At 67.6% G+C, this 95,626-nt stretch carries 83 protein-coding genes and 1 tRNA gene (1 of these 84 running past the window's edge); 40 read left to right on the top strand and 44 right to left on the bottom strand.

Annotation, left to right across the window (positions count from 1 at the left end; genetic code table 11):
• Positions 1–20 precede the first annotated feature (20 nt).
• Positions 21–794: a slipin family protein gene (locus H0X95_RS16110; protein WP_006483242.1), complete on the top strand. Its 774-nt coding sequence runs from the start codon at positions 21–23 to the stop codon at positions 792–794.
• Between the two features lie 96 nt (positions 795–890).
• On the opposite strand, the gene H0X95_RS16105 is transcribed toward H0X95_RS16110, so the two are convergent.
• Positions 891–2,168 carry a haloacid dehalogenase-like hydrolase gene (locus H0X95_RS16105; protein ID WP_059721920.1) on the bottom strand — a complete coding sequence of 426 codons (1,278 nt, stop codon included), beginning with the start codon at positions 2,166–2,168 and terminating at the stop codon, positions 891–893.
• Between the two features lie 511 nt (positions 2,169–2,679).
• Between H0X95_RS16105 and H0X95_RS16100 the strand changes: the two genes are divergently transcribed.
• The 6 genes from H0X95_RS16100 to H0X95_RS16075 all read left to right on the top strand — a co-directional run bounded on the left by H0X95_RS16100 (position 2,680) and on the right by H0X95_RS16075 (position 7,980).
• The gene (locus H0X95_RS16100; protein WP_059721919.1) at positions 2,680–3,579 is read left to right on the top strand and encodes a M24 family metallopeptidase; all 900 of its coding nucleotides are present in this window, start codon (positions 2,680–2,682) and stop codon (positions 3,577–3,579) included.
• A 40-nt stretch (positions 3,580–3,619) separates the two neighbouring features.
• Positions 3,620–5,407: an SDR family oxidoreductase gene (locus H0X95_RS16095; RefSeq protein ID WP_059721917.1), complete on the top strand. Its 1,788-nt coding sequence runs from the start codon at positions 3,620–3,622 to the stop codon at positions 5,405–5,407.
• Positions 5,408–5,436: 29 nt separating this feature from the next.
• Entirely contained in the window at positions 5,437–6,342 is a 906-nt protein-coding gene (locus H0X95_RS16090) for a metal-dependent hydrolase (protein WP_012493501.1), read from the top strand.
• 78 nt (positions 6,343–6,420) lie between these two features.
• Positions 6,421–6,708, top strand: coding sequence for a hypothetical protein (locus tag H0X95_RS16085; RefSeq protein WP_006486730.1), 288 nt, complete (start codon positions 6,421–6,423; stop codon positions 6,706–6,708).
• 251 nt (positions 6,709–6,959) lie between these two features.
• Positions 6,960–7,340, top strand: a complete 381-nt coding sequence (locus tag H0X95_RS16080) for a DUF2917 domain-containing protein (protein ID WP_059722064.1) — start codon at positions 6,960–6,962, stop codon at positions 7,338–7,340.
• A 265-nt stretch (positions 7,341–7,605) separates the two neighbouring features.
• On the top strand, positions 7,606–7,980 hold the full coding sequence (locus H0X95_RS16075; protein ID WP_006493550.1) for a DUF2917 domain-containing protein: 375 nt from the start codon (positions 7,606–7,608) through the stop codon (positions 7,978–7,980).
• Positions 7,981–8,151: 171 nt separating this feature from the next.
• On the opposite strand, the gene H0X95_RS16070 is transcribed toward H0X95_RS16075, so the two are convergent.
• Positions 8,152–8,430 (bottom strand): hypothetical protein, encoded by a 279-nt coding sequence (locus H0X95_RS16070; protein ID WP_006480752.1) that lies wholly within the window; start codon positions 8,428–8,430, stop codon positions 8,152–8,154.
• A 210-nt stretch (positions 8,431–8,640) separates the two neighbouring features.
• Entirely contained in the window at positions 8,641–8,832 is a 192-nt protein-coding gene (locus tag H0X95_RS16065; protein ID WP_006498829.1) for a hypothetical protein, read from the bottom strand.
• A 388-nt stretch (positions 8,833–9,220) separates the two neighbouring features.
• On the opposite strand from H0X95_RS16065, the gene H0X95_RS16060 reads away from it, so the two are divergent.
• The gene (locus tag H0X95_RS16060; RefSeq protein WP_006480751.1) at positions 9,221–10,522 is read left to right on the top strand and encodes an NCS2 family permease; all 1,302 of its coding nucleotides are present in this window, start codon (positions 9,221–9,223) and stop codon (positions 10,520–10,522) included.
• A gap of 244 nt (positions 10,523–10,766) precedes the next feature.
• Here the strand turns inward: H0X95_RS16060 and H0X95_RS16055 are convergent, their stop codons facing one another.
• Positions 10,767–11,054, bottom strand: a complete 288-nt coding sequence (locus H0X95_RS16055; protein WP_006486743.1) for a DUF1488 domain-containing protein — start codon at positions 11,052–11,054, stop codon at positions 10,767–10,769.
• A 240-nt stretch (positions 11,055–11,294) separates the two neighbouring features.
• Positions 11,295–11,570 carry a DUF2964 family protein gene (locus H0X95_RS36290; RefSeq protein WP_006498826.1) on the bottom strand — a complete coding sequence of 92 codons (276 nt, stop codon included), beginning with the start codon at positions 11,568–11,570 and terminating at the stop codon, positions 11,295–11,297.
• A 185-nt stretch (positions 11,571–11,755) separates the two neighbouring features.
• Here H0X95_RS36290 and H0X95_RS16045 point away from each other — a divergent pair, with 185 nt between their 5' ends.
• The 8 genes from H0X95_RS16045 to H0X95_RS16010 all read left to right on the top strand — a co-directional run bounded on the left by H0X95_RS16045 (position 11,756) and on the right by H0X95_RS16010 (position 17,203).
• Complete coding sequence (locus tag H0X95_RS16045; RefSeq protein WP_059721916.1) at positions 11,756–13,660, top strand: sigma-54-dependent Fis family transcriptional regulator; 1,905 nt, start codon at positions 11,756–11,758, stop codon at positions 13,658–13,660.
• Positions 13,661–13,742: 82 nt separating this feature from the next.
• The gene (locus tag H0X95_RS16040) at positions 13,743–14,045 is read left to right on the top strand and encodes a 2Fe-2S iron-sulfur cluster-binding protein (protein ID WP_006486753.1); all 303 of its coding nucleotides are present in this window, start codon (positions 13,743–13,745) and stop codon (positions 14,043–14,045) included.
• A gap of 58 nt (positions 14,046–14,103) precedes the next feature.
• Positions 14,104–14,598 carry an SRPBCC family protein gene (locus H0X95_RS16035; protein ID WP_012493504.1) on the top strand — a complete coding sequence of 165 codons (495 nt, stop codon included), beginning with the start codon at positions 14,104–14,106 and terminating at the stop codon, positions 14,596–14,598.
• 92 nt (positions 14,599–14,690) lie between these two features.
• Positions 14,691–15,068, top strand: a complete 378-nt coding sequence (locus H0X95_RS16030; RefSeq protein ID WP_012493505.1) for a DUF2946 domain-containing protein — start codon at positions 14,691–14,693, stop codon at positions 15,066–15,068.
• 300 nt (positions 15,069–15,368) lie between these two features.
• Entirely contained in the window at positions 15,369–15,734 is a 366-nt protein-coding gene (locus tag H0X95_RS16025) for a copper resistance CopC family protein (protein ID WP_059721914.1), read from the top strand.
• A gap of 92 nt (positions 15,735–15,826) precedes the next feature.
• Positions 15,827–16,270, top strand: coding sequence for a copper chaperone PCu(A)C (locus tag H0X95_RS16020; RefSeq protein WP_058903612.1), 444 nt, complete (start codon positions 15,827–15,829; stop codon positions 16,268–16,270).
• A 32-nt stretch (positions 16,271–16,302) separates the two neighbouring features.
• Positions 16,303–16,476, top strand: a complete 174-nt coding sequence (locus H0X95_RS16015; RefSeq protein ID WP_006486739.1) for a hypothetical protein — start codon at positions 16,303–16,305, stop codon at positions 16,474–16,476.
• A 97-nt stretch (positions 16,477–16,573) separates the two neighbouring features.
• On the top strand, positions 16,574–17,203 hold the full coding sequence (locus tag H0X95_RS16010; RefSeq protein ID WP_080331601.1) for a LysE family translocator: 630 nt from the start codon (positions 16,574–16,576) through the stop codon (positions 17,201–17,203).
• A 15-nt stretch (positions 17,204–17,218) separates the two neighbouring features.
• On the opposite strand, the gene H0X95_RS16005 is transcribed toward H0X95_RS16010, so the two are convergent.
• The gene (locus tag H0X95_RS16005) at positions 17,219–18,532 is read right to left on the bottom strand and encodes a leucine-rich repeat-containing protein kinase family protein (RefSeq protein WP_059721910.1); all 1,314 of its coding nucleotides are present in this window, start codon (positions 18,530–18,532) and stop codon (positions 17,219–17,221) included.
• A gap of 142 nt (positions 18,533–18,674) precedes the next feature.
• On the opposite strand from H0X95_RS16005, the gene H0X95_RS16000 reads away from it, so the two are divergent.
• Positions 18,675–18,759: transfer RNA gene (locus H0X95_RS16000), tRNA-Leu, on the top strand.
• A 76-nt stretch (positions 18,760–18,835) separates the two neighbouring features.
• Here H0X95_RS16000 and H0X95_RS15995 read toward each other — a convergent pair.
• The gene (locus H0X95_RS15995) at positions 18,836–19,708 is read right to left on the bottom strand and encodes a LysR family transcriptional regulator (RefSeq protein ID WP_006486745.1); all 873 of its coding nucleotides are present in this window, start codon (positions 19,706–19,708) and stop codon (positions 18,836–18,838) included.
• A 139-nt stretch (positions 19,709–19,847) separates the two neighbouring features.
• On the opposite strand from H0X95_RS15995, the gene H0X95_RS15990 reads away from it, so the two are divergent.
• Positions 19,848–21,089 carry an MFS transporter gene (locus H0X95_RS15990; RefSeq protein WP_059721908.1) on the top strand — a complete coding sequence of 414 codons (1,242 nt, stop codon included), beginning with the start codon at positions 19,848–19,850 and terminating at the stop codon, positions 21,087–21,089.
• Positions 21,090–21,160: 71 nt separating this feature from the next.
• Here H0X95_RS15990 and H0X95_RS15985 read toward each other — a convergent pair whose 3' ends face one another.
• From H0X95_RS15985 to H0X95_RS15940, 10 genes are all read right to left on the bottom strand, one after another.
• Positions 21,161–22,408, bottom strand: a complete 1,248-nt coding sequence (locus H0X95_RS15985) for a RhtX/FptX family siderophore transporter (protein WP_196446112.1) — start codon at positions 22,406–22,408, stop codon at positions 21,161–21,163.
• Positions 22,409–22,430: 22 nt separating this feature from the next.
• Positions 22,431–23,942: a PepSY-associated TM helix domain-containing protein gene (locus H0X95_RS15980; protein WP_059721907.1), complete on the bottom strand. Its 1,512-nt coding sequence runs from the start codon at positions 23,940–23,942 to the stop codon at positions 22,431–22,433.
• Position 23,943: 1 nt separating this feature from the next.
• Positions 23,944–24,207, bottom strand: a complete 264-nt coding sequence (locus tag H0X95_RS15975; protein ID WP_006486734.1) for a hypothetical protein — start codon at positions 24,205–24,207, stop codon at positions 23,944–23,946.
• Positions 24,207–26,390: a TonB-dependent siderophore receptor gene (locus H0X95_RS15970; RefSeq protein ID WP_059721905.1), complete on the bottom strand. Its 2,184-nt coding sequence runs from the start codon at positions 26,388–26,390 to the stop codon at positions 24,207–24,209. Before H0X95_RS15970 ends, H0X95_RS15975 begins: the two co-directional genes overlap by 1 nt.
• Positions 26,391–26,536: 146 nt before the next feature.
• Positions 26,537–28,300 (bottom strand): ABC transporter ATP-binding protein, encoded by a 1,764-nt coding sequence (locus H0X95_RS15965; RefSeq protein WP_059722061.1) that lies wholly within the window; start codon positions 28,298–28,300, stop codon positions 26,537–26,539.
• The gene (locus H0X95_RS15960) at positions 28,300–30,021 is read right to left on the bottom strand and encodes an ABC transporter ATP-binding protein (protein ID WP_196446111.1); all 1,722 of its coding nucleotides are present in this window, start codon (positions 30,019–30,021) and stop codon (positions 28,300–28,302) included. Before H0X95_RS15960 ends, H0X95_RS15965 begins: the two co-directional genes overlap by 1 nt.
• A complete protein-coding gene (locus tag H0X95_RS15955; protein ID WP_059721902.1) occupies positions 30,018–31,070 on the bottom strand; it encodes a Gfo/Idh/MocA family oxidoreductase in 1,053 nt (350 codons plus the stop codon). Before H0X95_RS15955 ends, H0X95_RS15960 begins: the two co-directional genes overlap by 4 nt.
• On the bottom strand, positions 31,067–36,553 hold the full coding sequence (locus H0X95_RS15950) for a non-ribosomal peptide synthetase (RefSeq protein WP_059721900.1): 5,487 nt from the start codon (positions 36,551–36,553) through the stop codon (positions 31,067–31,069). Before H0X95_RS15950 ends, H0X95_RS15955 begins: the two co-directional genes overlap by 4 nt.
• A complete protein-coding gene (locus H0X95_RS15945; RefSeq protein ID WP_196446110.1) occupies positions 36,550–40,923 on the bottom strand; it encodes a non-ribosomal peptide synthetase in 4,374 nt (1,457 codons plus the stop codon). The genes H0X95_RS15950 and H0X95_RS15945 overlap by 4 nt, the downstream gene beginning before the upstream one ends.
• Before the next feature lie 123 nt (positions 40,924–41,046).
• Entirely contained in the window at positions 41,047–41,988 is a 942-nt protein-coding gene (locus tag H0X95_RS15940; RefSeq protein ID WP_046338026.1) for a helix-turn-helix transcriptional regulator, read from the bottom strand.
• A 217-nt stretch (positions 41,989–42,205) separates the two neighbouring features.
• Here H0X95_RS15940 and H0X95_RS15935 point away from each other — a divergent pair, with 217 nt between their 5' ends.
• The 4 genes from H0X95_RS15935 to H0X95_RS15920 are packed head-to-tail and all read left to right on the top strand — an operon-like array spanning position 42,206 to position 46,357.
• Positions 42,206–43,855 carry a (2,3-dihydroxybenzoyl)adenylate synthase gene (locus H0X95_RS15935; protein ID WP_059721897.1) on the top strand — a complete coding sequence of 550 codons (1,650 nt, stop codon included), beginning with the start codon at positions 42,206–42,208 and terminating at the stop codon, positions 43,853–43,855.
• Positions 43,852–44,625: a thioesterase II family protein gene (locus H0X95_RS15930; protein WP_059721894.1), complete on the top strand. Its 774-nt coding sequence runs from the start codon at positions 43,852–43,854 to the stop codon at positions 44,623–44,625. Before H0X95_RS15935 ends, H0X95_RS15930 begins: the two co-directional genes overlap by 4 nt.
• Positions 44,622–44,927 carry an isochorismate lyase gene (locus H0X95_RS15925; protein ID WP_006484772.1) on the top strand — a complete coding sequence of 102 codons (306 nt, stop codon included), beginning with the start codon at positions 44,622–44,624 and terminating at the stop codon, positions 44,925–44,927. The genes H0X95_RS15930 and H0X95_RS15925 overlap by 4 nt, the downstream gene beginning before the upstream one ends.
• Entirely contained in the window at positions 44,924–46,357 is a 1,434-nt protein-coding gene (locus tag H0X95_RS15920) for an isochorismate synthase (RefSeq protein ID WP_006498805.1), read from the top strand. Before H0X95_RS15925 ends, H0X95_RS15920 begins: the two co-directional genes overlap by 4 nt.
• A 12-nt stretch (positions 46,358–46,369) precedes the next feature.
• Here H0X95_RS15920 and H0X95_RS15915 read toward each other — a convergent pair whose 3' ends face one another.
• Complete coding sequence (locus H0X95_RS15915) at positions 46,370–47,254, bottom strand: LysR family transcriptional regulator (protein WP_012493511.1); 885 nt, start codon at positions 47,252–47,254, stop codon at positions 46,370–46,372.
• A gap of 77 nt (positions 47,255–47,331) precedes the next feature.
• On the opposite strand from H0X95_RS15915, the gene H0X95_RS15910 reads away from it, so the two are divergent.
• Positions 47,332–48,633 (top strand): aspartate aminotransferase family protein, encoded by a 1,302-nt coding sequence (locus tag H0X95_RS15910; protein WP_048985056.1) that lies wholly within the window; start codon positions 47,332–47,334, stop codon positions 48,631–48,633.
• Between the two features lie 73 nt (positions 48,634–48,706).
• On the opposite strand, the gene H0X95_RS15905 is transcribed toward H0X95_RS15910, so the two are convergent.
• Positions 48,707–49,456 (bottom strand): SDR family oxidoreductase, encoded by a 750-nt coding sequence (locus H0X95_RS15905; RefSeq protein WP_006498803.1) that lies wholly within the window; start codon positions 49,454–49,456, stop codon positions 48,707–48,709.
• 41 nt (positions 49,457–49,497) lie between these two features.
• Between H0X95_RS15905 and H0X95_RS15900 the strand changes: the two genes are divergently transcribed.
• The 3 genes from H0X95_RS15900 (at position 49,498) to H0X95_RS15890 (ending at position 51,858) form a co-directional block, all read left to right on the top strand.
• Positions 49,498–50,472: an AraC family transcriptional regulator gene (locus tag H0X95_RS15900; RefSeq protein ID WP_006493043.1), complete on the top strand. Its 975-nt coding sequence runs from the start codon at positions 49,498–49,500 to the stop codon at positions 50,470–50,472.
• 76 nt (positions 50,473–50,548) lie between these two features.
• Positions 50,549–51,406, top strand: coding sequence for an AraC family transcriptional regulator (locus H0X95_RS15895; RefSeq protein ID WP_080331609.1), 858 nt, complete (start codon positions 50,549–50,551; stop codon positions 51,404–51,406).
• Positions 51,407–51,450: 44 nt separating this feature from the next.
• A complete protein-coding gene (locus H0X95_RS15890; protein WP_048985058.1) occupies positions 51,451–51,858 on the top strand; it encodes a DUF2000 domain-containing protein in 408 nt (135 codons plus the stop codon).
• A gap of 29 nt (positions 51,859–51,887) precedes the next feature.
• On the opposite strand, the gene H0X95_RS15885 is transcribed toward H0X95_RS15890, so the two are convergent.
• From H0X95_RS15885 to H0X95_RS15870, 4 genes are all read right to left on the bottom strand, one after another.
• Positions 51,888–52,238 (bottom strand): VOC family protein, encoded by a 351-nt coding sequence (locus H0X95_RS15885; RefSeq protein WP_006484732.1) that lies wholly within the window; start codon positions 52,236–52,238, stop codon positions 51,888–51,890.
• Positions 52,239–52,303: 65 nt separating this feature from the next.
• Entirely contained in the window at positions 52,304–53,227 is a 924-nt protein-coding gene (locus H0X95_RS15880; RefSeq protein WP_058903423.1) for a DMT family transporter, read from the bottom strand.
• A 13-nt stretch (positions 53,228–53,240) separates the two neighbouring features.
• The gene (locus tag H0X95_RS15875) at positions 53,241–54,227 is read right to left on the bottom strand and encodes a 2OG-Fe(II) oxygenase family protein (RefSeq protein ID WP_196446109.1); all 987 of its coding nucleotides are present in this window, start codon (positions 54,225–54,227) and stop codon (positions 53,241–53,243) included.
• Between the two features lie 29 nt (positions 54,228–54,256).
• Positions 54,257–55,237, bottom strand: coding sequence for a hypothetical protein (locus H0X95_RS15870; protein WP_059721891.1), 981 nt, complete (start codon positions 55,235–55,237; stop codon positions 54,257–54,259).
• Between the two features lie 133 nt (positions 55,238–55,370).
• Here H0X95_RS15870 and H0X95_RS15865 point away from each other — a divergent pair, with 133 nt between their 5' ends.
• Positions 55,371–56,222: a LysR substrate-binding domain-containing protein gene (locus H0X95_RS15865; RefSeq protein WP_006498800.1), complete on the top strand. Its 852-nt coding sequence runs from the start codon at positions 55,371–55,373 to the stop codon at positions 56,220–56,222.
• 93 nt (positions 56,223–56,315) lie between these two features.
• Here the strand turns inward: H0X95_RS15865 and H0X95_RS15860 are convergent, their stop codons facing one another.
• The 5 genes from H0X95_RS15860 to H0X95_RS15840 form a co-directional block, all read right to left on the bottom strand.
• Complete coding sequence (locus tag H0X95_RS15860; protein ID WP_006484776.1) at positions 56,316–57,017, bottom strand: ABC transporter ATP-binding protein; 702 nt, start codon at positions 57,015–57,017, stop codon at positions 56,316–56,318.
• A complete protein-coding gene (gene livG / locus H0X95_RS15855) occupies positions 57,017–57,790 on the bottom strand; it encodes a high-affinity branched-chain amino acid ABC transporter ATP-binding protein LivG (RefSeq protein WP_006498798.1) in 774 nt (257 codons plus the stop codon). Before livG ends, H0X95_RS15860 begins: the two co-directional genes overlap by 1 nt.
• The gene (locus tag H0X95_RS15850; RefSeq protein ID WP_006498797.1) at positions 57,787–59,058 is read right to left on the bottom strand and encodes a high-affinity branched-chain amino acid ABC transporter permease LivM; all 1,272 of its coding nucleotides are present in this window, start codon (positions 59,056–59,058) and stop codon (positions 57,787–57,789) included. The genes livG and H0X95_RS15850 overlap by 4 nt, the downstream gene beginning before the upstream one ends.
• 11 nt (positions 59,059–59,069) lie before the next feature.
• Positions 59,070–59,996, bottom strand: a complete 927-nt coding sequence (livH, locus tag H0X95_RS15845) for a high-affinity branched-chain amino acid ABC transporter permease LivH (protein WP_006484734.1) — start codon at positions 59,994–59,996, stop codon at positions 59,070–59,072.
• Positions 59,997–60,179: 183 nt separating this feature from the next.
• Positions 60,180–61,298, bottom strand: coding sequence for a branched-chain amino acid ABC transporter substrate-binding protein (locus H0X95_RS15840; RefSeq protein ID WP_006484706.1), 1,119 nt, complete (start codon positions 61,296–61,298; stop codon positions 60,180–60,182).
• Between the two features lie 787 nt (positions 61,299–62,085).
• Here H0X95_RS15840 and H0X95_RS15835 point away from each other — a divergent pair.
• A complete protein-coding gene (locus H0X95_RS15835; protein WP_125331623.1) occupies positions 62,086–62,739 on the top strand; it encodes a hypothetical protein in 654 nt (217 codons plus the stop codon).
• A gap of 96 nt (positions 62,740–62,835) precedes the next feature.
• On the opposite strand, the gene H0X95_RS15830 is transcribed toward H0X95_RS15835, so the two are convergent.
• The 13 genes from H0X95_RS15830 to H0X95_RS15775 all read right to left on the bottom strand — a co-directional run bounded on the left by H0X95_RS15830 (position 62,836) and on the right by H0X95_RS15775 (position 77,341).
• Complete coding sequence (locus tag H0X95_RS15830) at positions 62,836–63,057, bottom strand: hypothetical protein (RefSeq protein WP_125331621.1); 222 nt, start codon at positions 63,055–63,057, stop codon at positions 62,836–62,838.
• 690 nt (positions 63,058–63,747) lie between these two features.
• Positions 63,748–64,221, bottom strand: coding sequence for a competence protein ComJ (comJ, locus tag H0X95_RS15825; protein ID WP_059721885.1), 474 nt, complete (start codon positions 64,219–64,221; stop codon positions 63,748–63,750).
• A 22-nt stretch (positions 64,222–64,243) separates the two neighbouring features.
• Positions 64,244–64,765, bottom strand: a complete 522-nt coding sequence (locus H0X95_RS15820; protein WP_125331619.1) for a hypothetical protein — start codon at positions 64,763–64,765, stop codon at positions 64,244–64,246.
• Positions 64,766–64,954: 189 nt separating this feature from the next.
• Positions 64,955–65,434 carry an SMI1/KNR4 family protein gene (locus H0X95_RS15815; RefSeq protein ID WP_080403546.1) on the bottom strand — a complete coding sequence of 160 codons (480 nt, stop codon included), beginning with the start codon at positions 65,432–65,434 and terminating at the stop codon, positions 64,955–64,957.
• Between the two features lie 10 nt (positions 65,435–65,444).
• The gene (locus tag H0X95_RS15810; protein ID WP_196446114.1) at positions 65,445–65,735 is read right to left on the bottom strand and encodes an HNH endonuclease; all 291 of its coding nucleotides are present in this window, start codon (positions 65,733–65,735) and stop codon (positions 65,445–65,447) included.
• Positions 65,736–65,881: 146 nt separating this feature from the next.
• Complete coding sequence (locus H0X95_RS36285; RefSeq protein ID WP_059721881.1) at positions 65,882–66,811, bottom strand: RHS repeat domain-containing protein; 930 nt, start codon at positions 66,809–66,811, stop codon at positions 65,882–65,884.
• Between the two features lie 11 nt (positions 66,812–66,822).
• Entirely contained in the window at positions 66,823–67,422 is a 600-nt protein-coding gene (locus H0X95_RS35965; protein ID WP_227746298.1) for a hypothetical protein, read from the bottom strand.
• Positions 67,423–67,443: 21 nt separating this feature from the next.
• Positions 67,444–71,766 carry an RHS repeat-associated core domain-containing protein gene (locus H0X95_RS15800; RefSeq protein WP_227746297.1) on the bottom strand — a complete coding sequence of 1,441 codons (4,323 nt, stop codon included), beginning with the start codon at positions 71,764–71,766 and terminating at the stop codon, positions 67,444–67,446.
• A complete protein-coding gene (locus H0X95_RS15795) occupies positions 71,763–72,227 on the bottom strand; it encodes a DcrB-related protein (RefSeq protein WP_059721880.1) in 465 nt (154 codons plus the stop codon). Before H0X95_RS15795 ends, H0X95_RS15800 begins: the two co-directional genes overlap by 4 nt.
• A gap of 17 nt (positions 72,228–72,244) precedes the next feature.
• Complete coding sequence (locus tag H0X95_RS15790; protein WP_059721877.1) at positions 72,245–74,383, bottom strand: type VI secretion system Vgr family protein; 2,139 nt, start codon at positions 74,381–74,383, stop codon at positions 72,245–72,247.
• 401 nt (positions 74,384–74,784) lie between these two features.
• Positions 74,785–75,294 carry an OmpA family protein gene (locus H0X95_RS15785; RefSeq protein WP_012493515.1) on the bottom strand — a complete coding sequence of 170 codons (510 nt, stop codon included), beginning with the start codon at positions 75,292–75,294 and terminating at the stop codon, positions 74,785–74,787.
• 86 nt (positions 75,295–75,380) lie between these two features.
• On the bottom strand, positions 75,381–76,649 hold the full coding sequence (locus tag H0X95_RS15780) for a diguanylate cyclase domain-containing protein (protein ID WP_034202007.1): 1,269 nt from the start codon (positions 76,647–76,649) through the stop codon (positions 75,381–75,383).
• Positions 76,646–77,341: a YfiR family protein gene (locus H0X95_RS15775; RefSeq protein ID WP_058903426.1), complete on the bottom strand. Its 696-nt coding sequence runs from the start codon at positions 77,339–77,341 to the stop codon at positions 76,646–76,648. The genes H0X95_RS15780 and H0X95_RS15775 overlap by 4 nt, the downstream gene beginning before the upstream one ends.
• Positions 77,342–77,780: 439 nt before the next feature.
• Here H0X95_RS15775 and H0X95_RS15770 point away from each other — a divergent pair, with 439 nt between their 5' ends.
• The 4 genes from H0X95_RS15770 (at position 77,781) to H0X95_RS15755 (ending at position 83,041) form a co-directional block, all read left to right on the top strand.
• Positions 77,781–78,668: a LysR family transcriptional regulator gene (locus H0X95_RS15770; protein ID WP_012493516.1), complete on the top strand. Its 888-nt coding sequence runs from the start codon at positions 77,781–77,783 to the stop codon at positions 78,666–78,668.
• Between the two features lie 169 nt (positions 78,669–78,837).
• Complete coding sequence (locus H0X95_RS15765) at positions 78,838–80,349, top strand: N-acyl-D-amino-acid deacylase family protein (protein ID WP_125331615.1); 1,512 nt, start codon at positions 78,838–78,840, stop codon at positions 80,347–80,349.
• A complete protein-coding gene (locus tag H0X95_RS15760; RefSeq protein WP_196446108.1) occupies positions 80,346–81,686 on the top strand; it encodes an MFS transporter in 1,341 nt (446 codons plus the stop codon). The genes H0X95_RS15765 and H0X95_RS15760 overlap by 4 nt, the downstream gene beginning before the upstream one ends.
• 14 nt (positions 81,687–81,700) lie before the next feature.
• Entirely contained in the window at positions 81,701–83,041 is a 1,341-nt protein-coding gene (locus H0X95_RS15755) for an amidase family protein (protein WP_196446113.1), read from the top strand.
• Between the two features lie 97 nt (positions 83,042–83,138).
• Here H0X95_RS15755 and H0X95_RS15750 read toward each other — a convergent pair whose 3' ends face one another.
• Positions 83,139–85,385: a xanthine dehydrogenase family protein molybdopterin-binding subunit gene (locus H0X95_RS15750; protein ID WP_196446107.1), complete on the bottom strand. Its 2,247-nt coding sequence runs from the start codon at positions 85,383–85,385 to the stop codon at positions 83,139–83,141.
• A gap of 1 nt (position 85,386) precedes the next feature.
• Positions 85,387–85,881, bottom strand: coding sequence for a (2Fe-2S)-binding protein (locus H0X95_RS15745; RefSeq protein ID WP_006484745.1), 495 nt, complete (start codon positions 85,879–85,881; stop codon positions 85,387–85,389).
• A gap of 117 nt (positions 85,882–85,998) precedes the next feature.
• On the opposite strand from H0X95_RS15745, the gene H0X95_RS15740 reads away from it, so the two are divergent.
• The gene (locus tag H0X95_RS15740; protein WP_034202001.1) at positions 85,999–86,892 is read left to right on the top strand and encodes a LysR substrate-binding domain-containing protein; all 894 of its coding nucleotides are present in this window, start codon (positions 85,999–86,001) and stop codon (positions 86,890–86,892) included.
• A gap of 10 nt (positions 86,893–86,902) precedes the next feature.
• Here the strand turns inward: H0X95_RS15740 and H0X95_RS15735 are convergent, their stop codons facing one another.
• The gene (locus tag H0X95_RS15735) at positions 86,903–87,793 is read right to left on the bottom strand and encodes a LysR substrate-binding domain-containing protein (RefSeq protein ID WP_006484720.1); all 891 of its coding nucleotides are present in this window, start codon (positions 87,791–87,793) and stop codon (positions 86,903–86,905) included.
• Positions 87,794–88,034: 241 nt separating this feature from the next.
• Here H0X95_RS15735 and H0X95_RS15730 point away from each other — a divergent pair, with 241 nt between their 5' ends.
• The 7 genes from H0X95_RS15730 to H0X95_RS15700 all read left to right on the top strand — a co-directional run.
• Complete coding sequence (locus tag H0X95_RS15730) at positions 88,035–88,937, top strand: amidohydrolase family protein (RefSeq protein ID WP_196446106.1); 903 nt, start codon at positions 88,035–88,037, stop codon at positions 88,935–88,937.
• Positions 88,938–88,971: 34 nt separating this feature from the next.
• Positions 88,972–89,877: an amidohydrolase family protein gene (locus H0X95_RS15725; RefSeq protein ID WP_006484751.1), complete on the top strand. Its 906-nt coding sequence runs from the start codon at positions 88,972–88,974 to the stop codon at positions 89,875–89,877.
• A gap of 81 nt (positions 89,878–89,958) precedes the next feature.
• Positions 89,959–91,353: a UbiD family decarboxylase gene (locus H0X95_RS15720; protein WP_048985079.1), complete on the top strand. Its 1,395-nt coding sequence runs from the start codon at positions 89,959–89,961 to the stop codon at positions 91,351–91,353.
• Positions 91,350–91,964 (top strand): UbiX family flavin prenyltransferase, encoded by a 615-nt coding sequence (locus tag H0X95_RS15715; RefSeq protein ID WP_006484736.1) that lies wholly within the window; start codon positions 91,350–91,352, stop codon positions 91,962–91,964. The genes H0X95_RS15720 and H0X95_RS15715 overlap by 4 nt, the downstream gene beginning before the upstream one ends.
• A complete protein-coding gene (locus H0X95_RS15710; RefSeq protein ID WP_059721871.1) occupies positions 91,961–93,064 on the top strand; it encodes a CobW family GTP-binding protein in 1,104 nt (367 codons plus the stop codon). The genes H0X95_RS15715 and H0X95_RS15710 overlap by 4 nt, the downstream gene beginning before the upstream one ends.
• Positions 93,065–93,125: 61 nt before the next feature.
• A complete protein-coding gene (locus H0X95_RS15705) occupies positions 93,126–94,499 on the top strand; it encodes a nucleobase:cation symporter-2 family protein (RefSeq protein ID WP_006498778.1) in 1,374 nt (457 codons plus the stop codon).
• 87 nt (positions 94,500–94,586) lie between these two features.
• Positions 94,587–95,626: the 5' portion of an amidohydrolase family protein gene (locus H0X95_RS15700; RefSeq protein ID WP_080331900.1), read on the top strand. Its footprint extends 343 nt past the window's final position; only the first 1,040 of its 1,383 coding nucleotides appear in the window; it begins with the start codon at positions 94,587–94,589; its stop codon lies off the right edge, out of view.

Raw genomic sequence — 95,626 nt, 5'->3', positions numbered from 1 at the left:
CATCCCCAGGGAGAACCTTCATGATCGGTTACACGTTCGGCTTCAGCAGCGTCCTGGTCGTCTTCGTCGTGGTCCTCGTCGCATCGTCGATCCGCATCTTTCGCGAGTACGAACGCGGTGTCGTGTTCATGCTCGGCCGGTTCTGGAAAGTGAAGGGGCCGGGGCTCGTGCTGATCATCCCGATCGTCCAGCAGGTCGTGCGGATCGACCTGCGCACCGTCGTGTTCGACGTACCGGCGCAGGACGTGATCACGCGCGACAACGTGTCGGTGAAGGTCAATGCGGTCGTGTATTTCCGCGTCGTCGATCCGGAGAAGGCCGTGATCCAGGTCGCGCGCTTCTTCGAGGCGACCAGCCAGCTCGCGCAGACGACGCTGCGCGCGGTGCTCGGCAAGCACGAACTCGACGCGCTGCTCGCCGAGCGCGAGCAATTGAACGCGGACATCCAGAAGACGCTCGACGCGCAGACCGATGCGTGGGGGATCAAGGTGTCGACGGTCGAGATCAAGCACGTCGACCTGAACGAGACGATGATCCGCGCGATCGCGCGGCAGGCCGAAGCCGAACGCGAACGGCGCGCGAAGGTGATTCATGCGGAAGGCGAGCTTCAGGCGTCGGAGAAGCTGCTGCAGGCCGCGCAGCGGCTCGCGCTGCAGCCGCAGGCGATGCAGTTGCGCTACCTGCAGACGCTGACGACGATCGCGGCGGACAAGAATTCGACGATCGTGTTTCCGTTGCCGGTCGATCTGCTGGGGGCGTTGCTGGATCGGCTGGGCCCGCCGCGCGAGCGTTGAGACGCGCATGCGCCGGCCGCACGACGCCGCGGGCCGATGCCGATGGGCGCGGGAGCCGCGGCGGCCAGCGCCCGGCGGCCCAGCGGCCCGCCCGCGTCAGGCCAGCAGCTTGCGCTCGGCCTTGCCGTACTTGATCGACTTCTCGTCCGGGATCATCAGGCCCGTGTGCTCGTCGCGGCCCTGAAGCAGGAAGCGCGCGTCCGGGTTGCCGATCTGCTCTGCCGCGAGCTTGCTGTCCGCGCCGATCTCGCCCTTCTTCATCCGGTTGACGATCACGCCGGCCGCGGTGTCCTTGAAATCGCGCAGCATCCACGCGTCGCCATCGCTGTCGCCGAACACCAGCAGCGGACCGTAGCCCTTCTTCGACGCGAGCACGTTGCGGATGCCCACCGTCTTGCCGGGCCCCCAGTTGAAATGCCAGCCGGCCGGATAGGTGCTCGTGTACTTGCCGTCCTGCATATCGAGACGCAAGCCGATCACGTTCTCGGGCGGCACGCCATAGCCATAGTTCGGATTGCCGGCGAACACGCGCACGACGTCGTCGAGCGACGCGGTGCTCACGTACACGTCGATGCCGTTCGCCCGCAGCGTGTGCATCACCGCGCGGATTTCCTCGTGAATGCGGATGCCGTGGAAATGCGTATCGGCCACCACGCCGGCCTTGCCCGGCAGCGTCTTCGGGCTTTCGTAGCGGACCTTGCGCAGCGCGTCGCCGATCCCGTAGTTGTTCGACGCTTGCGCCATCGCCTGCAGCTCGGCGGTCGTCATGTTCTGGTAGAAGTAGATGATCCACTTGTAGCCGACTTCGAGCGGATGCGTGTCGCAGATCGCGTCGTACATGAAGTACAGCTTCGCGCGGAAATCCTTGAACTGATCGGTCTCGCGAATCTCGTCGAGGCTCTTGTCGCCGCCGAGGCCCTGGTAGTTCGCATGGAGCCAGCGGTAGTCGGATTCGACGTCGGCCGCGAGGTCCTCCATCGTCACCGGCTTGCCGTCGACGGTCGTGTAGTCCTTCATGAACGCGCCCTTCGGCACGTCCTTCCACATCACGGCAACGAATTCGTCCGGCGTCAGCTTGTACTGCAGATGGTTGATCTGGTACATCAGCAACGCCTCTTCGCAGTCGTTCATGATGCACGTGTTGTCCCAGTCGAACACCGCGTACGGGCGGCGCTTTCCGTCGTAGCGGGCGCTCGCGACGCCATGCTGGTCGAGCACCGCCTGCAGGCGCGCGGCGTTGAACGGCGACCAGCGGCCGGGGTCCAGCGCGTCCGGCGCGGTGGCGCTCTTCGCGCCGGCGAGGCCGGCCTTGAGCATCAGCGGCGTCGCAGCGGTCGCCGCGGCAAGGGTGTTCATGAACTGGCGGCGTTGCATGGTCTCTCCGTTGATATGCCGAATCGGCCTCGGTCGCGGCCCCGCGCGACGCGCGACACACCGGCCTCGCGAAGCCGCAAAGGCTTCGAATCGGGGCGGATGATGTGACGAAATTATTTCGGCAATTTGACAGCGTCCCGCCGCGACACGACGGCGAGTTGATCCGGCGCGACATGCCGGACCGTGCGGAAGCCTTGCATGGGGTGCCCCGACCGGTTTCCCCGTTCGGCAAGCATGAACAAGCAACGGCCATCCGGCCCCGCTCGCCGGAAATCTAGAGCTTCCCCTCCATTTCGGCCTTTCATTAGGAGAAGCCCTCATCTCCGGGGGGCTGGCGCGCGACGTCGAACCGGCTATGATCATTACATTATTCAATGACACATTAAATGCTGACTGAATAAACCGTGCGGCGATGGACGCCGGCGGATGCATTCCGGATCAGCACCCCAGCCTTGCCCAGGACCCGCGTTGCGCCGAGACGCAAACGCGGGCCGACACATGGAGACGCATCATGGCCGACCACCATCCGCTGCCGGAAGTCCACCTCGACGAGCTGCCGCAATTCCGCGCGGTCCAGCAACTGGCGTACCGCTGCGTCGAAACCGTCAGCGCGATGCTCTACCCCGGCATCACCGAGAAGGAAGCCGCGCGCCTCCTGACCGAATGGCTGCAGGACAACGGCGTGCACGACTGGCTGCACAAGCCGTTCGCGTGGTTCGGCGACCGCACCGCGTTCGAAGGCTTCTCGGGCCTCAAGCACATGGGCGGCTTCAATCTCGCGTTCTTTCCGAGCAACCGGCAACTCGAAACCGACATGCCGGTGATCCTCGACGTCGCACCGGTGCTCGACGGCATCGTCGCCGACGTCGGCTACGCGCACTGCCTGGGCCACAACCCGATCCTCGAGCAGTTGCAGGACGACCTGATGGACCATCGCGACATGATCGTGCGGCTCGTGAAGGAGCGCCGGTCGATGGCGGAAGTCGCGCAGGAAGTCGACGCGCTGTGCCGCCGCCAGGGCGTCGAGCCGCGCCACAAGGCCTATCCGTTCAAGGTGCTCGCGCATCGCGTCGCGAAGATCCACAAGCTGTCGAAGCCGCGCTTCGTCGCGCGCTTCGGGCTGAACGCGACGCGCAACCTGCTGCTCGACCAGGGCCGCGCGGCGAAGCAGCAAGGCTGGTCGCCGCTGTGGTCGATCGACCGCCGCTCCGAGCATGCGCCCGTGCCGGGCCTGTGGGCCGTCGAGCCGCATCTCGGCTTCGCCGGCGTCGGCGCGAAATTCGAGGAACTGCTGGTGATCACCGACGACGACGCGTACTGGCTCGACGAGGACCTGCCGCACGTGCGCCGCTGGCAGCGCCGCCAGGCCGAACGCGCGCAGGCGGCGTCGACCGTGCCGGCCGCCGCCTGACGCGCCCCTTCCTCACGACTCCCTGAACGACGGACTCACGATGCAGCCTCTTTCCGACGAAGCGCCGCTGGCCCTGTTCGAATCGGTTCACAACGAAACGGCGGTCGCCTCCGGCGACCTGACGCTCGCGGTCCGGACCTGGGGCGACCCGGCCCGCTCGCCGGTCGTGCTGGTGCACGGCTATCCCGACGACAGCAGCGTCTGGCAGCACGTCGCGCCGCTGCTCGCGCGCCGGCACTACGTGATCGCGTACGACGTGCGCGGCGCGGGCCTGTCCGGCGTGCCGACGCGCACGGCCGACTACCATCTCGCGAAGCTGACCGACGATTTCGTCGCGGTGATCGATGCGCTCTGCCCCGGCCGCGCCGTGCACCTCGTCGCACACGACTGGGGCTCGATCCAGGGCTGGGAATTCGTCACCGATCCGCGCCTGGCCGGTCGCATCGCGTCGTACACGTCGTGCTCGGGGCCGTGCCTCGACCACGTCGGCTTCTGGCTGCGCGAACGCGTGCTGCGGCCGACGTCCGCGTCGCTCGCCAAGCTCGGCGGCCAGCTCATGCGCTCGTGGTACGTGTACCTGTTCCACCTGCCGTTCCTCCCCGAACTCGGCTGGCGGCTGTGGCTCGGCCGCGCGTGGCCGGGCCTGCTGCGCCGGCTCGAGAAAACGCCCGCCGCGCCGCGCCCGACGCAGGCCGACGACGGCGCGCGCGGCGTGCGCCTGTATCGCGCGAACTTCATCCGCTGCCTGTTCGCGCCGCGCGAACGCTACGCACACGCACCGGTGCAGACGATCGTGCCGCTCGGCGACAAGTACGTGAGCCCCGCGCTGTCCGAAAACCTGTCGCGCTGGGTGCCGCAGTACTACCGCCGCGAAGTCGCGGCCGGTCACTGGCTGCCGCTCGCCGATCCCGCGCGCTTCGCGGATCTCGCCGGGCAATTGATCGACGCGGTCGAATCCGGCAACGAACCGCCCGCGCTCGCGAACGCGCGCCGCCGCGCCACCAGCGGGCGCTTCAGCGGCAAGGTCGCGGTCGTCACCGGCGCGGGTAGCGGCATCGGCCGCTGCGCGGCGCTGGCCTTCGCACGCGAGGGCGCGACCGTCGTCGCATGCGACATCGATCTCGCGAGCGCCGAGCGCACCGCGCTGCTGATCGGGCTGACCGGCGCGCAGGCCCACGCGAAACGCGTCGACGTCGGGTCCGCCGACGAGATGGAAGCGCTCGCGGCATGGGTCGGCAGCGAACTCGGCGGCGCGGACGTCGTGATCAACAACGCGGGCATCGGCATGGCCGGCGGCATCCTCGACACGAGCGCGCGGCACTGGGAGCGGATCCTGCACGTGAACCTGTGGGGCGTGATCCACGGCTCGCGGCTGTTCGCGCAGCAGATGGCCGCGCGCGGCACCGGCGGGCATATCGTCAATACCGCATCGGCAGCCGCATTCGGCCCGTCGCGGGACCTGCCCGCCTATGCGACGACCAAGGCCGCGGTGCTGATGCTCAGCGAATGCATGCGCGCGGAACTCGCGGAGAAAGGCATCGGCGTGACGGCCGTGTGCCCCGGTTTCGCGGAGACGGGAATCATGGCGTCGACGCACTATGCGGGCGCCAACGCGCAGGACGAAGCGCGGCTGCGCAAGCGCGCGACGAAGCTGTACCAGATGCGCGGCCTGAAACCGGAAACCGTCGCGCAGGCGATGGTCGACGGCGTGCTGCGCAACCGCCCCGTCGTCGCGGTCGGCGGCGAAGCGCACGCGCTGCGCTGCGTCGGCCGCTTCATGCCGTGGCTCGGCCGGAGGATCGCCCGCGTCAGCATGGCATCGCATTGACGGCGCACGACGCCGCACAGGGAGACAACATGACCGATACCGCCGACTATCACAAGATCAAGGCCCGGCACGTGAAGTTCGACTTCAGCGACACGCCGGTCACCTGGGTGCCGAACGATCCGGGCAGCACGCACATCATCAACACGCTGAACCTGCTGTTCCCGGAAGGCGAGCTGTGGTTCTGCCGCGTGTACAACAAGGCGCTGCCGCTGATCACCGATGCACGCCTGCGCGACGAAGCCGAAGGCTTCCTGCGGCAGGAAGCCGTGCATTCGCGCTCGCACGGCGGCGTGCTGAAGCACTACTACGACCGCCACGGCATCGACACGAAGCCGTTCACGCAGAAGCTCAACCGTTTGTTCACGCGCGTGCTGGGCGAAGCCCCGTTCGGGCTGAAGATCGGCCATACGCGCTTCTGGCTGCGGCAGCAACTGGCCGTGATCGCGTCGCTCGAGCATTTCTTCGGCTATCTCGGCAACTGGGTGCTCAACGCGCACGGACTCGACGAAGGCCGCGCCGACCCGACGATGGTCGACCTGCTGCGCTGGCACGGCGCCGAGGAAGTCGAGCACCGCACCGTCGCGTTCGACATCTACCGGCATATGGGCGGCACCTATCCGGAGCGGTGCGTGCACATGGCGTTCGTGATCCTGCTGCTGCTCTACTACATCACGACCGGCGCGAAATTCATGTACCGGCGCGATCCGGACGCCGGCCGCTACCCGGGCTTCGTGCTCGCGTGGTGGCAGGGTTCGCGGCGCGGGCACCTGCCGTCGTTCTGGAAGGTGATCGGCGCGGCGCTGCGCTATTTCAAGCCGGGCTATACGCCGCATCACGAAGGCTCGACCGAGCAGGCGCTCGCGTACCTCGCCCGCTCGCCGGCCGCGCAGGCGGCCGCGCACGGCGGCAACTGGGGCACGACGAAAGGCGCGTGACCGGGTTTTCGGCCGGCCCGGCAGGCGGCGCCCGCCGAAATGCGTACAATCGCGGCTTCATTTCCCGGAGGTGCCGCGATGGCCATGAAGAAAACCGATCTCGAAAAGAACAAGGCGCTCAAACTGACGCACGCGATGAAGCAGTCGAGCTCCGCGCGTTTCGGCAAGGGCGCCGACGAAGCGGCCAAGCTGGACCGCCGCGCGCAGCGCAAGCTCGACCAGGAACAGGGCCTCGTGCCGTTCGCGTGCAAGCTCAACGCCGCGCTCGTCGAACAGCTGAAGGCACGCGCGGCCACGCACCCGGAAGGGATGACGGGCCTGCTGTCGGAACTGCTCGTGAACGGCCTCGCGCAACGCGACGCGTAACCGCCACGTATCTCGAAATTGCTGTTGACACGGCAGCGCGGCCACGACACACTCGTTCGCATGCCTATGCTCAAGCCCGTCGCCATCGCGCATGAAAACCGAGTGAACGCCCATACGCGGCGATCACCGGAGGCGCTTGTGCGTTAGCATCGAAATTCAGTCACGCATGTCACGAGGCCTCGCCGGAAACGGATGAGGCCTTTTTGTTTGGGTGCGCGTCATCCCGCCCGGCTCAACGGATGGAGATGACGATGGACCACGCAAGCCGGCTGGTTGTCTGCCCCGATCGGGGCCGCGCCGATACGATCGCATTGCCGAGCGTCGAGCTGCATTTCATGGTCGCGCCCGGCAAGACGCTCACGTGGCGCGCGCAGCACGACGCCGAGATTCGCGTACACGACGCAACGCTGTGGATCACGCGGCTCGGCAGCATCGACGATTACCGGCTGCGCGCCGGCGACGTGCTGCGCGTACGGCGCGGTGACCGCATCTGGATCGGCACCGGCGACGCCCAGCCCGCCGAAGCGTCGATCGCGACCGTGTACGTGATGCGGCGCGATACGTCGCTGGGGCGGGCGATCGCACGAATGCGCGACATGCTGGGCAGACGAGGTCGAAGAACGCGCGAGTGACGCATCCTGTATCGCCCGCGCATATCCCGAAAATAGTCGTTGACAACGCCGCACGCCGACAACAAAATCGTTCGCATGCCTACGTTCAAGCTCATCGCCATCACGATGCATTGCCCGGTGAACATTCGAAAGAATGGATCACGGGAGGCGCTTGTGCGTTAGCAATCGGGCAGTACCGCATGTCACACAAGGCCTCGCCGGAAACGGATGAGGCCTTTTTGTTCTGGTGCACGTCATCCGTCCGGCTCACTGAATGGAGAAGACGATGGACCAGGCAAGCCCGCTGTTTGAACGCCGCGATCGGCGCCACGCCGGCACGATCGCATTACCGACCGTCGTGATCCGTTTCGCGGTCGCGCCACGCACGACGATGACCTGGCGCGCGCCGCAGGATGCGGAGATCCGCGCGCACGGCGCGGCGCTGTGGATCACGCGGCCGCCGAGCGTCGACGATCACTGGGTGCGGCCCGGCGAGGTGCTGCGTATCGCGCGCGGCGAGCGCATCTGGCTCGGCACCGATGCCGACCGGTCGGCCGAAGCGACGATCACGACCGCGTACGTGCGGCGCGGCGAGCGCGTCAAGCGCATGCTCGCGCAAGTGCAACGTTTGCTCGTCGGGATAGGGAGAAGGAGCGGATGAGCGACGTGCCGTGTCGCACGCGTCACGCGCGCGACACGCGGAGCGGCCGCGACCGGAAACGGGCGCACCCGCGGCGCAACGCGCCGCAGGTGCGCATCGAAGGACGCGGCACGCCGGTGCATGCCGCGAGCGATCGCGCGCCGTGCGCAGCGACGGGATGCAGCAGAGGCATCAGGTGCTGGCGGCGAGACGCGGGCCCGTGCTTCGTGGAGTGGAATCGAGGTCGGGACGTTGCGCGGCCTGCGAGGTCACCCACGGATCGATGCCCTGCTTCTGCACCTCTTCGAGGAATGACACACGTGTGCGCCAGTAATCCGCCTGTAATTTCGCATCGATGACGCGCTGTTCGGCTGCGAACAGTTCCATGCGCGCCGTCACGAGCATCGACGCAGCGGTTTTTTCCGGCGTGGGGGCGTGTCGCATCGCCCAGCGGCTGATCCAGTTCAACATGCTGACCTCCGTGATTACGGACGAACCCGCATCGGGCAATCGCAACCGGCCGTGCCTGCCCAAACGCGCAACGGCCTTGACCGCCATTCACCGCCTGGCCTGCACGGACTGCGACTCCCCCGCGTCGGCAATGACCGGCCGGCGTGTGCATGCGCGGTGTATCTATCCTAGAAAGACTTGCCGGTTTACGCGATGGGGTCTTGCAATCTTTTACACAGAAACCACAGTCGCCACCGCATCGCGAAATGACTGTTGCGCACGGGACGGCTTCGGCGCACGATAGCCCGATACCTGCAACGGCCTGGACTGACGAATGGCCGCCGCACGCCGCGGCCGCGCATCCGCATCGGCCGCGCACGCGCGTTCGCGCGCACCGCCGCCTGCACCGCGTTCGTGCAGCATGCGGGCGCTCCGTTTCAGTCGCATGTCATCGCGCACCGGCCGCGTGCGATGCCGCCGGCGTGCCGTTGCGCACGCATCGGCCCGTCTCGCCCGCCTGCCCCGCGCCGCTTCCCGTCGTTTTCACCGCTCCCGCCGTTTCAGCCATTTCTGCCGGCCCGCGCCGCGCGAACCGGTAAAATGCGCGCCTTCGTCGCGCGGGCGGGCTGCCAGACCGTTCGCGCGCAGGCAACCGATCGTGCCCCCAACTATATCGTCCGAGCTATCCACGCTATTACAATCCGCCGATAGCCGGACAATAGTGGCTGGTTACAGTTAGCCGGCCGCGCGCTGCCTTTACAACAATTCGGCACAACAATCAACACGACAACCCGACCGGAGAAACGCCTTCATGGAATCCATCAAGCGGTATTTCGGCTTCGCTGAAGCCGGCACCGACTTCCGCACCGAAATACTCGCGGGCGTCACCACGTTCCTGACGATGGCCTACATCATCTTCGTCAACCCCGCGATCCTCGGCGACGCCGGCATGCCGAAGGAATCCGTGTTCGTCGCGACCTGCCTCGTCGCGGCGTTGGCGTCGATCATCATGGGGCTGTACGCGAACTACCCGATCGCCTGCGCGCCCGGCATGGGCCTGAACGCGTATTTCGCGTACACGGTCGTCAAGGGGATGGGTTTCACGTGGCAGGCGGCGCTCGGCGCGGTGTTCATCTCCGGCTGCCTGTTCCTGCTCGTCACGCTGTTCCGCGTGCGCGAGGCGATCGTCAACGGCATTCCGAAATCGCTGCGGATTTCCATCACCGCCGGCATCGGCCTGTTCCTCGGCATCATCTCGCTGAAGACGTCGGGCGTGATCGTCGGCAACCCGGCCACGCTCGTCACGCTCGGCGACCTGCACAAGCACGAGACGATCCTCGCGATCGTCGGCTTCTTCACGATCGTCACGCTGGACCACCTGCGCGTGCGCGGCGCGATCCTGATCGGCATCATCGGCGTGACGATCCTGTCGTTCTTCTTCGCCGGCAACCAGTTCCACGGCGTGTTCTCCGCGCCGCCGTCGATCGACGCGACGCTGTTCAAGCTCGACATCGGCGCCGCGCTGTCGACCGGCATCATCAACGTGATCCTCGTGTTCTTCCTCGTCGAGCTGTTCGACGCGACGGGCACGCTGATGGGCGTCGCGAATCGCGCGGGCCTGCTCGTCGAAGGCAAGATGAACCGCCTGAACAAGGCGCTGCTCGCCGACAGCACGGCGATCGTCGCGGGCTCGGTGCTCGGCACGTCGTCGACCACCGCGTACATCGAAAGCGCGTCGGGCGTGCAGGCCGGCGGCCGCACCGGCGTGACGGCGATCACCGTCGCGGTGCTGTTCCTCGCGTGCCTGTTCATCGCGCCGCTCGCCGGCGTCGTGCCGGCCTACGCCACGGCGCCCGCGCTGCTGTACGTGTCGTGCCTGATGCTGCGCGAGATGGTCGAGGTGCCGTGGGACGACGCGACGGAAGCCGTGCCGGCCGCGCTGACCGCGCTGCTGATGCCGTTCACGTATTCGATCGCGAACGGTGTCGCGTTCGGCTTCATCGCGTACGGCGGCCTCAAGCTGCTGACGGGCCAGGGCCGCACGGTCAAGCCGATCGTCTGGATCATCGCGGCCGTGTTCCTGTTCCGCTTCTTCTATCTGGGCAGCGAGTAAGCGAAGCGCATCGCCGCGCCGCACGATGCAACGAAAAAACGCCACCTTCGGGTGGCGTTTTCGTTTTCGCACGATTCATCCGCGATCCTGACGAATCGACGCGCACGCCCCTATCGATGGTCGACCATCCCGCCCGGCGCGCATACGAAAATGCCGCCCGGCCCCACCGAACGGCATTGCGTGAAAGGCAACGTCTTCGTGCGCCGCGCTCGGTCGCGCGCGCCGCCGGACGAGCGTCGTGTCGTCAGCGCCAGTTGGCCTCGTAGAAACGCACGTAGCCGCTGCGCAGCGTCACGCACTGCGCGCGCGTTTCCGACAGCAGGCGCCGTGCGGCCGCCTCGATGCGCTCGCGGTGCTGGTCGAATGCGCCGACCATGTCCTCGAAGCGCGGCGACGCCGCACCGAAGTGGTCTTCCAGCGCCTCGGCGGTGATCTGACATTGGACGCGCTCGCCATTGACCAGTGCCGTGAACCCCAGCATCAGGTCACGCCCCGAATACTCAGGCTTCTCGTTCGTGAAATGGATCTGCATGGGCGCCGCCTCGACCGGTAGAAAACGAATGACCGCGTCCGTCGTCCGCTACCGGCCGGACGAAATGTACGCGGGCTCGCCGGCGGAGGCCCCGACCGCGGGGTGTGGCGCGGTCGATGCATGCCGGTTGAATTCCACTTTAGACGGTTTCGCGCGGGACACAAAAATTTCGGTGTGCGTCGTTCCGACGCGCATTTCGTCTGATCTGCGCGGCATCCGGCACCGTTTCAGCAACGGACGTCAGTGCGGATCGGTCGGCCAGATGTTGAGCGCGATCGCGGCGGTCGTGACGCCCACCGCAATCGCGGCCGCCCCGTATCTCACCGCATCGGTCAGATCGAACAGCAATCCGTGGATCGCCACGGCAATGCCGCCCAGCATGATGAAAGTGGCGATGGCCGCCAGCACGACTCTCAGTTCCGCCCGAACCATGATGCGTCTCCCGAACGGATGCATGTCGCGTCGCATGCATGTTGCACTGCGGAACACGGCGCGTGCGTGTTCCATTTCCATCATTGCAGGCGGGCGCTTAAAAGCAAGGGGATTTTGTTCGCGGTCGCGCATCGCACGTGGCGCTTGTATGATGATGCGTACCCGGACGGTCGGCCGTCGCGCCGAATGGTGCACCGCGAGCGGAGCCGCACTCCGCCGCCGATTCCGATCCGGTCGGCCCCGGCGGCCCCGGGAACAGGAGACACATCATGCCGCAACCCTTCGTGCTGCCCGCCACCGCGGGGCGTACCGACCTGCTCGCGCAGGCGCATGCGCGTTCGACCGCGGTCGGCCTGCGCGCGCACGAACGCCCCGATTTCTCGCCGCTGTCGCGCGTCGCGCTGCGCGAACTGCTCGACACGAACCACACGCTGTTCTCGCACGCCCGCCCGGTGATGGAGGACCTCCACGCGCAGATCGCCGAGACGCAAAGCCTCGTGCTGCTGACCGATGCCGACGGCGTGATCCTGCACAGCATCGGCGACGCGGACTTCATCGAGAAAGCGAACCGCGTCGCGTTGTGCAACGGCGTGTCGTGGGCCGAAGGCGCGCGCGGCACCAACGCGATCGGCACCGCGCTCGCGTCGGGCCAGGCCGTGGTCGTGCACGGCTCCGAACATTTCCTGCGCGCGAACCACATCCTCACCTGCGCATGCGCGCCGATCGTCGATCCGTTCGGCCGCACGCTCGGCACGCTGGACGTGAGCGGCGACCCGCGCGGCTCCAGCCCGCATACGCTCGCGCTGGTGCGAATGTCCGCGCAACTGATCGAGAACCACCTGTTCGCGAACCAGTGCGGCGAAGCGCTGCGGCTGCGCTTTCACGCGCACGAGGATTGCGTCGATTCGCTGTTCGCCGGGCTCGTCGCCTTCGGCCCCGACGGCGGGCTGATCGCCGCGAACCGCAGCGCCCAGTTCCAGCTCGGCGCGTCGTTCGACGCACTGCAGCATCAGGCGAGCGACGCGTTGTTCGGCATGCGCTTCGCCCAGCTCGCGCAGCAGGCCGCGCGCGCGCCGGGCGCCACGTTCCGCCTCACGCTGTCGACCGGCGTGCGCGTGCTCGCCCGCTGCGAATTCCCGGAAGCGCAGAAAACGACCGTCGCCGTCACGCCGCCGGCGCCGGCCGCGCGCGTGCGAGCACCGGACCCGGACGCGATCACGTTCGCGACGCTCGACACCGGCGACGCGCGCATGGCCGCCGTACTCGAACGCGTCGCGAAGATCCGCGGGCGCGACCTGCCGCTGCTGATCCTCGGCCAGACGGGCACCGGCAAGGAATGGCTCGCCCGCGCGCTGCACCAGGCGTCGCCGCGCGCGGACGGCCCGTTCGTCGCGGTCAACTGCGCGGCGCTGCCCGATTCGCTGATCGAGGCCGAGCTGTTCGGCTACGAAGACGGCGCGTTCACGGGCGCACGCAAGCGCGGCAGCCCCGGCAAGATCGCGCAGGCCGACGGCGGCACGCTGTTTCTCGATGAAATCGGCGACATGCCGCTCGCGCAGCAGGTGCGGCTGATGCGCGTGCTGCAGGAGCGCGCGGTGATGCCGCTCGGCGGCGCACGCGCGGTGCCGGTCGACGTGCGGGTGGTCTGCGCGACTCACCGCGACCTGCGCGCGATGATCGCGGAAGGCACGTTCCGCGAGGATCTGTTCTACCGGATCAACGGGCTCGCGGTCACGCTGCCGGCGCTTGCCGCCCGCACCGACCTGCCGGCGCTCGTCGAGCGCATCCTCGCGCGGCTCGCGCGCAGCGAGCCGATGCCGCGCCGTCTCGCGGCCGACGTGCTCGATGCGTTCGCGCGCCACCGCTGGCCCGGCAACCTGCGGCAGATGACCAACGTGCTGCGCACGGCCGGCATGCTCGCCGAAGACGAAGCCGAAATCACGCTCGCGCATTTGCCCGACGATTTCTGGCTCGACTGCGACGATGCGCCGGCTGGGCCAGCGGCGGCCACCCCGGCCCCATCGGCCGGCAAGCACGAAGGCACGACGCTGCAAAGCCATCAGGCCGCGATGATCGACGCGGTGCTCGCGCGGCACGGCGGCAACGTATCGGCGGCCGCGCGCGAACTCGGCCTCGCCCGCAATACCGTGTACCGGTATCTGCGGCGGCACTGATGCATACGGCCGGCGGTCGTCGGCCGCTAGCGCGTTCGGGTATGCTTGGCGCGTTGCCGCCGAACTGCCGCCCGCTTCAGTCATGACCGATCCAGAACACCCGCCCGTCGTGCGCATCGAGCCGCTCGGCGCCACCTTCGACGCGCCCGATGCGCTGACCGTGCTCGAAGCCGCCGCATTCGCGCGCGTATCGCTGCCGCGCTCGTGCCGCAACGGCACGTGCCGAAGCTGCCTTTGCCGGATCGTCAGCGGCAGCGTACGCTACACGATCGAATGGCCGGGGCTCTCCCGCGAGGAAAAGGCCGACGGCTATACGCTGCCGTGCGTGGCCGTCGCGACGTCGGACCTCGTGCTCGACGTGCCCGACGCGGTCATGCTCGACTAAACACGGCGCGCGACCGCGCGCGTCGTCCTGCAACGCTCGATCCTGCATGGAGAACGTGATGGTCCAGCCAACCGATCGCATCGAAAAACAGACGCTGCTCGCCGCATCGCCCGACCGCGTCTGGGCAGCCGTGAGCAATTCCGGCGAATTCGGCCAGTGGTTCGGCGTGTCGTTCGACGGCCCGTTCGAGGCCGGCCAGTCGCTGTTCGGCCGCATCACCCCCACCCGCGTCGACGACGACGTCGCCAAGGCGCAGGAGCCCTATGCGGGCACTGTGTTCGAAATCGTCGTCGACCGTATCGAACCCAAGCAACTGTTCTCGTTTCGCTGGCATCCGTTCGCGATCGATCCGAATGTCGATTACGCGTCCGAGCCGATGACGCTCGTCACGTTCACGCTCGCGGCGCAGGCGGGCGGCACGCTGCTCACCGTCACCGAAACGGGTTTCGACCAGTTGATCGAAGCGCGTCGCGCGACCGCGCGCGACATGAACGACCAGGGCTGGGCCGCGCAGATGACGCTGATCGCAAAGTATCTGGCGCTGCACGCGTAGCGCGCCGCTACGCCGCACGTCCGCGCCGACCGGCGCATCGACGTGCGTGGCATAATCGGCGGCATCGTCGTCCACCCGCCGCCGCACATCGCATGCTGAGTCGTCGTCTCCGGAAGATCGGCAGTCTGATCGGGATGCTCGCCATCCTGATGACGGCGCTCGCGCCGACGATCTCGCAGGCGCTGACCACGCAAGGGCGCGTCGACGCGCTGCTGGCCGGCTACTGTTCGTCCGCGCCGGCCGCCGGCACGCCGTCCGCCGATGCGGCGACGAAAAGCCTGCAGGCCCATCTCCAGGCATGCGGCTACTGCAGCCTGCTTGCCCATACCCCCGCGCTGCCCGCGCCCGAACTGACGTTCGCGGCTCACGTGCACGCAATCGAGCATCGCGCGGCCACCCGCTTCGAAAGCCTGCGCCGCGCGCTACCGCTCACGTCCGCGCAACCGCGCGCCCCACCGTTCACGTCCTGATCCGTCGTCATTGCGCGTGATGCCGTCGTGCATCACGTCGCCCGCGCACGCCGCCCGCGTGCGCGACGTGTCACGTTTCGAAGGACGATCATGTCTCACCCTGCTGCGCACGGCGTCGTGCCGGGCATGTGGTTGGCCGCCGCCGGTTCGGGTTGCCGCGCCCGCATTCGCCCGCATTCGCCCGCATGCGAATGCCCGGCCGCGCAGGTCCGCGCCGACCGGCGTCGGCATCGATGCCGCTCCGCGCAGCCGTCCGTCGAATCCGTTTTTTCATCCGATTCGTCATTCGCTCATCCAGCCATGAAAACCACCCTTTTCGTTCGCGGCGCACTCACCGCACTCGGCTTCGTCGTCATCCAGGCCGCCCACGCGCATGCGCTCCCGAAAGCGCAGGACCCGGCTCCCGACGCCACGCTGTCCACCGCGCCGCACGCGGTCACGATCGATTTCGGCGAGGCGCTCGAGCCGGCGTTCAGCTCGATCGCCGTGACCGACAGCCAAGGGCAATCGGTCGTCGACGGGAAATCGGCCGTCGACGCCGGCAACCGGAAGCGAATGCACGTCCCACTCGCGAACCTGAAGCCGGGCACCTACACGGTCGCGTGGATCGCGGTGGCCAGCGACGGCCATCGCACGCACGGCCGCTACACGTTCACGCTGAAGTAACGCATGGCACGCACGCGGTGCGCATCGGCGCTTCGTGCCGAGCGCATTCGCATCGATGCCCGCGGCATCGCACCCAATAAGGAGAACACATGATGAAACGCCCGATTCCGACCGGCCTGCTCATGGCACTGACGCTGCACGCCACCGCCACGTTCGCCGCGCCGGCCATCCAGGCCGATGCGTGCTGGATCCGCACGATGCCGGCGACGGTGCCGTCGTCCGGCTACTTCACGCTGAAGAACCACGGCGACGCGCCCGCGACGCTGACCGGTATCGACACGCCCGCCTACGGGATGGCGATGGTGCATGAAACGCAGACGAGCGGCAGCACCGCGAAGATGGTGCACGTCGATTCGGTCGTCGTGCCGGCGCACGGCACGGTGACGTTCAAGCCGAAAAGCTATCACGTGATGCTGGAGGAGCCGCGCCAGGCCGTCGCGCCCGGCGCGAAGGTGCCGTTCCGGCTGCACTTCGCGGACGGCTCGACCGTGTCCGTGACCTGCGACGCGAAGGCGCCGACCTACGCCGGCCAGTAACGCTGCCCGCCTCACGACCGAAGGAGACGCACATGAAAGACCGCCTGCCGCTGGCCGACCTGATCGTTCGCTACCGGACGCCGCTGAATGTCGCGGTACTGATCGTCTGCGGGTTGTGGGCCGCATGGATCGCGTGGATGACGCGGCCTGCCGCCATCGATACACCGCCGTCGATTCCCGCGTACTGCATGCGCGACGCGCGCTGACACGCCGGACGGCACGGTTCCGGCGGCGGCCCGCGCCATTATTGGCGTGACATCATCGCGTCATCCCGACCGCCGGAACCGCCTCTCGGAGCGCCGCATGTCCATTCAGACCTGGATGCTGTTTGCCGCCGCCTATCTCGCGACGACGCTGTCGCCGGGGCCCAACGTGCTGCTCGTGATCCGCAACACGGTGCGCTACGGCGCGCACGGCACCGCGGCGACGATCGCCGGCAACCTCGTCGCGCAGGGTGTGGTCGTGCTGCTGGTCGCGCTCGGCGTCGGCGCGGTGCTGGCCGCGATGCCGCCGCTGTTCGTCGCGATGAAGGTGATCGGCGCCGCGTACCTGATGGTCCTGGGTGTCCGGCAGTTGCGCGGCGACCGCAAGGCCGCCGCATCGAGCGGCCCAACGGAGATCGCCGTGCCCGATCGCCGCAAGCTGTTCCGCGAAGCGCTGTTCGTATCGGGCAGCAATCCGAAGACGATGATCTTCCTGTCCGCGTTCATGCCGCAGTTCGTCGTGCACGACCGGCCGCTCGCGCTGCAGTTCGTCGTGATGTACGCGACGATCGCGTGCACGGTCGTGGTCGTTCACAGCGTCTATTCGGCCGGCGTGCGCCGCCTGCATCGCGGCTTCGGCATGAGCCGCGCGGTGCGCGCGCTCAAGCGTGCGAGCGGGCTGCTGTTCGTCGGGCTCGGCATCAAGCTGCTGAGTGCACGGCAGGCATGAGTCGGCCCCATCCGGTCAGCGCATGCGCTCGGCCAGCGCGGCCGTGATCTCGTCGAACGACGGCCGCGCATCGACGTCCTCGTTCACACAGGCCGCCGCCAGCGCATCGAGCGCGTCGGCGTGCGATCCACAGCGCTCGAGCAATTCGCCGAGCAGATAGCCGAACGCGCGCACTTCGAGCCGCTCGAACCGGGCGCCCCATATACGCGCGTTCGGGTCGTACAGCGACGCCGCGCCGAAATCCCCGAGCAACGCGCCCCCTGCGCCGTCGTGCAGGATGTTGTGCGCATACAGGTCGCCATGCATGATGCCGCGCGCGTGCAGATGACCGGCGACCGACGCGATGCCGTGCGCGATTCGCACCGCTTGCGCCGGATCGAACCTCGCATCGGCGGCGTAGACGTCGCGCGTGCAGGACGCGAAGCTCGGCGGCCCGGCGAGGTTCGTCAGCGCCGGATCGACCAACGCCATCACCAGGCCGTGCGTGCCGTCCGGATGCCCGCGCACCTTGCCGATCACGGGAATCAGGTTTGGGTGACCGCCGGCATGCAGGCACGCGGCCATTTCGCAATCGGGCAGGCCGTCGCTCGTCACCGCGCCCTTGAACAGCTTGACCGCGACCGTGCGCGGCGGGTGGCCGTCCGCGCGCCACTGCGCACGGTAAATGACGCCCGACGCGCCCTCGCCCAGCTTCTGTTCGCATGACAGCGCCGCCCAGTCGATCTCCGCGACGTCCGGCCCGGCGGACGCCGCGGCCTCCGGCACCGCGCCGAGCGGATTGCCGGCAACGGCAAGCCATGCGAGACGCGGCAGGCGCAGCAGCCAGTCGGGCAACGCCCCCAGCCGGTTCGCGGACAGGCGCACCAGTTCCAGCGCGCGGCACGCGGCCAGTTCCGCGGGCAGCGCGCGCAGCTGGTTGCCGGCGAGCATCAGCTTCTGCAACCGCGCACAGTCGCCGATGTCGGCCGGCAGTTCGTCGATCGCGTTGTCGGTCAGGATCAGCCAGCGCAGCGCACGCGGCAGCGCGCCGCGCGGCACGGTGCGGATCCGGTTCGCCTTGAAGCCGATCATGTCGAGCTGCTCGCACGCGCCGAGCACGCCAGGGAAAGCGGTGAAGCGGTTGCCCGACGCGAACAGGATGCGCAGGCGATGCAGCCGCGGCAGATCGTCCGGCAGCGCGGACAGCGCATTACCGGTCAGGTCGAGCACTTCGAGCGTGTCGGCCAGATCGAAGATCTCGCGCGGAAATTCGGTCAGCCCGCACGCGAGCTTGAGTTGCCGCGCGCCCGCCAGTTGGCCGGCCTGCAGGTGTTCGAGGGTGTGGGTCACGGGAAGAAGACGGGTGGCGGTTGCGTTGATCGTCGGGTCGATCGGACGAATTCTACCGGGATCGATCGGGTGCCCGTGCACGACCTTGTCACACCCTCTTCACAAACGCGCGATGTGACGTTAGAATTGCGCCCCTTGCAGTGCCGACGTGGTGAAATTGGTAGACACGCTATCTTGAGGGGGTAGTGGCGAAAGCTGTGCGAGTTCGAGTCTCGCCGTCGGCACCAGATGCGTTTTCCCCGCATTCCAGCATTCTCTGAAACCCGCGACAGCACCTGGCTTCGCGGGTTTTTTTGTTTTCCGCTACGCCAACAACAAAAAATTCCGCACGACCGCGGACGGCTCGTCGCAGCGCGACGCAATCGCCAGCCTGGCGCGGAACCGGTTACCCGCGAACGGCCGGTACACGACCCCGGGAACCTGCACCTGCGTAATCGCCTTCGGCACGACCGACACGCCGAGCCCGGCCGCCACCAGCGTCACCGCGGACGCGATCTGCGGCGCCGGTTGCGCCATGCGCGGCTCGAACCCGGCGGCCCGGCACGCGGCGACGATGTCGTCGAACAGCGCGCCGCCGGCCGCGCGCGGCACCTGCACGAATGACTCGTCGGCCAGTTCCGCCAGCTCGATGCGCCGCCGCTGCGCGAGCCGGTGCGCGACGGGCAGCGCGACGAACATCGGCTCCTCGTCCCAGTCGGACACCCGCAGCGTCGCGGCGACGCGACGCTCGGGCCGCACGATCGCGACATCGACGCGCCCGGCCTCGAGCGCCTCCAGCAAAACCCCCGACGTCGCTTCCTGCAACGTCAGCTCGGCCTCCGGAAACGCCTCCCGAAAGCGGCGAATCAGATCCGACACCTTCGGATTGAACGCGGCCGTGCCGGTGAAGCCGACCCGCAAATGGCCGGTTTCCCCGCGCGCGGCGCGCCTGGCCGCCCGGGCCGCGCGCTCGGCATCGTCGAGCACGCGTCGCGCCTCTTCCGCGAACACCTCGCCCGCCAGCGTCAGCTCGGCGCCGCGCGCGGTCCGCTTGAACAGCTCCACGCCGAGCTCGTTCTCGAGCGCCTTGATCTGCTGGCTCAACGGCGGCTGGCCGATGCCGAGCGTTTCGGCGGCCTTCGTGAAATTCGACGCGGCCGCGACGGCCAGAAAGTAGCGGAGATGCCGGAGTTCCATGCGTGACGTGACCTCGCGGTGAGTCGGATTAATCCGTCAGCCAGTGTTAAAACATATGGCTGCGGTTCATTTCATATATTGGACATATACATGACCGTGCGCAAGAATTCGTGTATTCCGTCGCACAACGAGTGCCTTCATGTCCTCCGCTTCGATTTCCCGTTCCCTGCCCGGCACGCAGAACACCGCACCCGATGCGCTGCCGGCCGGTGTGTCCCCGCGCTCGGCCGCGTACAAGCGCATCGCGTTCGCGCTGTTCCTCGCCGGCTTTTCCACTTTCTCGCTGCTGTACTGCGTGCAGCCGCTGCTGCCCGCGTTCGCCCGCGAGTTCAACGTCGGCGCGGCGTCGAGTTCGCTCTCGCTGTCGCTGTCGACCGGGATGCTCGCGGTGTCGATCCTGTGCGCCGGCGCGCTGTCCGAACGCGTCGGGCGGCGCGGGCTGATGTTCGCGTCGATGACGCTGGCCGCGCTGTTCAACCTGCTCGCCGCGTGGTCGCCGAACTGGCACCTGCTGCTGGTCTGGCGTGCGCTCGAAGGCTTCGCGCTGGGCGGCGTGCCGGCGGTGGCAATGGCGTATCTCGCGGAAGAAATCGCGGCGGACGGCCTCGGCTTCTCGATGGGGCTCTACGTCGGCGGGACCGCGTTCGGCGGCATGATCGGGCGGATCGGGATGAGCGCGCTCGAAGAGCACTTCTCGTGGCGAACCGCGATGCTGTCGATCGGCGTCGTCGACCTGCTCGCGGCGATCGCGTTCGTGATGCTGCTGCCGCCGTCGCGACGCTTCGTGAAGCGCACCGACCTGACGCTGCGTCACCACCTGCGGCTGTGGCACGCGCAATTGCAGCACGCGCGCCTGCCGTTCGTATTCGCGATCGGCTTCCTCGTGATGGGCGCGTTCGTGACGATCTACAACTACGCCGGGTTCCGGCTCATGGCCGCGCCGTTCAACCTGAGCCCGACCGCATGCGGGCTGATCTTCGGCGCGTACCTGTTCGGGATGGTGTCGTCGTCGAGCGCCGGCGCGCTCGCCGATCGTCTCGGGCGGGCGCCGGTCCTCGTCAGCGGCATCGTCGTGTTCGCGGCGGGCCTCGCGCTGACGCTGTCGCACTCGCTCGCCGCGATCGTCGTCGGCATCGTGCTCGTGACGATCGGCTTCTTCGTCGCCCACTCGGTCGCGAGCGGCTGGGTCGGCGCGCTCGCGGGCGCCGCGAAGGGGCATGCGGCTTCGCTGTATCTGCTCGCCTACTACGTCGGGTCGAGCGTGCTCGGCTCGGTCGGCGGCGCGTTCTGGCAACGCGGCGCGTGGACGAGCGTCGCCGCGTACGTCGCAGTGCTGCTCGTCATCGCATTGCTGGCGGCGCGGCGGTTGAGCCGCGCTTGAGCCACGCTTAGCTACGCGTGACCCGACGCGGCGCGATGCGCAGCCTGCATCGCGCGCCGGCCGCGCAGCCGTCACGACACCAGCGCATCGTCCCCCTTCACCGCATACGCCGCCTCGCGCCGCCGCAGCTTCATCGCGATCAGCGCCGCCAGCACCGCGAGCGCGACGCCGGTGAGAAACCCGCCCGTGTAACCGACCTTCGCGGTCAGCGACAGGATCGTCGACGACGCGATCAGCTCGCCGAGATCGCGCGTGCTCTGCACGGCCGTCACGTCGGTGCCGGCCTGATCGCTGCCGCCGGCGAAACGCATGCCGGCCGTCATGATCGACACGGACGTGATGCCGGTCGCCAACGAGCCGAGCACCGTGCACAGCCACGCCCACGACGGCGACACCGGCAGCCACCCGTTCGCCTGCGCGAACCACAGCAGCGCGGCCGCGCCCGCGCAACTCACGCCGGCCGTAAACGCGCGCCACAGCCCGAGCGCCCTCACGAGCCACGCGCCGCCGCCGCAACCGAGCACGACCGTCACGACGCCGCCCGCCATCCCGAGTTTGCCGATCGCGTCGAGCGACCAGCCCGCGTCGTTGAGGAACAGCTTCGACAGGCCGAAGCCCGATACGGCGGTCATCGCCGACAGCAATGCGAGCAACAGCAGCGACCACGAACGCGGCCGCTTCGCGAAACGCACGAGGCTCGCATCGTGTTCGGGCCGGACGCGCGCGCGATCCGCGTCGCGCGGCAGCACCCACAGCACGCAGACGAGGCTCGCGAGCGGGACGGCGGCCAGCGCGAGAAACGCGGCGGGCTGGCCGAACAGGCCGATCAGCGTCAACGTGCCGGCGCCGCCGCCGAAGAAGCCGATCATCACGCCCGCGATCTGGATCGCGTTGATCTTCGCGAGCGTGTCGCCGCTGAAATGCTCGGCGGCCATCCCGTCGTTCGCGATGTCCTGCGTCGCGCTCGCGAGCGACGCGACGGCCAGCAGCCCGACCGCCCAGCCGGCCGTCGCGACGGTCATCCCGATCTGCGCGAGGCTGACCAGGCACAGCACGACGATCGTCTGCATCGGCAGCATCCAGCTGCGCCGCCGGCCGATGCGGGGCAACCAGCGGTTGTCGACGACGGGCGCCCACAGGAATTTCACGACCCACGGCAGCCCGACGAGCGGCAGGAACGCGAGCGCGTGAAGCGGCGCGCCGTCGTGGCGCAGCAGCGTCGGCATCGCGTCCATCGCGATGCCGATCGGGATTCCCTGTGACAGGTAAAGCAGCGTGATCGTGATGACCAGGTGGCGATGTTCGAGCAGGTCGCGCATCGAAGTCTCCAGTTGCATGAGGTTAAAAAGGTTCGGCGCCGGCCGGCACGCGCGCAGGCTGCATCGCGTCGCGCCGCGGACGGCGCGCCGCACGCAGCAGCAATGCGCCGAAGACGACGAGCGCCACGTCGATCGGCCAGTACACGGGCTGGCCCGCGCCCCGCAGCGCGAGCGCGCAATGGGTCGCGCCGGCCAGCCCGTACGCGATGCCGGCCGCACGCATCAGCACGCGCAGCCATGCCGCGCGATCGGCGACGCAGGCCGCGAGCGCGATCGCGCCGCCCCACACGGCCCAGAACAGCATCGCGAGCGCATGGTCGACGTGCATGCCGTCGGGCAGCGCACGGCCGGCGAACAGCAGCGCGCCGCCCGCGAGCACGAGCCCGCCGCACACGCCGACCGCGGCGGCGCCCAGCACGTCCGCCGAGCGATCGCGCTGCGCGCGCAGCCGCTCGATCCACAGATGCAGCCCCGTCGCGCACAACGCACACGCGGCGAGCCCCATCAGGAAATGCAGCACGCGCAGCCCATCACCGGCCGCCCCCACCCAGCCGTATTGCGCGAAATGCAGCGGCTGCACCGCGATGAACGCGCGCAGCCAGAAGCCGCGGCCGCGCGACGTCGCATCGGCGAGCCATTGCCCGTCCGTCGCACGGTACAGGTGGCGTTCGAACACGGCGGTGCTCGGCAGGCCCGCGGTCGTGCCGGCAATCTCGACGCGCGCATTCACATCGCCCCAGCGATGCAGCACGACGGCTTCGGGCCGGAAATCCGGCCTGCGCACCGCGTCGCGCCGCAGCAGCGCATCGAGATCGGGCGCATGTCGCCACGGGCCGCCGGCTTCCACGGGCGGCGGCCCGCCCAGCAGTTCGGCGAACGCACGCTGCGGCTGCCCCGGATACGCGACGCCCGCGAGCGACACCGTGCCGAGCGCGCCGAGCCCCGACAACGCGCCGGTGAACGCAAACAGCACGAGCCACGGCGTGCCCCACAGGCCGATCCATGCGTGCAGGTCGAACAGCGCGACGCGCAAGCCGTGGCCGCGCCGGATGCGCGCCGCATCGGGCCAGCGCTTGCGATGCACGACGATGCCCGCGACGACGAGCACGAGCAGCACGATGCCCCACAGGCTGACGAAGATGCGACCGGGGAAGCCGGCGAACAGCGTCTTATGCAGCGTGACGATCAAGGTCGCCCGCCCTGCGTCGGGCAGCGGCGCGCCGGTTGCCGGATCGAGCGCGAGCGTGCATGTCTGGCGCGCGTCGCAGAAACGGATGGCCGGATCGTCCGGCCGCGGCAGCACGATGCGCGCGTCGCGCAACGCCACCCCGAGCGACGCCGCGCGCGTGACGAGCGCATCGAGCGACAACGTCGGCCGCGCGACGGCCACCGCCGGCGGCCGCCACCAGCCCTGCATCGAATCGAATGCGAGACTCCAGGCGCCGCTGAACAGCACGACGAACAGCACCACGCCGAACAGCGCACCGGCGCCGCGATGCAGCGCGCGCCAGCGCGAACGCGACGAAGCATCCATGTCAGCGCCCTCCCCAGAACATCGCGCACGGCACGAGCACCGCGAGCCACACACCCGCGCGCCACGCGGCCTGCCGCCAGCCGGGCGCGACGAGCACCCACAGCAGCGCGGCGACGCTCGCGGCGAGCGTCAGCAACACGGCCGCATAGAGCCGGTTCAGGCCGTCGTCGGGGTAATGACGGGCCAGCGTGAGCGCGAGCGCGACCGCACCCGGCAGCACGCCGCCGATCGCGATCGCCGCCCGCGCCCCCCAGCCGGACGCCATCAGAATTGCCCGCGCACGGTCAGCATCACGTTGCGCGGTTCCCCGTAACGGTTGTTCCAGCCCGGCTGGCTCAGGCTCAGGTAGTAGTGGCGGTCGAACAGGTTGTTGACGTTGAGCGCGGCGCTCCAGTGCTTGTCGTAGCGGTAGCCGAGCCGCACGCTCGCGAGTGCGTAGCCGCCCTGGCTCATCGTGACGCCGTTCGCCTGCGCCGAGTAGCTGCTCTGCACCTGCACGCCGCCGCCGATGCTCCAGCGCCGCTCCTGCCACGGCAGGTCGTAGTTGGTCCACAGCCGGAACAGGTGGCGCGGATTCAGCAGCGGCGCGAACGTGCCCGCGTTCGCGAGGTTGTCCGCATAGCGCATCGTGTCGTACGTGTAGCTCGCCCACACGCTCCACCACGGCGTGATGCGGCCGTTCGCCTCGAACTCGAAACCCTGGCTGCGCACGCTGCCGCCGTTCACGTAGTAGCAGCTCGGCCCCGCGCACGGATGCGCGAGGTCGACCTGCGGGTTGTTGTCGAGATCGATGCGGAACGCCGCGAGCGACACGTTGAGCTTGCCGCCCGCCAGTTCGCCCTTCACGCCCGTTTCGTAGGTGCGCCCCTTCACCGGCGTCAGGATGCCGCCGCCCCACATCGACTTGGTCTGCGGCTGGAACACCTCCGCATAGCTCGCGTACCACGACCAGTCGCGCGCGAAATCCCAGATCAGCCCGCCGTATGGCGTGAACTGGTGGCCGGTGTTGTAGTGCGCGCCGAGGCTGTCCTGGTTCCACCAGCTCATCCGGCCGCCGAGCACGAGCGTCAGCGGTTCCGCGAGCTTGATGCGGCCGAGCCCGTAGACGCCCTTCTGCGAAATGTCGTTCTGCTGCGATTGCTGGTACGGCCCGATGCCGGGCTCGGGCACGCTGCTCGGGTTCCAGCGATACACGTTCACCGGCGTGCCGGCCACGTCGCCGAGCAGCGGCGCCGTCATCTGCCCGCTGCTGCTGTTCGCGTAGGTGACGCCGAACAGCAGGTCGTGCGTGAGCCCGAACGCATGCACGGGGCCCTGCACGTTCGCATCGAGGCTGCGGCTGTAGCTGCTGAACTGGTACGCGGCGCCGGTCAGCCGGCCGCCGGCGCCCGTCGCCGGATCGATCGCGCCGAACGAACCCGCGTACTTCAGGTCCGAGCGCACGCTCTGGTATTCGCCGCTGACCTTTGCTTTCCAGCCGGCGCCGAGCTTCTGCTCGACCGACGCGAACGCACGCGTCGTGTCCCAGTTGAAGCGGCCCCACGCGGTGTCGAGGAACGTCGAGCGCGACAGGCCGAGGCTCGACCCGTCGCGCGCCATCGGCACGCCGGACATGTCGGGCACCGACGACGTGGTCTGGTACTGCGCGCCGAACGTGAGCAGCGTGTCGCGCGTCACGTCGACTTCCGTGACGCTGTAGATCGAACGCGTGTCCTGCTTCGCATGGTCGTAGAAGAAGTGGCGATCCTCGTACGCGGCGACGAGCCGGCTGCGCACGGTGCCGGCCGCATTGAGCGGGCCGCCGATGTCGGCTTCCGCGCGATAGCGGTCCCAGCTGCCGACGCTTGCGGTCGCATGCGCGGAAAACTGGTATTGCGGGCGCTTGCGCACGAGGTTGACGGTCGCGGCCGGATTGCCGGAGCCGTGCAGCAGCCCGTTCGCGCCGCGCAGGATTTCCACGCGCTCGTACACCGAGATGTCCTGCGGCGCGCTCGCCATGTCGCCGATCACGACCGGCACGCCGTCGAATTCGAACGAATCGACCTTGAAGCCGCGCACGAAGTACGCGGTGGTGAGCAGCACGTAAGGCTGGACCGTCACGCCGGCCGACTGCTGCATCACCTCGTCGAGCGAGAACAGGTTCTGCTGGTCGATCCGCTCGCGCGTCGTCACGCTGACCGACTGCGGAATCTCGCGCAACGCGAGCGGCATCTTGCCGACCGTCGCCACCGACGGATCGTCGGCCACGCTGCGCGACGCATTCACCGCAATCGCCTTCAACTCGCCCCCGGCAGGCTGCGCGGCGGCCGCCTCTTCCTTGCGGACTTCCGCGCCGCCCGCCGGCGCCGCATCGGCGAACGCCGCCGCCGGATGCGCGGCGATCAGCAGGCCGAGGTACAGCGACGGACGCCAGCGCCCGAAACGGGCGACGCGCGCGCCCTGCATCATCGATCTCTCAGGTTCCCGTACCTCGTACCGCATTCACGCCCCCGTATTTGATAATCATTCTCATTATCAATTAGAACCGGCAGGCGATTTTTCGATCGAGGGGCTTTTCCTATCGATTCCGGGCACGGCGGCCCGTATTGTTCACGTCACTGTTCGGATTCGGCCGGGCGGAATTCCGCGTCCGCGCCGGCGGGCGGCGCCCCGTCGGGCGGACGTCCGGCGCGGGCGAACGTCGCGTACCACGCATCGGTCTCGATCAGTTGCGCGTGCGTGCCGGTCGCCCGCACGCGGCCCGCGTCGAGCACGACGATCGTGTCGGCGGCCGCCGCCAGCGCCGGCTGGTGCGTGACGACGATGCGCGTGCGCTGCCCGCGCAGCGCGACGAGACTGTCGCGCACGCGCCGCGCGCTCAGTTCGTCGAGGCTCGCGGTCGGCTCGTCGAACATCAGCACCGGCGCCCGCGCGAGCAGCGCACGCGCCAGGCACGCCCGCTGGCGCTGCCCGCCCGACAGCACCTGCCCGCCCGGCCCCACGTCGGTGTCGAGACCGTCCGGCAGGCGCTCGGCGTCGCGCAGCAGGCCGACCGCGTCCAGCGCGGCGCGCAGCTCGGCATCGGTCGCGTCCGGTCGCCCCATCCGCACGTTCCACGCGAGGCTGCCGCGAAACAGCCCGTTGTCCTGGAACACGAGGTTGCGCGTCGCGGCGAGCGTCGCCTCGCTCAGGTGCCGCACGTCGGCGCGGCCGAGCAGCACGCGCCCGGCGCACGGATCGTCGAGCCGCGCGAGCAGGCCGAGCAGCGTGCTCTTGCCCGCGCCCGTGGGGCCGACGATCGCGACGAAGCCGCCCGCCGGACAGTGCAGGTCGATCCCGTCGAGCAGCGTCGCGCCGCCGGCCGACCGATAGCCGACGCGCAGCGCGTCGACGCTCGCGTCGTGTACCGGCGTGCCGCGCTCGGGGCTGTCGAAGCGCGGCGCGTGCAGCACCGCGAGCACCGTGTCGAGCGCGCGCCAGCCGCCGCGCAGCGCCTGATCGAGCTGCGTGAGTTGCGCGAGCGGCTCGATGAAGCGCACGAGCAGCACGAGCACCGCGACGGCCGTCGCCGCGTCGAGTCGGCCAGCCGCGACGGCCCACGCGCCGCCGATCAGCATCGCGACGAACACGCCCTGCACCGCGGCCGCGAATCCGAGCTCGATCGGCAGCGAGCGCCGCATCAGCGCCCGCGTGCGGCGATGCTGTTCGTCGCACGCGCGCTGCAACGCCGCGCGTGCTTCGCCGTCCTGGCCCGCGAAGCGCAGCAGCCCCTGATGCGCGGCGAAGGTCTGAAGCTGCACGGCCATCTCGCGATCGCCCGCGGCGCGCGCCTGTTCGAACCCGAGCGTGCGGGCGCCGCCGCGCTGCAGCAGCGCGAACAGCAGCACGGCCGCCGCCGCGAGGCACAGCGCGATGCGCCAGTCGATCCATGCAAGGCCCGCGACCACCGCGAGCGGCGTGACGACCACGCCGATCAACGGCCCGAGCAGGTGCGCGGGAATCCCCATCGCCTGCATCACCGGCCCGCGCAGCAACCCGTCCGGATGACTGTCGCGCACGGTCTGCCACGACGCGATGCGCGGCAGGTGTTGCACGAGGCGTTCGACGAGGCCCACGGCCAGCGCGCCGCCCGCGCGATAGCCGCCGCGTTGCGCGACGTACAGCACGAGCGCATGGCCCAGCGTCAGCGCGCCGAGCACGATCGTCCAGTGCAGCGCGGCCGTATGCGCGCCGGCGAACCATGCGCGGATCAACGGCACGAGCAGCAGCCCGCACGCGCCGTCGAGCAACGCGGCGGCCACCGCCCAGCCCAGCCCGCGCCACAGCGCGCGGCGCGTGTCGCGCGGCAGGCACTGCAAACGTTTGAGCGATTTCGTCATCATGCGGCCTCCCCGCCTGCGGCGCCGCGTTCGCGCCAGAGCCGCGCATACAGCCCACCCGCGGCCAGCAGCGCCGCATGCGTGCCGCGTTCGACGATGCGGCCGCGTTCCATCACGAGAATCTGGTCCGCGTGCCGGATCGCGTCGAGATCGTGGCTGACGATCACACGGGTACGCGTGTCGGCGCGCAGCGCGTTGCGCAACGCGCGCCCGGTTTGCGGATCGAGCGCCGACGCCGGTTCGTCGAGCAGCAGCAACGGCGCACGCGACAGCAGCGCACGCGCGATCGACAGCCGCTGCAGTTCGCCGCCGGACAGGCGCACGTCGCGCCCGCATACGCAGTCGTAACCGCCCGGCAATGCGTCGATGCGTGCGTCGAGACACGCCGCGCGCGCGGCGGCGCGAATCGCGTCGCGATCGGCGTCGGGTCGATAAAGCGCGATGTTCGCGGCAATCGACACGTCGAGCGCGCTCGCCTGCTGGAACACCATCGCGATCTGTTCGCGGCGCGTCTGCGAACTGACCAATCGCAGATCGGCGCCGCCGAGCCGCACCGTGCCGCGATCCGGGTCCATGAAGCGCGCGAGCAGCATCAGCAGCGTGCTCTTGCCCGCGCCGGACGGCCCGACGATCGCGGTGGTCGTGCCGGCCGCGAGCGTCGCGTCGATGTCGCGCAGGATCGGCTCGCCGTCGATGTCGACCTGCACGCCGCGCAGTTCGATCGACGCATCGCGCGGCGCCTGTGCCGCGCCGTCGGCGGGTTCCTGCAGGCCGGGCTGCGCAAGCAACGCATCGAGCCGCGCGGCGGCCGCGCGCGCGTCGCGCAGCGCATCGGCGCCATGACCGAGCGCACGCACCGGCGCCGCGACCGCCCAGATCAGCAGCGCGAACGCGCACAGCGTGCCGACCGGCAACTGTCCGGCCGTCAGCCACGTCGCGCCGAACACGACCCACGCGAGCAGCAACGGCGTGCCGAGCAGCACCTGCGTGCACGCGCCGAGGCCGCCGATGCGGCCGACCCACGCCGAGAACGCCCGCGAGAACTGCCCGCTCGACGCGAGCGCGGCCGCCTCGATGCCGGCGCCCGGATACTGCCGCACCAGCGCCGGGTTCTGCGCGAGCTGCGCGTAGTCGCCCATCAACCGTTCGAGCGCCGCGTTGCGTGCGGCGAAGGCCGGCGCGAAGCGTGCCGAGCGCATCCAGCGGAACAGCGCCGCGCCGGCGACGAGCGGCACGAGCGCGAACGCGAGCAGCGCGGGATTCAGGTAAAGCAGGCACGCGAGCGCCGCGCACGGCACGACCACGAGCTGCGTGAGATCGGCCGGCGCATGCGCGACGAGCTGGTGCAGCGCGCGCACGTCCTGGTCGACGTGGCGCGCGACGCGGTCGCTGCCCGCGCGCGCGAACCAGCCGAGCGGCAAACGCTGCAGATGATCGGCGAGGCGCTTGCGCAGGCGATCGCCGAGATCGGCGTCGACGCGGTGCGTCAGGTGCAGCGCGACCGTCTGGCCGGCCAGCCAGAACGCACCGGCCGCCACGGCCGCGACGAGCCAGCCGCGCGCCGCCGTTTCGAGCTGCGCGCTCGCGCGCCATGCGTCGGCGAGATGCGCGAGCGCGAGCCACGGCACGAGCGACGCGATGCCGGCCAGCGCCTGCAACGCCACCGCCGCGACGAGCGGCACCGCGAACGGTCGCAACATCGAAAGCAACGGCCCCTTCATGCAGCACGCTCCAGCAGCATGCCGAGCGTCGCGGCGCGCGCATCGCCCGGCGGCTGCGCCGGAAAACCGAGTTGCGCGGTCAACTGCTGCCACACGCGCGCCACGTCGATGCTGCGCTGGTTGCACGCGTGCAGCCCTTCGCCGGACACGAGGCGATCGACGGCGCGCACGGCCGCCTGCGGCCAGCTGCGCGCATGAATCTCGCCCCACGTGTCCTGCGCGTCGTCGCAGATCTGGAGGCTCGGCAGGTCGTCGCCGGCCGGCTCGCCGAAGATCGGGAACAGGCCGTCCTCGTCCTGCGCCGGCTCGCGCAGCGCGGGCGCCCACCACAGCGGGCCGTGCGGCGACGCGAGCGTCCACGTGCCGGCGTCGGTCGTCAGCGTGATGCCGAACAGCATGCTCATCCGGCCGTCGTCGGCCGCCGCCATCTCGTTGTGCACGCGCAGCGACACCGGCGTTTCGGCGAGCACCATCGCGCATTCGCGCATCGACGACAACGCCGGCCCGATCGGTTCGACCGACCACGGCCCGACGCCCTGCAACGCGGCCGCGAGCACGTCGAGCGCCGCGTAGCTCGCCTGCACCGAGCACACCACGTCCGCATGCACCGGCGCGCTCGTCTCGCGCAGCCGCCGCGCGACCGCGATGAAGCGCGCGACGACCGGCAGGTTCGGATAGAAGCTGTTGAGCAGGCAACGGCGGCCCTGGCGCGACGCGGTACGCAGCACGCCGGCCCATTCGTCGGGCAGCAGCGGATGCTCGATCACGACGTCGATCCCGCGTTCGAGCAGCCGGCAGGCCAGCGCGGCGCCCTCCGCGCCGCGGGCTGCGCCGCCGACGGCGACGCACGCGATGCGCACGTCGTCCGGCAACGCGTCGACGCGGTCGAACACCGGCGCCCCGACGCGCGCGGCCAATGCGGCCGTGCGCGCGCTGCCCTGGCCGAGGATGCCGGCGACGTGATACGAACCGGACGCCGCGAGGCCCGCCGCATAGAACTGACCGAAACGGGAGCCGGCCACGACGACCGGCAGCGGATGGACCTTCATCGTGCCTCCTTCAGGCGGGTATCGACGAACGCGCCGTTCAGGCAGTCGAAATGACCGCCGGGGATATCGACGGCCGTGATGCCGCCGAGCGCCTGCGCCGTCCAGTAGTCCGTGAGCGCCGCGCGCTGCTGCGGAATCAGCGGATTGCAGCGCTCCGGCACGAACAGCCGCAGCGTGCCCGCATACGGCGCATCGCCGGCCCAGTGGCACGCCTGCACCGAATGCATGAAGAGCCGGTAGAGCCGCTCGCGCTCGTCGAGCAGCGGATGCGCGACCGCGTCCTGCATCGACAGGCCGGCCGCCGCGCGCAACACGCGGCCGCGCAGCACGTCGAGCGGCTCGCAGCGATCGCCGAAGATCTCGAGCTGCGCCTGCAGGCTGCCCGGCGCGAGCCGCGTGGGGTCGGCCTTCAATGCGTCGGCGAGCGCGTCGGCCAGCACGTACGTTTCCGGAAACCCGAGTGCGTCGAGCGGCAGCCCGAGCGTCGCCGCGAAGTTGAACAGCACGAGCCGTTCATCCTCGATCAGGTACGGAATCCGGTAGCTCGACACGATGTCGAGCGTGCGCACCGCGACGCCGAGCTGCACCAGCGACTTCGCCATTTCGAGCGCGACCAGCCCGCCCGAGCAATAGCCGAGCACGTCGACCTCGCGCACGCCGCTGCGCCACAGCGCATCCGCGTAACGCCGGCCCAGCGTCGCGTTCAGGTGACGCGCCGGCAGGTCGAGATAATCCTGCGCGTCGCGCACCGCGAAGCCGAGCACCGGGCCGAGCCGCGCGAGCGCGGGAAGCACCGGACGATACGCATGCACGGTGCCGAGCCCTTCGTGCACGATCACGCGCGGCACGCCGTCGCCGGGCGCGAGCGGAATCGGCCGCACGCCGGTGCGCACGCGCGGCGCCGGCGCATGGACGACCGCCGACGCATGCGCCGTGCGCGACGCGGCGGGCGCGGCCGCCGGCGTCGCGCTCGCCGGCTGTTCGCCCGCGTCGCGCAGGCATTGCGCGAACGCGGCGGGCGTCGGCTGCGCGAGCACCCAGCGCAACAGCCGGTCGAACGGATGCGCGTGCGCGAGCGGTTCCTCGCCGCGCAGCCGCGACACGAGTTGCGCGATCAGCAGCGAATCGCCGCCCGCGGCGAAGAAGTCCTGATCCGGCGAGACGTTGCGCGTATCGAGCACGGTCTCCCACAAGCCGATCAGCCGCGCCAGCAACGGATCGGCTGCGGGTGCGGGCACCGCTCGCACCACGGCCGGCGCCGGCTCGCGGATATCGGCGATGCCGGCCAGCGTACGGCGGTCGATCTTGCCGTTCGCGGTCACCGGCAAACGTTCGAGCACGCGCAGTTGCGACGGCACCATGTAGCCCGGCACACGCTCGGCCACGAACGCCAGCAGCGTATCCGGCGCGATGCGCGCCGCGCCGCGCTTCACGTGGGCGAGCAGGATGTCGTAGCCGAGCGCGGCGAGCGGCGTGTCGGGCGCGACGCACCCGAGCCCGCGATCGCCCGCTTCCGCCTGCAGCCAGTCGAGCCACTGCGCATGCGGCACGAACAACCGCGCCGATGCGGCCCGCGCATCGTCCGGCGTCTCCATCATCAGCCCCTGGCTGATGCTGATTTCCGGATGCTCGGCCGTCAGTTCCTGGATCACCCACCACGCGTCGGGCGCCGACAGTGCGCGCAAGCCGGCAATCAGCGCGACCGTGTCGCGCGCATTGTTCAGCGCGCCGGAGCTGATCGTCATGTCGACCGAATGCGGCGCAATGCCCTGCGCGTCGCACGCCGCATTCATGTCGAAACGTACGAAGCGCATCCACGGATACGCAGCGAAACGCTCGCGCGCGGCCGCGAGGAAGTAGCTCGACACGTCGCTGAACAGGTAATCGATGCGCGTCCCGGCTTCCACCAGCGGCGCGAGCGCCTCGACGATCGCCCGCGTCGCGGCGGCCGTGCCGGCGCCGATTTCGAGGATGCGCCACGCGCGCCGCGGTTCGCGTGCGACGACGGCGTGCACGGCCTGCGCCATCCCGCAATGCAGCGCGCGGGCGTGTTCGCCGTCGCTGTACATCGCTTCGGCGATATGCGAAGCCCCTTCCGGGAACATCAGGCCGGCCGGCGATACGCGGCCGTCGATCTGCGCGTCGAGGCATCCGGCGCTGGCGCGGAAGTAATCGACGAGGACGGCCGGCCACAGCGCGGGCGATGCGTGCTGCGCGAATGCGTCCCAGCATGCATGCGCGTCGGCCAGGCTCGCGTCCGGCCGCATGCGCCAGCCGTCTTCGGCATCCGCCTCCAGCACGCCGTGCGCGACGAGCATCGCGAGCCAGTGGCGCAGCAAATGGCGTCGTGCCGCCGGCACACGCAACCGCTCGCACAATGTCGCGAAACCGGTCGAAGCGTCGGTCGTCAAGCCGCCGGCCGGCACGATCCACGCGGCGAGCGACGCCACGCACGCTGCGTCGAGCTGCGCAACCGAACGCGACACGTCCGCCTGCGCGGGCCAGCGCGCGGCGTCGAACGCCGTGCGCACGTGCGTTGCAATCTCGTGCAGCGCGTCGTCCTGCGCCGGCGGGGGCGCTTCCGCGCCCTGCAGCGACACGAAGCTCGCAAGCCGGCGCTCCGCGCCCTCGCCGAGCACGATCGTGGCCGCCGCGCCGACGAGCGGATGCGCGGTCAGCGCCGCATCGATCTCGGCGAGCTCGATCCGGTAGCCGCGAATCTTCACCTGATCGTCCTGCCGCCCGAGGAATTCGAGCGAGCCGTCGGCGCGCACGCGCCCGAGATCGCCGGTGCGATAAAGCCTGCGCCCGTCCGGATGACGAATGAAACGCTCGTCCGTCCGCACGGGATCGTTCGCGTAGCCCGTCGCAAGCCCGACGCCGCCGATATGGATCTCGCCGCGCACGCCCGGCGGGCACGGCCGGCCGAGTGCGTCGAGCACTTCCATCGTCTGCCCGGTCAGCGCGCGGCCGTACGGAATGCTCGCGAGCTGCGTATCTTCCGGACGGATCGGATGTTCGATCGACCAGATCGACGCTTCGGTCGCGCCGCCGAGGCTGAACAGCGCGCTGTCGGGCCAGCGACGCCACCAGCGGGCCGGCAGCGTCACCGGAATCCAGTCGCCCGACCACAGCACGCGGCGCGGGCCTGGCACGTCGAGCGCCGGTTCGCCTTCGAGGTAGTCGATCAGCATCTGCCCCTGTGCGGGCACCGAATTCCACAGCGTCACGCGATGGCGCGCCATCAGTTCGGCCCAGTGCGACGGATCGTTGCCGCGCGCCGGATCGGGCAGCAAGATGCACGCGCCGCGCGCGGTCGCCCCGAAAAAATCGTAGACGGACAGGTCGAAGCTCAGTTCGGCCAGACCCAGCACCACGTCGCCCGCGCCGACCGCATGCCGCGCGCTGATGTCGGCGAGCGTGTTGCACACCGCCGCGTGGCTCAGCATCACGCCCTTCGGCTCGCCGGTGGAGCCCGACGTATAGATCACGTAAGCCAATGCATCGGGAGCGATGTCGCATGCGGCGCGCGGCGGCCATTGCGGATCGATCGGCACCGCATCGATATCGATGCGCGCGCAACCATCATGGTCGAATGCGAGCGCCTGCACGCTGACGACCGCGCGTACCCGCGCATTGCGCAGAATGGCCTGCTGCCGCAGCGCCGGCTGGCGGCTGTCGACCGGCACGTACGCGGCGCCCGCCTGGACGATCGCGAGCACGGCCGCGAGCTGGTGCGCGCACTTCGGCATCAGTACGGCGACGGTATCGCCCACGCCGACGCCCGCCTGTTCGAGCGCGGTACGCAGCGCCGCCGCCTGTTGCGCGACCTCGCGGTACGTGCGCGGCCCCCGCGCATCGATCACGACCGGCGCATCGGGCGTGCGCAGCGCCTGCGCGGCGAAACCGGCCGCGATATGCGTATCGGCATCCGGATGCACGTCGGCGACGGGCGCCGCGGACGGCAGCACGATGTCACCCTCACGCGACCACCATGCGGCATCGTCGGCCAGACGACCCAGCAGCGCGACATACGCGTCGAACATCGCGGCCGGCATGCCGTCCGGAAACAGGTCGTCGCGCACGTCCCAGCCGATTTCCAGCCCGCCGAACTGGTCGGTCACCTGGCAGTCGAGCCACACCTGCGGCGTCTGGCTGATCATGGTGCGCGGCGGCGCGGCGCGCGCCGCGTGCCCCGCGTGCTCGCCGAGCAGGCGCTCGACACTGCCGATCCCGCTCGTGAACACCACCGGCATCAGCGCCGCATCCTTGCCGCGCCGCCGTGCGAGTTCGCGCATCACGTCGACGCCGGTGAACGCGCGATGGTCGAGATCGTCGAACATCCGCGCGCCGATCGTGCGGGCACGCTCGACGAAATCGCGCCCGTGCGTCGCGTCGACGGCGAGCAGGCTCAGCGCGGTGAAATCGCCGAGCACCGCATCGATGCGCGGATGCACGGGCGGACGGTTCAGCACCGTCAGGTTCAGGCAGAACGCCGGCGTCTGGCTCCAGCGGCCGACGACCTCGGCGAACGCGGCCAGCGCGACGCTCGCCGCGCTCAGCCCGAAACGGCTCGCCTGGCCGCTCAGCGCGGCCCATTGCGCGCGATCGAGCCGCGCATGCCGATGCGTGAAGCGCGGCCGCCCGTCGGTGCGCCTCGCGGGCACGACCGGCAGATCGGGACGCGCGGGCAACTCGTCGAGTCGAGCGAGCCACCATGCCTTGTCGCGCGCATGATCGGCACGCGTGCCGGCCTGCGCTTCATGCAGCACATAGTCGCGAAACGTCGCGTCGAGCGGCGCGGGCTGCCATTGCGGATCGTCGTAACGGCGCCGCCATTCGGCGAGCAGCAATTGCAGGCTCGCGTAGTCGATCAGCGTGAAATCCACGGACAGGTGCAGCACCGCGGCCTCCTGGCCGAGGCTCACTTCCGGCTGCAGCACCGGCCAGCGGTCGAGCGCATGCACCGCATGGTCGAGGCGCTCGCGCACGCGGCTCAGGTGCGCGTCGAAGGCGTTCGCGTCGGCCTCGCGCAGGTCGTGCACGGTGAGCGGCTGCCACGGCACGTCGGGCAGCACGCGTTGCCATGCGTTGTCCTCGACGATCGCGCGCAGCATCGGATGGCGCGCGACGCACGCATTCCACGCGGCTTCGAAGCGCACGCAGTCGAGATCCTGCGGTTCGTCGTATTCGACGTACAGGTGGCATGCGCTGCCGCCGAACTCGAACGATTCGTGGCGACCGAGCACATACGCGGCCTGCACCGGCGTCAGCGCGAACCGTTCGTGCCGGTGCGCCGGATCGTCGCGCCATGCGCCGTTCCGAAGGAAGCGGACGAACGCATCGCGTTCGGCCTTGATGCGCGCGGCGAGATCCGCATCGAGCGCGCCGGCCGGCGCGCGATAGCGCAACTGGCCGCCGTCGTCGCACCACAGTTCGATCCGCCGTTCGCGGCAGAGGTCGAGCACGTCGTCGAAACTCACAGCACGCCCTCCTCGATCGTCGCGACCGCTGCGTCGCCGTCGGCCGGCGCCGCCGGCGTCAGTTCGTCGAGCTGCGCCGCGAGACCGGCGAGTGTCGGCTGCCGGTAGAACGCGGCCATCCCGATCCGCACGCCGAGCCGCTCGCGCAGTTGCGCGAGCAGGCGCGTCGCGAGCAGGCTGTCGCCGCCGAGCGCGAAGAACGTCGCGTCGCGCGCGTTCGCCGCGCGGCCGAGTGCCTGCTCCCAGCAGGCGAGCAATATCGCGTGCTGCTCGCCGGCCGGCACGAATGCGTCGTGCGCGGCCGGCGCGTCGCCGAGTGCGCGCGCGAGCGCCTCCCCGACTGTCCGGCGATCGATCTTGCCGTTCGCGTTGAGCGGCCAGCGCGGCACGCACCACAGCGCATCGGGACGCATCGCGTCGGGCAAGCGGTCGCGCAACCAGTCGGCCAGCGCCGCCTGCGCGATCGGCTCGCCGACCCGGCGCGCGTCGAGGCAGGCGAACGCCGTCGAGCGCCAGCTGCGCGCATCGAGCGCAAAGCCGCACGCGTGGGCGGCCGCCGCGAGCGCGTCGTCGGGGAACGGCCGCGGCGGCGACGTATCGCCCGCGACGCTCGCGACGAGTTCACGCAGCGGCGAATCGCGCAGCACGTCGGCGAGCAGCAGGCGGCCGTCCCGCGCGAGCAGCGCGGCCGCGATCCGGAACGTGTCGCGCGGATCGTCGCGCAGGTGCGCGGCCGCGAAACTGATCACGCAATCGAATGCGCCGAGATGACGTGCGGGCAGCAAGCCGTCCTGCATCGTCTGCAATGCGGGCAGCGTTCGCGTGAAGCGTGCCTGCGCGTTGTGCAGCAGGCCCGGCGACACGTCGAACAGCGTGACGTCGAAGCGCGGATCGTCGAGCACGCCGAGCCCCGCATCGAGCGCCTGGCCCGCGCGCGCATCGAGCACCGCGATGCGCAGCGCACCCGTGTGCGCCGCGGCCTGCGCGTCCAGCGCGGCGGCGAACTCGCGCAGCGCACGAACGCCGTCCGGCAAGCGCGTCGCGAACGCGAGCGGCGCCACGCACGGGTCCAGCGGCACGCGTTGCGCGGCGGTCTCCGGATCGGCGGCGAGCGCGCGCAGCGCGGCCGTCAGAGCGTCGAGATCGGTTGCCTGCCAGGCGAGCCGGTCGAGCGCGTCGTCGATCGGGATCGATGCGGCGTCCTTTGCGCGCCAGTGCGCGAGCAGCGGCGGCGGCAGCCCCGCGTCGCCGTCGAGCAGCCGGGCGGCGACGGCGTGCGCGACGGCCGTTTCCGCCGGCATCGTGTCGACCATGTCGACTGCCGCGAGCAACGATGACGCGGTGTCCGCCGCCGCGCAGTCGGCCGGCACGAATGCCGCGACGATGCGCGCGGCCTCGCCGTGGACGACGCTCGCACATGCGCCGTCGATCAACGGATGCGCGGCGAGCGCCGCCTCGATCTCGCCGAGTTCGATCCGGTGCCCGCGCACCTTCACCTGTCGATCCTCGCGGCCGAGGAATTCGAGCGTCCCGTCCGGCCAGTAGCGGCCGCGGTCGCCGGTGCGATACCAGCGGCCCGACGCGTGCTGCACGAAACGCTGCGCGGTCAGCTCGGGATCGTTCCGGTAGCCGCGCGCGAGACTGTCGCCACCGATCAGCAATTCGCCCGGCACGTAATCGGGCACATCGCGTCCGTCGCCATCGACGACGCGATACGCCTGCCCCGGCAACGGCCGGCCGTACGGAATCGAACGCCAGTGCGGCGGCACGTCGCGCACCGTCTGCACGTTCGACCAGATGCCGGCCTCGGTCGCGCCGCCGAGCGCGTGGAACGCACAGGCGTCGCCGCAGCGCTCGCGCAGGCGCGCCGGCAGGTCGAGCGCGATCCAGTCGCCGGACAGCAGCGCCGCGCGCACGCTGCGGCACGCGTCGCGCGCCGCCGGCACGGCCAGCGCCATTTCCAGCAGCGCGGGCGCCGAGTTCCACAGCGTCACGCGGTGCTGCGCGATCAGTTCGATCCAGCGTGCCGCATCGCGCGCTTCGTCCTGCGTCGGCAGCACGAGCTGCGCACCGGCGCCCAGCGCGCCGAACAGGTCGTACACCGACAGATCGAAATCGAGCGCCGACACCGCCAGCAGCCGGTCGTCCGCGCGCACGCCGAGCAGCGCATCGATCGCATCGATCGTGTTGACGGCCGCCGCGTGCGTCATCTCGACGCCCTTCGGCACGCCCGTCGAACCGGACGTGTAGATCACGTAAGCCGTCGCCCGCGGCGCGACCTCGAGCGGCGCGGCCAGCGGCGCATGCCGCAGCAGCGCGGCGATGCCGACATGCGGCAGCGGCCCGTCCGCGCAGGCGGTGTCGACGATCGCGGCCTTCACGCCCGCCGCGCGCTCGATCAGCGCCTTGCGCGCGACCGGCTGCGCGATGTCGAGCGGCACGTAGCACGCGCCGGCCGCCAGCACGCCGAATACGGCCGCGACCTGCTCGGGCCCGCGCGGCAAGCTGATCTCGACGGCATCGCCGTGCCCGATCCCGGCCGCGCGCAACCCGCCCGCGATCGCGAGCGCCTGCGCGGCCAGTTCGCCGCGCGTCACCGCGCGATCGCCGCATCGCACGGCGACGGCGGCCGGCTCGCGTGCGGCCAGCGCGAAGAAATCGTGATGCAGCGTGCGCGCACGGCCGGGGGCCGGCAACGCGTTGAGCGCATCGCGCACGCGCCGCTGCGCGGACGGCAACTCGACCGCGATCGGCAGCCGCCAGTCGCGATCGCACAGCGCCTGCACGAACGCGACATACGCGCCGAACATCACGTCGATCATCCCGTCCGGGAACAGGCCGTCGACGCTGTCCCACGCAAGCAGCGCGCCGCCCGGCACGCGATAGAGCTGATGATCGAGCCATACCTGCGGCGTCTGCGAAATCATGTCGTGCAGATCGCCGAACACCTGCGCGAACGCAGCGGGCACGAACGGCTCGTCGCCGAGATTGCACGAGAACACGACCGGCGCCGCGCGCGGCGTGCCCTGCCGACGCGCATCGCGCAGCACGTCGAGCGCCGGATACGCGGCCTGCGCGATCGCACCGTGCAGCCGCTGCTGGAACGCGCGCACCGTGTCGGCCGCGCTCGCATCGGCGTGCACGTCGCATTCGACGAGCAACAGCGTCGTGAAATCGGCGATCACGCGGCCCAGATCGGGCGCATCGCCGTGCCGGTCGAACAGCGGCACGTTGAGCAGGAACGCCTGCCGGCCGCTCCAGCGCGCGAGCACCGCCGCGAATGCCGCACCGAACACCGACGACAACGTGACGCCATGCTGCGCGGCCCGCGCCTGCAGGCGCGTCAACTCGTCCGTGCTCAGCGTATGCGCGACGCGGCTGAAACGCGGCGCACGGATCGTTTCCGGCGCACGGGCGAGCGGCAGCGCCGGCCCTTCCGGCAGCGTCGCGAGCCGCGCCTGCCATGCGTCGCGCGCCGCGGCCCGCGCATCGCGCGTATCGGCCGCGCGACGCGCGAGCCAGGCCGGGAACCACGTCGACGGCGCAGCCGGCAGCGCCGACGGCTCGGCATAGGCGACGCCGATCTCCTGCATCAGCAGCCGCACGCTGTCCACGTCGGCCGCGAGCAGGTCGACGCTCAGCCACACGCGATCCTCGCCGCCGGGCATCTGCGCGAGCCCCATCATGAACACTTGCGCGTGCTCGACGTCGAGACATTCGTGCGAGCGGAATGCGCGCAGCGACGCCCATTCGGCTTCCGCTTCGGCCGCCGTCCGGTCGCGCCAGTCCGCGTGCGCGAACACCGGCGCGTCCGGCGCCGCGACGATCTGCTGGCGGCCGCCGTCGAAGCGCGCGCGCAGCATCGGATGACGCTCGCGCACGCGCCGGCACGCGGTGTCCAGCCGAACCGGATCGATCGCGCGGCTGCGGAATTCGAGAAACGCGTGGCAACTCACGTTGCCGAGCACCTCGCCGTCGCCGCGGCCGAGCCAGTACGCCTGCTGCACCGCCGACAACTCGAACGGCGCGTGCACGTCGACGGCTTCGGCAGCGACGACGGCTTCCGCCCGCGCGATACGCGGCGCAGTCGCGAGCAACGCGGTCCACGCGCCGAGCGTCGGCGTACGCGCGAGCGCGTCGAAGGTCAGCGCATGGCCGAGCCGGTTCAAGCGCGTCTGCAGATACATCAACCGGATCGAATCGAGGCCGCAGCTCAGCAGGTCCTCGTCATCGTCGAGCGACGCGATCTCGTCGACGGCTTCGTCGAGCAGCTCGGCGATCAGCGCAACGAGCCGCGCGCGACAGTCAGTGGGAGAACAACAGGAAGGATCGGAATGGTCGGTAGTGGAATCGACAACGGTCTGGCTCATGGGCACGCCTTGTATGGGTCGTTCGACGGCGGGTCCGCGCGGCGGCGGCCACCTGCGAATGAGAATCTATCTCATTAACACCCATGAGCCCGGTCGATTCCTTTAGGCGGCCGGTCAGTTGTTTTAGATCGCCGCGCCCGTCAATTCCTCATGATCCATTGCGTTGGGCGACACGCGAATATCGCTCGGCGAAATGCCGTAGCGCTTGCGGAACGCGATCGAAAAATGCGCGGGGCTGTAGCCGACGCGGTACGCGACGGTCGACACGTTCGCATCCTCCGCGCACAGCATCGCGTGCGCGGTCCGCAGCCGGTATTCCTGCAGATACGCGTACACGCTCGTGCCGAACACCTTGCGGAAGCCGGCCGTCAGCTTGCGCGAATTCATCCCGACGCGGCCCGCGAGCGCATCGAGCGTCGGCGGGTGCTGGAGCTCGCGCGTCAGGATGTCGCTCGCCGCATACACGCGCTCGACATCCGACGACGTGACCCGCACGTCGGCCGGCGCGGACTGCCGCTGCGTGGCCAGCAACTGCGCGCTCAGCGCGGTCAGCTCGAACGCCTTCGCCTTCAGGTAGTACTCGCGCACCGCGCCCTCGAACGGGCAGGTGGCGATCTGCACGGCGAGCGCCTGCAGCGCCTTCGACGCCGGGCAACTGACGATGCGCGGATCGCCGCCCGTCGGCGCGAGCATCTTCTCCGGCAGCAGGCTCAGGTTGCGGTCGAGCGCGTCGAGGCCGAGCTGCACGATCGTGTAGCGCAGCGGCACGTCGCGGTCGTAGATCTGGTGGGTCGTGAATTCGCCGTCGTTGGCGATCACGCACAGGCCCGGCCCCTTGATGCATTGCTCGGGCTGGCCCGGCACGCGGCAGCGCAACTGCCCGCTCTGCACGAGGACGAGCTTCAGCCCTTTTTCGAGCGGCTCCTCGTACCAGTCGCGGCTATCCGAGCACAGCGTGCCGCTCATGAGTTTCATGCCCGTGTCGATGTGCACCACACCCGGATGATTGCCGGGCACGAGCACCGGCGGGTGACGTCGTGACGAAGCGAAGGAGGTCGATCTCATCGGAGGTCCGTTGGTTAGGCGGCACGCGCGGACCGGCGCGCGCCGGCGGCAACCGGCCGATTGTCCGGCCGGACCGGGCGGGTGCCGCGCGACCGGCGCCCGATCGAACGAAATTGCCGCGATATCGAAAGAAACGGCGCTATCGCAGCACCTGTTACAAATGATAATACCTCTCATTTACATTTTCTGACAACTTGCCGGAACCCAAGGTCAGCGCATGCAATCCTCCCCTTCCTCCCTGGCGGCGGCCGTGCCGGCCGACGCGCCCGACTGGCCCGACGACTTCGCGCGCCGCTACCGCGACGCCGGCTACTGGCAGGACACGACGTTCTTCGACGCGCTCGATGCCTGCGCGCAGCGCCATCCCGACGCGCTCGCCGTCGTCGACGGCGCGCTGCGGCTGTGCTATCGCGATCTGCTCGCGCGCATTCGCCGCCTCGCGGGCGGCCTCGCGCGCCTCGGCCTGGTACGCGGCGACGCGGTCGTCGTCCAGTTGCCGAACGGCGCGCGCTTCATCGAGACGTGCTTCGCGCTGTTCCAGCTCGGCGTGCGGCCGGTGCTCGCGCTGCCCGCGCACCGTCACTACGAGATCGGCGCGTTCTGCCGCTTCGCCGGCGCGCGTGCTTATCTCGGCGCGTCGCAGCTCGGCGATTTCGACTGCCGGCCGCTCGCGGCCGCCTTGCAGGCCGAGTGCCCGACGCTCGAGCACATCGTGATGGCCGGCGACGACCACGCATTCACGTCGTTCGACGCGCTGTACGACGCGGCGCCCATGCTCGACTGCGCGGCGCGCGCCGACGATATCGCGTGCTTCCAGTTGTCAGGCGGCACGACCGGCACGCCGAAGCTGATTCCGCGCCGCCATCGCGAATACCTGCACAACGTGCGCGCGTGCAGCGCCGCGAGCGGGTTCGATGCCGACACCGTCTATCTGGCCGCGCTGCCGATGGCGCACAACTTCACGCTGTGCTGCCCCGGCACGATCGGCGCATTGCTCGCGGGCGGCCGGGTGGTGACGACCGCGCGGCCCGAGCCCGACCAGAGCTTCGCGCTGATTGCGCAGGAACGTGTCACGCATACCGCGCTCGTGCCGCCGCTCGCGCTGCTGTGGCTCGACGAGCAGCCGCAACGGCAGGCCGACCTGTCGAGCCTGCGCGTGCTGCAGGTCGGCGGCGCGCGGCTGATGGACCACGCGGCCGAACGCGTGACGCCCGTGCTCGGCTGCCGGTTGCAGCAGGTGTTCGGCATGGCCGAAGGGCTGATCTGCTGCACGCGGCTCGACGACGCACCGGAACGGATCGCGCACACGCAGGGCCGCCCGGTCTCGGACGGCGACGAAGTGCGCATCGTCGACGCAACCGGCGCACCGGTCGCGCCCGGCGAGATCGGCGAACTGCAGGTACGCGGCCCGTACACGATCCGCGGCTACTACCGGCTCGCGGCGCACGACGCGACGGCATTCACGGCCGATGGCTTCTATCGCAGCGGCGACCGCGTGCGGCGCACTGCGGACGGCGACCTGGTCGTCGAAGGTCGCGACAAGGACCAGATCAACCGCGGCGGCGAGAAAGTCTCGGCCGAGGAAGTGGAAAACCTGCTGCTCGCGCATCCGCAGGTGCACGACGCGGCGGTCGTCGCGATGCCCGATCCGATGCTCGGCGAACGGACCTGCGCGTTCGTCGTCGCGCGCGCGCCTGCCCCGTCCCGACTCGTGCTGAAACGCTACCTGCGCGACTGCGGGCTCGCGGCGTTCAAGATCCCCGACCGCATCGAATTCATGCCGCGCTTTCCCGAAACCGGCATCGGCAAGACCAGCAAGAAATCGCTGCGCGACCTGTTGCGCCGCCAGTTGCAGGCGGCCGCATGAGCGCGCACCCGACCGATTCGAACTGGATTCGCGAGTTGCGGCTGTCGCCGTGCCCGCGTGCGCAGCTCGTCTGCTTCCCGCACGCGGGCGGCACCGCGAATTTCTTTCGCGGCTGGAGCCGTGCGCTGCCGTGGGACGTCGATCTGCTCGCGCTGCAGTATCCGGGCCGCGAGGAACGCTTCGGCGAGCCGTGCCTGCCCTCGATCGAAGCGCTCGCCGGCCCCGCCGCCGACGCGCTGCAACGCTATGCGCACGCGCCGCTCGTGCTGTTCGGGCACAGCCTCGGCGCGGCGCTCGCGTACGAGGTCGCGGTACGGCTCGAGGCGCGCGGCGCCGCGCCGCTTTACGTGGCGGTGTCCGCACTGCCGCCGCCGCATCGCCAGCGCGCATCGGATCTGCACCTGCAATCCGACGACGCGCTCGTCGGCGACGTCTCCCGGCTGTCCGGCGAGCACGCCGCGCTGCTCGCCGATCCGGAAATGCGCGCGATCTACCTGCCGATGATCCGCCACGACTACCGCGCGATCGAAACGTATCGGCGCGAGCGGCCGCCGCGCATCGATGCGCCGCTCGGCGTGATGCTGCCGCTCGCCGATACCGAGCTCGACAGCGATGAGGCGCATGCGTGGCAGGACGTCGCGGCGCGCCCGATCCGCGTCGAGACGTTCAACGGCGACCACTTCTACCTGCGGCACCAATACCCGGCGGTGATCGCACATCTGGTCGAACGGATCGACCAATCCCTTCGTTACGGAAAGGAGTACACATGAAAACACCGGACGCCTGCACGGGGCTTCCCGACATTCGCGAAGCCATCGATCGTCTGGACGCCGACATCATCGACGCGCTCGGCCGGCGCATGCAGTACGTGAAAGCCGCGTCGCGCTTCAAGCCGGACGAAGCGAGCATCGCCGCGCCGGAACGGGTGGCCGCGATGCTGCCCGACCGGCGCCGCTGGGCCGAGCAGGCCGGCCTCGACGCCGACTACGTCGAGACGCTGTTCGCCCAGCTCATCGCCTGGTACATCGCGCAGCAAACGCAATACTGGCGACAACAGCGGGGGCTCGCATGAACGCCGGCCTTCCGCTGCTGCACGACACGTTCGCGCGTGCGGCCCGCCGCGCCGCCGCCACCGGCACGCCGACGCTCGCGTCGGTCTCGGTGCCGCTGCGCCCGCTCGACTTCTTCGACCTGATCGCCGCGTGGGACGACGGCGCGACGCCATGGTGCTTCCACGAAGCCGGCGATGCGTCCGTCACGCTCTACGGCTGGGACTGCGCGGCCGAACTGAGCGCCACCGGCGACACGCGCTTCGCGCAGATCGATGCGCGTTGGCGCGCCCTCGTGCGCGACGCGGTCACGGCCGGCCCGCAGCCGCCGCGGCTGGTCGGCGGCTTCCGGTTCGATGCGCAAGGCCCGCGCAGCGCGCACTGGGCATCGTTTCCCGATGCGAGCATGACGTTGGCGAAACTGCTGATCGTGCGCGAAGGCGATGCGCACTGGGCCGTCTGCCAGCAGGTCGTCGCCGCTCACGACGATCCGGCCGCGCTCGCGCATGCGTGCCTCGCGCGGATCGAGTCGCTCGGCACGCTTGCGCCGGCCGCGGAAGACGACGCGCCGCAACTGCTGCACACGCAGGCGCTGCAGGCCAGCGAATGGCAGCACGAAGTCCGCCGTGCGGTGGATGCGATCCACGACGGCGCGTTCGGCAAGGTCGTGCTCGCCCGCGACGTGCTCGAACAGTACGCACGGCCCGTCGCGATCGCGCCGCTGCTGCGCCGGTTGCGACGGCGCGACGCGCATGCGCACCTGTTCGCGGTCCGTCGCGACGGGGCGTGCTTCGTCGGCGCGACGCCGGAACGGCTCGCGCGTGTCGCGGCCGGCGACGTGCGCACGCATGCGCTGGCCGGTACGATCCGGCGCGGCGCCACGCCCGACGACGATCGCGCACTCGGCGCCGCGCTCATGGCGTCCGCGAAGGAACGGCTCGAGCATGCGCTCGTCGTCGACGCCATCCGTGCCGCGCTCGCGCCGCTGTCGCGTGAGCTCGACGTGCCCGATCAACCGTCGCTGCACCGCTTGCCGAAGCTTCAGCACCTGAGCACGCCGATTCGCGCGACGCTGAATGCGGAGGCGACGCTGTTGCAGGTCGTCGCGGCGCTGCACCCGACGCCGGCGGTCGCCGGCCATCCGCGCGCGCCGGCGCTCGACCATATCCGTGCGCACGAAGGCTTCGATCGCGGCTGGTATGCGGCGCCGATCGGCTGGATCGACGCGCACGGCAACGGCGATTTCATCGTCGCGCTGCGTTCGGCGCTGATCGCGGGCGGCGCGTGCCGGCTGTTCGCGGGCTGCGGCATCGTCGCCGATTCCGAGCCGGTCAACGAATATCAGGAAACCGAACTTAAGCTGTCCGGCATGCGGGCGGCGATCCGCGTGCGCGAGGCGGCGGCGGAGCGTCCGGGCCGCACGCAGGCGTCGGCTTCGTCGATGGTCGACTGATCGCGTCGACGATCAAAGCAACGGCAGCGTTTGCCGGATATGCTCGGCGAATGCTGCCGTCAGATGCGACGGCCGCTTCCGGTCGAACCTCAGCGTAATGCCCACCGCCGGCAACGGCGGCAAGCGCGGATCGCCGTGGACGATCGCGAGGTCGGCCGGCACGGCCGTCTGCGTCATCACCGCGAACGCCTGCCCCGAGCGCACCAGCGCGATCAGCCCGGCGAGACTGCTGCTCGCATACGCGACGCGGTAGTCGCGGCCGGCGCGATTCAACGCGTCGCAGGCCGCGAGGTGATCGAGCGTGTCGCGATCGGACAGCGCGAGCGGCAACGGATCGAAATGCGCGGGTTCGAGCCCCGGATAACCGATCCAGACCAGCGGCTCGCGGCGAATGACGTCGTCGGTCGCGCCGTCGTCCGGCACGGAAATCATCGCCAGATCGACCGCGCGCTTCTCCAGGTGTTCGACGAGCCGCGGCGTCGGCCCGCAGACGACTTCGACGATCGCCTGCGGATGCTGGCTCGAAAACTGCCGCAGCAGCGACGGCAGCCACACTTCGGCGTAATCGTCGGGGCACCCGAACCGGATCGTCCCCGACAGCCCCGTGCCGCACAGGTCGGCCATCGCCTCGTCGTGCAGCCGCAGGATGCGCTGCGCGTGCACGAGCAGCCGCTCACCCGGATGCGTCAGCACGACGCCACGGCCGGTGCGCTGGAACAACGGCTGGTCGACCGCTTCCTCGAGCCGCTTCATCTGCTGGCTGAGCGCGGATTGCGTGCGGCCGACGCGCGCGGCCGCGCGGCTCAGCGCGCGCACCTCGGCGATCACGACGAACGAGCGCAGCAGGTCGATGTCGAGCGAAAGCGCCAAGGTATTAGCTCCTTTTCTACCTTGCATTAGGACTATTCGTTTCCATCAAACCAGACCCGCGCCTAGACTGCAAGCGATCCCTGCCCTTTTGCCGGAGCCGCCCGATGTCCCTGAACGACGATGCAACCTTCTGGCGCAACGCCAGGCAGCACCTGGTCCGCTACGGCGGCACGTTCGAACCGGTGATCATCGAGCGCGCGAAAGGCAGCTTCGTCTACGACGCCGACGGCCGCGCGATCCTCGATTTCACGTCGGGCCAGATGAGCGCGGTGCTCGGCCACAGCCATCCGGAGATCGTCTCCGTCATCGGCGAATACGCGGGCAAGCTCGACCACCTGTTCAGCGGGATGCTGTCGCGGCCGGTCGTCGATCTCGCGACGCGCCTCGCCGACCTCACGCCCGCCGGGCTCGACCGCGCGCTGCTGCTCAGCACCGGCGCGGAATCGAACGAGGCGGCGATCCGGATGGCGAAGCTCGTCACCGGCAAGTACGAGATCGTCGGCTTCGCGCAGTCGTGGCACGGGATGACGGGCGCCGCCGCGTCGGCCACGTACAGCGCCGGCCGCAAGGGCGTCGGCCCCGCGTCGGTCGGCTCGTTCGCGATTCCGGCGCCGTTCGCGTACCGGCCGCGCTTCGAGCGCAACGGTGCGTACGATCCGCTCGCCGAACTCGACTACGCGTTCGACCTGATCGACCGCCAGTCGAGCGGCAACCTCGCCGCGTTCATCGCGGAGCCGATCCTCAGTTCGGGCGGAATCATCGAATTGCCGGAAGGCTATATGGCCGCGCTCAAGCGCAAGTGCGAGGAACGCGGGATGCTGCTGATCCTCGACGAGGCGCAGACGGGCGTCGGCCGCACCGGCACGATGTTCGCGTGCCAGCGCGACGGCGTGACGCCCGACATCCTGACGCTGTCGAAGACGCTCGGCGCCGGGCTGCCGCTCGCGGCGATGGTCACGTCCGCGGCCATCGAGGAGCGCGCGCACGCGCTCGGTTACCTGTTCTACACGACGCACGTGTCCGACCCGCTGCCGGCGGCGGTCGGCCTGCGCGTGCTCGACGTCGTACAGCGCGACGGTCTCGTCGCGCGCGCCAACACGATGGGCGAGCGGCTGCGGCGCGGCCTGCTCGACCTGATGGAGCGCTTCGACTGCATCGGCGACGTACGCGGGCGCGGGCTGCTGCTCGGCGTCGAGATCGTCAAGGATCGCCGCACCAGGGAGCCGGCGGATGGGCTCGGCGCGAAGATCACGCGCGAGTGCATGAACCTTGGGCTCAGCATGAACATCGTGCAGTTGCCCGGCATGGGCGGCGTGTTCCGAATCGCGCCGCCGCTGACCGTCAGCGACGAAGAGATCGACCTCGGCCTGTCGCTGCTGGAGCAGGCGATCACGCGCGCGCTGTAACGCTCCCCCCCCCCCCAACTCACGCGCGCCGTCGCGCCGGCTCAACCGGCCGGTGCGACGGACTCCCGATCGATCACGCCGCTTGCGCCGCCCATGCTTCGGCGTCGGCGCCGGCCGGCAGCCGCAGCGGGCTCGACGGATCGGTCGCCGCGCGCCACACGGCTTCGGCAACATCCTGCGCATGGGTGATCGGCCCCGATGCATCGAGCATCCGCGCGACGGCCTGGCCGACGAATTCCGCATACGCTTCGTGGTCGAAGCCGTGCATGTTGGCCCGCGCGTTGTCCGCGAAACGCGTGTCGGGCGCGCGGCCCGGCAGCACCAGATGCGCGCGCACGCCGAACGGCTCGAGTTCGACCGCCATCGATTCGGTGAACGCATTCACCGCCGCCTTGCTCGCGCGGTACGCGCTGACGAGCGGCAATGCCTTCAGCGTGACGCTCGACGTGACGTTCACGACCACGCCGGCGCCGCGCGCGCGAAACTGCGGCAGCACCGCCTGCGTCACCGCGATCGTGCCGATCGTGTTGGTGTCGAACAGCGCGCGCACCGTGTCGAGCGGCGTGAGCTCGGCCGGGGCGGCCGCGCCGAAGCCCGCGTTGTTGACGAGCACGTCGATCGGGCCAGCGGCCTCGATCGCGGTGCGAATGCTGTCCGCGTTCGTCACGTCGAGCGGCAGCACGCGCAAGCGCTCCGACGGCGGCAGCACGTCGTCGCCCGGCTTGCGCATCGTCGCGACGACCCGCCAGTCGCGGGCGAGGAAATGGCGCGCGATTTCGAGGCCGAAGCCGGAAGAACAGCCGGTAATCAGTACGGTCTTCATGCGAACTCCTGGGGTGTGTTGAGCATGTGTCCGTACGATAGATGGCCGGAACCGTATTCGCTACAATCGAAAATCCGCTTTTCTTTTGCGAGAGTCCGGCAATGAGCGACCCGCTGACCGAAGTCGTGACGCTGCTGCAACCCGGCGCGCGGCACGCCAAGTACGTGCGCGGCGCGAGCCCGTGGGCGATCAATCGCGTGGTCGCCGGCGAGCCGTTCTACTGTGCGGTCCTCGACGGCGGGTGCCGGATCGCGATCGACGGGCACGCGCCGATCGAGCTGCTGCCCGGCGATTTCGTGCTGATTCCGGCGGCCTACGGCGTGGCGCTGTCGAGCCTCGACGCGCCGGCGCCGGGCGTCGAAACCGCGCCGCCCGTCCCGCTCGCCCCTGGCGAGTACCGGATCGGCGACCCGACCAACCCGATCGATACGCGGATGATGGTCGGCAACTGCAGTTTCGGTTCGCCCGATGCATCGCTGCTGGTGTCGTTGCTGCCCCGCTTCGTGCACGTACGCGGCGAGCCGCGGCTGACCACGCTCGTGCAACTGGTGCGCGACGAGTCGCACGCACAGCGGCCGGCCCGCGAGATCGTGCTCGCGCGCCTGCTGGAAGTGCTGCTGATCGAGGCGCTGCGGTTCACGACCGGCACCCACGCATCTCCCGGCCTCGTGCGCGGGCTCGCCGACAGCCGCCTCGCGGCCGCGCTCCGCCGGATGCACGAACGCCCCGCGCACCCGTGGACGATCGTCGAGCTCGCGAAGGAGGCCGCGTTGTCGCGCTCGACGTTCTTCGAGCGCTTCAGCCGCGCGGTCGGCGTCGCGCCGATGGAGTACCTGCTGACGTGGCGCATGGCGCTCGCGAAGGATCTGCTCCGCCGCAACGAAGGCCGCATCGCGGAAATCGCGGCGCGCGTCGGCTACCGCTCCGCGAGCACCTTCAGCGTCGCGTTCACGCGGCATGTCGGCCGCCCGCCCGCGCAATACGCGCGCGACGAACAGATAGCGATCGAACCATGAACCGCACCGCCCGCCCCCGTCGCCTCGCCGGCTGCGGATCCATCCCGTCACGCGATGACGACGTGCGAGGAACCCGATGACGACCGCGACGAACCGAACCGGCACGACCGACCACTGGCTCGTCGCGCGCCGCGATGCGGACACCGGCATCGAAAGCCTGCACGCGCATTTCACCGGCCATGCGTACGATGCGCACGACCACGACGACATGCTGGTGGGCTTCACCGAACAGGGCGTGCAGCGCTTCCAGTGCCACCGCTCGCTGCATACCAGCGTGCCGGGCCGCGCGATCCTGATCGAGCCGGGCGCGATGCACGATGGCCACGCGCCCGAAGCCGGCGGCTTCACGTACGGGATGCTGTACCTGCCGCAGGCATGGGTCGAGCGCGCCGCGCGCCGGCTCGACCTGCCGGGCCTCGGCAGCGTCGAAGCGACGTTCGGCCATACGCTCGTCGACGATCGCGGCCTCGTCGACGCGATCCGGAACGCGTTCTTCGCGATCCACGACAACGAAGGCCGGCTCGCACGCGACCAGACGCTCGACCGCTTGCTGATGCGGCTCGGCAGCCAGCTGGGCGGCCCGCTCGCGCTGGAAAGCGCCGTCGTGCCGCCCGCGATCGCGCACGTGCGCGACCTGTTGCACGCACACATGGACGGCAACCTCGGCCTCGACGAACTCGCGAGCGTCGCCGGCATCGACCGGTTCCGGCTGACGCGGATGTTCCAGCGTGCGTTCGGCACGTCGCCGCACGCGTATCTCGTGCGCCTGCGGCTGCGTGCCGCGCGCAAGCTGCTCGCCGCCGGCCGCACGCCCGCGCAGGCGGCCGCCGACGTCGGCTTCGCCGATCAGAGCCACCTCGGCCGCTGGTTCCGCCGCGCGTACCGGATCACGCCGGCCGCGTACCGGCAACTTTGCACAAACGTTCCAGACTGATCGCGCGCGCCGTCCGATCATGAGCGCTCCAACCAGGAGCAAGCATGTTCGATACCAAAGTAGCGCTGATCGTGCGCGACGATCTCGCGGCGTGGCAGAAACTCAACGTGGTCGCGTTTCTCGCGACGGGTGTCGCGGCCGGTGCGCCGGACGCCCTCGGCGAGCCTTACGAGGATGCGGCCGGGCGCCGTTACAGCCGGATGTTCGGCCAGCCGATGCTGGTGTTCGCGGCCGACTTGAACGGCTTGCAGGCCGCGCACCGGCAGGCGCTGTCGCGCGAACTGACGATCGTGCCCTACGTGCGCGCGATGTTTTCGACCGGGCACGACGCGGCCAACCGCGCGGCGTTCCGCGCCGAGGATGCGGACAATCCCGATCTGGTCGGCCTGGCGCTGCACGGGCCGAAGAAGGCCGTCGACAAGGCGGTGAAGGGGCTGGCGCTGCATGCGTGAAGCCGGCGTACCCGACTCCCGTCGCCGGCTCAGCGATGCGCAAGCACGTTGACGAGCTTGCCGAACGGGTCGCGCACGTAAAACCGCCGTACGCCCCACGGTTCGTCGGCCGGCCCGTATTCGACGGACATGCCGGCCGCCCGAACCCGCGCGAGCGCTTCATCGACATCGTCGACCTCGATCGACAGATCGGGCGTCGGCGTGCCCGATCCGCCGTGCGACGCGAAGCTGATCTGCACGTCCATCTGCTCGGCGTTGCCGTAGGTCGCGATCCAGCCGTGGTCCATCAGCAGGTCGAGACCGAAGATCCGTTGGTAGAAGCGCCTGGCGTCGTCGATCGAGCGTGTATCGACGTTGGCGACGATCCGTTTGACTTTCATCGGGTTCCTTCACGAGTCGGGCAGTCTCGCGAAGCTACACCGGAACCGCGCGCGCAACCAGTGCGTCAGCGGCCGGCCGTCTCCATGTCCGAGCAGCGCGGCCGCGCGGGCCGCGCGCCGTGCTTGCCGGCCAGCCAGACGCCGATCGCGACGACGACGATGCCGACGTAGGTCGTCACCTCGATCCGGTCGCCGAACATCCATGCGGCCCACAGCAGCGTCACCGGCGGTTCGAGATAGACGAGCGTCGCCACGCGCGTCGCGGGCATGCGCTTGAGGAGCGCCCACAGCGACAGGTAAGCGATGAAAGTCGAGAACACCGTCAGCCACACGACCGACACCCACACGTTCGGCTGCGTCGGCACATGCAGGTCGCCGGTGACGAGCCCGCACGCCGCGAACAGCACGAGGCTCACGCAACCCTGCACGAACAGCGGCAGGAACAGCCCGTCCTCGTTGCTGCGCGCGGCCGTCAGCGCGCGGCGGCGCTGATAGATCGTCGCGATCGACAGTCCGAACGCGGACACCAGCGGCAGCAGGTACATCACGATCCCGACCGACCCGGCCGGCAGCGCATATTGCCCGCCGATCACGATGCCCACGCCGACGAACCCGACGACGAGCCCGGCCCACTGGCGCGCCCCGCTGCGCTCGCTGCCGCCGAACGACGTCATCGCCGCCGTGATGAGAGGTTGCAACGCCGCGACGATCGCGGCGATGCCCGGCGGCAGGCCATGCTGGATCGCGACGTACACACAGGCCAGATAGAGGAACTGCGACAGGAAGCCGATCACCGCGTGATAGCGGATTTTTTCGAGCGTCAGACGCGCGAGCTGGCGATTGAGGACGATCGCAAGGCACAGCGTGACGAGCAGGAACCGCCAGAACAGCAGATTGAACGCGCCGGCCGTCTCCGCGCCGAGCTTGGCGCCGATGAACCCGGAACTCCACGACAGGACGAAAACGAGTTGGAGCAGGAAAAGCTGCATGGCGCGACGGTTCTCAGAAAGTGGCCGGAGCCAGACGCTGGTCGCCCAGGTCTTCCGGCCGGATCGGTTCGAGCCCCAGGCGCAGGTACTGCAATTCGGCGTCGTCCCGAAGGGCACGCTGCAGCGCCAGCCAGTTGACGACGGTGCGCGGAATACCGTCGTCCGACGCGAGATGCCAGAACCCGTTGTCGTCCTCGCGCGTGGTCGGGCAATGAAACGACAGCACCAGCGACATGCGACGCCCGCCCTGAACCGGTTCGACGCCATGAAACAGCTTGCTGCCGTAGATCAGCAGCGCGTCGCCCGCATTGTCCAGATTCGCGGTCTTGACGTGCCGGCGTTCGCGATCGTAGCGATCGAACGTCTCCGCCATCGATTCGTAGAACAGAAAGTTGCCGCCTTCGTACTCGACGCGATCCGACAACACGATGTTCAGCACGAAACTGGTGCCGTCGGTATGCCACATGCCCAGTTGTTCCTTGCCGTCGCGCTGGTCCGTCGGATAGTAGTAATTGAACTGCGAGCGCGCATTGGCCATCGGGTACGGAATCAACGGCACGCCGGCGAGGCGCGACACCCGCAGCAGGAACACGCGATCGTGCATCATGTCGTCAATGAACCGCGAGCGGTTCGTCACCGCACGCACGCGCTTCGAGATGATCCAGTTGCTGCTCGACGCACTGCGCTCCAGCGCGCGGCCGATCTCGCGCAACGCGTCGACCGCTTCGTCGGAAAACAAGCCGCGCAGGTGACACACCGCGTTCAGCGCATCCGAGCGCGTACCGCGCATCGGCACGTCGCGATAGCCGAGATCGTCGAGGTTGCGGCGGTAGCGCACCTCGTAGCCGTCGCGCAGGCACGCGCTGGACCAGCGCATCGGTTCCGTCGATGCGTCGAGCCTGCCGCCGACGTTCGCGCCGACGGACAGCGACGTCCGCAGCGCCAGCCTCACCCGGCCGAACCCGCGCGCAAACACCGGCAATGCATTTCCCTTGTTCATCGCGTGCCTCGCTGTCGACGTTTCGCCATTCAGCCCTTGAACTGCGCAATCTGGTACACGACGCTGCCATCCCCGCTGCGCAGCTCGTCGATCACGCGGCAGTTGCCGTGGCTCAGGCGAACGTGGCGGAATTGCTCCGGCGTGTATTTCAGGCAGACGTTGGTGATCAGATGCCCGTCGGCCCCTGCCTTCGACACCGGCTGCAGCGTGACCGCCACGTGGAACTGGTCGCCGAGCAGATTGAGCCGCACGATCGACACGTGATGCTTGCCGAGCGGCTCGAAACCCTGCTGCCGGCTGACGATTTCGGAGAACCGCACCATGTTCTCGTTCTGGTAGAAGTTGTAGATGGGCTCTTCGCGCCCTTCCACGAGCAACTGCATCTCCGACACGACGTAAGTCGACTTGCCGCCGAGATTGCGAATCAGCCGGCCGATCGTCACCGGCAGCTCGTTGCCTTCCTGGAATCCGAGCATCGTGATGAACGTCACGTCCTGGCCCAGGTCGATATGGTTCCACTGCACGTTCCGGTAATCGTCGGCGATGTAGTTGAAGCAGCCGGGCGTTTTCAGGAACGGCATGATCGCGTGCCGCATCGCGTCTTCCGACGACTCGTTGATGTCGACGGCCGTGTAACGCAGATGGTTCGGGCCGCCGCCGCTGACCGCCTTCATCAGCTCGGTCGTCTTGACCGGCTCGGGCCCGAGCTCGATGTAATGCACATGGCGGCCGCGCGACAACGTCGCGAGCCGCTCGCTCAATGCGCCGATCGCTTCGCGTAACGACCCGTTACCGTCGCGATCCGCGCACAACGCCGGGCTTCGCACGCCCAGCTCGTTCAGGTTGCGCATCAGCGCAAAGACTTCGCGCCCCGCTTCCCGCCGCCGCACGTCATCGTCCGTGCGATGCAACGTCGAATATTTTTCGTGATTCTCGACCGTCCATACCGACTCCGCCTTCAGCTTCCTGTCCCGCACCAATGCATCTACGACAAAATCATTGATCGACATGAATCGTTCCCCGGATGCGTGCAACGCCCGACCGGCTGCCTGCCGTTGTCTGCCTGTTGACCCGAGAATATGGGATGCCCAATAATTCCGTCAATCGACATTACCTGAATCACTGATTCGGAAAAACCAAATCATGCCGCGTACCCTGGACGTCGACCTGCTGCGTACCTTCCACGCCGTCGCGAAGCTCGGCCGCTTCAAGGATGCGGCCGTTCATGTAAACCGCAGCCCGTCGTCGGTCACCGCGCAGATTCAGAAGCTGGAAGAGATGGTCGCGCAGCGGCTGTTCACGCGAAACAACCAGGCGGTCGAACTCACGCAGTTCGGCCACAAGCTGCTGAGCGACACCACCGAGTTCCTGCTGAGCCACGACCGGCTCGTCGAATCGCTGTCGCCGCAGATGCTGACCGGCAAGCTGCGGCTCGGCATCCCCGATTCCTACGCCGCGCACTTCATGGCCGAATTCCTGCCGCGCTTCGCCGCCGACCGGCCGCTGCTGGAACTGACGGTCGAAGCGCGCTCCAGCGAAGAGTTGCAACTGCTGTTCTCGCGTGGCCAGCTCGACATCACGATCGCCGTGGTGCCGAAAGCGCTGCCGCACGCCGAACTGCTCAGCAAGACGCATCCGGTGTGGGTCGCCGCGCGCACCTTCAAGTTCAATCCCGATGCGCCGCTACCGATCGCGGTGCAACTGCAGGGCTGCCCGTACCGCGACACCGCGCTGAATGCGCTGAAGAAGGCGAAGATCGCGCACCGGATGCTGCTCGAAAGCGCCAGTTCTCCGGCGGTCGAAGCGTGTATCGCGAACGGGCTGGCGGTCGGCCTGATCGAGCACGATCGCGTGTCGGGCAACCTGACGAGCCACGTCGCCGGGATCGTGCTGCCCGATCTGCCGCCGCACCTGATCACGGTGCTGACGGACGACAGCAATCGCGCCGCGCTGCATCTGCGCGACGTACTGAAAAGCACGTTCAGGATCGGATAACGAAGACAAGGCCGGGAACCCGGCCTTGCAAGCAGAAGTGAACCGCCGGAAAAACTGCCGCCGGCCCGTTGCAGGCCGGCGGGCTTTCTCTCGTCAACCGCCGAGATACGCCTGCTTGATGCGGTCGTTCGCGAGCAGGTTCGCGCCCGTGTCGGCCAGCACCACGCGCCCCGTTTCGAGCACGTAGCCGCGGTCGGCCACACCGAGCGCCTTGTTCGCATTCTGCTCGACGAGGAACACCGTGACGCCTTCGTCGCGGATCGTGCGGATGATGTCGAAGATCTGCGCGATCACGAGCGGCGCGAGGCCGAGCGTCGGCTCGTCGAGCAGCAGCAAACGCGGCTTGCTCATCAGCGCGCGGCCGATCGCCAGCATCTGCTGCTCGCCGCCCGACATCGTGCCGGCCCGCTGCGCCGCGCGTTCCTTCAGGCGCGGAAACAGCTTGAACACGTGCTCGATGCCGTCGTCGATCTCGTGACGGCTCGCGAAGAAGCCGCCCATCTTCAGGTTCTCGAGCACCGTCAGGCTCGGGAACACGCGCCGCCCTTCCGGAGAAATCGCCATTCCCTGCCGCATGATCTGGTGCGTCGACATCGCGGTGATGTCGTTGCCCTCGAACAGCACGCGGCCCGACGACGCGCGCGGCGTGCCGCACACGGTCATCATCAGCGTCGTCTTGCCGGCGCCGTTGCTGCCGATCAGCGTGACGATCTCGCCCTTGTTCACTTCGATCGACACGCCCGCGAGCGCTTCGACCGCGCCGTAGTGCGTATGGACCTGTTCCAGCTTCAGCATCACTCTTCCCCCAGATACGCCTTGATCACGCGCGGGTCGTTGCGGACCGCTTCCGGCGTGCCGATCACGATCGGCCGGCCGTGCTCCATCACGAGGATGCGGTCGGACACGCCCATCACGAGGCTCATGTCGTGTTCGATCAGCAGCACCGACACGCCGAATTCACGGCGCAGCTTGTCGATCAGGTGCTGCAGCTCGATCTTTTCCTGCGGGTTGAGGCCCGCCGCCGGCTCGTCGAGCATCAGCAGGCGCGGCTCGGTGATCATGCAGCGCGCGATCTCCAGACGCCGCTGGTGCCCGTACGACAGCGTGCCGGCCGGCCGGTTGGCGACCGCCGTCAGCCCCATCCGGTCGAGCCACACGGCCGCGCGTTCGAGCGCTGCCTGCTCGGCATGACGGTACGCGGGCGTCGCGAACAGGCCGTGCAGCAGCCCGGCCTTCACCTTGCGATGCTGCGCGACGAGCAGGTTCTCGACGACGGTCAGCGACTTGAACAGCCGGATGTTCTGGAACGTCCGCACCAGGCCCTTCAACGCGATCTTGTGGCTCGGCAGCCCGCCAATCGCGTGGCCGTCGAGCACCACGTCGCCGCCGGTCGGCTTGTAGAAGCCGCCGACGCAGTTGAACACCGTGGTCTTGCCCGCGCCGTTCGGCCCGATGATCGCGAACACCTCGTCGCGGCGCACGTCGAAATCGATGCCGTCCACCGCGAGCAACCCGCCGAAGCGCATCTGCAGCCCGGCCACCTTCAACAGTTCTGCATTCGCGCTCATTGCGGCAGCTCCACGTGGGGACGGCTCGCGGGCAACAGGCCCTGCGGACGCCACATCATCATCAACACCATCACGAGACCGAAGATCAGCATCCGGTATTCGGCGAAGCCGCGCGCGACTTCCGGCAGCACGGTCAGCAGGATCGCCGCGAGAATCACGCCGAGCTGCGAGCCCATCCCGCCGAGCACGACGATCGCGAGGATCAGCGCCGATTCGATGAAGGTGAACGATTCGGGATTCACGAGGCCCTGACGCGCCGCGAAGAACGCGCCGCCGATCCCCGCGAACGCCGCGCCGAGCGTGAACGCCGACAGCTTGATGCGCGTCGGGTTGAGACCCAGCGAACGGCATGCGATCTCGTCGTCGCGCAGCGCTTCCCACGCGCGGCCCATCGGCATGCGGATCAGGCGGCTCGTCACGAACAGCGTGAAGCCCACCAGCAGCAGCGCGATCAGGTACAGGAAGATCACCATGTGCTCGCCGCTGTATTCCAGCCCGATCAGTTCATGGAAGGTCTTCGCGCCTTCGACGCTCGCCGAGCGCGCCATCTCGAAGCCGAACACCGTCGGCTTCGGAATGCTCGAGATGCCGTCCGGGCCGCCGGTGAGGCTCGTCAGGTTGTTCGCGAGCAGGCGGATGATTTCGCCGAAGCCGAGCGTGACGATCGCCAGGTAGTCGCCGCGCAGGCGCAGCACCGGGAAGCCGAGCAGGAAGCCGAACGTCGCCGCGGCGATCGCCGCGATCGGCAGGCATTCCCAGAACGACAGCCCGAAATACTGGTTCAGCATCGCGTACGTATAGCCGCCGACCGCGTAGAACCCGACGTAGCCGAGATCCAGCAGCCCCGCGAAACCGACCACGATGTTCAGCCCGAGGCCGAGGATCACGTAGATCAGCGCGAGCGTGGCGACGTCCACCGCGCCGCGCGAACCGAAGAACGGCCACACGAGGCCGACCGCGAGCAGCACCCAGATGATCACGCGCTGCTGCCGCGCGCCCATCGTCGGCGCCGCCGGCAGCTTCACGGCCGCTTTCGCGCGCATCAGCCACGGCTTGAACAACTGGAACAGGAACACGGCCGCGACCGCGATCCACACCGGGCGCCAGTGCGGCGTCAGCACCACCTGATAGCCGTCGAGCTTCAGTTGCAGCCCGAGCACCGGAATCGTGAGGATCGCCGTCAGGATCGCGGCGGCCACGGCGTTCTTCAGCGCCTGGCCGAACGACGCGTCGGCGGCCGGGCGGCGAACGGAAATGACTTGACTCATCTGCGTCTCCCTCAAACCTTTTCGATGTCCGACTTGCCGAGCAGGCCGGTCGGGCGGAAGAGCAGGATCAGCACGAGCAGGCCGAACGCGACCACGTCCTTGTACTCGGCCGGCATGTAGCCCGCGGCGAAGGTTTCGGCGAGGCCCAGCAGCACGCCGCCGAGCATCGCGCCCGGAATGCTGCCGATCCCGCCGAGCACCGCGGCGGTGAACGCCTTGATGCCCGCGACGAAGCCGATATACGGATTCAGCTTGCCGATCGTCAGCCCGATCAGCACGCCGCCGACGGCCGCCAGCATCGCGCCGAGCACGAACGTGAACGAGATCACGCGGTTCGTGTCGATGCCGAGCAGGTTCGCCATCTTCATGTCTTCCGCGCACGCACGGCACGCACGCCCCATCCGCGAATGCGAGATGAACAGCGTGAGCGCGATCATCAGCACGATCGTCACGCAGACGATCAGCAGACGCGCATACGGAATCGTCACGTCGTAGTCGCCGCCGAGATGGATGTCGAATGCGCCGGAGATCAGCACGGGCACCGACACGTCGCGCGCGCCCTGGCCGATCTGCACGTAGTTCTGCAGGAAGATCGACATGCCGATCGCGGAGATCAGCGGCACGAGGCGCGGGCCGCCGCGCAGCGGGCGATACGCGACGCGCTCGACCGCGAAGCCGTACAGGCCGGTGACGATCACCGACACGATCAGCGCGGCGCCGAGCACGAGCGGCAGCGGATAGCCGGCGGAGATGCCGATGGCCGTCAGGGTCACGAGGCCCACGTACGCGCCGATCATGTAGATCTCGCCGTGGGCGAAGTTGATCATGCCGATGATGCCGTAGACCATCGAATAGCCGATGGCGATCAACGCATAGATCGCACCCAGCGTCAGGCCGTTGACCAGCTGCTGGGCGAATTGAGGAAAGAAGTCAGTCATGTGCGGGAAGCTCCCGTTGGCGCTGGGTCACATGCCGTCGCCGGATCACGGCGCTCGGCCGCGCGCAACGCACGGTGTCGTCTCGGGCCGCCCGCTGGCGCGCATGGGGCAGATGCGCGGCCAATACGCACCCGCCCCGTCCGGGTTTCGGACAGGGCGGGTGCGCGGGCGGGTACTCCGTTGTTACTTGGCGGCGGTCTTCGTCGCGTCCTTGTGCCACGTGTACACGACGAACTTGAACGCCTTCAGGTCGCCCTGTGCGTCATACGCGACCTTGCCGATCGGCGTGTCGAACGTCGTCTTGTGCATGTACGCGGCCACTTTCGTCGGGTCGGTCGTCTTCGCGCCCGCGATCGAGTCGGCGATGATCTTCACCGCGGCGTACGACGGCATCTGGAACGGACCGTTCGGGTCGCGCTTCTTGTCCGCGAACGCCTTCACGAGCGCCGCGTTGGCCGGATCGGCCGAGAAGTCGGCCGGCAGCGTCACGAGCATGCCTTCCGAAGCCGGGCCGGCGATCGCCGTCACGTCCTTGTTGCCCACGCCTTCAGGCCCCATGAACGTCGCTTTCACGCCCTGCTCGCGCGCCTGGCGCATCAGCAGGCCCATTTCCGGGTGGTAGCCGCCGAAGTAGACGAAATCGACGCCTTGCGACTTCAGCTTCGTGATGATCGCCGAGTAGTCCGAATCGCCGGCGTTGATGCCTTCGAACAGCACGACCGGGATCTTCGCGGCTTCGAGGTCCTTCTTCACCGACGACGCGATGCCCTGGCCGTACGACTGCTTGTCGTGCAGGACCGCGACCTTCTTCGGCTTCACGTTGTTGATGATGTAGTGCGCGGCGGCCGGGCCTTGCTGGTCGTCACGGCCGATCGTGCGGAAAATGAAGTGGCGCTTCTTGCCTTCCGTCAGTTGCGGCGCGGTGGCCGACGGCGTGACCATCACGATGCCTTCGTTCTCGTAGATGTCCGACGCGGGAATCGTCGAACCCGAGCACACGTGACCGATCACGTACTTGATCTTCTGGCTGACGATCTTGTTGGCGACGGCGACGGCCTGCTTCGGTTCGCACGCGTCGTCCATCATCACCACTTCGAACTTGTTGCCGCCCGCACCGCCTGCCGCGTTGATCTGTTCGATCGCGGTCAGCGCGCCGGCCTTCACCATGTCGCCGTATTGGGCGACCGAGCCGCTCATCGGACCAGCGATGGCGATCTTCACGGTTTCCGCTTGCGCGGCGGCGGCGCCGGCGGCGAACAGCACGGCGGCGACGGAAATGGACGTAAGACGGGACAGCGTCATCTGGGAGCTCCTCGATGTTGTTTAGTCATACGGGCAAAGGCGGCATGACTTGCGCAATCGAACAGCACCCGGGGCGAGGACATGGGACACGCCCGAGACACATAGAAGACGGAACTCCGGCGGAATGTTGCGTAGCGGGGCCCGGCTCTTGCAGTCCCCGAAGGGGACGTCTGGTTCGGAAAGACATCGTGATGCGTCTTGCATTGCGCAAGCGTTTCGCCTGCCCCGCTTGCCAAATCGCTCGTTCGGAGGGATGGTCCGACAGCCATTGGCAAGGCAGTCGAAATTATATGGGCGTTTTTCAATCGTCTGTCAAAAATGCCTGTCGATTGAGGGAAAACACGTACGTTTTTGAGATGGGTGGGTGGCGATGGAGGCGCAACCGCGACGCGGCGACAACGTTTGCTTCGGGTGCAATCGGGTTGCTATTTTGGCAAGAAGGTGGGAGCGGGTTCCTTGCTGGGCTTGGCGTTCGGCGACGGGGATTTCCCGGTGATGCATTTTTTGGGTTGCCAAGAGCCCTGGTCGCTTGGGATCAATCGACTGATGATTGTGTTGGCACGCACCAGGACGGGGCGCTCAGTGAGGCGGCAAATATTACTGTTTATCTGAAAAACTAAACAATATGAAAGCTTTTTGATATTTTCATGAAATAATACGAGCTCGCTTCTGCAATCCAGCCAGCCTCCCTGCAAGTCGCGCCCGCCGCGCCGCGCAATCGCTTCAGGGCCGCTTCGACGCCCCCTCGTCGCTCAGCCGCCAGCCAGTGATCTGCCGTTTTTATTCAATGCACATCACCTGCTTCGGATCGCTCATGCATTGCCCTATCTGCCTGTCTTCCGCCGCCGCGATCGCTTGCGCGCTTTCTGTTTCTGCTTCTCATGCTTCAGGACGCGATGCGCTGACCGATCGGTCGGCCGGTGCCAATGTATTTCGCTCGGAGCGGCGTGCGGTTGCTCGGGATGACAGGCGCGCGGTGAAGATGAGCCGCCCACGCGTACAGTTCGCCGCGCCTGCCGAACGTAGCCCGTTCGATACGCCGGATACGCGGCCGTTGCGGGTAACGAGTGATGCGCTGGTGGCGCCGCTGCCCGCTTCTTCCGGGCGTGAACCCGATTTCGTCTTGCCGCCGAACCGCGTCGCGCTCGGCGCGGGCGGGAACGATAGCCTGGGTCGCGCAGTGCCCGGGTATGAGCAGCGCGAGCAAAACTGGAATGAATACCTGCGCGCGAACGGCTCTCGATCAGTTGGAAGTGGTGGTGCGTATGCGCCCCAGCGGCCGTACGATGCGCCACGCGGTCCACATGGGACGCCGAATCCGTTCGATCCGTCGATGCCACAGCCGGAGACGCGGACGTTCTACGACAACGGATCGGGGACGAAATGCATGGCTACCGGTGGCGCGGGGACGTCGCGGTCGTCTTGCGATATCGCTTGGTGATGTGCGGTTTTGGGTGGCTTCCGCTTATGGCTGCTCTACCCTGTCCGGCGCGCTGCGCGACGTCGCGCAGCGCGGCCGCATCCCGCGGCGTTGCGCTTACAGCTGCGTGATGATCAGCTTGCCCGGCTCAATCTCGATCCGCGCCTTGCGGCCCGGAACAAAACACGCATCGTTGATCAGCCACATTCCACCAATCTTCATGTACGGATAAAACGTCTCCGGCCTCGGATCCATGGTCTTCGGGGTACCCCACATTTCCTGGATCGTGACGAAACGTTCCGTCTTCGGTGGTCGTGCTTTATGATTCGGCTTAGCCATGGGCAACTCTCTCTTAGTTGACTGTGGTTAGCGGGTCGTGAGTGTTGGTAGCACTTGCGGCCCGCGCTCGTTTACCGCGGCGTTTTTATGGTTCGGATTCCTCCTTTGTTGGTGGTTCGGTGGAAACGGTACTTCGGTGGGAATCAAGGCGTACGGAGTATCTATCCCCCGCACAACGCACGCGCGATCATCATCAGTTGGGCATTGCCTATTAGACCATCATTTGCATCCAATATTTACACCTTCGGGGCACGTTAGCCATTGGGTATAGGCACGTGATTCGGTCAGTGCTCGGGGCCGTTATGCGCGCTGATGACGACGGGGAAATCGAATCGGGTCGAACGTCGATCTGCCTCAGGGCGCAATTGGTCAGGACGTGACGATTCGAAACGATTCGAATGAGTCGCACGCGACTGCACAAGTACGTTTCGATACGGACGTAACTATTGATCAGTCTTGGCGGTCGCTCGAAAGCACCGGACGTTTCTTATGGGAAGCATCCCTGTATCCGGACGGAATATCGCTCATCACGTAGTTTCGACGCCTCGTGGTTCATCAACCGCAGTGTGAGGCTGCGTCCGGCACTACGGTGTCGACTCCTATCCGCAGACTGGAGGAAGCCCGGTCGCTGTGTCCGTGTTAAACCACTGAGAACTTGACCTGGTTGATCCAAGGGGCAGCCAAAATTAATTAGCTGTCGAACTTCCCCGCTGCGAGCGACTTGTCTTTCTTGCCGCCCCACGGATCATCTAGCAGATAGATTGCTTGGCAATGCTCCGCTCCTGAAGCAAAAGTGAATTTGTAGAAAACCTCGTCCCCCTCGCAAACCTCGTAATACACGTCGTACGAGCTGAGCGGCAACTCCAACGTAATCTTGAATTTTTCGGTCGCCGAGGCGACTTCGAGCGAACTGCGATCCTCAATACGAAACGGCGCGACAATGCACCGCGCGGCCCGCTCGTCCATCTCGAACTTGTCCACCACCTGCAAGTACACTTTTGCACCGAAGGCATCGTCCGGAAGCGGATCGAAAATGAGGTAGTTGGCGTGCAATACCGCACCCTGAGCAAGGTTGCCCGTTCCCCATTGGCTCAAACCCTCATCGTACGGCCTCGATCGAACTACGATTTGACTATGGGAGATCAACAGGTCAATCGTTTGCATGCTTGTTCCTTAAACTCTTGAGTCAGGGAGAACCAAGATTGAATAACCACTCGTGATACTTCATCTTGTCATGATCAGTCAAGGTACCCGCAACGAGTTCACGAGCAAAATCATTCTGCACGTTCATCTCATGATCGACTGGATTCGCAACATGCCCCCCAATCAACTCGAAACTCTCCAAGTAGTCGATTCGGTTTATCAGAATCTCGGCACATGCAACCAACTGCTGCACGTTCTGTTCAGCACACCATTTCGCCAAAAAAGATAGCCCCGCCAGCAAATCGGCTGCTCCCTGGGCCACAGCATCGTCGTCCATTTCGACTGCATCAAGGTCCCAGTCCACTTGCTCCAGATCGCTTAACGGATTGGGGTTTTCGTTTCCGTTCCACACCTGATCCAGGCAATCGCCGACTCGTTGTCTGATCTGTGCACTTGCGCCCCCCCGCATGCGTGGCAAGGAACTCGAATATTGAGTCATCGTGCGAAAGTCCAATACAACACCAAACACCAAAACAAGCGAGGTTATCGAGCTTGCCAGCAGCAAGAACTGATTCGAGATATTTTTTATGTGACTCGATACCGAACATATTCATCTCCTAAATACATCTGATGAAAGGTGCGGCCAGTCAGCGACTTGGCGAGCTTGATCAGCTTCAACTTGCTTACAAATTTTCCTAGCAGCGACCCTTGTTCGCCCAGCCCTGGATTGCCATCGCTTCGCAGCGACCGAACGCTAGCCGAATGCATCGTCTTCAGAAACGAGCGAGCTGATGAATTGGTCAAATGAATCGGTCAGATGCCGGTCAGCCTTCTGGCGGTTCTCCAAGTCCGTCAACGTTTCGTCGTAGGTGTCGGTCAACCAATAATGTACGGCACCGCTATCGGTGTCGACACAGAAGAGATTACCGCCAGGATCAGTGGCAAATGGAACAAAGGTTCGAGGGTATCCTCCCTTACCCGCGACTCGCGCATAAATGCTTTGAACGTTAGGCTTGCTAGCATCCTGCGTTCCGATAGGAAGGAATTCGTGGACCCATATCGACTCCCAATCACCCTCCATTGGAAACCAGTCGAGAACTGGCATGCCACCATTGAACTTCAGGTAGTGTCCCTTCATCGCGTCCGGTAGCTGGACGCCTAAGTCGCTCTCGAGTTTCTCTATGCCCGATCGGTAGATTGCGGGTCCACACTTCGTGAACTCATTTTGCTTCATACTTCTCCCGTTAGCATCCTCGTTTGAGACTGCGCCCCTTCAACCATCCCTGCTCTTGCGCGACCCGCACGGCCCCGGGGGGGTCGTATGCAACGCCAAAATGCTTTGCAAATTGATCCGCCCAACCCGTATGCGGGAAAGAGTCGATATGTGCTTGCGCTTTGACCAGTTGCATCGTCGTGCGCCCCGCCTCAGAATTGAAGTCGTTCAGATGGTGCCACGTATAGCCGGTAGCATCAGCCTTCGAAATATTCACTTCTTTGAATGCCTGAACAAAGTCTCTCGATCTCGATCCCTGCATGGTGTTCTCTACAATATTCCGCTGGCCTTCCGTCGCCGGAAACAGATCGGGACTCTCGGAAAAGTCGACGCCTTGGTAAGCCCATTCCCACGGATCGGTCCATTGGATCGGATTCGGTGCGTATTGATAGAGGTTCCCGCCACCGTTCAGCCCATCGGATCCCGATTGATGGGCCGACCGATATCCGGATCGTAGAACCGGAACGTGTTGTTGTGCAGCCCCGTTTCACGGTCAAGATACTGCCCGTGGAAGCGAAGATTCTGTGGTCGAGGTGCGTGAGCCGGCACGGGCGCAACCCACTCCTCCTGCACCGCATTGCCCCACACCTTGTAGCGCGCCTGCCAAACCAGCTCGCCACCAGCGTCAGTCAGCTCCTCCGGCAGCCCGGAAACATCGTTGTGGAAGTAGTAAACCGCATCCCGTAAGTAAACCGCATCCCGTACATCCGCATCATTAGCCGCCGCCTTCCCTTGATCGATCCGGGCAAGCGGCACATAGCTATTGGACTCGTACAAGTACATCAGCGCTTCCTCGCCCTGACGATCGTGATACGTCTCCTGCACCAACCTCATGCCGTCCCACAGGAAATCCGTACTCGCATAACTGCCATTGAGCTTCCGGATCCGCCGGCCGAACGCGTCGTACTCGAAATGCGTCGTCGCGATCCCAAGCCGGTCCTTCGTCACGACCGTCTTGAGCTGGTTCCAATCGTCGTACTCAAGCACCAATTCTTTAGCCGGCCCATGCCCACTGAGCTTGCGAACCAACCGCCCATACGCGTCGTACTCGAAGCGCTTGTCCTCGAACATCTTGAGCCGGTTGTGCTCGACGTAGCCGCCCGGGTGATCGCTCGACACCAGGTTCGCCGCCGCATCCCAGCGAAACACTTCCGACGGCAACCCCGGCCCTGCCGCGTGCTCGATGCGCCCCGTCGGGTCATACCGATAGCTCGTCGTGCCATAACGCTGATCGCGCTTCTGGATCACGTCGCCTGCCGCATCGTATTGCCACTGCTTCGCAAGCAACTCGCCGCCCGCCGTACCTCGCTGCGCAGCGTGCCGCGCACGACGACCCACCGCGTCATACCCTAAAAATACTCTTTCAAAACTTCACCATCGAACGACTTATTACCTGACACCTTTTTACCCAGCAAATAATCAGTATCAAGTTCATTCAGTCCGATACCATTTTTCTTTGCAGCGAAAACGATGGTCAAAAATGGGTATGAATAGTAATTTGGATTTTCCATTACATCTCGCACCAACCCAGAATTGATCTCAACTACATTTATTACTCTCGGCAAATAAATACTCGCTACCTTTTCACATATCCATCGACACGCCGACTCAATCTCCTCTTCATCCCGCGGCAGATCAATTGCCCCACCGACATTCGGGGAAAATGATTTTACCGTTTCCATGGATGTATTCATCGCCATAACCAAACCAGTTGGTATCTTCGGCCTGTACGGAGGATTTCTGCTCACATAAAAATCCTGGAGGCCAGGAGAGTCAGCTGCAGCAGAAAGAATATATCCGTTTGCATTTCTCAGAAATCTGAATCCGATGCGCCCATTACCCATACCTTCTCGGTCAACAACAATCTCGCCCCTCGATACCTTGACACCTTTTTCACTTATATTTTCCTTTAAAAAATTTTGCAGTCTTTTCTCAAATGTCTTCTTCAACTCCGCGCTCATCAACACACCTCAATATTTCAGCACGTGAAATGTTGCATCATACGAAGTACCACGCTCACCAAGCACTTCCCCTATATCTCTATTGCCAGTTGCGATCTCGAACTGTCCCGTTTTTCCCGCTGACGGCGTAATTACCCCACCACCAATACCGTCAACGGTATTCGATGGACTCGCCATATCAAATACACCGGAAGCACTTTGATTTTTGGTCAGACGCCCTGTCCCATGCTTCGCCTCGAAGACGTGATAGTTGCCGTGGTTGTCCGTTGCAACGAAGTCGGCCCGAATACGCTTGCCGTTCACCTTCATTGTCACCTCTTCAGCAACGACGTTGAAGCCGTTTCGCTCCAAGTCGTACATCGATTTTTCGCGACCGCGCTTTCCACTCCATTGACTCAGGCAAGTCAGGCCCCACGGGTCAATCCACGCCAGCGGATTCGGCCCATATCGATACTGATTCAACCCGCCTGCCAACCCTATCGGATCCGGATTGATGAAGCGTCCGATGTCCGGATCATAGAACCTGAACGTGTTGTAGTGCAGGCCAGTCTCGCGGTCCAGATACTGCCCCTGGAAGCGCAAGTTCTGCGGTCGAGGCGCGCGGGACTGCCCCGGTGCTACGGCCTGTACTTCGCCCCACGCCGGTGTGGGGCGCCGCGGCGCCCGCGCAACCCACTCCTCCTGCACCGCATTGCCCCACACCTTATAGCGCGCCTGCCAAACCAGCTCGCCCCCAGCGTCAGTCAGTTCCTCCGGCAGCCCAGAAACATCGTTGTGGAAGTAATAAACCGCATCCCGTACATCCGCATCATTAGCCGCTGCCTTCCCCTGATCGATCCGAGCAAGCGGCACATAACTATTGGACTCGTACAAGTACGTCAGCGCTTCCTCGCCCTGGCGATCGTGATACGTCTCCTGCACCAACCGCATGCCGTCCCACAGGAAATCCGTACTCGCATAACTGCCGTTGAGCTTCCGGATCCGCCTGCCAAACGCGTCGTACTCGAAATGCGTCGTCGCAATTCCGAGCCGATCCTTCGTCACGACAGTCTTGAGCTGGTTCCAATCGTCGTATTCAAGCGTGAGCTCCTTAGCCGGCCCATGCCCACTCAGCTTGCGAACGAGCCTCCCATGCGTGTCGTACTCGAACCGTTTGTCCTCGAACACCTTGAGCCGGTTGTGCTCGACGTAGCCGCCCGGGTGATCGCTCGACACCAGGTTCGCCGCCGCATCCCAGCGAAACACTTCCGACGGCAACCCCGGCCCTGCCGCGTGCTCGATGCGCCCCGTCGGGTCATACCGATAGCTCGTCGTGCCATAACGCTGATCGCGCTTCTGGATCACGTCGCCTGCCGCATCGTATTGCCACTGCTTCGCAAGCAACTCGCCGCCCGCCGTACCTCGCTGCGCGGTTTGCCGCGCACGGCGCCCCACCGCGTCATACCCGAAGTGACTCGTCAGCTTGCCCTGCGTCCGCAGCACCTCGCGATGCAGGTCATCCCGTTCGATGTCCGCAACCGCGGCACCATCGAAACGAATCTGGTGCACATGCCCAGAACCGTAATGCAGCCAATCGATCGTGCGCTCGCCGGAAATCGTCGTGCTGACACGATTGCCAAGCTCGTCGTAGGTATGTGCGAGCCAGCCGGTCGGCGTGTATTCCTCGACGACTTCTCCACGCTTGTCGTACTTCAGGCTGACCCGATTCTTCAACGATGGCCCACGCGCGGCGAACGCGTACAACTCGGCCGATGTAATCCGGCCTGCCTCGTCATACAGGTATTCGCAACGCTCGTGCGCAGCTTGCTTCGCCGTCAACCGACCGACCGCATCGCGCTCGTATCGCGTCTCGAGCTGGCCGTCGCGTACGATCGTTCCTTGACCGCACACGTCGTACTCGTACGTACGCTTGTGGCCATCGAGACCGATCTGTGCGGAAACCAGATCGCGACGATCATACTGAAAGCGATACGTCTCACGGTTCTCGTTGGTCAAGCTCGCCAACCGGAACGCATCGTCATAGCCGAACCGCACGACACGATCAGCCGCATCCGTGCGTGCCAGCAACAATCCCCGCGGATTGAGCTCGTAACGCGTGCTGCGCTGATTCGGATCGATGACCTCAACGAGACGCCCCGCTGCGTCGTACCGAAACGTCTGATGCGCACCATCGGCCGTCCGGATTCCCGTGACTCGCCCCATCGTATCCGTTTCGTACACGGTGGCCTGCCCGGCCGCATCCGTCACCCGCGCGAGCGCACCGCGTGCGTCATACGCAAACCGCGTGACCTTGCCGGAGCAATCGGTATACGAGGTCAACTGCGCCCGACCATTCCATTCGAGGAACTTGTACCCGCCACGCGCATCGCGAATCGTATGCACGAGCCCGCGCTCGTCCCGGTAATACTCGGTCGCGGAACCCGCCGGATCGCGCGTCATCGTCAGGTTGCCGCGCGTGTCGTAGCGATAGATCCACCGCGCATTGGTCGGATCGATTTCCGCAACAGGCAGATCGTAGTGCCCGTTCCATTCGGTCCGCTCGACCTCGCCGAGCGCGTCGATGCGCTGCGTCTGCCGCCCGCGCTCGTCATATTCGAAGCGCGTGACATGGCCGGCCGGATCGGTCGTGCTGACCAGTTGCCGCATCGCATTCCATTCGAACTGCCAGACGTGACCTTCTGCATCCGTATGGCTCGTCGGCTGCCGATCCTCGTTCCATGTCCATTGCGTCACGCGCCCGATCTGATCGGTGATCGTCACCGAACGCTGCGCAAGGTCTGCGTCGAACGTGTACGCTTCGCCGTCGTCAGTCCAGTGGCGCACGACACGCGCGTCGCGGCCGACGCCGTTCCACGCGTAAAAGCACTGTAGCCCGCCGGGCAGCGTATGCCGTGTCATCCGGCCGTGTTCGTAATCGAAATGCCGCCCGGTATGGCCGCTGCGGTCGGTGACCGTTGCGAGTTCGCCTGCGCTCGTATAGCCGTAACGAACCAGGATCTCGGGCAACTCACCATCGACGCCGCGTACCAGTTCGATCGAGGCGACGCGTCGCGGATGCTCCGGATCGTAGTGCACCGTCAGCACACGGCCGGCACTATCGTGAAGCCGAACCGGCCGCTCCCGTTCGCCGGCGGCCGCACGCTCGACCTCGATCCAATTGCCGTTTCGGTCCTCAAGCCGCCGAAGGTTCAGTGTTTCAGCATCCGACGCCGGTGCCCGGGCCGGACCGAAATCGCGATACAAACCATCGACCGTTTCGACGACATAGTGCCCGCCAGCGGTACAAATTAGGTAAATGCCTTCCGGCACGCTGAAATGACTCTCACCCGGCGCCACCGGCGGAAACTCGATATCACGCCCCTGTTCGTCCCAGTACGTGATCGACGCGACGACGCCGTTCTCTCGCGCGACCTTCAACTCGACACTGATCGGCACGCTCCAGCCGGCGCCGAACAGGCCATCGGCGCGATCGTCATGGCTGCTGTAAAAACGCCGCCAGACAATGGGCAGCGGGCCCGGCAACACGAAATCCGTGTCGTCGCTGCCGTCGAGAATCTTGCCGCCGGTAATCACGTTGACGGGATGGCCGGCCGACGGCTGCATCTTGCTGCCGAGCCATGTGCCGAATATGCCGGCCGCGAAGTTCATCGCGAGACACGGCAGCTTGCCCTTGACGAAATCGCTCCAGTTCCCCTTGCCTCGACCACATAGCGCAAGCGCGATACCGATCGCCGCGCCGAGTCCGGCGACCCACGGCCGTGCCGCACTGATGTCGCGCACGGTCTTCGTGCCGCCACCGAAGAAAACATCCGGCGAGCCCTTCGAGATCGTGCCGTCACAGGTGGTCTTGTCGTCGACCCGCGCCGCGGGCAGATCGTTGATGAACACCACGTCGGACCCTTGCGCGACGAATTGCGGACCGGGATGATCGCTGCACAGAACCGGATCCATGTCCGCGCCGTCGGCCGCGCGTGCGGCCGGCTTCCCGTTGACGAACACATCGGGCGAGCCGTTCTGGATCGTGCCTTTCTCCTCGGGCGGAGAAATGGCGTTGCCGAGCCCCTTCGCGGCCTCGTCGATCTTGTCGTTGAGGCCAGAACCCTGCATGTATGCAGCCACGCCGACACCGATCGCCAGCACGATGGGCGTCGCCAGCCCGCCGGTGCCGATTTCGAGCGCACCCAATGCACCGAACACGAGACCTTCCGCTAGCGTGGTCAGCGCCCATCCGATCCCCAAGCCGCCCAGCAGCGACCCGCCCATGCCGAGCAGGTCGCCCGCGAGCGTCGTGTGGGTAAAGGGATCATCCTTACGAGCGGCCGGCTGACTCATGGGCGGCCGGCATCCGAAACCAGCGCGGGCGCAACCGGGCGCGGCTGGAAGCTCTCCAGCATGCGCGCTGCAAGCGCACGTTGTTCGTCGTTGAGCGGCGCCGCATTGGTCAACGTCATCACGATGACCTGCCCGCCGGCATCGAGCCGAAACGCCGTCTGCATCTGATGAAAGGTGCGGCCGTCCTGTTCATGCGTCGATTCCGTCTGCACGCCGGGGCATTCCGCTCGCCCGACCGTCACCGAGCGTCGCGACTGCACGTTCAGGTTCTGCGCGGTGCGCGACGCCTGCGCCCATTCGCGCTCGACGAATGCGTCGATCGACTCCTGCTCGCGCAGCCGGCCGCGGGACACGACGAGACTCAGCCCGCCCGGGCCGACGGGAAGAATCAGCATGTTGACGGTGCGATCAAGCGCCGCGTCCGGCAATTCGAATGTGCCTTCATGGATTGCGTAGTGCATGACTGGTGTTCGTCGAGTTATTTGTTGAGATCGATGCGCTTGCCGTTGACCATCACGCCGTCGTCGGTCATCAGGATCACGGAGCCGTTGTGCTCCAACCGAATACCTTCCGGCGCGAGCGAAATCGAGCTGTTCTGCACCTTGAGCAGGATGCCGCGCTCGGCCACGTAGACCTGCGTACCGCCGCCACCATCCTTGGCCGGCGTCGTGACCTCGACGGTAGTCGCCGTGGTGCTGCGCTTCTCGGCGATCGTCTCGGTCAGGTTGCCCTGCGGAATCTGCTTTTCTTCGCTGCCCGTCGCCACCAGCACGGTCCGCAGCGGCCCCAGCACCTTGTGCGTCTCGTTGTTCTCGACGACGGTGTTCATGTCCTTCTGCGCGTGCATGAAGAATTCCTGCATGCCGTTCGTGTCGGTCATGCGGATCTCGTTCGACCCCTGCCCCTTGTGCGTCTGGCTCTTGATCCCCATCGTCTGGCCGGCCGCGCCGTGATACGGGTTGCCCTGCTCGCCGTTGAACACGCGGCCGACGATCACGGGGTTATCCGGATCGCCCTGATTGAACGCCACCAGCACTTCCTGCTTGATCCGCGGAATCGCGGCCGCGCCCCAGCCGTCGCCCGCCCATGGCTGCGACACGCGCACCCACATCGAATCGGAGCCGTCCTTCTTGCCGCGCCGGTCCCACGGGAAATGCACCTTCACCGCACTGCCGTTCGTATAGATTTCCTCGCCCTTCGGCCCGACGACGATCGCCGATTGCGTGCCGTGAATCACCGGCTTCGGCGTCGCGCGCGGCGCACGGTACGGAATCTTCTTCGGCAGCAGCGCGAAGCTGTTGCGGTACGGCAGCTTCGCGCTGTGCTGCGTATAGTCGTTCACGGCCTCGTGACGCACGTGCAGGATCACGTACTCCTGGTTGTTCTCGAGGACGGGGTGATTCGCGACGGTCACGGCGCCGGCCGTGGTCATGCGCCACGCGTAGCCGCCGCCGGTATAGCGATGGGCTTGCGCCTCCTCGGCCTCCATCGCGAAGCGGGCGTAGCGGTGGCCGTCGTCGCCGTGGTCGTACAGCGACTGGTGCTCGAAGCGCTCGGTCGCATCGAGCCGCGCATGCTTGAGGTTTTGCGGCCCGGCCTCGACCAGCATCAGCGGCGACGACGGATTCTGGTGATTGAAGTCGCGGAACGTGACCTTGCCGACGCCGAAGCGCCGACCTTCGTGCAACTGGTCGATGCCGCTGTCCTCGCTGGCCTCGGTCGCAGCGAACGGCACGGTGGCGAGCCCGTCGATCGGGCGGAACAGCAGGTTCGTGTCGCCGATCACGAGAAAGTGCTTGTCCTTCTCGTAGCGGTGCGTCCACACGAGCCCTTCCTGCTCCATCAGCCGCGCGCTGAAGTTGTAGTAGCTCTCCTGGTACATCACGACGTACTCGAGCGGCTTCTGGCTGGTCCGGATGTCGAACGTGAAATCGGAAAAACCGTGTTCCTGGAAGATCTCGGTGAGGATGTCCTGCGCGGTCTTGTTCTGGAAGATCCGGCAGTCGGTCGAGCGCGTGAGGAACCAGAACCACGGCACGGCCGTCAGGTGGTATTGCGTGACGTTCCCGGGATTGCCGGCCCGGTCGAACGACGCGACGTAGCCGTCGAAGTAGCGGTCGCCCTCGACTGCCCCCGACGCGACGACGCGTTCGAGCGTCGACAGGCGCGCCTGCTGATCGAAGCGGATCTTGACCTGCTGGCCGATCAGGTCCTCCGGGCGCAGGTCGTGGCGATGCGACAGCAGGTCGAGGTGGATTTCCGGCAACCGGTTCACGTGCTCGTCGACGACGGCCGCGCTGACCAGCAGCACATCCGGGCCGAGCGGCGTATCGAGCGTCACGTAACGGTTGAGCTGGGTCAGGCGTGCCGGGTTGGCGGCGCCGTTGATCGCTTCGGCGATCGCGCCGGGCGTCTTCTGCATCAGCGAAAAACCGGTCTGCGCGAGCTGCATCGCGCGCTGGACGGTGTCGACGTGCCCGGCCAGCCCGGCGAGCGGCCCGAGGCTGCCGGCCACGCTCGACGCCACCGGGCCGGCGAGGCCCCCGAGTGCGCTCAACGAGCCGAGCGCACCACCGCCCAATCCACTGGGAATACCCCCGTTCGGAGCGAAACTCATTCTTGTTCCTTGCGTGTGATCTCAGGTTCCATGAGCCGGCTCGCCGGCCCGAAGCCCCGATAATGTAGGGTAAAACCCGACTGCGCGAAAGTCTCGCGCAAACGTTTGCTTTCCGACCCTAAAACCGAAAGAACTGAGCCAGCAGTGAAGCTGACTGAAGGCTATCGCCCACGGCTGCGCAGTACGACGGTCTGCAATGAAAACCGTGTCAGCGCGCGTGTCGATAACCTGGACCGCCCGGAACACCGTGACGATCAACGGATGCTCGGGTGTCTGCGTGACAATGGTAAGAAACCGTCCAGACCGACCGCACCAAGGCATTCCCGGGTCGGTGTTTGAACAAACATACTAGGCAACCTGCTGGTCGGCAGGCGTGCAATCGCCATCACGGCGCACTTCCCTCACCGCGGCGAAACCACGATCGCGGCCCGCCGATTCTGCGCCCTCCCCACCGGCGTCTTGTTGTCCCCCACCGGATCGCTCTTCCCTCGCCCCACGACCGCGATCCGCTTCGCATCCAGCCCGACGTCGGCCAGTTCGACGGCAACGACTTCAGCCCGCCGCCTCGACAACTCGAGATCGTAAGCCGCCGTCCCCTCGTCATCCGAGTACCCATACACCCGCACCCCGTTGATCCCCGCCGACCGCAACGTCCGCCCGATCCTTTCGACGATCCGCCGCACGTCCGGCTTGAGGTTGTACCGGTCGAAATCGAACAGAATCGGCCCGGTCGATCCGAACTCGAATCCCTGTCCGGTCTCCTGGAATCCGGCCGACTTCAGCGCCGTGACCTGCGTCTGCGTCAGCCCGCGATGAAGCGGCGGCGTCTTGCAGCCCCCCAGCAGCATGCACAGCAGCAGTGCGCTCCCGACGCACATCCGCCCCATGCTCACAGGAAACGAGTGGTTCATTTCGCATCCCCTTCCGTTGCGCCCGCCCGGCAAGCGCTTCTTTTAACCGCCGCCGCGGCCTCGCCCGCAGCGCGAGTCGATCGACCTCACACCGGCCCTGCAACGCTCTCCGCCAGTTGCCACGATCCCGGCCGCGCGCGCTTGGCGCGGTACATCGCGATATCCGCCGCGCGCAGCAAGCCGCTCGCGTCCGACGCGTGATCGGGATACAGCGCAACGCCGGCACTCATCATGGTGGCCACCACGCGGCCGTCGGACAACTCGATCGACGGCGCCATGCCGGACAAAATCTCGTCGGCGATCCGGCACACGCTGCCCGCTTCAGGCACCGCCGCCAGCATCACCGCAAATTCGTCGCCGCCCAGGCGCGCGACGAGATCGGTCTCGCGCACCCGCGTGCGCAACCGCGACGCGATGCCGATCAGCACCGCATCCCCGGCGTCGTGGCCGAGACAATCGTTGATCTCCTTGAAGCGGTCGCAGTCGAGATACAGCACGGCGACCCGCTGCCCGGTCAACGTGGCGTCGCAAAGCGCAAGCGCGAGGCGCGATTCGAACTGCACGCGGTTGGGCAACCCGGTGAGCGCATCATGCGTGGCCTTGTGTTCGAGCGATGCGTTCTCGTCGCGCAGCGTGTTCTGCCAGTCTTCGAATTCGTCGAGCAGCGCGTTGAAGTCGTCGCCGAGCTGGTTCAGTTCGGCGATCGCCGCCGGCTCGACACGCCGCGCGAACGCACGCTCGCGTCGCACCGCATGCGCGACGCCCGCCAGCGCGCGCAGCGGCGACACGATGTTGCGCAGCAGGCGCTTCGAGCTGACATACGCACCGAATACGCTGACGGCCAGGCAGCCGAGAATGCCGCCGACGCCCCCGAGCAGGAATCCGAAGAACTGATGCCCGCGGCCGCGCACGACGACGTGGCCGACGATGATGCCGTCATGCATCACCGGGACGGTCACCGGCCCCGGCAGCGCCACATCGGCGACGGCGCGCTCGAGCCGCGCGACCCCGTTTCGGGCCGGTAACTGCCACGTGGCGAACAGTTGCCCGTTGCTGTCGGTGACGACCACCTGCGCGACGTCCTCGTCGCCGGCGATCATGCCGATCGCCTCGTTCGCCGCGACGCGGTCGCCGAACACGAGGGCCGCCTCGACCGTGTAACCGAGCGAGCGCGCCAGCAGGTTCAGGTTGTTGCCGGCATACGCGCGCAGCGCGATCACGGCGACGACGATCAACGACACGGCGGCCATCGTCACGGCGACGAACGCGAGGCGCAGGTGCGCACGACGCAACACGCTTTGCAGCGTCGGGCGCGGCAGGCGCGAAGCGGGAACGGGGAGCGCGGAGCGTGTCATGGCGTCACCGGCCGTCGTGCGAGATTAAGAACATTCGGATGCACGCGCACGCCGCTGCGCGCGACGGCATCGAGATTGATGTCGAACGACACGCGGTCGCCGTCGACGTTGAGACAGAACATGCCGCCCGCGGTGCACGACGGATCGTGTTCCGCGATCGTCAGCACCGGATGGCCGGCCAATGCGGCTCTCACCCGCGCGCGCTCGTCGTTGCTCAACGTACCGAGATAGACGACGTCGCACGCGATGCCGAGCGACGGATCGTCGAAGCGGACGCGTTGCACGTCGAGCAACGTCGAGCCGGCCTGCAGCGTGTCGGTCAGGCCACGCGCGTAGTCGGGCCGCCCGGTGACGCACAGATGCAGACGAACGGGCGTCGTCGGCCAGCGCGTGAAGCTGATGATGCCGAGCACGACCTGACGCACGGCCGTGTCGTGTGACGACATGCCCGAATCGACGGGGTTCGCGGCGGGGACGATGTGCGCGTTGTCGGGCGGGCCGTCGGCATCGGTCGGTGCCCCGGCGAGTACGGCCGGCGCGGCCCCCAGAACGCAAACGATTGCGAGCAACGCGTGGCGCAGCGAAGTGATCCGGCCGGGCCGGCTCGTGGTCCGTGCGGCGATCTCCGCCGCGCCCGTTGGCGTCGCCGCCGTCGCAAGACAGGCAGCCGCCGCGCACACTTTCGCTTCCATGATGGCAACATCCGCTGGCATCGCTCCGGCGCTGCCTCCTGCCTCCCTCCATGCGCATGCAAGCACCGAATGACGCGCACGATTTCTTCATCTTAGGTAAAAATTCGGATGACCAAGCAGTGGGAAACACCCGAGAAAACGTCGGAAAGTATGCGGATTCGATGCCACCGCCCGGGGAGGCGGCCGAACGCGCGGGCCGACGTCGATTCATCATCGACGTCGACGGATTGATCAGCGGATTGGATGCCGGTGCGCGGCAAACGTCAGACGTTCGTCAACGCTGCGACGGGCTCGTGCGTCAGTACGCGGGCCACTCGTCGCCGACCCGGCCGGCAATGCATGTACGCTTGCGACGATCATCAAGCGAGACCGGCGAGAATATCCGCGAGGCCTGCCGCGATACGTCGGCATGCCGGAGTCGGTCAACTACTGGAACGCCATGAAAGTCGAAAACTCGGAACTCGAAGCCTTCGTCGCCGTTGCGGAACTCGGCACGTTCCATCGCGCGGCGGAAAAGCTGAACCTGACCCAGCCGGGACTGTCGCGCCGCATCCAGAAACTCGAACAGACGCTCGGTGTCGAGTTGTTCCAGCGCACCACCCGCAGCGTGACGCTGACGGGTGTCGGCCGCCAGTTCCTGCCGATGGCGCGCGAGCAGATCGCGCAGCTCGGGATGATGCTGTCGTCGATCCAGGACATCGCGCAAAAGCGATACGGCAAGGTACGGCTCGCGTCGATCCCGACGGTCGTCGCTCAGGCGTTGCCCGACGTGCTGCGTCGCTACGCCGCCAAGTATCCGCACGTCGCCGTGCAGATCCTCGACGGCAATCACGACTTCGTGCTGTCGCAAGTGCGCGCGGGCATCGCCGAATTCGGCGTGAGCCTGCATCCCGGCGACGACGACGATCTCGTGTTCGAGCCGCTCTTCACCGACCGCTACGTGCTCGCGGCCCACGACGCCGATCCGCTGGCGCACGCCGACGCCGTCACGCTCGGTGAACTGCGGCACGCCAAGCTGATCATCGGCGGTCGCGACAGCGGCAATCGCCTGCTGCTCGAAATGCTGATGGGCCAGGAAGCGGTACGAACCCGCTGGTTCTATGAGGTCGAGCACATCTCGTGCGTTGCCGCACTGGTAGCGGCCGGGGTCGGTTGCGCGATCCTGCCGGAGAGTGCGCTGCGTGCTTACGGTTCGCCCGCGGTACGCACGGTGCCGATCGCGAGCCCGACGATCGAGCGCCGGGTCGGCATCGTGCGGCATCGCGCCATCTCGATGTCCAGCTTCGCGAGCGACCTCCTTGCGCTGGTGCAGGCGTCGTTCGCATAACGCCGCGGGCCACACGGCGGCGCGACAGCGCCCGCATTGATGCCGGTTTCGCATGAATCGCGAGCCGAACGGCATTGGACTCGCGAAAAATGGCTGGAGACGATGGTGGCGAACATGAACGACGGAAACGGGCGCGGCCCGGCTCCGCGCGGATTCTGGAGGAACCACCATGCATTTCGACGTGATCCTGCGTCGCGGCGAGCTGATCGACGGCACCGGGGCCGCACGCTTCGAGGCCGATCTCGGCGTAACGGGCGAGCGCATCGCCGCGATCGGCGATCTGGGCGGCGCGACGGCCTCGCACACGCTCGATGCGGGCGGCCTCGTCGTCGCGCCGGGTTTCATCGACAGTCACACGCACGATGACGCATTCGTGCTGACCGATCCCGACGTCGAGCCGAAGGTTGCGCAGGGTGTCACCACGGTGATCGCCGGCAATTGCGGAATCAGTCTCGCCCCGCTGCTCGCCAACCGCGAGGTGCCGCAGCCGCTCGACCTGCTGGGCGCGTGGCAGGCGTTCCGCTTCCCGTCCTTTCGCGCCTATCTCGACGCGCTCGACGCGACGCCCGCCGCCGTCAATACAGCGGCCCTGATCGGCCACTCGACGCTGCGCGTGCGGCACATGGCCGATCTCGACCGCGCGGCCAGCGCAACCGAAATCGCGGCGATGGCAGCCGACGTACGCGAAGCGATGGCGGCCGGTGCGTTCGGCGTCTCGTCGGGCACCTTCTATCCGCCCGCGGCAGCCGCGCCGACGGAAGAACTGATCGACGTGTGCGCGCCGCTGCGCGAGACGGGCGGCGTATTCGCGACGCACCTGCGCGACGAAACCGATGCGATCATCGCATCGCTCGACGAAGCGTTCTCGATCGGCCGCGCGCTCGACGTGCGCGTCGTGCTGTCGCATCACAAGGTGGCCGGCAAGGCCAACCACGGCCGCTCGGTCGAAACGCTCGCGCATATCGACGCGCGGCGCAAGCTGCAACCGCTGTGTCTCGACTGTCATCCGTATCCGGCCACGTCGACGATGCTGCGCGCGGATCGCGTCCGTCAGTCGTCCCGCGTGATTCTCGGCTGGTCGAAGCCGCATCCCGAACTCGCGGGCCGCGATTTCCACGAACTGCTGCCGCTGTTCGGCAATTCGGTGGACGCCACAATCGACGCGCTACGCCCCGCCGGCGCGATTTACTTCGTCATGGACGAGGCGGATGTCGAGCGCATCATTCGGCACGAGCTGACGATGGTCGGCTCGGATGGACTGCCCAACGACAAGCGCCCCCATCCGCGGTTGTGGGGCACGTTCCCGCGAGTGCTCGGCGAATTCTCCCGCGAGCGCGGCCTGTTCCCGCTGGAAACCGCCGTGCGCAAGATGACGGGCCTCACAGCCGAGCAGTTCGGCATCGCACGGCGCGGACGGCTCGCGGTCGGTCACTACGCCGACCTCGTCGTGTTCGATCCGGCACGCGTGATCGATCGCGCGACGTTCGCGAGCCCGACGCTACGCCCCGAAGGCATCGAACACGTCTTCGTCAACGGACGGGCCGTGCTCGAACATGGCCGTCACACCGGCGCGCGTCCCGGCCGGGCGCTGCGCCGCGACGTCCAGGATCGCCTGGCGGCGACGCGCGCTCGCGCGATCGCGACAACCGGCCCCGAGTCAACCTGCACGGAGTCACCATGACGAATCCCAACGGCGCCGCCACGCCGCGCGGCTTGCACCGCGGCTCGAGGCCGCACGCCGAATCCGCCACGCCCGGGCTCGACGCACTTTATGCGCACCTGAGCCGACGCATCATTCCGCTGATCCTGGTCTGCTATTTCTTCGGCTATCTCGACCGTGTCAACGTCGGCTTCGCGAAGCTGCAGATGGTGACCGACCTGCATCTCACCGACGCCGCCTACGGCGTCGGCGCGGGCCTGTTCTTCGTCGGCTACCTGCTGCTGCAGGTGCCGGCCGGCTGGCTCGTGCGGCGGATCGGCGTGAAGCGCTGTCTCGCCGGATCGATGCTGACGTGGGGCGTCGTGTCGGTCGCCACGCTCGCGACCCGCGACACCGCGAGCTTCTATGCGTTGCGCTTCCTGCTCGGCGTGACCGAAGCAAGCTTCTTTCCGGCCGTGATCGCGTACTTCAGCGTGTGGTTTCCGTCGCACCGGCTCGCGAAGGTCATGGCGTTCCTGTTTCTCGCGATGCCGCTCGGCGTGATCGTCGGCGGCCCGCTGTCCGGCTGGATCATGGACGCCACGCACGGCGGCTTCGGGTTGCGCGGCTGGCAGTGGATGTTCCTGATCGAAGGCCTGCCCGCCATCGTGCTTGGCGGCTATCTGCTCGCCCGCGTGACGGAACGGATCGACGATGCAGCCTGGCTGACCGATACGGAAAAACGGATGATCCACGCGGAAATGGCTCAGGAAGCGGCCGGCAAGCGTACCCGGCTCGGCGCTGCGCTGCGCGAGCCGACCCTGTGGCTGCTGTTCGCGACGTCGTTCCTCTACAACGTCGGCAACTACGGGCTCGTGTTCTGGATGCCGACGATGGTCAAGGCGCTCGGATCGCCGAGCAACCTCGAAATCGGGCTGGTCAGCGCCTTCCCGTATCTGGTCGCGTCGGTCGCCATGGTCGCGAACGCGCAGCATTCGGTGCGAACCGGCGAGCGCCGCTGGCATACGGCGCTGCCGGTCGCGCTCGGCGGCGTTGCGTTGCTCGCGAGCCTCGGAATGCGCGCGCATCCCGTTCTTGCGGTCGCGTGCCTGACCGCGGGTGTGGCCGGCATCATGAGCACGCTCGCGATGTTCTGGAGTCTGCCGTCGCGGATTCTCGCGGGCGAAGCGGCCGCGGGCGGCGCCGGGCTCGTCAATATCGGCGCGGCCGTCGCGGGATTCGTCGGGCCGACGCTGATGGGCTATGCAACGGGATTGACCGGCAGCACCGAACTCGGTGTCGCGCTGCTCGCCTTCACGCTGTTCGCCGCCGCCGCGCTGATCCTGGCGATTCCGCGTCGGCTCATGGTGCGCTCATGAGCGCGGCGCCTTCGATGCGCAGTGCGCTGGCATTGGCGGCGGGCGTACGCAGCGGGCGGGTGAGCGCGGAGTCGCTCGTGCAAACCGTGCTCGCCGACATCGCCGCGCGCGATGACGCGATCAATGCCTGCGCACGCACTTTCGACGAACGGGCACGGCGCGACGCGCTGCGCGTCGACCGCCTCGTGCGGGACGGTGACGACCCGGGCCCCTTGGCAGGCGTGCCGTTCCTCGTGAAGTGGAATGTCGACGTGGCGGGCTACCCGACGGTCGCGGGATCGCCCGCGCGCGCCGCGTTGCCACCCGCCAGCGCCGACGCGGCAACGGTCGCACGATTGCGTGCGGCCGGCGCGGTTCCGATCGGCGCAACCCACATGGACGAACTCGCATGCGGCGCCACCGGCGTGAATCCGCACTATGGCGCGGTGCACCTGCCGGCCGACCCGACGCGCATGACGGGCGGCTCGTCGAGCGGCTCCGCCGCCGCGGTTGCCGCCGGATACGTGCCGCTCGCGCTAGGCAGCGATACGAACGGATCGATTCGCGCGCCGGCAGCGCTGTGCGGCGTATGGGGATTCCGCCCCGGCGACGGGCGGCTGTCGCGGACCGGCTGCCTGCCGTATGCCGCATCGCTCGATACCGTCGGCGGGTTCGCGAACGATATCGACGATCTCGCGGTGCTGTACGACACGCTGTGCGAAGCCCATGCGCCGCGCTCGAAGCCGGTGCGCGATCCGGGCGTGCCGCTACGCGTCGCCGTACTGACCGGCGATTTCGAAACACATGCCGATGCGGATGCGCAACGCGCCGTCCGGCGCGTGGCCGCCTGCCTGCGGGCGCGCGAATCGGTGTCTGTCGGCAGCGACGAAATCGCGAACGTGCGCGAAGCGGCGCTCGTGATCTCGAACGTGGAGCTGGCACGCGCCCATAGCGGGTTGCTCGACGCGCCGGCGGCACTCGTATCCGAACACCTGCGCTCGCGCATCGGAATCGGCCTCGCCGTCCCCGGCGCCGTGTATCGCGAGGCGCTCGCCGGCCGTGCCGCGTGGCGCACGCGCCTCGAAGCGCTGTTCGCGTGCTACGACGTCCTGCTGGCCGCTGCGACGCCGTGCGCGGCGCCGCACTTCGCCGACGCAACCGTCGATATCAACGGCGTCGCGCTCGCCCCCGCGAAGGCGCTCGGCCTGCTCACGCAACCGATTTCATTCGCGGGGCTGCCGGTCGTCAGCGCACCGTGCTTCGCGTCGGGTGAACTGCCGGTCGGCGTGCAGTTGATCGGCGCGCCCAGCGACGACGCCGCGTGCTTCGTCGCCGCGCGGCAATTCTCGGCCGAATGGCGCGCGATGATTCGTTAGCCGTGCCGCGGTACGGCATGCCCCGTGCGAAGCGCCTGCTCGTGCGAAGCGATCCCCGCCGCGCATGCCGCGCGTCGCCGCGACTGTCTTTCGCGTGCTATGTCAACGCCGACAGATCGAACGGCGTCTCCCGCAACCGCTTGCCCGTCAGCCTGAACACCGCATTCGCGATCGCAGGCGTCACCGCGGGGCTCGACAGTTCCCCCACCCCGCCCGGCTTCGCCGGATCGCCCTGCACGACATGGATGTCGGTGTCGGGCATGTCGCGCATCCGCATCACGCGATACGTATCGAAATTCGACTGCTGCACGCGGCCGTGCTTGAAATCGATGCGATCGGCGGTTGCATGGCCGAGCCCCCACATCAGCCCGCCGTACAGTTGCTCGTCGACGCCCGACGGCGACACCGCGATCCCGCAATCGGCCACGCACGTGAGCTTCTCCACCTTCACCGCGCCGTCCTGGCGCACGACCCGCGCGACCACCGCGACATAGCTGTCGTACGCCTGGTTCGTCGCCACGCCGAGCGCGACGCCGTCCGGCAGCGGCTGCCCCCAGCCGGCACGCCGCGCGGCCTCCCGCAGCACGGCCGCATGACGTGGCCGGTCACGCATGTGCGCGAGCCGGAATTCGACCGGGTCGCGCTTCGCCGCATGCGCGGCTTCGTCCATCACCGATTCGACGGCGAATACGTTCGGGATGTAGCTCACCGCACGAAACCAGCCGGTCGGCACGCCCGTCTCCATGCGGATCCAGCCGATATCGCGATGCGGCGCACGGTACGCGAACTCCCATTTGGTGAGCGCTTCGGTCGTGCTGAAGTCCATCCGGTCGGTGCGCTCGAGATAACCGGGCTCCCACTGCTGCGGCGACGCGGGCATCACGCCACGCAGCCACAGCGACGCGAGATTGCCCTGCGCATCGAGCACCGCACGCGCACGGTGGTGGCTCGCCGCGTGATAGAACAACGCGCGCATCTCGTCCTCGCGGCTGTTCATCAGCTTCACGGGCTTGCCCGTCTTCACCGCGAGCCACGTCGCCTCGAACAGCCAGTACTTCGCTTCGCGCGCGCCGAAACTGCCGCCCGACACGAGCTCGTGCAACGTCACGCGATGTGCGGGAATGCCGCCGATCACGTCGGCCGCTTCCATCGCGGTGGACGGCACCTGCAGCCCGCCCCAGTATTCGATGCCGCCGTCGTGCGCCCACACGGTGAGGTTGATCGGTTCCAGCGGATTCGCGGCCTTGTGCGGCATCGAATACGACGCTTCGATCGTGCGTGCGCCGGGCGCTTTCGCATGCGCGGGATCGCCGTCGGCGATCGTCGGTACGACGCGCGCGGTCGGATCGTCGATCCACGCCGCCTGGCGCGCGGCGAGCGTGCCGCTGTCGAACGTCTCGAACAGGCTGTCCTCCCATTCGATCGTCAACGCAGCCTGTCCCTTGTGGGCCGACCAGTAATCGTCCGCGAGCACCGCGACGCCGGCCTGGTTGCCGCCGAGCACGTCGGGGCGCGGCGGAATCTGCAATACCTCGCGCACGCCGGGAATCGCCAGCGCGGCCTTCGCGTCGACGCGGCGCACGCGGCCGTCGATCACCGGCGCGCGCGTGACGACCGCCACCCGCATCCCGGGCAGCGACACGTCGATGCTGTACGGAAACGAACCATCGGCCTTCTGCGCGGCGCCGCGCTTGCTGCGCAGCTTGCCGATGTAGCGGAACTGCGCGGGGTCCTTCAGCGCGACCTGCGTCGGTGCGGGCAGTTGCGCGGCGGCCTGCGCGAGCGACCCGTATGTCGCACGGCGCCCGCTCGCCGCATGCAGCACGGCGCCATCGGCCGTCGTGCACGCCGAGGCGGGCACGCTCCATTGCCGCGCCGCCGCGGCCACCAGCATCGCCCGCGCAGTCGCACCCGCGCGACGCAACCGCTCGTATTCCATCGCGACGCTCGTGCTGCCGCCGGTCGAGAACACCTTCCACAGCGGATGGATGTAGTCGGCGAAGAACGGATCTTCCGGCGTGATCACGTCGACGCGAAACGGATCGACGTCGAGCTCCTCCGCCACCACCGCCGCGAGCGCGGTACGCGTGCCGGTGCCCGAATCGTGCTTGTGCACGACCAGCTTGATCGTGTCGTCGGGCAGCACGCGCACCCATGCGTTCGGTTCGAATTCGCCCGCGGACGGATACGGATCGCCGCTCGCACGCTTGCCCGCGGCGGCCGCATCAGGCATCCGGAAACCGATCGCGATGCCGGCGGCGAGCAGCGCGGAAGTCTGTTTGAGAAAGCGACGACGCGGCGTGTCGTCGGTGCTCGGTGCATCCGTTGCGTGATCGTCGCGCATGTCACGCCTCCTTCACGGGTTCGGCGGCAGCCTTCAACGCCGGATCGCCGGCGGCCGCACGCCTGATCGCACGGTGAATCCGTGCATAGGTGCCGCAGCGGCAGATGTTGCCCGACATCGCCGACACGATCGCCGCGTCATCCACCGGCTGCCCGCCGTTCAGCAGCGCGGCGGCCTGCATCAGCTGCCCTGGCTGGCAATAGCCGCATTGCGGCACGTCCTCCGCCACCCATGCAAGCTGCAGCGGATGGCGCCCGTCCGGCGACAGCCCTTCGATCGTCGTCACGTGCCGCCCGTTCGCGGCGACAGCGGGGATCAGGCACGACCGCACGGCCTGCCCTTCGAGATGCACGGTGCACGCGCCGCACAGGCCCTTGCCGCAGCCGAACTTCGTGCCGGTGAGCCTGAGCCGGTCGCGCAGCACCCACAGCAACGGCATGTCGTCCGGTACATTCTCGAGCGAATGGCGTGTATCGTTCACGACGATGTCGATCATGTGCAGTCTCCTGATTCGCATTCATGGGGCGGTGCGCGGTTTCGGAGCATTATCGAAACGCGATGGGCGGCCACGCCAGCGATCATTTCGTCGAATCCCTGTCAGTCGGACTAACAGATGCTCAAGCGATACCCTTCGATCCAGTCGATGCAGGCGTTCCTGCAGGCCGCGCGGGTCGGCAGTTTTTCGAGCGCGGCGCGCCAGCTGGCGCTCACGCACAGCGCGATCAGCCAGCAGATCCGCTCGCTCGAGGAATTCATCGGCCAGCCGCTGTTCGCGCGGGCCGGCGGCCGCGTGATCCTGACCGACGCGGGGACGCTGTTCGCGAACCAGTTGTCGGACGGGCTCGAACAGATCGATCGCGCGCTGTCGTCGGTCAAGGGGCGCACGACCGCGCCGTCGCTCCGGCTCGACGTCGATCCCGAACTGATGCAGGGTTGGCTGCCCGCACGGCTGCCGGAACTGATGCGCACGCTCGACGGCACGACGCTGACGGTGCTGTCCGCGCCGCGCCACGACCGCGATGCGTTCGATCGTGTCGATATTGCGCTGCGCTATGGCTACGGGGAATGGGAAGGCGTGGACAGCGCACTGGTCTGCCCCGACCGGCTGACCGCGATGGCCGCACCGGCACTGCTCGCCCGCTACGGGCTCGCCGCGCCGCTCGCGCCCGAGCAGGTGCTGGAGCTGCCGCTGCTCGGCTATACGAAGCGTTCGTGGATTCCGTGGCTCGAAGCGGCCGGGCTGGCGCCCGTCGAACCGGAGACGATCGCCGTGTTCGACAACGCGGCCGGGCTCGTCGCGACCCTGGCGTCAGGGTGCGGCGCGGGACTGGTGCGCGGGCTGCTCGCCGCCGATGCATTGCGCGACGGCCGGCTCGTCGAGCTCTGCACGATCGCGATTCCGACCCACTACAACCTCCATGCGATCTGGCCGCGCGAGCGGCACGCACGCGTGAAACCGCTGATCGACGCGATCGGCGCGCTGGTCACGCAATCGCTCGCGCGCTGACCCGCGCGCTTCAGGCGGTGAATTCCGCCGCGACCTCGCGCACGGTATCGAGAAATGCGCCGAGCACCGCCGACGTATCGTCCGCGCGGTAACGCGCCTGCAGCGATACCTCGAGCGCCGGCGGCAACAGCGGCACGAACGCGACGCCGCCCGTCGAGATCTGCCGCGACGACGCCGGCAGCAGCGCGACGCCCAGCCCTTCGCGCACCAGCGACAACAGCGTGTGCACCTCGACGACCTCGTGCGCGATCCGCGGCGTGAAGCGCGCATCGACGCAACTCTGCTGCAGGAAGCGCGCCAGTTGCGAATGCCGCAGGCCGAACGACACGAACTGCTCGCCGGCCAGCTCGCCGAGCGCGATCGCCGCGCGTGATGCGAGCGGATGGCCGGGCGGCAGCACGGCCACGGCCGTCTCGCGCACGACGATCTCGCTGCGGATCGACGGATCGTCCTGGAACAGCCGGAAGAAGCACACGTCGAGCCGCTTCTCCTTCAGCGCATCGATCTGCGCGGCCGGCGTCATCTCGTGCAGCGACCAGTGCACGTGCGGATGGCGTTCGGCGAACACGCGCAACGCGTGCGGGATCGGCGCGACCATCGCCGAGCTGATGATGCCGACCGCGAGGCGCCCGACTTCGCCACGCCCCGCGCACCGCGTCAGATCGATCGCGCGATCGAACTGCGCGACGATCAGCGGCACCTGTTCCTTCAGTGTTTTCCCTGCCTCCGTGAGTGCGACGCGATGCTGCGAGCGCACGAACAGCGCGGTGCCGAGCTGCTCTTCCAGCAGCCGGATCTGCTGGCTCAGCGGCGGCTGGGAGATATGGAGCCGCGCGGCGGCGCGCCCGAAATGCAGTTCGTCGGCCAGCACCGCGAAGTAACGCAACACACGCATGTCCATATCGCAAACGTATCAAGAGCGTCAGTAAAAAATATTGTACAGAGCACATTCGGCTTGTGACACTCGGTCTCAAGCAGCAGTGCACGCCGCAGTGTGTCACTCGATGCCGGCGAGGGGAAGGCGCGAAAAAAAAGCGCCTTGCAAAGGGCCGCATGAATCCGACCGACAGGTCGCTTCATCGACGTGCCTGCCCGCGACCCGGCAACCGGCTTTTCCGGTTCCTCTCAAGGAGATCGAGTAGATGATCATCGACACCAGCTGTTACCCGACGAATCTCGTCGACCTCGCGTGGCGCCACGACGGCCCGCCGTTCACCGGCGAACGCCTGATCGAGACGATGAACGGCCCGTTCCTCATCAACGGCAAGCCGCGCCGCGTGGACAAGGCGTTCATCCAGCCGCCGCAAGGCAACACCATCTATACGTATACCGACGGCGAAAAGTCGGGCACCGAATCGATCGACGCGTACATGGCGTACACGGTCGAGATGGTGCACCGGCATCCCGACCGCTTCATCGGCTGCTTCGTCTACAACCCGCGCTGCGGCGTGGAGAACGGCGTGAACGCAATCGATCACTACGTGCGCAAGCTCGGCTTCAAGATGGTGCAATTCCAGGCCAACATGCATGCGTACCGGCCCGACCGCGCGCTCGACTGGCTGCGCCCCGCGCTGAAGAAATGCGCGGAACTCGGCGTGCTCGTGAAGCTGCATACCGGCGACGGCCCGTACAGCATCCCGACCGAGTGGGTGCCGATGATCAAGGAATTCCCGACGGTCAATTTCATCATGGCGCACTTCGGTGTGCAGACGGGCGGCGTCTATTGCTTCGAGCCGTTCCAGCTCGCGATGGATCTGCCGAACGTGTATTGCGAATCGGGCTGGTGCCTGCAATCGCGCATCGTCGAATTCGCGAAGGTGCTGCCGAAGCACAAGATCCTGTTCGGCTCCGACACGCCGCCGAACGAACCGGGCATGTGGCTGCGCCTGCTCGAAGTGCTGTGCTTCGACCCGCCGCAAGGGATGAATCTCGACGAGGACACGCTAGAGGATTACCTCGGCAACAACACGGCACGCATGATCGGCCTCGAACCGACGCCCGCGCCGCGCACCGTCGACGGAGCGAAAGCGTTGCTCGCCGCCTGACGCGCGCCCCTCTCTCCCGATTCCGGAGCATTGCATGATCATCGATACGCACCTGCACCCGACCAACCTCGTCGACGAGGCGTGGCGCCATACCGGCGAACCGTTCACCGGCGAGCGCCTGCTGAAGATGATGGACGGCCCGTACATCATCAACGGCAAGCCGCGCCGCATCGACATGGGATTCATCCAGCCGCCGCCCGGCAACACCGGCTATCGCGACGGCAATCGCCGCGGCCGCGACGGCATTCGCGACTACATGGCGTACATCGCCGAACTCACGCAGAAGTACCCCGACCGCTTCATCGGCAACTTCACGTACAACCCGCGCTGGGGCCCGGAAAACGGCGCGGCGGAGCTGGAATTCCACATCAGGGAGTACGGCTTCAAGATGGTGAAGCTGCACGCGAACATGCATGGCTACCGGCCGGACCGCGCGCTCGACTGGCTGCGCCCCGCGATGAAGGTGTGCGCGAAGTACAACACCGTCGTGCTGATCCATACGGGCGACGGGCCATACACGATTCCGACGCAGTTCTACCCGATCATCCGCGAGTTTCCGATGGTGAACTTCATCATCGGTCACTTCGGCATCCAGACGGGCGGCAACTACTCGTTCGAAGCGTTCTGGATGGCGATGGACACGCCGAACGTGTATTGCGAATCGGGCTGGTGCTACCAGTCGCGGATCGTCGAATTCGCGCGCGAGCTGCCGCGCAACAAGATCGTGTTCGGCACCGATTCGCCGCCGAACGAGCCCGGCATGTGGCTGCGCGAGCTGGAAATGCTATGCGGGCCCGCGCCGCAGGGGATGGATCTCGACGAGGACGGCCTCGAGGACTACATGGGCAACAACATCGCCCGCCTCGTCGGCATCGAGCCGACCAGGCCACCGAAGGATCTCGACGAAGCACAGAAGCGCCTGACGGCGACCTACGTGTAACGCGCCGGCGCCCGGATCGCGTGCCGCCACGGGCATGCACGCGGTCCGGCCTTTTCCCTTCCGCATCCGACGGAGTGCATCATGGCGTCGAGCCTTTTCGCCGAGCAGCAGGATTTTCATCACTTCGCGACCGCCTATCGCGAACGCTTTCCGGACGACGTGCTGACGATCGCGCAGCCGCTGTCCGCCGACCAGGACGTCACCGCCGTCGTCGCGTCGCTCGCCGCGCGCGGCCGGCACGAGATGCTCGTCTGCGAGCGCATCGACGGCCTGTCGACGCCGCTCGTCACCAACGTCTTCGCGTCCCGCACGCGTATCGGCCGGCTGTTCGGCGTCGACGCGAACGGGCTGTTCGACGCGTGGCAGCAGCGCGCGAACGCGCCCGTCGCGCCGGTCGTCGTGCCGCACGGCCCCGTGCTCGATCATGTGGTCGAAGGCGACGCGGTCGATCTCGCGCACCTGCCGATGATCCGCCACTTCGAAACGGATCGCGGGCCATACGTGACCAACGCAGTGATCGTCGCCGAAGATCCGGTGACGGGCATCGCGAACCTGAGCTATCACCGCTCGATGCCGCACGCGCGCAACGCGCTGGCGACGAGCCTGCATTCGCGCGGCCATCTGTGGCGGATGCTGCAAACCGCGAAAGCCCGCGGCGACACGCTGAAAGTCGCGATGGTGATCGGCGCGCATCCGCTCGTCATGCTCGCGGCCGCCGCGCGCGTGCCGTTCGGCGCGGACGAACGCGCGATCGCGGGCGGGCTGTTCGGCGCGCCGTTGCAGCTCGTGCGCACGCCGCGCCACGGCATCGGCGTACCCGCCGCCGCCGAGTTCGTGCTCGAGGGCACGATCGATCCCGATGCGCACGCCGAAGAAGGCCCGTTCGGCGAATTCACCGGCTACTCGTCGGATCGCTCGACCAACAACGTGCTGCGCGTCGACACGATGATGCGGCGCGACGACGCATGGCTCGTCGACGTCGTCGGCGGCCCGTACGCGGAACACCTGACACTCGCGCGGCTGCCGCGCGAAGCCGAGATGAGCGAGAAGCTCAAGGCGCGCTTTCCGGCCGTCACCGCGATCCACTATCCGAATTCCGGCACGCATTTTCACTGCTACGTCGCGCTGAAGCAGTCGCGCGACGGCGAGGCGCGCCAGATCATGCTCGCGCTGCTCGGCTGGGACCCGTACCTGAAGAACGTCGTCGCGGTCGACAGCGACATCGACATCACCGACGACGCGCAGGTGCTGTGGGCGATCGCGACGCACTTCCAGCCGCATCGCGACCTGTTCGTCGTCGACGGGCTGCCCGGCAGCCCGCTCGACCCATCGTCGTCGGCCGACGGCACGACGTCGCGAATGGGCGTCGACGCGACCCGCGGCGCGCGCTTCGACGGCGTGCGCGCCCGGGTCGGCGACGCTGCAATGCAGCGTGCCGCGCACCTCGTCGCGCAACTCGCCGGAGCGCCGCGATGAGCGCGCGGCGGCTCGTGGTCGGCATCAGCGGCGCGTCCGGCTTCGTGTACGGGATACGGCTGCTCGCGCTGCTGCGCGAACTCGACATCGAGACGCACGTGGTCGTGTCCCGCGCCGCCGCGCTGACGATGGCGCACGAGACCGATTTCAAGCTGTCCGACGTCGCCGCGCGCGCGAGCGTGCTGTACCGCAGCGACGACATCGCCGCGCCGATCGCGAGCGGCTCGTTCCGCACGCTCGGGATGATCGTCGCGCCGTGCTCGATGAAGACGCTCGCCGAGATCGCGAGCGGGCTGTCGGCGGGCCTGATCGCGCGCGCCGCCGACGTCGCGCTCAAGGAGCGCCGCCGGCTCGTGCTGCTCGCACGCGAAACGCCGTACACGCTCACGCACCTGCGCAACATGGCCGCCGCGACCGAGATGGGGGCGATCGTCGCGCCGCCCGTGCCGGCGTTCTATGCGCGCCCCGCGTCGCTCGAGCAGATGATCGACCACACACTCGGCCGCGTGCTCGACCTGTTCGACCTCGATTCCCGCACCGTCCATCGCTGGAAAGACAGCGAATCACGGCCCCATCCGCAGCCCAACCGACTCAACGGAGACGCGTCATGACCCACATCCACACCACCCACAGCGACGTCCAGAAGATTCCGGTCACCGTGCTGACCGGCTTCCTCGGCGCGGGCAAGACCACGCTGCTGAACCATATCCTGCGCGAGAAACACGGCCGCAAGATCGCGGTGATCGAGAACGAGTTCGGCGAAATCGGCATCGACGGCGGCCTCGTGCTCGAATCGACCGAGGAAATCTACGAGATGACGAACGGCTGCGTGTGCTGCGTGGGCGCGGTGCGCGAGGATCTCGTGCGGATCGTGCGGATGCTGGTCGCCCGGCCCGACCGGCTCGATCACATCATCGTCGAGACGAGCGGGCTCGCCGATCCGTATCCGGTCGCGCAAACCTTCTTTCTCGACGATCCGATCGCGAAGGAAGTCGCGCTCGATGCGGTCGTCACGATGGTCGACGCGAAGCATATTCGCGCGCACCTCGACGATCTCGTGCTCGACGGCCGCGACAACCAGGCGGTCGACCAGATCGTCTGCGCGGACCGCATCGTCATCAACAAGGTCGATCTCGTCGACGCGACGGACGTCGGCGCGCTGACCGCGCGGCTGCGCGAGTTGAACAGCACCGCCGAGATCGTGACGTCGAGCTACGCGCAGGTCGATCTCGATCGCATCCTCGGGATCGGCGCGAACGAATTCGCGCAGATTCTCGTCGAGAGCGACGGACTGGCGGTCGAGGCGCCGCATGCGGACGAACACGAACACACGCATGCGCACGGCCACGACGCACACGGCGATCATCCGCACGACCACCACGACGATCACCACGAACACGACGCAAGCGTGTCGTCGGTCGGCATCGAAGTCGACGCGGACGTCGATCTCGACGCGCTCGAAGCCTGGCTCGGCGAGCTGCGCCGCGCCGACACCGCGAACCTGTTCCGGATGAAGGGCATCCTCGCCGTGCAGGGTCGCGCGCAGCGCTACGTGCTGCAGGGCGTGCACGGCGTGATCGAACTGCGCGCCGCGCAGGCGTGGGGCTGCGAGCCGCGCTCGTCGCGCATCGTTTTCATCGGCCGCGATCTCGATCGCGCCGCGCTGACCGACCGTTTCCATGCCTGTCTCGCCGCGCCGGTCGCGGCCTGACGGGCACGCCAGGCGGGTGCGCCATGCGCCCGCCCGATAACGAACCTCAGGAGACACGCCCATGAACTCTGCTTCACATCCCGTCGATCGGGTCCTGCCGCGCCGCCAGATGCTGACGCTCGGCCTGCAGCACATGCTCGTCGCGTATATCGGCGCGATCGCGGTGCCGCTGATCGTCGCATCGGCCTTGAAGATGTCGCCCGCCGATACGACCGTGCTGATCAGCACCGCGCTGTTCTGTTCCGGCATCTCGACGATCCTGCAAACGGTCGGCGTGTGGAAGCTCGGCGTGCGCCTGCCGATCCTGCAGGGCGTCGCGTTCAGCAGCGTCGGCCCGGTGATCGCGATCGGCCTGACGCCGGGCGTCGGGTTCGCCGGCGTGTGCGGCGCGGTGATCGGCGCGGGCATCATCACGACCTTCGCGGCGCCGCTGGTCGGCCGGCTGCGCCGCCTGTTCCCGCCGGTCGTGACGGGCTGCATCGTCACCGTGATCGGGCTGCAGCTGTTTCCGGTCGCATATCAGTGGGCCGGCGGCGGCGACGCGGCGAAGCTGCAGTTCGGCGAGCTGTCGTTCCTCGCGGTCGCGCTCGTCGTCGCGGTCGTGATCCTCGCGGTCAACCGCTTCGCGAACGCGTTCCTGCGCAACCTGTCGGTGCTGATCGGGCTGGTGGCCGGCAGCCTGCTCGCGATCGCGCTCGGGATGGGCAACTTCACGAACGTCGCGGCCGCGCCGTGGTTCACCGTGCCCTACCCGTTCCATTTCGGCACGCCCGTGTTCGCGATCGTGCCGGTGCTGACGATGGTCGTCGTGATGATCGTGCAGATGGTCGAATCGATGGGCCTGTTCGTCGCGATCGGCGACATCGTCGAGAAACAGGTGAGCGAGGAGGACGTCGTGCGCGGGCTGCGTGCGAACGGCATCGCGAGCGCGATCGCCGGCACGTTCGCCGCGTTTCCGTTCATCGCGTTCATGGAGAACGTCGGGCTCGTGATCCTGACCGGCGTGCGCAGCCGCTGGATCGTCGCGGTCAGCGGCGTGCTGATGTGCGTCGTCGCGCTGGTGCCGAAGATCGGCGCGATCGTCGCGTCGACGCCGTCGGCCGCGCTCGGCGGCGCGGGTATCGCGATGTTCGGCGTGGTCGTCGCGGCCGGCGTGCAGACGCTCGCGAAGGTCGATTTCGAGAACAACCGCTACAACGTGCTGATCGTCGGCTTCACGATCGCGACCGCGCTGATTCCGGTGATGGCGCCGAAGGTGTTCGCGCACATGCCCGACTGGACGCAGCCGTTCCTGCACAGCGGCGTCGTGATCGCCTGCCTCGTGTCGGTGCTGCTCAATGCGTTGCTCAACGGCGTGCCGGCGGCCGCCCCCGTTGAAACGCATGCCCGTGCCGATGCCGCGCCCCGCAGCCCGATGGCGCGCGAGTGCGACTGACCGGCTTCATGCCGCGCGCGGCCTCACGGCGGCGCGCGGCGCACGACAACCCGTGACCCGACTATCCGAATCCGAGGAGAACCGACCATGAGCGTTCCTTGTTCTTCGCTGCTGATCCGCCACCCGCTCGCGGTCATGAGCGGCCACCCCGGCGACGCCGCGCGGCTCGGCCGGCCCGACCTGCGCATCCGCGACGGCCGGATCGAGACGATCGCACCCGATCTCGCGCCGCTACCCGGCGAGCGCGTGATCGATGCGAGCCATTGCGTCGTCTATCCGGGCTGGATCAACACGCACCATCATCTGTTCCAGAACCTGCTGAAAGGCGTGCCGGCCGGCATCAACGCCGACCTGCAGGCATGGCTTGCCGCCGTCCCGTATCCGCGCGTCGCCCGCTTCACGCCGGAACTCGCGCGCATCGCCGCGCGGCTCGGCTTCGCGGAACTGCTGCTGTCCGGCGTGACGACCTGCGCCGATCATCATTACCTGTACCACGCGGGCGGCACGACCGAGACCGGCGACCTGCTGTTCGACGAAGCCGCCGCCTTCGGCATGCGCTTCGTGCTGTGCCGCGGCGGCGCATTGCAGGCGGCCGGCGATCATCCGGGGTTCGCCGGCACCGCGCTGCAGCCCGAGACGCTCGATCAGATGCTCGCGGATATCGAACGGCTGAAGGCGCGCTATCACGACGCGGGCGCGGCATCGATGCGCCGCGTGGTCGTCGCGCCGACGACGCCGACCTTCTCGCTGCCGCCGGACCTGCTGCCGGAAGTCGCGCGGGCGGCGCGCGGCATAGGTCTGCGGCTGCATTCGCACCTGTCCGAGACGACCCGCTACGTCGATTTCTGCCGCGAGCGCTACGGCAAGCTGCCCGTCGAATTCGTCGCCGAGCGCGAATGGCTCGGCCCGGACGTGTGGTTCGCGCACCTCGTTCATCTCGAGGCGAGCGAGATCGCGATGCTCGCGGAAACCGGCACCGGCTGCTCGCACTGCCCCGTCAGCAATGCACGGCTCGGCAGCGGCATCGCGCCCGCGCCGCGCATGGCGGCGACCGGCGTGCCGGTGTCGCTGGGCGTCGACGGCGTCGCGTCGAACGAATCGGGCAGCATGACGCACGAGGCGAATTT

The sequence above is a fragment of the Burkholderia sp. 9779_493 genome (assembly GCF_015712215.1).
Classification (GTDB): domain Bacteria; phylum Pseudomonadota; class Gammaproteobacteria; order Burkholderiales; family Burkholderiaceae; genus Burkholderia; species Burkholderia cenocepacia.
Note: the sequence above shows the minus strand (reverse complement) of the source record. Positions and strands in the feature narration are given on the sequence as shown.

Coding starts and splice junctions, on each gene's coding strand:
- H0X95_RS16110 (WP_006483242.1), top strand. CDS start 21: ATGATCGGTTACACGTTCGGCTTCAGCAGCGTCCTGGTCGTCTTCGTC.
- H0X95_RS16105 (WP_059721920.1), bottom strand. CDS start 2,168: ATGCAACGCCGCCAGTTCATGAACACCCTTGCCGCGGCGACCGCTGCG.
- H0X95_RS16100 (WP_059721919.1), top strand. CDS start 2,680: ATGGCCGACCACCATCCGCTGCCGGAAGTCCACCTCGACGAGCTGCCG.
- H0X95_RS16095 (WP_059721917.1), top strand. CDS start 3,620: ATGCAGCCTCTTTCCGACGAAGCGCCGCTGGCCCTGTTCGAATCGGTT.
- H0X95_RS16090 (WP_012493501.1), top strand. CDS start 5,437: ATGACCGATACCGCCGACTATCACAAGATCAAGGCCCGGCACGTGAAG.
- H0X95_RS16085 (WP_006486730.1), top strand. CDS start 6,421: ATGGCCATGAAGAAAACCGATCTCGAAAAGAACAAGGCGCTCAAACTG.
- H0X95_RS16080 (WP_059722064.1), top strand. CDS start 6,960: ATGGACCACGCAAGCCGGCTGGTTGTCTGCCCCGATCGGGGCCGCGCC.
- H0X95_RS16075 (WP_006493550.1), top strand. CDS start 7,606: ATGGACCAGGCAAGCCCGCTGTTTGAACGCCGCGATCGGCGCCACGCC.
- H0X95_RS16070 (WP_006480752.1), bottom strand. CDS start 8,430: ATGTTGAACTGGATCAGCCGCTGGGCGATGCGACACGCCCCCACGCCG.
- H0X95_RS16065 (WP_006498829.1), bottom strand. CDS start 8,832: ATGCTGCACGAACGCGGTGCAGGCGGCGGTGCGCGCGAACGCGCGTGC.
- H0X95_RS16060 (WP_006480751.1), top strand. CDS start 9,221: ATGGAATCCATCAAGCGGTATTTCGGCTTCGCTGAAGCCGGCACCGAC.
- H0X95_RS16055 (WP_006486743.1), bottom strand. CDS start 11,054: ATGCAGATCCATTTCACGAACGAGAAGCCTGAGTATTCGGGGCGTGAC.
- H0X95_RS36290 (WP_006498826.1), bottom strand. CDS start 11,570: ATGATGGAAATGGAACACGCACGCGCCGTGTTCCGCAGTGCAACATGC.
- H0X95_RS16045 (WP_059721916.1), top strand. CDS start 11,756: ATGCCGCAACCCTTCGTGCTGCCCGCCACCGCGGGGCGTACCGACCTG.
- H0X95_RS16040 (WP_006486753.1), top strand. CDS start 13,743: ATGACCGATCCAGAACACCCGCCCGTCGTGCGCATCGAGCCGCTCGGC.
- H0X95_RS16035 (WP_012493504.1), top strand. CDS start 14,104: ATGGTCCAGCCAACCGATCGCATCGAAAAACAGACGCTGCTCGCCGCA.
- H0X95_RS16030 (WP_012493505.1), top strand. CDS start 14,691: ATGCTGAGTCGTCGTCTCCGGAAGATCGGCAGTCTGATCGGGATGCTC.
- H0X95_RS16025 (WP_059721914.1), top strand. CDS start 15,369: ATGAAAACCACCCTTTTCGTTCGCGGCGCACTCACCGCACTCGGCTTC.
- H0X95_RS16020 (WP_058903612.1), top strand. CDS start 15,827: ATGAAACGCCCGATTCCGACCGGCCTGCTCATGGCACTGACGCTGCAC.
- H0X95_RS16015 (WP_006486739.1), top strand. CDS start 16,303: ATGAAAGACCGCCTGCCGCTGGCCGACCTGATCGTTCGCTACCGGACG.
- H0X95_RS16010 (WP_080331601.1), top strand. CDS start 16,574: ATGTCCATTCAGACCTGGATGCTGTTTGCCGCCGCCTATCTCGCGACG.
- H0X95_RS15995 (WP_006486745.1), bottom strand. CDS start 19,708: ATGGAACTCCGGCATCTCCGCTACTTTCTGGCCGTCGCGGCCGCGTCG.
- H0X95_RS15990 (WP_059721908.1), top strand. CDS start 19,848: ATGTCCTCCGCTTCGATTTCCCGTTCCCTGCCCGGCACGCAGAACACC.
- H0X95_RS15985 (WP_196446112.1), bottom strand. CDS start 22,408: ATGCGCGACCTGCTCGAACATCGCCACCTGGTCATCACGATCACGCTG.
- H0X95_RS15980 (WP_059721907.1), bottom strand. CDS start 23,942: ATGGATGCTTCGTCGCGTTCGCGCTGGCGCGCGCTGCATCGCGGCGCC.
- H0X95_RS15975 (WP_006486734.1), bottom strand. CDS start 24,207: ATGGCGTCCGGCTGGGGGGCGCGGGCGGCGATCGCGATCGGCGGCGTG.
- H0X95_RS15970 (WP_059721905.1), bottom strand. CDS start 26,390: ATGATGCAGGGCGCGCGCGTCGCCCGTTTCGGGCGCTGGCGTCCGTCG.
- H0X95_RS15965 (WP_059722061.1), bottom strand. CDS start 28,300: ATGACGAAATCGCTCAAACGTTTGCAGTGCCTGCCGCGCGACACGCGC.
- H0X95_RS15960 (WP_196446111.1), bottom strand. CDS start 30,021: ATGAAGGGGCCGTTGCTTTCGATGTTGCGACCGTTCGCGGTGCCGCTC.
- H0X95_RS15955 (WP_059721902.1), bottom strand. CDS start 31,070: ATGAAGGTCCATCCGCTGCCGGTCGTCGTGGCCGGCTCCCGTTTCGGT.
- H0X95_RS15945 (WP_196446110.1), bottom strand. CDS start 40,923: ATGAGCCAGACCGTTGTCGATTCCACTACCGACCATTCCGATCCTTCC.
- H0X95_RS15940 (WP_046338026.1), bottom strand. CDS start 41,988: ATGAGATCGACCTCCTTCGCTTCGTCACGACGTCACCCGCCGGTGCTC.
- H0X95_RS15935 (WP_059721897.1), top strand. CDS start 42,206: ATGCAATCCTCCCCTTCCTCCCTGGCGGCGGCCGTGCCGGCCGACGCG.
- H0X95_RS15930 (WP_059721894.1), top strand. CDS start 43,852: ATGAGCGCGCACCCGACCGATTCGAACTGGATTCGCGAGTTGCGGCTG.
- H0X95_RS15925 (WP_006484772.1), top strand. CDS start 44,622: ATGAAAACACCGGACGCCTGCACGGGGCTTCCCGACATTCGCGAAGCC.
- H0X95_RS15920 (WP_006498805.1), top strand. CDS start 44,924: ATGAACGCCGGCCTTCCGCTGCTGCACGACACGTTCGCGCGTGCGGCC.
- H0X95_RS15915 (WP_012493511.1), bottom strand. CDS start 47,254: ATGCAAGGTAGAAAAGGAGCTAATACCTTGGCGCTTTCGCTCGACATC.
- H0X95_RS15910 (WP_048985056.1), top strand. CDS start 47,332: ATGTCCCTGAACGACGATGCAACCTTCTGGCGCAACGCCAGGCAGCAC.
- H0X95_RS15905 (WP_006498803.1), bottom strand. CDS start 49,456: ATGAAGACCGTACTGATTACCGGCTGTTCTTCCGGCTTCGGCCTCGAA.
- H0X95_RS15900 (WP_006493043.1), top strand. CDS start 49,498: ATGGCCGGAACCGTATTCGCTACAATCGAAAATCCGCTTTTCTTTTGC.
- H0X95_RS15895 (WP_080331609.1), top strand. CDS start 50,549: ATGACGACCGCGACGAACCGAACCGGCACGACCGACCACTGGCTCGTC.
- H0X95_RS15890 (WP_048985058.1), top strand. CDS start 51,451: ATGTTCGATACCAAAGTAGCGCTGATCGTGCGCGACGATCTCGCGGCG.
- H0X95_RS15885 (WP_006484732.1), bottom strand. CDS start 52,238: ATGAAAGTCAAACGGATCGTCGCCAACGTCGATACACGCTCGATCGAC.
- H0X95_RS15880 (WP_058903423.1), bottom strand. CDS start 53,227: ATGCAGCTTTTCCTGCTCCAACTCGTTTTCGTCCTGTCGTGGAGTTCC.
- H0X95_RS15875 (WP_196446109.1), bottom strand. CDS start 54,227: ATGAACAAGGGAAATGCATTGCCGGTGTTTGCGCGCGGGTTCGGCCGG.
- H0X95_RS15870 (WP_059721891.1), bottom strand. CDS start 55,237: ATGTCGATCAATGATTTTGTCGTAGATGCATTGGTGCGGGACAGGAAG.
- H0X95_RS15865 (WP_006498800.1), top strand. CDS start 55,371: ATGCCGCGTACCCTGGACGTCGACCTGCTGCGTACCTTCCACGCCGTC.
- H0X95_RS15860 (WP_006484776.1), bottom strand. CDS start 57,017: ATGCTGAAGCTGGAACAGGTCCATACGCACTACGGCGCGGTCGAAGCG.
- livG (WP_006498798.1), bottom strand. CDS start 57,790: ATGAGCGCGAATGCAGAACTGTTGAAGGTGGCCGGGCTGCAGATGCGC.
- H0X95_RS15850 (WP_006498797.1), bottom strand. CDS start 59,058: ATGAGTCAAGTCATTTCCGTTCGCCGCCCGGCCGCCGACGCGTCGTTC.
- livH (WP_006484734.1), bottom strand. CDS start 59,996: ATGACTGACTTCTTTCCTCAATTCGCCCAGCAGCTGGTCAACGGCCTG.
- H0X95_RS15840 (WP_006484706.1), bottom strand. CDS start 61,298: ATGACGCTGTCCCGTCTTACGTCCATTTCCGTCGCCGCCGTGCTGTTC.
- H0X95_RS15835 (WP_125331623.1), top strand. CDS start 62,086: ATGCACATCACCTGCTTCGGATCGCTCATGCATTGCCCTATCTGCCTG.
- H0X95_RS15830 (WP_125331621.1), bottom strand. CDS start 63,057: ATGGCTAAGCCGAATCATAAAGCACGACCACCGAAGACGGAACGTTTC.
- comJ (WP_059721885.1), bottom strand. CDS start 64,221: ATGCAAACGATTGACCTGTTGATCTCCCATAGTCAAATCGTAGTTCGA.
- H0X95_RS15815 (WP_080403546.1), bottom strand. CDS start 65,434: ATGAAGCAAAATGAGTTCACGAAGTGTGGACCCGCAATCTACCGATCG.
- H0X95_RS15810 (WP_196446114.1), bottom strand. CDS start 65,735: ATGCAGGGATCGAGATCGAGAGACTTTGTTCAGGCATTCAAAGAAGTG.
- H0X95_RS15800 (WP_227746297.1), bottom strand. CDS start 71,766: ATGAGTCAGCCGGCCGCTCGTAAGGATGATCCCTTTACCCACACGACG.
- H0X95_RS15795 (WP_059721880.1), bottom strand. CDS start 72,227: ATGCACTACGCAATCCATGAAGGCACATTCGAATTGCCGGACGCGGCG.
- H0X95_RS15790 (WP_059721877.1), bottom strand. CDS start 74,383: ATGAGTTTCGCTCCGAACGGGGGTATTCCCAGTGGATTGGGCGGTGGT.
- H0X95_RS15785 (WP_012493515.1), bottom strand. CDS start 75,294: ATGAACCACTCGTTTCCTGTGAGCATGGGGCGGATGTGCGTCGGGAGC.
- H0X95_RS15780 (WP_034202007.1), bottom strand. CDS start 76,649: ATGACACGCTCCGCGCTCCCCGTTCCCGCTTCGCGCCTGCCGCGCCCG.
- H0X95_RS15775 (WP_058903426.1), bottom strand. CDS start 77,341: ATGGAAGCGAAAGTGTGCGCGGCGGCTGCCTGTCTTGCGACGGCGGCG.
- H0X95_RS15770 (WP_012493516.1), top strand. CDS start 77,781: ATGAAAGTCGAAAACTCGGAACTCGAAGCCTTCGTCGCCGTTGCGGAA.
- H0X95_RS15765 (WP_125331615.1), top strand. CDS start 78,838: ATGCATTTCGACGTGATCCTGCGTCGCGGCGAGCTGATCGACGGCACC.
- H0X95_RS15760 (WP_196446108.1), top strand. CDS start 80,346: ATGACGAATCCCAACGGCGCCGCCACGCCGCGCGGCTTGCACCGCGGC.
- H0X95_RS15755 (WP_196446113.1), top strand. CDS start 81,701: ATGCGCAGTGCGCTGGCATTGGCGGCGGGCGTACGCAGCGGGCGGGTG.
- H0X95_RS15750 (WP_196446107.1), bottom strand. CDS start 85,385: ATGCGCGACGATCACGCAACGGATGCACCGAGCACCGACGACACGCCG.
- H0X95_RS15745 (WP_006484745.1), bottom strand. CDS start 85,881: ATGATCGACATCGTCGTGAACGATACACGCCATTCGCTCGAGAATGTA.
- H0X95_RS15740 (WP_034202001.1), top strand. CDS start 85,999: ATGCTCAAGCGATACCCTTCGATCCAGTCGATGCAGGCGTTCCTGCAG.
- H0X95_RS15735 (WP_006484720.1), bottom strand. CDS start 87,793: ATGGACATGCGTGTGTTGCGTTACTTCGCGGTGCTGGCCGACGAACTG.
- H0X95_RS15730 (WP_196446106.1), top strand. CDS start 88,035: ATGATCATCGACACCAGCTGTTACCCGACGAATCTCGTCGACCTCGCG.
- H0X95_RS15725 (WP_006484751.1), top strand. CDS start 88,972: ATGATCATCGATACGCACCTGCACCCGACCAACCTCGTCGACGAGGCG.
- H0X95_RS15720 (WP_048985079.1), top strand. CDS start 89,959: ATGGCGTCGAGCCTTTTCGCCGAGCAGCAGGATTTTCATCACTTCGCG.
- H0X95_RS15715 (WP_006484736.1), top strand. CDS start 91,350: ATGAGCGCGCGGCGGCTCGTGGTCGGCATCAGCGGCGCGTCCGGCTTC.
- H0X95_RS15710 (WP_059721871.1), top strand. CDS start 91,961: ATGACCCACATCCACACCACCCACAGCGACGTCCAGAAGATTCCGGTC.
- H0X95_RS15705 (WP_006498778.1), top strand. CDS start 93,126: ATGAACTCTGCTTCACATCCCGTCGATCGGGTCCTGCCGCGCCGCCAG.